Source organism: Phenylobacterium sp. T106, assembly GCF_057219735.1.
Window position 1 is genome coordinate 218,588 of record NZ_JBXVWA010000002.1, and the last position, 108,407, is coordinate 326,994.

Below are 108,407 nucleotides of genomic sequence, written 5' to 3' on the forward strand. Positions count from 1 at the left end.
CGGCCGGGACGTGTGTTTCGAACGCGCCTACATGTGGGAAGGCGCGACGGGCGGTGACATCCGCGTGGAAGTCACCGTGTACGAGCCACAGGCCTACGAAGCCGGCGTACGCCGGATGCGAACGATAACGAGGGACGGGAACACCGCATGAAGCTGGCGTCGTTGAAGGGGGGCCGGGACGGCCGCCTGGTGGTCGTGTCGAACGACCTCGCCTGGTACACGCCGGCCGACCGCATCGCGTTCACCCTCCAGGACGCGCTGGACGACTGGGACGTCTGCGAGCCCGAGCTTCGCGGCCTGGCCGAGAGCCTCGAGCACGGCTCGGTGCCCAAGGCGCGCTTCCACGAGCACGACGCGGCCAGCCCGCTGCCGCGCGCCTACCAGTGGGCCGACGGCTCGGCCTATGTGAACCACGTGGCGCTCGTGCGGCAGGCCCGCGCCGCCGAGATGCCCGAGAGCTTCTGGACCGACCCCCTCATGTACCAGGGCGGATCGGACGGCTTCCTCGCGCCGCGCGATCCCATCCCGCTGGGGGACGAGGCCTGGGGATGCGACCTGGAGGGCGAGGTCGCCGTGGTCACGGGCGACGTGCCCATGGGCGCGAGCCGCGAGGAGGCGCTGGCCGCCATCCGGCTCGTCATGCTCTGCAACGACGTGTCGCTGCGCAACCTGATCCCGAACGAGCTCGCCAAGGGCTTCGGCTTCTTCCAGTCCAAGCCGGCGTCCGCGTTCTCGCCGGTGGCCGTGACCCCCGACGCCCTGCCGAACTTTCGCGACGGCAAGCTGCACGGCAAGCTGGAGGTCGAGCTGAACGGCAAGCCCCTGGGCGAGGCGGACGCCGGCGTGGATATGACCTTCGACTTCGGCGTGCTGATCGCCCACGCCGCGAAGACGCGGGCGCTGTCGGCCGGCACGATCATCGGCTCGGGCACGGTCTCGAACCGCGACCCCGACGGGGGCCCCGGCAAGCCCATCGCCCAGGGCGGCGTCGGCTACTCGTGCCTGGCGGAGGTTCGCACGGTCGAGACGATCCTCGGCGGCAAGCCGGTGACCCCGTTCCTGAAGGCGGGCGACACGGTGCGCATCCAGATGGTGGACGCCCGGCGCCATTCGATCTTCGGCGCCATCGAGCAGTCGGTGGTCCCGGCATGAGCGCGCTTCGCGGAGGCGGCGGCGAGACGGCCGGCGCCACGGTCCTGAAGCTGGACGGCTATCTGCCCTACCGCCTCTCGGTCGCGTCGAACGCGGTGTCGGGCCTGATCGCCCGCGCCTACGAGGACCGCTTCGGGCTGACGATCCCGCAGTGGCGGCTGATCTGCGTGCTGGCCGAGGATGGCGGGCTCTCGCAGGTGCAGATCGTCGCCCGGACCGTGATGGACAAGGTCACGGTCAGCCGCGCGGCCCAGGGGCTGGTCAGGCGTCATCTCGTCGCCCGGTCCGAGAACGCGGCGGACGGCCGCAGCCACGTCCTGGCGCTGACCGATGAGGGCCGAAGCCTCTACGCGGAGATTGCGCCGCTGGCGCTGGCCTACGAGGCGGCGCTGATCTCGGGCCTGGCCCCGGACGAGGTGGCCCTGCTCAAGCGCCTGCTGGGCCGCCTGCAGAGCGCCGCGGGCCAGCTGGCGGGCGACGGCGCCCCGCCTGCAGCAGGCCTCTAGGCTTCGCTGATCCTTGCCTCAGGCCGCCATGGCCTCGGTGCGGACGCCCCAGCGGTGGGAGCCTTCGCCGAACGGCAGGTGGAAGCCGTACGTCGCCCGCTTGCGCTCGTCGCGCCAGGTCTCCTCGAACGAGTGGATGAGCTGCTCCTGCAGCTCTTCCGGGATCTGACGGACATCGTGGCCGAGGTTGCGGGCCACTTGCTCGATCACCATCGTCCGGTGCGCTTCGCCGCCGAGCGACAGCAGGGCCTCACGGACGCGGCGGCACAGGGTCTGCTTGACCTTGACGGTCTTCCTGGCCGGAGCGGCGTCCTGGGCGATTTCCAGCTGGTTCTGCATGGTAGCCGCGAGAATTCCCCGGTCTGATTTACGACCGGGTTAAGGCACACGGAAAAAGGGCGGTTAACGCAACCTCGGGTGGAAGGCGGTCAGCCGGCCCCCAGCGCCACGGCCGTGTGGTAGACCAGCAACGACGCGAGGTAGGCCAGCGTGACCATGTAGAGGAACATCACGCCCATCCAGCCCCACGAGTTGGTCTCGCGCTTCACCACCCCCAGCGTCGCCACGCACTGCGGCGCGAAGATGTACCAGGCCAGGAAGGACAGGCCCGTGGCCAGGCTCCAGCTCTCGGCAAGGCGTGCGCCCAGCGCGCCCACGTTCGCCTCGGCGTCGCCGATCGCATAGACCGTGCCCAGCGCGGCCACCGCGACCTCGCGGGCCGCGAAGCCCGGGATCAGCGCCACGACCATCTGCCAGTTGAAGCCGATCGGGGCGAACAGCGGCTGGATCGCGTGGCCGATCATGCCCGCGAAGCTGTAGTCGATCGCCGGTCCGGTCGCGCCGGCCGGCGGCGCCGGGAACGTCGAGAGGACCCACACCAGCACCATCAGCGGCAGGATGATCCGCCCGGCCCGTGACAGGAAGATCTGCGCCCGCTGCAGCAGGTTGCGCAGCACGTTCTCGGCCGAGGGCAGCTTGTAGGTGGGCAGCTCCATGAGGAACGGCTCGACCGCGCCGCGCCAGAACACCTTGCGGATGACGAACGAGACCGCCAGCGCGCTGGCGATGCCGGCGGCGTACAGGCCGAACATCACGAGGCCCTGCAGGTTGAGTCCCGGGCCCACCGTGCGGTCCGGGATGAAGGCGGCGATGATCAGCGTGTAGACCGGGATGCGCGCCGAGCACGTCATGAGCGGCGCCACCAGGATCGTCGTCATCCGGTCGCGCTTCTGGTCGATGACCCGGGCCGACATGATGCCCGGGATCGCGCAGGCGAAGCTGGACAGCAGCGGGATGAAGGCGCGGCCGTGCAGGCCGGCGCCGCCCATGATGCGGTCCATGAGGAACGCCGCCCGGGCCATGTACCCGAAGTCCTCGAGCAGGATGATGAAGAGGAAGAGCACCAGGATCTGCGGCAGGAACACCAGCACGCTGCCGACCCCGGCGAAGAGGCCGTCGACGATCAGGCTCTCGAGCAGGCCGTCCGGCAGCAGGTTCGCCGCCTGCGCGCCCAGCCAGCCGACTCCCGCCTCGATGGCGTCCGCGGGCGGCCCGGCCCAGGTGAACACGGCCTGGAACATCAGGAACAGCAGCCCGAGCAGGATCGCCAGCCCGGCGACGGGATGCAGCAGCACGGCGTCCACCTTGCCGGTCACCGTGTCGGGACGCTCGGGCGGACGGACGTAGGTCTTCAGGATACGTTGCGCCTCGCGGTGCGCCCCGCGGATCTCGGCGGCGGTGGGCTCGCGCCAGGTGTTGGCCCCGGCCAGCGCGCCCGCGGCCAGCAGCTCGTCCACCTTCGCGGTGAGGTCGTCGATGCCGCGCTTGCGGGTCGCCACGGTGGTGACGATCGGGCAGCCCAGCTCGCGGCTCAGGCCGTCGAGATCGATCCGCAGGCCCTGGCGCTGGGCGATGTCGTACATGTTGAGCGCCAGAACCATGGGCCGGCCCACGGCTCTCAGCTCCAGGATCAGGCGCAGCACGAGCCGCAGGTTCGTGGCGTCCGCCACCGCCAGCACCACGTCGGGCTCATGCTCGCCCGCCAGGCGGCCCAGCACGGCGTCGCGCGTGACCGCCTCGTCCGGACTGCGGGCGCGCAGGGAATAGGTGCCGGGGAGGTCCAGGACCGAAAGCGTGCGGCCGGCGGGCGTGGTCAGCGTGCCCTCCTTCCGCTCGACGGTGACGCCGGCGTAGTTGGCCACCTTCTGGCGGCTGCCGGTGAGCGCGTTGAACAGCGCGGTCTTGCCGGTGTTGGGATTGCCGACCAGCGCCACGCGCGTCGGCCGCAGGACGCCCTCGCTCATCGCGCCGCGTCTTCCGGACGCTCGATGCGGACCCAGACGTGCTGCGCGTCGCGCCGGCGCAGCGCCACGCGCATGTCGTCGACGCGGACGGCGATGGGATCGCCCTTGATCAGCCCCTGGTGCAGGAGCTCGACCCGCGCGCCCTCGACGAAGCCGAATTCGAGCAGCCGCCGTTCCAGCTCGGACTCGTCCACGCCGTGGCCGCCGCTCTGGTCGGCCCGCACCTCGACGATCACCCCGCGGTCGCCCGGCTGCACCGTGGACAGCGAAACGCTGCCCGCCAGGACGGCGTCCGCTCCGCCCCTCGCCTCGGCCGCCATGTCGTGCATTCGCGTGGATCCCGCCGACGCCGCCCGCGAAACTTGCGAACGATTATCAGGTATGCGCGCAGCCTCTCCGACGCAAGGCTCGCGTTGACGCGGGCGCCCGTCCCCCTATGTTCGCCGCCGCTGCCCCAGTGGCGAAATGGTAGACGCGGCAGACTCAAAATCTGCTTTCCGCGAGGGAGTGCTGGTTCGAGTCCGGCCTGGGGCACCATCGCGGGTGGTCGCGGTGCATCGAGGGCCACCCCTGGGGGCTCGCTTGCGACGCGGCGTGGAGGAAATCGCCGCGGGTCGGCCGGCTCGCGCGTGGATCCTTACGCCGCCGCGGCGGTCGCCCGCCGCCAGGGCGGCGGCAGGATGTGGCCGCGCCGCAGGGCCAGCGTCAGCAGGACCAAGCCGGTGGTGGTGCAAAGCACCAGGGCGATGACCGACGATTCCAGTCCGAAGCTGCCTCCGGTGAGCAGGTCCGGCCCCTCGATCGTGTCGCGGATCAGCCCGGGGTCGGTGACTCCGCCGGAGACGATGCCCGAGAAGACGGCGGACTGGGTGTAGTTCCACGACATGTGGAATCCGATGCTCATCCAGAGCCTGCGCGTGACGAGATAGGCGGCCGCCAACAGCAGCCCGGCCTCGATGCTGATGTAGATCGCGCCCTCGATCGTCCCGGCGGGATTGAGAAGGTGCACCAGGCCGAACACGAGAGACGACACCAGCAGCGCCGCCCAGCTGCCGAACAGGTCCTCCACCGACTTGAACATCACGCCGCGAAAGAAAAGCTCCTCAAAGAGCCCCGAGCTGAGGGCCATCGGTATGGCCGGGATCAGGAAGGACCACGGGTTGAGGCCGTCGACGCGATACATGCCGAGCATCATGAGGATCAGCACACAGGCGCTGTAGAGCCCCGCGCCGATCAACGCCCCGATGGCCCATTCCCGGCCCAGGCCTCGCGGGGAAAGCTCGCTCACTTCGCGGCCCTCGATGAACCGGCCCCAGGCGATGTAGACGGCCATGGCCAGCGCGCCCATCGCCACGGTGATGGCGATGGCCGTGGCGGGGCTGGCCTTGTAGGTCTCCATGAAGCCGTTGTTCGTGGTCATCGAGAAGAAGACGATCGTTCCCAGCACGACAAGCCGCGTCAGCGGGAACTGAAGGACCCGCAACCAGAGCGGCTTCGGAGCGACCGTCGAGCTGGGCATGTCAGGACTTCCTTGGGTTTGGGCCTGCGGTCGGCGGCGCTATCGGACAGGCTCCCAGGTGAGGATTCCGCCGTCCGCCATCAGGGCCATGTGCAGCCGTCCGTCCGCCAGCGTGTAGCTGCGCACGTAGGGCAGTTGAGTCTCGAGCAGCGAGCCCATCGACGGCGGGGGGCAGCTCATGCGCGTGGTCGCAAGCGGTCCCACGGCGAGGGATCCGCCGGCGCCGGAGGGAGCGGCCTTCCAGGGCGCCCAGCCCCGGTTGCAGTCCAGCTGCAGGGCCGCGCGCCCATCCGGGCCGAAGAAGATCGTGTAGCGGTCCGGCTCCGTCGGGGTCGTGCGGCCCTGGGCGTCGTCCATGGATTGGAAGGCGACCAGCCGCCACCGTGTGCCGCCCAGCGCCGGGTTCTCGCCGTCGGGCGCCTGGAGTCGCGCAGGGGCGCAGGCCGCGAGGAGAAGCATCGCCGGCAGGAGAGTCCGGAGGTGACCGGCGCCGCGGATCATGCGCCAGCGTCAGCCGCCCACGACGAAGGCGTCGGGGAACTCGTAGCGTTCGGTCGCGCCGATGGCGATCCGGTTGAGGTCCCCATCCTTGGTGGCCTTGAAGGCGCCCGACATCGCGTCGGAAGAGGTGGCCCGGCCGCCCGCGAAGTAGATGTGGCGCTTGCCGCCCGACGGCAGCGTTATCTCCACCGTGGCCTCGCCTCCGGCGAACCGCATCACGCCGGCCTTGCAGCGCCCCAGCGGCGCGCCCGCACCGATCGCGCAGCCGACCTCGGCCGTCGCATTGTACTGCGTGCCGGCCACCTTCGCATCGGCGGCTGCAGCAGCTCCCGTGACGCCGATCGTCAGCGTGTAGTTCGCCAGCTCGTTGCGCCGCGCGGCGCTCCGCATCAGATAGACCTGGACCCGATAGTCGCCCGACGCGGGAAGGCGGCGGCTGACCCGGTTGTCCGAGAGGTCGCTGGTCGCCAGGGCGGCGTCGGAGCCCGGGGTCGCGCCCGGCGCCCAGATGTTGAAATAGTTGGCGCCGTTGCTGGATTTCAGCGTGACGTTCAGTGTCTGCCCGGCCTTCGCGCCGACCACATACTCCACCGTGGCGTCGCCGCGGATCTGGCCCACGATCGTCTTCGAACTGGTTCCCCGGGCGAACTGGACGCGTTCGCTGCGCGGGGCCTGAGCCGTGGCCCCCGAGGCCATGGCCAGAGCGAGCCCGGCGAGCGCGACGATAGCGGTTCTGGGCATCAGACGTTCCTGAATCTGGCCGACGGTTCGCCGACGCGCGGGGCCGCCGGCTGATCCCCACGGCGCATGTCGACGGCGGTTGCGCAGAGGGCGCGCAGATCCCGGCGGTCGTGCGTGCCGCGCAGCGCGGTCTCGACGGCGACGAACCCTTCGCGCTTCAGCTGCTGCTTCAGGCTGGCCAGAGAGACGAAGAGCCCGGTCTCGGCCAATGCGAAGGCGCGCTCGACGATGGCTTCGTAGTGCGCATCGAAGCGGAGCCGACCCGCGCCGGCCTCATCGCAGGTTCGGCGCTTCTGGCGGGGCGGCGACGCCAGGCGAACAGGCTCGCTCAACGGCTTGGTCCTGACGTGCAAAGCCCCAACGCCTCGTTTCCCAGGCCGTGCGCAACCGCCGAGCCGTGGCCCGATCATCCGGCAATGCGACAGCGCGTCCTAGTGCGGCGTCCGCCAGGGTTGTGACGCGATGCGCCGCCGCCAAGACTGGCGGGCTTCGTCTCAACGATGGCGCGCCCCGCCATAGGCATTGCCGCGCCGCGTCCCGAAGCTGCCCGGGATGCCAAGATCGGGTCAGTTGGTCGTGGGGGCGGTGTTCGCGGTGGCCTTGGCCGCCGTGCAGGCTGGTCCTGCGCCCGCGCAGCCGAGGCCGGCGACCGGCGCATGGGGCGTCGACCTGACGGGCCTGTCGCAGTCCGTGCGCCCCGGCGACGACTTCTACCGGTACGTCAATGAAGGCTGGCTGGCCCGGGCGCGGATCCCGCCGGGCATGGCCGAGATGAACGTCGGCGCCGAGGTTTACCTAAGGACCGAGACGCAGGTGCGGGCCGTCATCGAAGGCGTCTCCAGCGGAACCCACGCGGCAGGCTCGCCAGAGCAGCAGATCGCCGACTTCGCGCGATCGCGGGCCGACGTCGCACGACTGAACGCGCTGGGCCTGGAGCCCATCAGGGCGGACCTGGACGCCGTCCGGGCGATCCGCACTCGCGCAGATCTGGCCCGGCTGATGGGCCGGCCCTTCCAGGGCTCGCCCATCGTGGCCGGCGTGATTCTCGATCCTGGCAACCCGCGCCGCCACGTTCCGGCCATCGCGCAGGGCGGGCTGACCATGCCGGACCGCGACTACTACCTCGGCGCCGAGGAGCCCTACGTCGGCCATCGGGCCGCCCTTCGCGACTACGCCGCGGACCTGATGCGCCGCGCCGGCGTCGACCGGCCGGAGGCGCGCGCCGACGAGGTGCTGGCGATCGAGGTCGGCATCGCGCGGGCGCACTGGAGCGGGGTCGAAACCCGCGACCGGGTCAAGATGTACGACCTGAGGACGCTGGACGAGATCGAGCGTTTCGCGCCGGGCTTCGAGTGGCGTGTCTTCCTCGCGGAACGGAAGCTCGACAAGGCGGCGCAGTACAACCTGCTGACGAACACGGCCGTCCAGCGGCTGGCGCGCCTGTACGCGGAAACGCCCCTGGAGGCGTGGCGCAGCTACATGCTGTTCCATGTCCTGGACGGATGGGCCGGCGACCTCGGAGAGGCGTGGCAGGAAGCCTCGTTCGGCTTCCACCAGAAGCGGCTGATGGGCGTGCCGCAACGCCGGCCGCTCGCGGATCGCACGGTGCAGGACGTCAATGCCGCCATGGCCGAGCAGATCGGCCGCATATACGCCCGACAGTACTTCCGACCGGAATCCAAGGCCGAGATTGATCGGATGGTCCGCTACATGCGCGACGCATACCGCGAGCGCATCGGCCGCCTGGACTGGATGGACGACGCCACGCGCGCCGAGGCGCTGGCGAAGCTGGACAAGATCGTCAGCTACATCGGGTACCCCGACCGCTGGCACGACCTGAGCCCGATCCGGATCGCGCCCGACGACCTGGTGGGCAACCGGCGTCGGATCGCGGGGTGGAAGCTGGACGACGAGTTGGCCCAGCTGAACGCGCCCCGCCGTGACTGGGAGTGGCCCTACCCGCCGCAGGAAGTGAACGCCGGCTACATGGCCGTCTTCAACTCGATCACCTTCCCGGCCGGGATCCTGCAGCCACCGTTCTTCGATCCCGGCGCGGATCCCGCCGTCAACTACGGGGCCATCGCCGCGGTCATCGGCCACGAGCTCGGCCATGCCTTCGACGACCAGGGCAGCCGGTCGGACGGGGATGGACGTCTCCGCGACTGGTGGACCTCGGCGTCCCGCGCGCAGTTCGAGCAGCGCACCGCCCGACTGGTGGCCCAGTACGATCAGTATTCCCCGGCCCCCGGCGTGAAGCTGAGCGGCAGGCTGACGCTGGGCGAGAACATCGGCGACCTGGGCGGCCTCTCCATCGCCTACGACGCCTATCGCCGCCACGTCCGTGAGCAGCAGGGCGGCGCCGCGCCGGTGCTGGACGGCTTCACCGGCGACCAGCGGTTTTTCCTGTCGTGGGCCCAGATCTGGCGGTCGCTCTCGACGCCCGAGGACATCCGACGCCGCGCCCTGACGGACAATCACAGCCCGGGCGAGTTCCGGACCAACGGCATCGTGCGGAACCTGGACGCCTGGTACGCGGCCTTCGGGGCGCCGCCCGACGCAAAGCTCTACCTGCCGCCCGAGGAGCGCGTGCGGATCTGGTGATGAACGCGAGCGCGAAGATGAAGCGAGACTGCACAAGGAGACGAGCATGCTGAAACACAGGCGGCCGATACTGGTCGGCGCGGTGATCGCCGGAATGATCGCCGGGCCCGCGCTGGCCCAGCCTATGGATCTGATCGGCGCCAAGGCCGGCCAGGCCGAAGGAAGCCTCGCGGCCCGGGGCTATGTCTTCGATCACAACGAGGGCGGCGAGCAGCTCTGGTGGCGCGAGCGGGGACGCGAGTGCATCAGCCTCTACGTCTCGAACGGACGCTACCGCGATGTCGAGAGCCGGTCGTCCGGCGACTGCAACCTGTCGCGTGGCGGCGGCGGCAAGAAGAAGGACAACTCCACGGCCATCGTCGCGGGCGCGCTCGCCGTCGGCCTCCTCGCCGCTGCGGCCGCCAAGAGCAAGAAGGACCGCGACCGCGACCGCGACGACGACTACGGCGGCAGCAGCCGTCCGTATTCGCCCGACCGGGGGGTCGATTGCTATCCCGCCCAGCGGACCTGCTACGAGCGAGGCCGCGGCTACTCGGCCTACTGGACCAACCGCGAATTCAAGTATCGCTACTAGGAGAGCGCGAACATGCATCCTATCCGACATCTCGCGCTCGTCTCGGGCCTGGCCATTCTGGCCGGTTGCTCGCCGGCCAAGGCGCCGGACGCCCCAGGGTCGGCGTCCGCACCGACCGGGCGTGACGCCGCCCGGGTCGAGACCGGCCACGTGGTGACCGGGCTGATGGCCCATTCGTTCAACGCCGAGCAGCAGGGCCGCATCCTCAACATGGGCTACTACATGGCGGCCTCCGCGCTGTGCGCCGACCTGGAGGTCGACGCGCAGAAGCTCGGACGCGCCGTCGAGGCCACGCTTGCGCTCGGCCCGGCCGACGCCACCGAGGCTCAGAAGCGCTCCCAGCACGAGGCCCTGCTGATGTTCCTCGGCATGAGCAGCGGCGCCCTGATCGGGTCGCATGTGGAGGACAAGGCGGCCTTCTGCGACGACGCCAAGAAGCTGCAGGGCGGTGCGCCGGAGACCCACCTGTTCGCCGCGGGCGCGCCGTCCGCGCCTTCCACGGCGCCACTGCCGACCGAGCCGCCGGCCGCACCGGCGAAGCCCTGACGGCGGGCGGCGCGGCGACCGCGATCGCCGCGCCGCCTGCGGGGCGCCTCAGTTCAGCGACGACATCGTGATCGCCAGCGCGACCGCGCTGATGATGGCCGTGGCGAGCATGAATCCGCGCAGGGCCAGCAGTGCGGCGCGCAGCGAACTCAGCCCGAACGAGCGTCGGAACCAGAATGCGTTGGCGGCCAGATACCAGAGCGCCCCGGCGGACATGATGCTGGCGCCGATGGCGGGCGGGCTGTGCAGGCGCAGAACGATCACCCCGGTTGCGACCATGAGCACGAAGCCCCCGGCGGCGAAGCACTGGCTGAAGAAGGCGGGACGAAGCGTCTGCCGGGTCAGCGGCAGGCCCTTGAGGCGCACGTACTCGGCGGCGAACACCAGCGGGAAGATCGCGTAGAGGAGCGAGCGGGTGGCCAGCGTGCCCTGGGTGGACTTCATGAGTTGGCCGGCGAGCCCGGTCGTGGCGGACGGCGCGAGGTGCGCCGTTCGTTCCAGGATGTAGCAGAGCACGACCGTAAGCATCAGAAACAGTGGCGGGCTCAGCGTGTCCGAGTACTGATCCTCGGGCGCATCCGATTGCTCGTCTATGGCATAATCGAATGTATTGACCGGGTTTATGAGTATCCGAAAAAGGGTTCTCGGGTAGAAGAGCAGCCAGGTCATCACCTCGTAGATGAATTCCTCGAAAGACCGGATGATCCTCATCAGGTCCATGCAGCAACTCTCCGAACCATGGGGCAGGTGTCCATGCCCCGCCAACTGCAGCTTTATCTGGCTTCGCCTCGCTCGCCATTGACGTGTTCCGCCACGGCTGTGTCTCCTTCCGCCGCGGGATGCGGGGCGCCGCTGAGACGGAACCCGGCGCTCTGCAGGCGCCAGATCAGTCGCCGCAGGCCGGCCATGTTGCCCAGCAGGGCGCTCTCGGCGTCCGGACCCTCGAGCGTGGCGGCCGGCACGATGAGGCCGCCTTTCACCCGGCGGCAGAGGCCCAGTTCGATCAGGCGGCTGGTCCGGCGACGCACCGTCTCCAATGGAACGCCCATCGATGCGGCGACGGCGCGGACGCTGACCGGCCTTCGAACCTCGTCGGGCGGCGCTGCGGCCAGCGTCGCGAACTGACGCGCGGCCGGGTCGACATCGAGGTGGGCCAGGTTGGCCGTCACGATCGCGCGATGCACCAGCACGGTCAGCAGGTCTTCGCCGGGGTGCATGGCGGACAGCCCTTGCAGGGTGCGGAGGAAATGCTCCATGGCCAGGCGCGCGACAAGCCTGGCGATCTGGCCGTCGGGCTCGACCCCCGCCCGCCCGGTGGCAATCGGCGTTTGCGGCATTTGCTGACCCCCATCTCGTCGTCGAGTTACCCGGATCGGGTCGCTTGCCATCGTCGCCCGGTTGTACCCGGCCACGACTGCGCCCCAAGATGACATACCGGAGTTATCAGTTACGGCAGAGGGCGGAGCTCTCGCAACGCCTTTGCCCACAAGCGTTTGCTCGACGAGGCCATGGCGACACGGGCGTGGCCTCGACAGCCATCCGAGGAGGCAGGTGTCCGTGGTCAGCGCAACCATCGCAAGTCGTCAGGCCGGCGAGGCCGACGAAATTCAGCGGCGGCTCGGCGCACTTGGGGACGAATTCGTTCCCATCCTGATGCTTCGCCAGATCGACGCCTGGCTGTCGCGCCCCGCATGGCTCTACCAAGGCGCCGAGTTTCTCCTCGAGGCGCCAGACCTCCCGCCCTCCATCCTTCTGCGGCACAAGGTCCGCATTCTCCACAATCTGCTGGCCACTCACGACCTGCACGCGCTCGTCCAGCTCTTCTGGCGCGCCATGCAGTGGCCCATGGGGCGGGCGGGCGGCCTCATCGCCGGCTACTCTCCCGATCTGGGCACGGCGGTCGATGCGCTGCTCGATGTCGCACGGATCAGCAATCCTCATCTCGGCGTCACCGACATCGTCGAGGCCGGGACGCGCCGGCTGCAGCTCCAGCCCACGGTGGCCCTGGGTCCGGTCGAGCTGGTCGTGGCCCTGGGCTTCGCCTTCCAGATGCACCGCGTTCTGACCTCGCGCGCCGGACCGTGCCCCGGACACGTAGAGCTGAGCTTCGCCTGGCCAGGGCCCGTGGACCCCGCGCGCCTTCCCGGGCCCGAGCGCGCGGTGCTTCGCTTCGGAACGCCCTCGAACACGGTGGCCTACCCGGCGGACTGGGATCGCCTGCGAAATCCCATGCACGATCCGGTGCTGTGGGAAATGGGACTTCGCATGGCGCGCGCCGAAGCGACGAAGCTGCGGGAACAGTCGATCGTATCCCAGGTTCGCCAGGCCGTTGCGCGATCGCTCCGCGACGACCAGCGCCCGCCTTCGGTTCGGGAGGTGGCGGCGAGCCTGGGAAAATCGATCCGGAGCCTCGAGCGAAGCCTGACCGAGGCGGGCACGATGTTCCGGGCGATTGTCGAGGAAGAGCGCAAGCAGATCGCCGCGGCGATGCTCTCCGAGGCCGATCGGAGCATCCAGGAGATTTCCGATTCGCTGGGGTTCTCGGACCGCACCAGCTTCACCCGGTCCTTCCGGACCTGGTTCAGCGTGCCGCCGGCGGCCTTCCGGATGCAGCTGGCTGCGGGCCGTCGGGCGTTCTGACGCGCGCGCCCCCGCCGCCCGCCGATCGGGCCCGGGCGGCATGGATGGCCGACATCCGCTCGATGTAGTCCGGGGGGAAGGCGAGGATTCCGGTCGCCTCGTCGCGAACCAGCCCGCGCTCGCCCGGACCCAGCCTGTACGCCAGCTTCATGAGCAGGTCGCTGCTGACCCAGGGGCTCGAGCGGAAATAGCTGTGGCCCAGCCCGGAATCGAATCCTTCGACACCGGTGACGTCGATGTAGGAGATGCGGTCTCGGTCGCTGCGGAACAGGCCTCTCATCCGATCCGACAGGTCGTCCTCGCCGAATGCCGAGCCCAGTCGCCGGTGACCGGTCAGCGCCTTCGACGCCCTGAGCGCGGAGTCCTTCCGCGATCCGTAGATCACGAGGTGGCGCTGGGCGCCGAGCAGGCCGTCGGCGACCGAGGCGGCGAAGGCGTCAAGATCTATGTCGCTGCTGAGCAGCACCACGTTCTCGACCTTGCGCCCAAGGCGCAGGCGGGCCGCGGGGTCGTGCCGGTTGATGAGGGCGATCTGCTCCATCGCCCGCACCGCGAGGCGGGTGCCCGCGCTGTGCGCGACCACATGGATGCGCTCGGCGTCGGTGGAGGATTCGATGAAGCCGATCAGTTCTCGCAGGTTGCGCGCCGTCGCCATGGCCGTTTCGATGTCGCCGACGTAGGCCGTGACCTTGGTCGTGGCGGGCCACGAGTAGGCGATCAGGACGCCCTGGTATCCGAGGAAGTGCCAGAGTTCCGCGCCGACCAGGACGGGATTGTCGAAGTTCACGCGGAAGCCGTGGATGAAGATGAAGACGTCCTTCTCCGGCGAGGAGGCCAGCCGGGCGTTGACCGCATCCGCCAGCCTTCGCGCCGCGGGGCCCGAGAGGCCGTCGGTCGGCCGCGGCGGCAGGCCTTCGGAATCCAGGATGCCGAACTCCTCGATCCCTCCGACCTGGAGCGCGAGGTCATCTCCCTTTCGCCTCAGATGGGCCTCGCGACGCATTTCGGTCCAGGTCAGGTCGGATCGCCCGACCGTGACCTGCGCCGCTCCCGCGCGCAGCACACCGCCTCGGACGCTGTCATAGAAGACCCCCTGCGCCCCCTGGCCGGGTCGACGGTCCGTGACGTAGAGGACGCCGCCGCCCGGCAACTCGGCGACCCGCTGCTGGTCCGTGGCGGCGCCGGCCAGCACGCCCTTCAGGATCGCTTCCGGTGCGGGCATCAGCTTCAGTGTGAGCGGCCCGGGCGAGGCGCAGGCCGAGACGAGCGGCGCCAGAAGCGCAACCATGCCCAGCGCGGCGACGCGGCGGCGCAGGGTGCTGAGGCTCAGGCTCCGCGACGGCGATGCGGCGGCCTGGGCCGGCTGCGCGCGGTTCAATGCGCCGCCCGCCCGCGCCAGAGCTGGAATGTCAGGATCGCCCCGATGGCGAACTCCACGGGATAGAGCCAGACGTCGAACCTCACCGCCTCGGCCTTCTGCGTAATGACGGTGACGAACTGGAAGTAGTCCCAGAACCAGTGCGCGATGATCAGCGGCCAGAGGCTGTTCAGGCGGATCGCCAGCGGGGCGAACATGAAGCCCCAGAGAAGGGTGTAGCCCAGCTGGTACAGAACGGAGGGCGCGGGCTCCCCGCCCAGGATGTTCACCGCATGCAGCAGCGAGAAGCCGACGGAGCTGCCAATGATGGCGGGAAGCGGGTTTCGTCGGTCGAGCAGACTGCGCAGCAGCAGCCCCCTGAATGCGACTTCCTCACCGGCGCCCACCAGGAAGATGACGGCGCCCAGGAACGCGATCTGACGCCATTGGGCGTCGCTGGGCGGTGAGGCGGCCAGCGCACCGGCGTTCACGGCGAACTTGTACGCCAGGACGGCGAAGAAGGGCGCGAACCAGACCAGTTCCTTCCAGCGCAGCTTGCCGAAGCCCGCGCCTTGCCAGCCGAAGTAGCGGATCAGGAACGCGAGGTTCCCCAGGTTCGTCAGGATCAGGACGAACCAGAAGGTGTCGAACATGGCGAGGTCGCCATAGGTGACGCCCTTGACGGCGCGCATGTACCACATGCCGACGCCCATGATGGCGATGTAGGTGACGGCTGCGATGATCCCGACCGTCGGCGTCGGGGCGGGCTGCGTGACGCGAGGCATTGTCAGGTTTCCGCAGTGGGAGGCCACCCCGATCGAGCGGGGCCCAGAAGATTAGAAACCCCTCACGTCTTGGCACAATTGATGTCCTGCGTTTCGCCTGAAGATTGGCGCAACTCATCTAATCTCTGGCGGACGATATCTACTGCGGCAGGCGGGCGACGTGCCTTTAGGCTGTCCCAACTGAGCACGAGGGCGCCGGTCTCTCTTCGGCAATCCGCCGCAGTCCTCCGATCGGCGGGTGACGACAGGCTTCCTTATAAAGTTCCCAGAATTGCCCTCCACCGCGACGCTGGGCTTCTTCGCGGCCGTGACATGACTGGAGGGCGTCTTGCGGCTCGAGGACTGGGATGGTGCGCTGTCGCCTGCGCGGCTGGCGCCGATGGAGGATGCGGCGGCCGGCGCGCGCGACGGGACGCTTCCTGAGGCGGAGCCGGAGGCGGCGGCCGACGAACCGGCTGCTGAGCAGGGCTTGGCCTCCGCCAAGGCGGCCGCATGGCTCGCAGACTGGGCGCCGGAGTCGATCGACATGATGGCCGCCCTGGCCGCAGCCGGCTTCGGGGCGTCCGGCTCTGGCGCGGCCGCCCTTGCCGAGGAGACGGCCGACATCGATCCGCGGCAGATCCTGCGCGACCGGCCCGACGTCCACGCGGCTTTCTACCGGGAGTTTTTCGGTCCCAACAACGATCGCAACTCGTCCGCCTGGGTGGACCGCGTAGGCGGCGAGACGGCGGAGGACTACGCGCGCTACTGGTACGCGACCCACGGCCGCTTCGAGGGATATGCGCCCAGCGCCACCCTTGCGGCGCCTGCCGAGGGCGTCCCCGCAGAGCTCCATTCGGGCCGCACGACCATCGATGGGATCCCGGTCGCAAAGATCCTGGCCGACCGCCCGGACGTCTTCCAAGCCTACTTCACCGAGTACTACGGCCCCAACAACGACCGCGATTCCGACGCCTGGGTGAAGCGCGTGGGCGGGACCAGCCTCGAGGACTACGCCGACTACTGGTACAACGCCCATGGCCGGATGGAGGGCTATACGCCGAGCGGCCCCCCCCCCGCGGCGAACGCGGCGGAGCCCCCGGCGACGACGCCCGAGCCGCCGCCGCCCGCGCTGGAGCCCCTGCCGGCCGAGGACCCCTCGCTGGATCCCTGGAACCACCCGGCCATCTACCCGGACTGGCGGCCGCCCTTCCCCGGGTGGCGGCCGCCCCGCGAGGCCCCCGCCGATCCCGCCGGGGCCGAGGCCCCGGTGGTGGTCTTCGCCCGGCCGCTCGTCGTCCACTACCGGGAGGACGGCGTCGACCTGCTGCCGGCCACCGACGAGGAACTTGCCCAGATGCGGTCGTTGTTCGACGACGGCGTGTTCTGAGCCATTGCGGGCGGCTCGACCATGGCCTTGACGCTGGGGGCGCCGGCCCCGCTGTTCAGCGCCCCCTCTCCGGTGAATCCCAGGTTCGCCTTCGCCAGCCTGGGCGGACGGTACATCGTGCTGGCGTTCCTGCCCGGGCCGGGACCGGCGCGCGACGCCGCCCTCGCGCTGGTGCGCAGTCGAAGCGCCGCATTCGACGACGACCGCCTCGTGTTCTTCGGCGTGCTGCCGGACGCGGAATCGTACGCCGCGGCGCGCAACGAGCCGCCGGTCCGCTGGTTCTCGGACGTCGACGGCGAGCTGCGCCGGCTCTACGGCGCGGTGGACGAGGCCGGCGGGGTCAAGCCGCTGTGGGTGGCGATCGATCCGTCCCTGCGCGTGCTCGCGTGGGTCCAGCCCGAGCAGGGCGGAGAGCTGATCGGCCATCTGGCGTCCCGCGGCGACCCCGACCGACACGCCGGAACACCGCTCCACGCGCCGGTCCTGATCGTCCCGCGGATCTTCGAGCCGTCGTTCTGCCAGCGGCTGATCGACTACTACGCCGCGGCCGGGGGCCTGCCGTCCGGGACCATGGTGGACCGGGAGGGACGGACGATCGGCGTGCTGAGCGCCTTCAAGAGCCGCCGGGACGCCACGATCAGGGACGAGAGGCTCGTCGCCGAATGCCGCGCCCGCATCTCCCAGCGCCTCCTGCCGGAGATCCGCAGGGCGTTCCAGTTCCGGACCACGCACATCGAGCGGTACATCGTGGGGTGCTACGACGCCGAGGAGGGCGGCTGGTTCCACCCGCATCGCGACGACACCACGCTCGGCACCGCGCACCGGAAGTTCGCGGTCTCCATGAACCTGAACGCCGAGGAGTTCGAGGGCGGCGACCTGCGCTTCCCGGAGTTCGGGCGAAGGACCTACCGGCCTCCGACCGGCGGCGCCGTGGTCTTCTCGTGTTCGCTCCTGCACGAGGCCACCCGCGTCACGCGCGGGACCCGCTACGCGTTCCTGCCGTTCCTCTACGACGCCGAGGGCGCGGAGGTGCGCGCCGCCAACCTGCACGCCCTGGACCCCTCGCGGGTGGAGACGGAGCAGACGGCGTAGTGGGTGGCGCAGATGCGCTCAGGCGACCTCATCCTCCGCGGCCAGGCGATAGCCCAGGCCGGGCTCGGTCCGCACCAGGCGGGGCGACGAGGGCTCGGCCTCCAGCTTCTGGCGGAGCTGCCCCACCAGCACCCGGACGAACTGGGCGTCGACCTGCGCCCGGGCCCCCCAGACCGCCGCGATCAGCTGGCGGTGGGTGACGATCCGCCCCGCATGCCGCGCCAGGGTGCGCAGGAGATCGTACTCGCGCGGGGTGAGGTGGACCTCCTGGTCCTCCAGCCAGACCCGGCGGACGGCGAAGTCGATGGTCAGGTCACGCGTCCGGAAGCGCGCCTGCGAGGCGAACCGCCGTTCCCGGCCACGCAGGGACGCCCGCACCCTGGCCAGCAGCTCGCCCACGCCGACGGGCTTGTTGACGTAGTCGTCGGCCCCGGCGTCCAGCGCAGCGATCTTCTCGCTCTCGAGGTCGCGGGCCGAGAGCACGATGATGGGGGCGTCCGACCACTCCCGGACCCGACCGATCACCTCCTTGCCGTCCATGTCGGGAAGGCCAAGGTCGAGGATGATCGCGTCGCAGGGCTCGGCGGCGAGCTGAGTCAGGGCCGCGGCGCCCCCCGTCGCCACGGTCACCTCGTAGCCGGCCGCCTGCAGGGCCGGGCTGAGCGCCCGGACGATCTGCGCCTCGTCGTCCACGAGAAGGAGCCGCGGGCCGCTCATGCGCCGGCCGCCTGGAGGCGCAGGCGGACCACGAGCCCCGTCACGCCGTCCCGACGGTTGTGGACGCAAACCTCGCCGCCCATGGCCGTCAGCAGCCCGCGGGTGATCGCCAGGCCGAGACCCGTGCCCTGTGTCTGCGCCGCCTCCGGGGCCCGGTAGAACTTCTCGAAGACCCGCTCGGTGTCCGCGTCGCGAACGCCCGGCCCCTCGTCCCAGACTTCCACCACCACGCCCGGGTCCTCATGGCGCACCACGATGCTGAGCGGTGACCGGAGCGGCGCATAGCGGAGCGCGTTGTCCACGACGTTGCCCAGAGCCTGCTCGAAGAGCACGGGGTCGCCGATGGCCTCGGGTGTACGGGGATCGGTCACCGTCGACACGTGGCGCTTGTCCGCGCAACGCCGGCGCTCCAGCACGCGGCGCACGACCTCCGGCACGTTGAAGGCCGCGGCCTGCAGCGTCAGGGCCCCCGCCTCCAGGCGGCTCATGTTGAGCAGGTTGGCGACGACGCCGTCGAGGCGCTCCGCCTCCTCGCGGATCGTCGCCAGGAGGTCCTGCCGGGTCTCGCCGTCGAACGAGCCGCCGAAGGCCTCCAGGCTGGTGGCCGAGGCAAGGATCGCCGCGAGCGGCGTGCGCAGATCGTGGGAGATGGATGACAGCAGCGCATCACGCAGGTGCTCTGTCCGGGCCCTGGCCTCGGCCTCGGCCTTGCCGGCGGCCAGTCGGGCGCGGGCGATCGCCGCAGCCCCGGTATCGACGAGGATCTCGACCAGTGTCAGCTCGTCATCGCTGAGGTCGGCCCCCGCAGGCCGCCAAGCCGCCGCGCCAAGCGCCGCGGACCCGGCCCGCAGAGGCCGGAGCCGCCATCCGTCGTCGCCTGCGGTCCGCGCCGCCGCATCCGCCCGCGTTTCGAGGTGGAGCAGCCGCTGCGTCAGGTCTGGCCGTTCGCGGTCGTCGGGCGCGCACAGCATCGCCGCCCCGTCGCTGACGACGGCCTCGCCATGGGCCGCTTCGGCGAGGCGGCCGACGAGCCTTTCGCGGATGTGCGCCTCGTCCGAACTCGCCGAGAACTCCCGGCTCGCCTCGAAGAGGATCGCGTTCAGGCGCTGGCGCGCCTTCGCCCGGGCGGCCTCGTCACGGACGCGCCCGGTGAGAAGCCCCGTGAGCGTCGACACCGCGAGGAACACCATCAGGACGTTGAAGTCCTCGGGCGAGCCGAAGGTGAACTGAAAGCGCGGATCGACCCAGTAGAAGTAGACGACGAAGGCAAGGCCTGCGGCGACGTAGGCCGGCCCGGAACCCAGCAGGAAGGCCGCCAGCAGGACACCTGCGAGGAAGATCCCTGACAGACGGTCGCTTCCCGTCAATCGGTAGAAGAGTTCAGCGATCCCGGTGGCAGCGGCGATGATCGGCGCCACGGCGCCGTAGCGCAGGATCTGGCGGAGGAAACTCCGTTCGCGACCCGCTTCCCGCGCCCGAGGCGGCGACCACCACATGAGGTTCTCAGTCCATCAGGCCCGGCGCGGGGTCAATTATGGCCGGCTTATGCCGCCACGCCGCGTCCTTATAAGTTCGTTATGCTGGCGGTTCGCGGTCCGGGCTTGCCATCTGACGGCAAGCGACCGCGCACGCAACCCTCCCCCGACGCCGGACGAACCCCACTCGAACGGCGAGCGTGCCGCGGCCGCGACGGGCGCCACATGGATTCAGGACTGCAGCTGTTCGCCTTCGCCGTCGCCCTCACCATGGCCGTGGGCGTGCTTTGGCTGCGTCTGGTGACGTGGATCCTCGGTGGACCGAAACCACGTCACCCGGGCCGCGTCGGCCGAAGCCGAGCGCACCGGACAGCGAACGAAAACCTCTCGAGGCCCAAGCCATGATCACCTCCGCTCGCATCATCCTGGCGGCGGCCGCCGCCGGCGTCGTGCTGTCGGGCTGCGCGACCAAGCCCAAGCCCGCGGTCGGCGCCTCCGCCACGCCCGCGGAAGCCGGGCCGACGACAGCCATGCCCACCCCCTCGCCGCCGAGCGCGCCCGACGCCGATCCGTCGGCCCAGCAGGCGCTGATCGCGGCGGCCGGGGAAGACCGGGTCTACTTCGACTTCGACAGCGACGCCCTCGACGGCGAGGATCGCGAGACCCTGCGCCGCCAGGCCGCCTGGTTGGCGGCGAACCCCTCGGTCGGCGTCCGTATCGAGGGCCATGCCGACGAGCGGGGAACGCGCGAGTACAACCTTGCGCTCGGCGCTCGGCGCGCCGCGGCCGTGCGTCAGGCGCTGATCACGAGCGGCGTCGCCTCCACGAGGATCGCCACGCTGTCCTTCGGCAAGGAGCGCCCCCTCGACCCGGCCTCAAGCGAGGACGCCTGGGCGCGCAACCGCAACGCGCAGACGGTGGTGATCGGGATCGGGGAACGATGACGCCAACCGAGCGCCGTTGAAGCGGGCCGCCGGGCGGCGCCAGACTGGGAGGCCTGTCGCAGCCTTCCTGGAGTTTCCCATGCCCCCCGCGGTCGAAGATCCGGACACCGTCACAGTCGCCGAAACCGGCGTGGGGAAGTTCCAGGTGGCGGTGCTGGCGGCAGGCGCCAGCTTCCTGGCCGACGAGCCCGTGGCGGCCGGCGGCCTGGGCAGCGGTCCGAACCCCTATGACCTGCTCTGCGCCGCCCTCGGCGCCTGCACGGCGATGACGCTGCGGCTCTACGCCGAGCGCAAGGGCTGGCCGCTGGCGCGGGCGACGGTGCGGGTGCTGCACACGCGCGCGTCCGATGGCGGCGACCGCTTCGCGCGCGAGGTGACGCTGGAGGGCGCCCTGGACGCCGAACAGCGGCGGCGCCTGCTCGAGATCGCCGAGCGCTGTCCCGTTCACCGCACGCTGGAGCGCCCGGCGGAGATCCTGACCATCGCGGCCCAGCCTCCGGCGCTGGAGGAGCGGGAGCGCGCGGGCGTCGGTCACCTGCGGGCCATGGAGGCGGCCTGCGAGGACTGAGGCCGGTTCAGCCGGCCGCGGCGGCCCGGATCGCCGCCTGGCTCTCGCGGACGCGCGCGTCGAGCGCGCCGGCCCAGGGCGGCGAGGCCGCGCCGCGCAGCGCGAGCGCGTAGCCGTAGCGGATGGTCGGGCCGAGCTGGCCGTCGCTGAGGTCCCCGGTCACCCAGTCGAGCATGGCGGCGCCGAAGCTGCGGTCGAGGCTGCGCGACAGCAGCTCCACGTCCACGTCTTCGGCGATGGCCCCGGCGCGGGCGACGTCGCGGACGAGGCTTTCCCAGAAGGCGAAGCGCTGGGAGTTGAAGATCTGCGAGCGGAAATCGTCGGAGGGATCGAACAGGGCGGCCCAGACGGTCCGGTAGAACGCCGGATCGGCCACGTAGAAGTCGACGCAGATGTCGAGCGCGCCGAAGAGCCGTTCGAGAGGCTCGGTCGAGCGCAGGTCGGCGAACCGGTCGAGGTACTCGCGGATGTCGTCCAGCACCGACAGCAGGATCGCGCGCTTCGAACCAAAGAGGTTGTAGGGCGTGGCCAGGCTGACGCCGGCGCGGGCGGCGAGGGCGCGCATCGAAAGCCCGGTGTTGCCCGTTTCGCGGATCAGGTCGCGGGCCGCGCGGATGATGCGGCGGCGGCGTTCCTCCTTGCCGGCCTCGCGTCGGCTGAGCGTCACCGCGCCGGACTCGTCCCGCATGGGCTTGGCCCCCGCTCCCATGGTCGTCTCGCGCTCCCCCGAGAAAGGACGCCTCTATAACAGCCGCGCCCCCCGCGTGCAGCCGCTGCGGCGCCCGGGCCCGGCGTCGCTTGACGCTCGACATTCCTATAACGTGTACTGCCAATCGCCATCGGCCCGGCCTCGCCCGGCCTCGATGACCCCCGCAACGAACCGGAGCCACGCCGTGACCTACGAGACGATCAAGTACGAGACGGACGGGCCGGTGCTGACGATCACGTTGAACCGACCGGACAAGCTGAACGCCTACACGGCGCAGATGGGGGCCGAGCTGGCCGACGCGCTGGGCCGGGCCGACGAGGACGACGCGGTCCGCGCCGTGATCCTGACGGGGGAGGGGCGGGGCTTCTGCGCCGGCGCCGACATCTCGGCCGGCGCGGGCAGCTTCGACACGACGAGCGGGGAGGGGGCCAAGAACTTCGGCGGCGCCGGGAACGTCCAGCGTCGCAACGAGGGCGTCGGCTTCGTCGGCGCGCTCTTCAACTGCAAGAAGGCCACGATCGCGGCGTTCAACGGCCCGGCGGTCGGCGTGGGCATCACCCTGGCGCTGCCCACCGACATCAAGATCGCCTCGACGGCGGCGAAGTTCGGGTTCGTCTTCGCCCGGCGGGGCCTGGTGCCCGAGGCCGGCAGCGCCTGGTTCCTGCCGCAGCTCGTGGGCCTGTCGCAGGCGCTGCGCTGGTGCCTGTCGGGCCGCGTGTTCGGCGCAGACGAAGCCCTCGCCGGCGGCCTCGTGTCGGAGGTGGTCGAGCCCGAGCGGCTGCTGGGCCGCGCCCGCGAGATCGCGCTGGAGATCGCCGAGAACACCGCCCCCGTCTCGATCGCCCTCACCCGGCAGATGCTCTGGCGGTTCGCCGGCCAGGACCATCCCTTCGACCTGCTGAAGGTGGACGGCCCGTTCGCGATGACGCTGGGCGCCGGCGGCGACGTCAAGGAGGGGGTGTCGGCCTTCCTCGAGAAGCGGCCGCCCAGCTTCCCGGGCAAGGTCAGCCAGGACATGCCCAAGGGCTACCCCTGGTGGGACGGCGTGGCCTGAGGCGCGGTCAGGGCGTCGGGATCAACTTCCGCTGCGCCATCTCGGCGATCCAGAACCGCAGGGTGTCCTCGGTGTCGTAGCAGGCCCCGAAGCCCGCCTGCCGCAGCTTGATCGTGCTGACCAGGATCGGCAGCGTCACCGCGGTCACGCCCGGGCGCGTGAGCGCGTCGACGTAGTGATGGCTCTCGCCGAGCAGGCGCTCGAGCGGGATCGGCCGCAGCCCCTCGCGCGCGACGATGCGGTCCCAGATCTCCGCGTGGGCCGGCAGCCATTCGGCGAGGCGCAGGGGCTCGTCGGGGCCTTGCGCCATCCCGAACGCCTCGGCCATGGCGGGCCACACCTCGCTCCAGGCGAAGACGTCGCCGTTGGTGATGTTGAAGGTCTCCCCGGCGGCGGCCGGCGCTTCTGCGGCCCAGGCGAACGCCTCCCCCAGCAGCCGCGGGTCGACCAGCTCCATGACCTGGGTCGCGCCGCCCGTGTACGCGAAGGCCTGGCCCAGCTCGCGCCGGATGGCGGCGTACACGGCCAGCGGCAGCAGGGGGTTCATCGCCGCGCCCCAGGCGGCCCCAACGACGATCTGCGGCCGGAAGATGGTCCAGCCGAAGCCCCGCGTCCGAGCCGACGCCCGCAGGTAGTCCTCCTGCAGCCAGTAGAAGTTGGCGTGGTCGTCACGCGGCGCCCGCTCGCGCGCCGGGATCGGAATGCGCGCCCGCAGGTGTGCGCCGTAGGCCTTGGTCCCCTGCAGCAGGGTGACGTGCCGAAGGGATGAGGCCGCGGCCAACGGCTCCAGCAGGTTGCGCAGCATGGAGAGATTGGTCTCCATCTGGTCCGTCTCGCGCCATCCGGCGAGCAGGCCGGGCTTCTCGTAGAGCGCGGCGTAGACGAGGTGGGTCACTTCGCCGAGCCCGCCGAACGCCGCGCGGCAGGCGGCCGGGTCGGTGAGGTCCACGGCGATGTGGCGAACGGGCGCCGCGACGGTCGGCTCAGGGGTTCGGCGCGAAACCGCGATCACATTCCATCCCGCGGCGGCGAACCGGGCGACCGCCGCCTCGCCCACCAGGCCGGTGGCGCCGGCGACCAGGACCGTCTTCATGGGCAACCTCCGCGCTGGACGCCGAGCTTTAGGGGCTTGCCGTTGCGGCGGCCCAGCCCCATGGCGTTCCGTCCGCAACGGGGATTGCACTGTCGTGAAGCTCTCGCCGCCGCAACTGCTCCTCTGGGGACTGCTCTCGGTTCCTGGCGTCTGGATCGTCGCACGCCATGCCACCGGAGCTCTGGGCTACGGCGAGGCCATCCAGTTGAGCGGCGAGTGGGCCGTGCGCCTGCTGGTCGTGGTGCTGGCGGTGACCGGCCTGCGCCTGGCGTTTCCCCGGGCCGGCTGGACGGTATGGCTGCTGCGCCGGCGTCGCGACCTGGGCGTCGCCGTGTTCGGCTACGCCCTGCTGCACCTTGGGGTCTACCTGGCGCGCAAGGCCGAGATGCCGGTGCTGATCGTGCGCGAGGCGCTCGATCCCGGCATGGCCGTGGGCTGGGTCGGGTTCGTGGTCTTCGCGGTGCTGGCGATCACCAGCAACGATGCATCCGTCCGCGCGTTGGGCCCGCGGTGGCGGATCCTGCACCGGATGGTCTACGCGGGGGCCGCGCTCACCATCGCGCATTGGGTGATCACCGCCTTCGATCCGCTCGTCGGCTGGATCCACGGCGGCGTGCTGGCCGCCGTGATCCTTGTCCGTCTGGCGCTGCGCCGCCGGAGAACCGTCAGGGCAGGGTGACGTAGCTGCGCAGGCGCGCCACTTCCTTGGCGTCGACGTATTTGCCGATCTCGCGGTCGAACTGCGCCAGGTCCTTGTAGGGGCGGTACTCCTCGAACTCGTGCGCCATGCGGCGCGTCATGCCGGGGATCAGCATGATGTCGTCCCGCGAGGCGTTGTTGAGGCTGATCGGCACGAAGACGGCGGCGTAGAGCGCGGGCAACTGCGCCTCGGGGACCTTGCCGGCCACAACCTTGGCGAACGCGCCCTGCGTCGCATAGGGCCGGTTGCGGATGATGTCGCGCACCAGCTCGGCGCTGAGCCCGGGGACCGCGCGCAGTTGCGCCTCGGTCGCCCGGTTGGGGTTCAGGTGGGTCGTCGCCATGGGCGTCCCGGCGGGCGGCGCCAGCTTGGGCCGCGACTGGCTGAAGGCGACGCCGCCAGTCGTGAGAGCGATGAGACCGGCGACGAGCGTCGTACGGAGCACCTTGCGCATGATCTTCTCCAATGGGGGATGCGACTTTCTTGCAACTCACTCGCAGTTGCGCAAGCGCCATCGTGCGGCTGCGCCGTGGGCTGGTGGCGAAGGCGGCGGCCTGCTCTATCCGTGCCGCCTCATGCTTCGGAGCCCTGCATGCCGTCCGTCCGCCGTCTCGCCGCCGCCCTGACGATCCTGGCGGCCGCGCCGCTGGCCGCCCAGGCCCAGGGCGTGGAAACCCGGCCGCCGATCACGCCCTACAAGCCGGCCTTCGCCGGCCAGACGCGGGCGCCCGAGCAGAAGCTCGGCGTCGCCTTCGAGACCGCCACCGTGGCGACCGGGCTCAAGTTCCCCTGGGCCATCGCCCTCCTGCCCGACGGCCGGATGCTGGTGACCGAGCGCATGGCCGGCGCCGTGCGCCTGGTCGGCGCCGACGGGACCTTGTCCGAGCCGCTGGCCGGCGCGCCGCAGGTGCTGGGCCGCGGCCAGGGCGGCCTGCTGGACGTGGTGCTGGACCCCGCCTTCGCCCGCAACCGACTGGTCTACCTCAGCTATGCCGAGGCCCAGGCCGACAACACGAACAACACCGCTGTGGCCCGGGCGCGGCTCACCGAGGGGCCGACTCCGCGGCTTGAGGACCTGACGGTGATCTACCGCCAGAAGCCCTCGCTGAACTCGCCCCTGCACTTCGGCTCCCGCCTGGTCTTCGACCGGACCGGGCGGCTCTTCGTCACCCAGGGTGACCGGTTCCTGCCGGACGGCCAGAAGCAGGCCCAGAACCTCGACAGCCTGATCGGCAAGATCGTGCGGATCGGCGCGGACGGCTCGGTCCCGAAGGACAATCCGTTCGTCGGCAAGGCGGGCGCCCGGCCCGAGATCTGGTCGATCGGCCACCGCAACATCCAGGCCGCCACGCTGCACCCGCAGACCGGCGAACTCTGGACTGTCGAGTACGGTCCGCAGGGCGGCGACGAGCTCAACGTCGCGCGCAAGGGCAAGGACTACGGCTGGCCCACCATCAGCTATGGCGTGAACTACGGACCGGCCAAGGCGCCCATCACCGGCGGCGAGACGCAGCGCACGGGAATGGAGCAGCCGCTCTACTACTGGGACCCCGTCATCGCGCCCGCGGGCGCGATCTTCTACACCGGGGCGGCCTTCCCGGCCTGGAAGGGCAGCCTGCTGATCGCCGGCCAGCAGCCGCAGGGCCTGCCGGGCGGCCACATCACGCGCCTCACCCTCAAGAACGATCGCGTGGTGGGCGAGGAGCGCCTGGACCTTCCGGGCGCCTACTGGCGCGACATCCGCCAGGCGGCGGACGGCTCGATCTACCTGCTGGCCGGCGGACCTGCGGGCCGCATCGTGCGTCTGACCCCGAAGCGCTAGCTGTCGAGGATCGCCACGGCGCGGATCCAGCCCGCGGACGCGCCGGCGATCTTCACCGGAAAGCACGAGAGGGTGAAGCCGTTGGCTGGCAGCGCCTCCAGGTTCGTCAGCTTCTCGATCTGGTAGTACTCGCGGAAGCGTCCGGCCTTGTGGCCTTCCCAGATGATGCGGGGGTCCTTGGTCTCGGCCCACTTGCGGGCGGTATGGCTGAACGGCGCGTCCCAGGACCAGGCGTCGGTGCCGACCACCTTCACGCCGCGCTCGGTGAGGTAGAGCGTCGCCTCCTCGCCCATGCCGCAGCCGCGATGGATGAAATCGGGATCGCCGTACGCGGCGCCGGCCGCCGTGTTGACGAGGACGATGTCGAGCGGCTTGAGCTCGTGGCCGATGCGCGCCAGTTCCGCCTCCACGTCGGCGGCCCCCGCTACGTAGCCGTCGGGAAAGCGCCGGAAGTCGAGCTTCACGCCGGGCTGCAGGAAGTACTCGAGCGGACCCTCGTCGATCGTCGGCGCGGGCCGCCTCGCCACCGACTGGTCGGTGGTGGAATGGAAGTGCCACGGCGCGTCCATGTGGGTGCCGTTGTGGGTCGACAGCGTCAGTTGCTCCACCGCCCAGCCTTCCCCCTCGGGCAGGTGCTCGGCCTCGAGGCCCGGGAAGGACGCGGCCATCTGCGGCACGGTCTCGCGATGCCGGAAGTAGGTCACCTTCGGCCGCATCGTCGCGGGGTCGGAGATGATGTCGTTCGTGATCGGGATCGACAGATCCACCAGCTTTCTGGCCATGTCAGGCGCCTCCCAAGCCACGACCTTAGCGCCCCGGAAGCGTGCTACGACAGAATTCCTCCCTGAAATCGCCCCGAACCGGAACAACGCTGTCGTCCGGGCTGTTGAAGGTTGTGTCGGGTGGAGCACAGAGGCTGGGCAGGGGATGGCCGTTATCGCGTCCGCGGCGCAACGCGATCACATGACCGCAGGTAGCCCCCGGAAGGGCTTGCGCGTCGCCGCGAGCCGCCGCAAGCGCGCGTTCGATGTCGCCGTGGCCGGGCTGGCGCTGCTCGCCTTTCTGCCGCTGCTCATGCTGATCGGAACCGCGATCTGGATGGAGAGCGAGGGCCCGATCCTCTTCCGGCAGCAGCGGACGGGCCTGAACGGCCGCCCCTTCCGAATCTACAAGTTCCGCACCATGACGGTCACCGAGGACGGCGACGGCGTCCGCCAGGCCGTCCGCGGCGACGCCCGCATCACGCCGCTGGGCGGGCTGCTCCGGAAGCTCAGCCTGGACGAACTGCCCCAGCTGCTCAACGTTCTGAAGGGCGAGATGTCGATCGTGGGCCCGCGGCCGCACGCCCTGAGCCACGATGCGGAATGGTCGCGGCGCGTGCCGGACTACGAGGGCCGTTTCCGGGCCCGTCCCGGCCTCACGGGCGAAGCCCAGGTGCTGGGCCTGCGCGGAGAGGTCCTGGACGACGAGGGGCTGCGCCGCCGCATCGAGGCCGATAACAGCTACATCGAAGGCTGGTCCTTCACCCGCGACCTCGCCATCGTGGCCCGCACGGCGCCGCTGCTGTTCGGCGACGCCCAGGCCTTCTAGGCCAGCGAGACGGCAAGCCGCGCGGCCATGGCCAGCAAGGCGAGCGAGCCCAGCATGAACAGCGCCCACCTGACCATGATGATGTTCGTCGTGGCCTGGACGAGGCTGTGCGCGACCCGCAGGCCCACGTAGGCCCACGCCAGCCACAGGTTCAGCCCGCCGCCCGCGCCGGCGACGGCAAGAGCCAGCGCCGTGGCATAGAACAGCGTCGGCTGCTCCATCAGGTGATTGTAGTTGTCCGCTTTCCAGCGCACGTGCGGCGGCAGCGCCTGATTGAGGTCATCCTTGGTCATGGCGGGGTCCATCGGGACCTTTGCCCGTCGCATGGCCGGGATCCGAGTGGCGTAGAGCCAGGCCCACATCACGAAGGACCACAGCACCAGCGCCACAACGGGCTGCAGAATCGGACTGGTCATCCCATCGCCTCGCGTTTCCGGGAAGCGGCACAGGAACGGGCCGGGACACGGCCGTAAAGGCCAGAAGTCCCACGATTGCGGCCATCGACGCCGGAGTGGCGCTTGACGCGGGCGACCGGGGCTGAAGCCTTGCGGCCGGAGGGGACGCCGTTGGATCTCATCGTCTTTCTGGCCGTCCTTGCGGCCGCGCTCATGCACGCCGCCTGGAATGCGGCCGTGCGCGTCGGCCTGGACCGGTTTTCATCAATCCTGCTCCTTTCGATGACGCAGAGCGGGCTGGCGCTGGCGCTCCTGCCGTTCGTCCCTTTTCCGGCGTCGGCCGCGTGGCCCTGGGTCGCGGGCGCCGCCCTGCTGCACACCGGCTACAAGCTGTTCCTGATCCGGGCCTACCAGCACGGTGACCTGTCGCAGGTCTACCCGCTGGCCCGCGGGGCCGCCCCGCCTCTCGTGGCCTTGGGCGGGATCGCGCTCTTCGGCGAGCAATTGCCGATCACGGGCTGGGCCGCCATCGGTCTGATCGCGGGCGGCGTCGGCCTGATGGCGTTCCGCGGCGGCGCAGGCACGTCCCGCCTGCCGGTGAGAGCGCTGGCGTACGCGCTCGGCACGGCGGGCTTCGTGGCGGCCTATACGCTGGCGGACGGGCATGGCGCGCGCGTCGCCGAGACCGCCACGGGCTTTGCGATGTGGATGTTCGTGGCCGATGGGGCGGTGATGCTGGCCTACGCCGTGATCACACGGGGGGCGCGGGCCCCGCTGGTGGTCGCCTCCGACTGGCGGACCGGCTTGCCCGCCGGGGCGCTGTCGCTCGGGTCGTACTGGATCACGCTGTGGGCGTTCACCCAGGCGCCGGTCGCCCTTGTCGCGGCGCTGCGGGAGACCAGCGTCCTGTTCGCCATGCTCATCGGCGTGTTCGTCCTCCAGGAGGAGGCAGGCCGCTGGCGACTGGCCGCGGGCGTGCTCATCCTGGCCGGCGTCGTGGCGACGCGTCTCTGATTGACGAACGGGCCGCCGGCCTCCTTAAGAACCCAGGTGACCGCCGCCGCCCCGCCTCAGCCCCGGATTCTCCTGGGGATCGCCTTGCGGGTGGCCGCGATGGCCTGCATGGCCTGCCTGTCGGCCATCGTGAAGTGGACCGGGTCCCGGGGCGTCCCGGTCTTCGAGATCATCCTGTTCCGCAATCTCTTCGCCTTCATTCCGCTGGGCCTCTACATCGCGCGGACGACCGGCTTCTCGGTCCTGCGGACGCAGCGGCCGCTGGGGCACGCGACCAGGTCGATCGTCGGTCTCACCGGGATGGTGTGCGGCTTCTCGGCGGTCCAGCACCTGCCCCTGACCGAAGCCACGGCGCTCCAGTTCACCTCGCCTCTGTTCATGACCGCGCTCTCCGCGCTCCTGTTGTCCGAGAAGGTCGGGCGGCACCGCTGGGCCGCCGTCTTCGTGGGCTTTCTCGGCGTGTTGATCATGGCCCGGCCGATCCCCGGCGAGATGAATGTCCCGGGGGTGACCCTGGGCATCCTGAGCGCGCTCGGAGCCGCCGGCGCGATGGTGGCCATCCGCCAGATCTCGGACACCGAGCGGGGCCCGACGATCGTCTTCTATTTCACGCTGGGCGGGGTCGTCCTGGGGGCCGTCGGCTCGGTCTTCCACTGGGTGACGCCGGATCCGCTCACGCTCGCGGCCCTGGTGCTGGGCGGACTGATCGGCGGCGTCGGCCAGCTGTTCCTGACTGAGGCCCTGCGCCAGGCGCCGGTCGGGGTCATCGCGCCCTTCGACTACACCCAGCTCGTCTGGGCCAGCCTTCTCGGCCTGGTCATCTGGGGCGAGTTGCCCCATCCGCTGACGCTCGTCGGGGCGGTGGTCGTGGCGGCGAGCGGCGTCTACATCCTGCATCGCGAGCTGCGCCGCTTCCGGACGCCCTCGCGCCCGGGGTGAATTGACACGACACGGTTACGGGCGGACCCTCGGCGACGTAGCGGCCTGAGGGAAGCGAACGATGCCCAAGACCCCCGCACTCTTCATCCTGGCGCTCTGCGCCGGCCTGGCCGGAGCCTCGTCGGCGGGCGCCGGCGCGGTGACCGTGCTCGGCGGCGGCATGGCGCGCGACTGCTCGAAGGCCGCGCTGGGCGGCGAGTCCGAGGCGCGCTTCGAGGCGATCTGCACGCTGGCGCTCGAAACCGAGATGCTGAACCTGCGCGACCGAGCGGGCACCTACGTGAACCGCGGCGTGCTGAAGCTGCGCCGCCGGGAGTTCGCCTCGGCCCAGTTCGACTTCAACCGGGCGATCGAGACCAAGCCCGACCTGGGCGAGGCCTACGTCAACCGCGGCGCCGCCGCCGTCGGGGCGCGGCGCTTCTCGGACGGCCTCAGCGACCTGAACAAGGCGCTCGAGCTGGGCGTCGAGGAGCCGGAGAAGGCCTACTACAACCGCGCGCTGGCGTACGAAGGCCTGGACGATCTGAAGGCCGCCTACTTCGACTACCAGAAGGCGGTCGAGCTGAAGCCGGACTGGGAGATGCCCAAGAAGGAGCTGGCGCGGTTCACGGTGGAACGGCGCTAGGCGTCGTCCGTTCGCGTCATGTCATGGGCTTCGCGCGCAATATCATCGTCCTGGCGCTGCTGACGGCGGCGGGCCCGGCGGCGGCGCAAACCCTCGATCCCCTGAGCCAAGGCCAGCTGCTCGACCTTCGGGCGCAGCAGGAGGCGGCGCAGCGCCGCGCGATCGATCAGGCGAACCAGCTGGAAGCCCTTGCGGCCCGCCAGCGCGCCGACGAGGCGGCGCTGGATCTCCAGCTTCGGCGCGGGGACGTGGGACCGCGCCAGGTTCCGGTGCTGAGGCATGCTCCGGGCGCCCCGGTCGCGCCGGCGTCGCAGGGCGCCTATCCGTCGGTTCCGGACGAGGCTCTGGCCGACTCCAACCGCAAGGTCCAGGAGGCGGCGCGGAACCGCCGCTGAGCGTCCACATTTCCAGAGCGGCGCCTTGGGCGTCGAGGTCGAGCGGAGAGCATCCATGCGCTGGGGCGGCGAAGGCGGCGGCAACATCGAGGACCGGCGCGGCATGGGCGCGGCCGGTGTCGGCGGGCTCGGCGCGGGCGGCGTGATCCTGGCCCTGGTGGGCTACTTCGTCTTCGGCATCGACCCTTCGACCACCACGCGCGTGCTGGAGAGCGGCGGCGCGCAGCAGCAGGAGGGCGTGCGCGGCACGCCTGCGGACGAGGCTGGACGCTTCGTCGACGTGGTCTCGGGCAATGTGGACGACGTGTGGCAGGCGCAGTTCCGGCAGTCCGGCCAGACGTACGAGCGCCCTGCGGCGATCGTGCTCTACGACCGGGCCACCGGGACCGGCTGCGGCATGGGCCAGTCGGCGATGGGGCCCTTCTATTGCCCGGCCGACCGCAAGGTCTACCTGGACCTGTCGTTCTGGCAGGAGCTGGAGACGAAGTTCGGCGCCGGCGGCGAGGCCGCACGGGCCTACGTCATCGCCCACGAGATCGGTCACCACGTGCAGACGCTCACGGGCGCGTCCGACCGGGCGCGCCGCCTGGGCGCGCGCGGCGCGGAGAGCGGCGCCGTGCGGCTCGAGCTGCAGGCCGACTGCTACGCCGGCGTCTGGGCGGCCCACGCCGCTTCGGTCTCGGGCGGCCAGGTGGCGCTCGACCCGCGCGACATCGAGGACGGCCTGCGCGCCGCCGCCGCGGTCGGCGACGACACCCTGCAGCGGAAGTCCCAGGGCCGGGTTATGCCCGACGCCTTCACGCACGGATCGTCGGAGCAGCGGATGCGGTGGTTCCGCCGGGGCGCCCAGACCGGAGACCCGAACGCCTGCGACACCTTCCGCGCGAGCGACCTCTAGCGGCTAAAACGCCGCTATCGGATTCCGTTGAAGGATAGAAATCCCAAGTATAACAATATCTTAAGGTTATCCTCAGGCGGCGACGTGCGGCAGCGGGTCCCAGCCCAGACACACGCCCACGCAGCGCCGCGCCAGCAGGTCGCCGGGGTCGATCAGGGGCGCCTTCACATCGCCCTTGTGGAGCACCAGCGGCGCCTCGGTGCAGCCGGCGATGATCACCTCTGCGCCGAGCTGGCGCAGGGTTTCGGCGTGCGCCTGCATCTCGCGCTTCACGTCGTGGCCCAGGTCGCCGGCCTTGATCCGGTAGAGCGTCACCATGAACTGCTCCTGCGCCTCGGGCGGGAGCGTGACGATCCCCATGGCCCGGGCGGCCAGGTACTCGCGGTAGAGCTTGAGGGCGCCTTTGGTGCCCAGCACGCCGGCGCGCATCGCGCCGCTCTCGGCCGCGGCCTCGGCGCCGAGGCCGATCATGTCCACCAGGGGCAGCCCGGACGCCCGCTGGATCAGGTCGGCATGGGCATGGGCGGTGTTGCAGGGCATGGCCAGCACCTCGGCCCCGGCGCCGCGCAGGGCGCCCGCCATCTCCGCCAGCACGCCGCCGGCGTTCGAGCCGGGGACGTTGCGGTCGGGCGCCTTGGGGTTGATGTCGGCGATCACCCGGATGTGGTCTTGGTCCTTCTCGGCCGGGGTGTAGGCCTGCAGCCGCGACAGGAACTCCAGCGTGGCGGCCGGCCCCATGCCGCCGAGCACGCCCAGGGTCAGCGAAGTGGCGCTCATTGCAGCTTGCCCTCCAGTTCGCTCTGGTAGCCGAACAGCCCCTGCGCCCCACCGGTGTGCAGGAACACGATGGTCTCGCCGTCGAACTCGCCCTGGGCCGAGAGCGCCAGCAGGCCCTTCATCGCCTTGCCCGTGTAGACAGGGTCCAGGAGGATCCCGTCGGTCCGCGCGATCGTCTTCAGGGCGTCGATCACCGTCTGGTCCACGAGCCCGTAGCCGGCGCCGACGAAGTCGCAGTCCGCCACGACCATCTCCCGCTTCACCCGATCCTCGTGGCCCAGGAGGGCGGCGGTTTCGCGGGCCAGCTTGTAGACGTTGGCTTCCTGCACGTCCTTCGGCGCGCGCACGCCGATCCCCAGGACCGGGATGTCGGCGCCCATCACCGCGAGACCGGCGACGAGGCCGGCGTGCGTGCCGGCGCTGCCCGTGGCCGTGACGATCCGGTCGATCTCGAGGCCGGCCTCGTTCGCCTGGGCCACGAGCTCCAGCGCGCACTCGACGTAGCCGAGCGCCCCGATGCAGTTCGAGCCGCCTCCGGGGATCACATAGGGCCGCCCGCCCCGCCCGGCGACCTCGGCCGCCGCCTCGGCCAGCTCCTGGTTCATGTCGGTCCCGCCGGGCACGGTCCGGATCCTGGCGCCCAGCAGCTCGTCCAGCAGCACGTTGCCCGACCGGTTGTAGTCGACCGCGTTTGAGCCGGTCCGCGCCTCCAGGATGATCTCGCAGGCCATGCCGAAGCGCGCCGCCGCCGCCGCCGTCTGGCGGACGTGGTTCGACTGGATCGCGCCCTGGGTGACGAGCGTGTCGGCGTCGTTGGCCAGGGCGTCGCCCAGCAGGTACTCGAGCTTGCGGGTCTTGTTGCCGCCGCCGGCCAGCCCCGTGCAGTCGTCGCGCTTGATCCAGACCGCCGGCCCGCCGCCGCCGGGGCGGGCCAGGTGCTCGGTCAGGCCGGGAAGCGGCTCGAACGGCGTCGGCAGGTGGGCGAAGCGGACCGGGTTGAAGCGGGCGAGATGCATGTCCCACCCGCTAGCCCCCTTGGCCCACGGCCGCAACCGCGGCGGCGCCGTTGGGGTGGCGCGGAGTCCATGGGCCCCGGTGTTCGCCTGCGGCGAAACCGGGATGACAGCTGAACCTTCCGGGACGCCCGCCTGATGTTCGCAGCACCAGGCGGGGTGACGGGGCTTCTAGGGCCGCAAGCGCCGTGGCAGGGCGGCGACCTCGTCCGGGCTCAGCTTCACGATGGAGTCGATGGCGCAGAAGCCGCTGCGGGCGCGGATTTCCACGTCCCGCGGCGCACAGAGGCGTCCGCCGCCGACCTGCCGGATGGCGAGCGGGTCGGACGAGACGGCGCTGCGCAGGCAGCCGTTCTTCATGGTGACCCGATAGATCCCCTGGCTGCGGCCGAAGCCGTCCAGCAGCAGGGTGTTCTGATCGACGACCACGTGATTGCCGAGTTCATGCGTCAGGGCGCACTGACCTTTCGGCAGGCTCGCGCCGGAGGGCGGCGGCGGGGGAAGGGGCGAGGGGGCCGCCGCCACGGCGACCGAGACGGCTCCCGCGCCCATGATCGCAAGTCCGAGCCCGAGGGTGACGATGCGCATCGTCGCCTACGGCCGCAGCTTCTTGGGAACCCGGGCGACCTCCTCCGGCGTGAGCTTCACGATCGACTCCACGATGCAGGGGGTGGTGAAGCCGCCCTTCGACACGCCGAGGTCCAGGTCGATCGGCTTGCAGATCAGGGACGAGCCCGGCGGGTTGCGCATCACGATGGGATCGGAACTCACGGCCCCCGCGAAGCAGCTTCCACCGGAGGTCACGCGATAGGTGGCCTTGCCGTTCACGTCGATCAGCATGGTGCGGTTGTCGAGGAAGGTGTGGTTGCGGATCTCGCTGCTGCGGATGCACTGCCCGGACGGCAGGCCCGCGCCCTTGGGGGGCGCTGCGCCCAGGGGCGAGGTCGTCTCGGCGGTCGAGGCCGCGACCGCGGCGGTGGAAACGGCGGCCATGGCCGCCAGGGTGATGATCGCCAGCTTCATCGGCGGGTCTCCTGAACGTCCCCCACGAACAGGATACGGCGCCCGCCGGCCCACGTCTGCGTCCATTCCACGTCACGGAGACGTGAAGGCCGGCCGCCACGGGACCTCGTTTTGCGACTGCGAATTCACTTGTTGCGGCGCAACATCGAGCCTACAGCGCCGGCCGCGAACGCCCGGGGTGTTCCCGCGGGTCCGCAGGAGCAAGACAGGAATGACTGGCGAGAACGATCTCGCCGCGTCGCCGCAAGCTCGACCGTCCTCATCAGATCCCTCCACGCCGGGTTCCGGCGCGCGCTTCTGGCCGTTGGCGATCGGCAGCGTCGGCGTGGTGTTCGGGGACATAGGAACAAGCCCCCTCTACGCCTTCCGGGAGGCGCTCGGCCAATCCGGCGAGGCCCTAACCCCGGCCGCCGTGCTGGGTGTCGCATCGCTGGCGCTCTGGGCGCTCCTCCTAGTCGTGACGCTCAAGTACGTGCTGGTGCTGATGCGCACCGACAATCGCGGCGAGGGCGGGGTGCTCTCATTGGCGTCGCTGGCCCAGCAGGCGATCGGGCGTCGCACGACCTTTGTGTTCCTGCTAAGCGCCGTCGGGGCCGCGCTGTTTTACGGAGACGCGATGCTGACCCCGGCGGTGTCGGTGCTGTCGGCGATAGAGGGCCTGCGCAGCGTCCCCGTCATCGGCCCGCATGTGAACCTCTCGGTCATCCTGATCGCCAGCCTGACGATCCTCGTGGCGCTGTTCGCGGTGCAAAGCCGCGGCACGAGCGGCGTCGGAAGGTTCTTCGGCCCGATCTGCGTGGTCTGGTTCGTGGCGATCGCCACCCTCGGGGTGGTTCATATCGCGCAGGCACCGCAGATCGTGGCTGCGCTCGATCCACGGCACGCCATAGCCTTCGTCGCGGGCAACGGCGTGGTGGGGCTGCTCGTCCTGGGCGCTGTGTTCCTCACCGTGACGGGCGCCGAGGCGCTCTACGCCGACATGGGCCACTTCGGCCGCTGGCCGATCCAGGCGTCGTGGATCGGCTTCGTCCTGCCGGCGCTGGCGCTGAACTACCTGGGCCAGGGGGCGTTCGTGCTGGACGTCATCGCCAGCGCCGGCGGGCAGCCGGTCGCGAACGCCGATTGGTTCTTCCTGATGGCCCCAGAGGCCTACCGGGCTCCGCTGGTGATCCTCGCCACGCTCGCGACCATCATCGCCTCGCAGGCGGTCATCACCGGAGCGTTCTCGCTGACCAACCAGGCGATGCAGCTGGGCCTCCTGCCGCGGCTCACCATCGTGCGCACCTCGGCCTCGCGCTTCGGCGAAATCTATATGCCGCAAGTGAACCTGATCCTCGCGATCGGCGTGGTCTTCCTGGTAGCGGTGTTCAAGACGTCGTCCAGCCTCTCGGCCGCCTATGGCCTCGCGGTGTCGGGAACGATGGCCGTGACCACGGCCCTGGCGTTCGTCGTCCTGCGCAACGGTCGCCGGTGGCCGCTGGCGGCGTGCGTCGCGGTCATGGGGCCTCTGCTGGCGATCGATCTGGTGTTCCTGGGGGCCAACGCGCTGAAGGTGTTTCACGGCGGCTACGTGCCGCTCGTGATCGGCGCAGCCCTTCTGGCCCTCATGCTGACCTGGGTCCGAGGTTCGGAGATCATCAGCGCCAAGGCCGCGGCCGACGCCCCCATGCTCGACGACGTGCTGCCGTCGCTGAGCCGGGGGACGGCGTACCGTGCGCCGGGCACGGCGGTGTTCCTGACCTCGCAGCCGGACCACGCGCCGGGCGCGCTCCTGCATAACCTGAAGCACAACCGGGTGCTGCACGAGCGGAACCTCGTCGTCAGTGTGCGCACCGCCGACGCGCCTCGCGTGGCCGGTTTCGAGAGGGCCCGGGTGGAGCGCCTTTCTGAGGACTTCACCCGCGTGTCGCTGACCTTCGGCTACATGGAAGAGCCCAACGTGCCCAAGGCGCTTGCCGACCTGCGCAAGACGGGCCTGGCCTTCGACATCATGTCGACATCGTTCTTCCTCGGGCGACGGTCCATCGTCGTCGGGGCCAATTCCGCGCTGCCGCGCCTTCTGGGTCGCCTGTACATCTGGATGACGCGAAACGCGGCCGATCCGACGGACGTTTTTCGCATCCCGGCGGGTCGCGTGGTCGAGCTCGGCTCGCGCCTCAGCCTGTAGCGGGAAATCGGCGCCGGGGCCGTCGTCCGCGGATGACTCCCCGGCGCTTCCGTTTTACCGTGCGGTCCTCCTCGGGGGGCCGCGCACGAGCGGCTGAGAGGTGGGTGAGCCCACGACCCGTCGAACCTGATCCGGGTCATGCCGGCGAAGGGAAGGGCCAGCTTTCGACCCGACCTCCGTCCATGGCCCCCACCGCTGGAGTACGCCATGAACAAGCCCATCGCCGGCAAGCTGGAAGCCGCCGCCATCCCGACCGGGGAACGCCCCGGGTCCCGGAAGGTGTGGCAGGCGGGCGTCGCGTGGCCCGACATCCGGGTGCCGTTCCGCGAGGTGGCCGTCCACCCGTCGTCGGGCGAGCCGCCGGTGACGATGTACGACTCGTCGGGCCCCTATACGGACCCCGGCGCGAGCATCGACATCGAGAAGGGCCTGCCGAAGACCCGCGAGCCGTGGGTGGTGTCGCGCGGCGACGTCGAGATCGTGGCCAATCCGCGCGAGGTGAAGCCCGAGGACAACGGCTTCGCCAAGGGCGAGCACCTGGCCCCGCAGTTCACCGCGCCCCGGCGCGTCTACCGCGCCACGTCCGGCGCCGTGACGCAGATGGCCTACGCGCGGCGCGGCATCGTCACGCCCGAGATGGAGTACGTGGCCATCCGCGAGAACCTGCGCCGCCAAGCGGCCGGCATCCGCGACGGCGAGAGCTTCGGCGCCGAGATCCCCGACGTCTGCACGCCCGAGTTCGTGCGCGACGAGGTGGCCCGCGGCCGCGCCATCATCCCGGCCAACATCAACCACACCGAACTCGAGCCGATGGCGATCGGCCGCAACTTCCTGGTCAAGGTCAACGCCAACATCGGCAACTCGGCGGTGCTCTCCACCGTCGCCGACGAGGTGGACAAGATGGTGTGGGCGATCCGCTGGGGCGCCGACACGGTCATGGACCTATCCACCGGCCGCAACATCCACAACATCCGCGACTGGATCCTGCGCAACAGCCCGGTCCCGATCGGCACCGTGCCGATCTACCAGGCGCTGGAGAAGGTGGGCGGGGTCGCCGAGGACCTGAACTGGGAGGTCTTCCGCGACACCCTGATCGAACAGGCCGAACAGGGCGTCGACTACTTCACCATCCACGCCGGCGTGCGCCTGCCGTTCATCCCGCTCACGGCCAAGCGGGTCACGGGCATCGTCAGCCGCGGCGGGTCGATCATGGCCAAGTGGTGCCTCGCGCATCACCGCGAGAACTTCCTCTACGAGCGGTTCGAGGAGATCTGCGAGATCATGAAGGCGTACGACGTCTCGTTCTCGCTGGGCGACGGCCTGCGTCCGGGCTCGATCGCCGACGCCAACGACGAGGCCCAGTTCGCCGAGCTGCGCACCCTGGGCGAGCTGACGAAGATCGCCTGGAAGCACGACGTCCAGACCATGATCGAGGGCCCCGGCCACGTGCCGATGCACAAGATCAAGGCCAACATGGACGAGCAGCTGAAGCACTGCCACGAGGCCCCCTTCTACACCCTGGGCCCGCTGACGACCGACGTCGCCCCCGGCTACGACCACATCACCTCGGCCATCGGCGCGGCGATGATCGGCTGGTTCGGCACGGCGATGCTCTGCTACGTGACGCCCAAGGAGCACCTGGGCCTGCCCGACCGGCAGGACGTGAAGGACGGGGTGATCGCCTACAAGATCGCCGCCCACGCGGCCGACCTGGCCAAGGGCCACCCGACGGCGCGGGCGTGGGACGATGCGCTCAGCCGGGCCCGCTTCGAGTTCCGCTGGGAGGACCAGTTCAACCTGGGCCTCGATCCCGAGACGGCGCGCGAGTACCACGACGAGAGCCTGCCGAAGGAGGCGTTCAAGACCGCCCACTTCTGCTCGATGTGCGGCCCGAAGTTCTGTTCGATGAAGATCAGCCAGGACATCCGCGACGCAGCCCGCGCCCAGAACGAGGTGGACAGCGGCATGGCCGAGATGGCGCAGAAGTTCCGCGAGGGAGGCGGCGAGATCCTCGTCCCCGTGGCCCCCGCGGAGTAGGGCGTCAGGCCGGCAGCGCCCGCCGCCGGCGCAGCATGGCGCCCGCCGCGCCGAAGCCGGCGATCATGAGCGCCCAGGCGCCGGGCTCGGGAACGCCCGGACCGGGCGAAGGCGCCGCCTGGGCGCTCGCCGTGCCGCCGCCTCCGAACAGCGAATAGGCGCCGTTGTTGATCCGGATCTCGCCGTTCACCTGATCCAGGATCGCGGTGTTGATGACGCCGGGCGGCAGGGCGCCGGCGCTGGCGAACAGGCCGCCCTGGGTGTCCACGATGGTGAAGTAGGCCTCGGTCTTCGCCGTGGGGCCGCCGTGCGCGTTGCGGAACAGCACGAAGTCCATCACGTCCCAGGTGGGATTGAACGAGGCCTGCGACTGCCGGATGTAGGCGCTGAACCCGGCGAAGACGCTGCTGTTGCCGTTGGCGGTGGCCGAGACGAGCGTCGCGGCGAACTGGCCCCCGACGGGCGTCGCATCCGTGTCGTAGGCGAACGTCACCGAGAACGGCTTGTTGAAGAAGTCGTTGAGCAGCGCCTGCTGGGCGGCGTTGATGCTGGACGGATTGCCGAACTGGTTGCCCATCCCGACGTTGCTGATGGTCAGCTGACTGACCGCGGCCTGCGCCGCGCCCCCGGTGCAAGCCAGGCCCACCGCCGCGGCCAGGCCCGCGAGCCCCAAGCGCTTCGTCGTCATCTCATCTGCCCCCAAGACTTCGGCGCGCCCGTCGGGACGACCCGTGAGGCCCTTGATCAGCCGGCGAAGGCGATCGCGTCACCCCCCGATCGGGGGTGCGCGGGGGCGCCAACGTCTTGGATTAAGGGAATAATTCCCCTGGAGATTGAATCGGCGCCGCAGCGGCCGGGATCTCAGTTCGCGGCGCGTTGCGCGGCCAGGAGCAGGGCGACCGCGTGGGCGCGGTTCACCGCCCCCAGCTTGCGGCGCGCGTTGTCCACATGGAAACGGACCGTGGTGGGCGAGACGCCCAGGATCATCCCGATCTCCCAGTCGGACTTGCCGGCCGCCACCCACTGCAGGGCGTCGCGCTCGCGCAGGGTCAGGCTGGGCGATGCGGGGCTCCACGGGCCGACGGCCAGCGGATCGGTGACGCAGACCAGAACGGCCGGCCCGTCCTCGAAGACCGCGGCGGCGGGCGAGCGGACGGGCGACGCCGTGATCGAGACCGCCGGCCGGTCTTCCGACCAAGCGAGCTTCATCTCGCCTGCGCGCCGCATTTCGGGATCGGCCGTCCCGGCGGCGCCCAGCAGCGCCTCGAGCGCCGCGGCGTCCTCCGGCCGCTCCGCCACGAGACGGCTATTCACGGCCCGCAGGCCGCCGCCCTCCTGCAGCATCCGCTCCGCCGGGCCGTTGAGGCGCCGGATCTGTCCGGACGTGCTGAGCACCAGCAGGGCGTGCGGCGACGCGTCGAGCGCCTGCGCCACCCCCGCGGGCAGGGCGCCCCCGCCCATGGCGAGGTTCTCCGTCAGGCGGAAGGCCCGCCGCAGGTGCGGGTGCAGCCGGCGCGCCGTGGAAAGCGCCTCCTGGCCGAACGCGCCCTGCCGCATTGTGCGCGTCATGGTCAGGGCGCAGACGTCGAAGCCGTAGGCCGCCAGACGGATGATCATCCCCGAATGGATGTCCTGGGGCCGCATGAAGTCGTTGTAGTACTCGGTCCGCTCGAGCTCGTTGCGGCCGAGCCAGGCCTCGTCGGTGAGCACCTCGAGCCGCCAGGCGGCCATGTAGGCGGCCGGGTCGGGCTCGTTCGAAAACGGGTTCAGCCGCGCGTAGTAGGTCTCGTAAAGCGTCGCCATCGCGGGATCCAGGCGCGCGAGGACGCCCTCGCCCGAGCCGTCCGCCACGCTCATCCGCGTCAGCCAGCCCGCGGCCCCGCCGAGCAGATCGGCGAGGTCCTCCATGACCGCCGGCCACCGCGCAGGGTCGAGGGCGGCCTCGTAGAGTCCGTCGAGGAACCGGCTCTCGTCCGCGCCCTGCATGGAAGCCCCGTGTCGTCCCGGGACGGCAGCTTGGCTCCAGGGCGGCGGCTCGGCAACCACGGACCCTCGCTAGGCGAGTTTCGGCCGACACTGCCGCCTTCCGCGGCGCCGGGGCTGTCGCATACGAAAGTTCGGCGCCGTGGCTGCCGCTCGCCCTCTCCACCACTCGCTCTTCGGCGGGCGGTCCCCCTCTCCCGCTGGCGGGAGAGGAAGGTGCGGCGGGGCGGTGGAGCTACCCGGCCTGTTGGCTCCCCTGCGGCGCGACAAATTCGCGTCCAGATAGAAACTGCATGGTCTGGCGAGGATTCTTGCGCCGCGCTGACCCGCGGCGGCCGCGGCCGGCGCCTACCCCAGGGCGACGCATGCGTGTCGCGACACAGGGGTGTTTACGATGAGGATCAAGCTCGCCGTCGCGGCCATCTCGGCCGTGCTGACCGCCGGCGCCGCCCAGGCCGCCGCGCCGCTATACGGATTCCAACTGAGCGGCAGCTCGGAGGCGCTGACGGCCGCCGAACTCGCCAGCTTCCTGGGCGCGCCCGACGACCTCTACACGGGCATCGGGTCCGGGTTCATCACCTACGACTTCGGCGACTACCGGTTGGTCGACGGGGCCGGACAGGACCTCAACGTCTACGAGGTGGATGGCGGAAGCGTGGAGTTCAGCAGCGTCGACATCCTGGTCAGCGCCGACGGCGTGACCTTCTTCAACATCGAGGGCAGTTCGGCCGCCGCGGTCAACCTGGTGGGCGACGAAGCGCACGGCAGCGCGAGCTTCCGCCGGTCCTACGACCTCGGGGCGGCCGTGACCGCCCTGGGCGTGAGCCAGTTCCGCTATCTGCGGCTGGACGGGACGTCCGGCGGAGCGATCAACGGCAGCAACGGCTTCGACCCCGACGCGGTCGCCGCGATCAACTACATCGACACCCGCCCGCCGCCGACCGCCGTCCCCGAGCCGGCGACCTGGGCGATGATGATCCTGGGCTTCGGCGCGGCCGGCGCGACGCTCCGCCGTCGGCGCACCGCTGTCGCCTGACCACTACAGGCGGCCTGCGATCCCCTTGCGCGGGGGATCGCAGGCGTTCGCCATCCAGGTCTCGAGCTCAGCCAGCGCCTGCTCCCGGTCGTGGCCGGTGAGCTTGCCCTCGCGCTCCAGCGCCCGGTAGACGCCCCGGGCCTCGCCCCAGGCGCCGCAGGCGCGCGGGTAGGCGCCGCCGTTGTAGTAGACCCCGCCGACGCTCTTCATGGTCGCCGCCATGCTTCGCCGGGGCCCCGGCGCGTTGTCGGACAGGCGGACGATGTCGCGGTGCGCGGCGAGGATCTCCTCGGACATGGCGAAGCCCTCCGCGAACCGGCCGAGGTCGGAAAGAACCATCGCCCGCACCTCGCCGACCACGGCGAACAGCCCCAGCGCCCCGCGGTCGGCCGGGTCGCGGGCGCGCATCCGGCGTGTCAGGGCGACGGCCCGATCCACCGATGCATAGGCCTCCTCCGACCGCTTGAGGGCGCTCAGGACGACGGCCCGGTACCAGAGCGAGATCGCGAGCTTGCGCAGGACCTCGGGGGCGTCCGGTTCGCGGCGCGCCAGTTCCTCGTTGAGGGCCACGGCCCGGTCGACGGCGGGGACCGCGGCGGCGTCGTTCCCCAACTCGTGGTGCGCCTCGGCGTGCAGCCGCAGGATCGCGGAGCGGGCCTTCATCACGCCTGTCTCGTTGCGCAGGGCGTCGGGGAGCCCGGCCAGGAAGGCCTCGGCGCGCTGGAACGGTTCCAGTGACCTGGCGTAGTTCCCGTCCCAGCCGTGGCTGTCCCCTTCGGCCTGGATGGCGGTGGCGTAGATCCGCGCCGCCTCGGCGTCCTTGCGGGCGAAGGGCTCGAGCAGGCGCTGGGTCTCGATGGCCTGCCTGCGGGCCAGGGCGATCTCGCTGTTGTTGTAGAGGTTGACGCCCGCCTGCTCGATCCGCAGGTCGGCGAGGGCCCGGCGCACCTTCTCGTCGTCCGGCGCCTCGGCGTAGGCGCGGGTCAGGATCGCCTCGGCCTTGGCCAGGAGCGCATTGGCGTCGGCGGCCTTGCCGAGCTGGCTCTGCTGCCCGCTGCCGGTGACCTGCGCCAGCCGCACGTAGCCGCGTCCGGCCTCCACGCGGACGTCCAGCGGGGCGTCGGGATCCGCGCTCAGGGCGTCCAGATAGCGCAGCCCGGTGGCCGCCAGCTTGCCCCGCGCGAGCGTCGCGCCCTGCACCTTGCTGACCTCGTTGTAGACGTCGAACAGCATGGTGGTGGCGATCTCGCGGGTCTGCTGGAACCGGCGTTCGGCCTCGGCGCGGGCCGCCTCGGCGCGGGCGTTGGCCACCAGCGTCGCCGCCAGGGCCGCCACGATCAGGACGCCCGCCGTCGCGGCCCCGCCCACCGCGAGCCGATGGCGGCGGACGAACTTGCCGAACACGTAACCGCGCCCGCCGGCCACGGCGGCGACCGGGAAGCCGCCGCGCCAGGCGGCGACGTCGTCGCGCAGCGCCTCGACTGTGGGGTAGCGCTCGGTTGGGTCCTCGGCGGTGGCGCGGCCGATGATGGCGGCGAGCTCGGCGTCCGGCGGGTCGCCCTCGGTCAGCCAGGCCAGCACCCGGCCCAGGGAGTAGATGTCGGACAGCGTCGTCGAGGGCGCGCCCGCGATGCGCTCTGGCGCGGCGAAGCCCGGGGTGTGGATCCCGGCCTTTCCGCCCGGCGCGGGCAGGGACGGAGCGGCCGTCGAGGCCGGCGACGATATCCCGAAGTCGATCAGCTTCGGCTGGCCGGCCGCATCGACGAGGATGTTCGCCAGGGTCACGTCGCCGTGGACGATCAGGTTCTGGTGCGCGAACGCCACGGCCGAGGCCGCGGCGAGGAACAGGTCCAGGCGGGCCTCGCGCGACGGCATGGTCTGGGCGCGCCACTCGGAAAGGGGCCGGCCGTCCACCAGCTCCATGACGATGTAGGGCTCGTGCGCCGCGGTCTCGCCGCCGTCGAACAGGCGCGCGATGTTCGGATGCGCGAGCCGGGCCAGCGTCTGCCGTTCGCGCCGGAAGCGCTCGATGAGGCTCTGGGACAGGGCGCCGGGCCGGATGACCTTGATGGCGGTGGCGTGCTCGAAATCGCCCGCGGCGCGCTCGGCGCGATAGACGGCGCCCATGCCGCCCTGCCCGATGAGCCCGGTGATGCGGTAGGCCCCGATCCGCTCGGGCAGCGGCCCGCCGTCGGCCTTGCGCGGGGCGCCGCCGGTGACGAGCGCGAGGGCGGCGTCCTGGCCGACCCCGAGAAGCGCGAGGGCCCGGGCGCGCACCGGTTCCGGCGCCGGCTGCCCGGCGATCCAGCGGGCCCGCGTCTCGGACGGCTCGGCCATGGCCTGTTCGAGCAGGTCCAGGGCCTGCGCCTCGGCGGCGGCGGCCGTGCGGGACGACCTAGCCATGCTGCGGGGCGAGGGCCTCGTACAGCCACAGCCGCGCGGCCTGCCAGCGGCGCTTCACCGTCGATTCAGACAGGTTGAGCACCACGGCGATGTCGGCGATCTCCATGCCGCCGAAGTACCGCATCTCGACGATATCGGCGCGCTCGCTGTCGATGCGGGAGAGCTGGTCCAGCGCGTCGTTGATGTCCTCGAGGTCGGCGTTGACCGCGTCCGGAATGTTGGTGACCAGCTCGACCTTCTGGTGGTCGCGCTTGGCCCTGCGCTTGGCGCGCACGTGCTCGACCAGCGCCCGGCGCATCATCACCGAGGTCAGCGCCATGAAGTGCGCCCGGTCCTGCCAGTCGATCCTGTCCAGGGCGATCAGCTTCAGGATCGTCTCGTGGACCAGGTCGCCGACCGAAAGCGAGACGTGCCGTTCGCCACGGAGCATCCCCGCGGCGGCCTGCGTCAGCTCGGCGTAGAGGATCTCGAACAATCGGTCGCGGGCGGCGCGGTCGCCGCGGCGCCAGGCGGCGAGCAGTTCGCGCACATGATCCTGGCTGGTACGCCCCGACATGGGACGGATAGTGCGAACAGCGGCGAGCCCTGGCAAGCGCTCGCGCCTCATGCGGGAATCCGCCGAGACTTCAACGGTGGCGGCGTGCTCCGCGGGCGCCGCGGAGGACGGCCGGCTAGTCGCCGACCTTCGCCTTGGCGCCCTCGGCCTTCGGCGGCCAGATCCGGACGGCGACCGCGATGGTCACCGAACCCAGGACCGCGGCCGCAGCGCCGGTCCACTGGATGGCGTTCATCCCCATAGCCGCGTAGTGGCCGGTCATCGCGCCGGACAGGAAGACGAGGCTGGCCGAGCTCCACTCGACGAGATCTTTCCGGGTGATGTCGAACGACATTTGAGCTCCGCGGGATGGCTTCGATTGCGGCGGCGAACTTGCCTTCCGGTGGATGCCAAATGCTTACCGCCCGCGCGATGCGACACTGTTGCGCAGGCGGTGGACCACCTGGCCGTAGACCTCGCCGATCGGTTCCTCGGCGATGAGGCCCGACATCGCGCAGAGCTCGAGGAAATAGTCCTCGTCGAGGTCGATCCGCTCCTCGTCGCCGCGCCAGCGTTCGCCGGGCGCCACCGCGTTGTGCACCGAGATGAAGGCCTGCCCGCCGGGCTTCAGGACGCGTGCGATCTCGCCGAGGTAGTGGATCGCGTCCGCCTCCAGAAGGTGCGTGAACAGCGAGCTGCAGACCACCACGTCGACCGACGCATCGGCGGCGGGAAGGCTGTAGTCCGTCACGGTGATCCGCCCGTCGGGGTTGTAGGTCGCGGAGTACCCGTCGAAGTGCTCGAAGCGGAAGCGGTCCGCCGATCCGGCGAAGGCCCTGCGGCACCACAGAATCCCCGGAAGGAAGATGTCGACCCCTACGTAGCGCAGGCGCGGGTTGAGATGCAGGAACCGCGCGAGCTTGCCGCAGCCGCATCCGAGGTCGAGCACCAAGGGCTCTTCGGGCAGGAACCGGGCGACCATCTGCGCCCAGGCCTCTCCGATGCCCAGGAACATCGCGAGGTCGCCCGTGCCCGCCTCGGTGCGCAGGGCATAGCTGGGAACGGCCAGGCCGTGCGGCTGCAGCGGCAGTTCGGGCGCGTCGAAATGATGCAGCGTGTCGCGGTCGAATCCCCGCCAGTCGGCCGGAAGCGGCGGGGGCGAGGGGTTCGGGGGCGAGGGGCTCAGGCGCCTCAGAAGTCTCCGCAGCATCTCGGCCCCCGTTCCGCGCTATTCGCTTCTTAGCGCGGGGGCGGGGCGCTTCGACAGGGCCTGGAACGACGCCAGCAGTCCGCCGCCGGCGGCGACCGCGGAGGCGGCGGCCAGCAGGGCGGCCACGCCGCCCCAGTCGACGCTCCAGTCCGCCTCGAAGACCTCGACCACCACGGGCCACGCGGCGGCATAGCCGAGTCCCACGCCGGCCGCTCCGGCGATCACGCCCACCAGGCCATACTCGAGCACATAGGCCGCCAGGACCTGGGCCCGGCTCGCGCCCAGCACCTTGAGCGTCGCGGCCTCGCGGGTCCGCTCCTGGGCCCGGGCGGCGATCGCCCCGGCCAGCACCAGCAGCGCCGCCATGAGCGCCACCGCCGCCGCGCCGCGGATGGCCAGCGCCACACGGTCGAAGAGCTCGGTGGCGGCCTCCAGCTGCTCGCGGACCGAGATCACGTTCACCTCGGGGAAGGCGGCGCCCAGCGCGCGGGTGACCGCCTGCTCCTCGGCGCGGCTCGCCTTGGCGATGGCCACGTGCCGCGGGCTCGCCCCCTCCAGCGCGTTCGCGCTCAGCACGATCGGGAAGCTGGCCCCGAAGCTGCCGATGTCCACCCGCCGGATCACGGCCACCTGGGCGTCGATCTCCCGGCCGAGGATCGATAGCGTGATCGTGTCGCCCGGCTTCAGGCGGGTCGCCTCGGCGACCCCCTCGGCCAGGGCGACCTGCGGCGGTCCGGCATATCCCGGCGGCCACCAGCGGCCCTGGAGCGTCCCCGGGTTGGGCGGCTCGCCCGGCAGGGCCGACAGCGTGATGTCGCGGTCGTAGGCCCAGCGTTCGCCGCGGGGAATGTTTTCGCGGTCGACCGGCTCTCCGCGCACGGCGAGAATGCGGCCCGAGAGCATGGGGGCGCGCAGGTACTGGTCCCGCCCCGGCGTCCGCCCCATCGCCCGCGCCACCTCGGCGTCGAACTGCGCGACCCGGTCGCCCGGGATCTCGGTGAAGACCAGCGCGGGCGCGGTCTGCGGCGCGATGACGGCGATCTGGCGCAGCAGGCTCGACTGGATCAGCACCACGGCCGCCAGCAGGCCCACGCCCAGCCCGATGGCCGGGGCCGCGGTGCGCGCCGCCGAGCGGGGGCCGGCGAGGTTCGCGAGCGCGATGCGGAGCGCGCCGCGCGTGCCCGACCGCAGCCGGCCGGCGAGCCTGGCCGCGGCCCAGCCGAACGCCCACAGCACGACGAAGGCGACCGCGACGCCGCCGATCATCAGCGCGGCCGCGAGCGGCGTGGGCGCCGTCCAGACGGCCAGGCCGGCGAGGCCGGCTGCGGCGAGGAGGGCCGCGACGAGTTCGGGGCCGAACCGGATCCGGCCGGAGAGGTCGCTGCGGAAGAGGCTGGCCGGCGGGGTCGTGCGGGCCCTCGCCAGCGGCGCGAGGGCGAAGGCCGCGGCCGAGAGGAGGCCGAACCCGCCCGCCTTCAGCAGCGGCATGGGGTAGACGGCGAACAGCGCCGGCACGGGCAGTTCGTCGGCGATGGTGGCGCCCAGCACGAGCGGCGTGGCCGCGCCGACCACGAGGCCGATGGTGACGCCGGCGAACGCCAGCAGGCCGATCTGGGCCAGGTAGATGTTGCGGATGAGGCCGCTGTCGGCGCCCAGCGCCTTCAGCGTCGCGATGGCGGGCTTGCGGCCGTCGACGTAGGCGCTGACCGCGCCGAACACCCCCAGCCCGCCGGCGACGAGCGAGGCGAGGCCGATGAAGCCCAGGAAGTACTCGAGCTGGTCGATCATCCGCGACACCCCCGGCGAGGCGTCGTTGCGGTCGCGCAGGCGATAGAAGCCGCGCATCGTCTTGCGCACCTCGGCCTTGGCGGCGGCCAGCGAGGCGCCCGGTTCGATCGCGATGCGCGCGGTCTCGCCGAACGGCAGGCCCGGCTTCAGGAAGCCGCCCGCCTCCAGGGCTCCCACGCGCGTCAGCACCCGTGGCCCGAGGGCGAAGCCGCGGGACAGGCGGTCGGGCTCCTCGTCCAGGACGGCGGTCACCCGCATCGGGACGTTGCCGGCCAGGAAGCGGTCGCCCAGCCGCAGGCCGAGCCGGTCGAGGAGGGGCTGTTCGACGGCGGCGCCCCAGACGCCGTCCTGGTAGGTGAGCGCCGACTGGAGCGACGGCGCGCCGCGGATCGAGACGGCGCCCGCGAGCGGGTAGTTCGCGTCGACCCCGCGCAGCTCGATCAGCCGCCGCTCGCCGCCCGGCGCCTCGGCCATGGCCTGGGACGCCACCGCGTAGGTGACCTTGCCGAGGCGGGCCAGCCGCGCCCGCTCGGTGGCGTCGAAGCGGCGCTGGCTGCCGGCGATGGCGAGGTCGCCGCCCAGGATCGCGCGCGCCTCGGTGGCGAGGCCGCGGCGGAAGGCCTCGGCGGTCGAGCTGGCGGCCGCGATCGCGGCGACGCCCAGCGCCAGGCAGGCGAGGAAGATGCGGAAGCCCTTCACCCCGCTCCGGAGTTCGCGCGCGGCGAACCGCAGCCAGAGCGGCATCAGGCGGACTCCGTCACCGGCGCGCCGTCGCGCAGGCGGACGGTGCGCTGCGCGCGAGCCGCCAGGGCGGAGTCGTGGGTCACCATCAACAGCGCCGCGCCCGTGTCCTCGGCCAGGTGGAACAGGAGGTCGGCCACGTGCGCGGCGTTGGCGGAATCGAGGTTGCCCGTGGGCTCGTCGGCGAAGATGAGGGCCGGCCGCGGGGCGAGCGCGCGGGCCAGGGCCACGCGCTGCTGCTCGCCGCCGGACAGCTGGTGGGGGTAGTGCCGCATCCGCGCGCCCAGCCCCACGCGGTCAAGCCAGGCGCGGGCCTCGTCCATGGCGCCCGGCCGCCGCGCGATCTCCAGCGGCGCGGCCACGTTCTCCTCGGCGGTCATGTTGGGCAGCAGGTGGAACGACTGGAACACCAGGCTCACGCGGCCCCGGCGCAGCTTCGCGCGCCCGTCCTCGTCGAGGCGGGCGAGGTCCTGGCCGAACAGCAGCACGCGACCCGAGCTCGGCCGCTCCAGCCCTGCGGCCACGGCGATCATCGACGACTTGCCCGAGCCCGAGGGCCCGATCAGCGCCACACGTTCGCCTTGCGCCAATGTGAGGGACAGGCTCCGCAGGATCTCCACGGGTCCGGCGGCGGATGGAAGGGTCAGGCCCACGTCTTCGAGAACCAGCGGCGGCAGATCGTTCAAGCAGGAACCTCGAAGTTGAGCGGCGGGCGACCTCCCTTACATAGGACGATCATGGCCGAGCCAAGCCCCACACGTCGTACGCTGTTCGCCTTGCCGCTGCTGGCGGCCGCAGGACCGGCGCTTGCGCAGCCCCGCGCCCGGGTCGTCACCGTCCTGGGCGACTCGATCACCGCGGGCTACGGCCTGCCCCGGGCCGCGGCGTTTCCGGCGCAGCTGCAGGCCCAGCTCGCGAAGCTGGGCGCGCCCGCGCGCGTCCGCGCGGCGGGCGTCTCGGGCGACACCACCGCGGGCGGCCTGGCCCGCGTGGACTTCAGCGTCGCCAAGGACACGGACGTGGCGGTGGTCGCCCTGGGGGCCAACGATCTTCTCCAGGGCCAGGACCCGAAGCGCACCCGCGCCAACCTCGACGCCATCATCCGCAAGCTGAAGGCGCGCCGCATCGCCGTGGTGCTCACCGGCATCGAGGCGCCGGTGGAGGTGGGCGGCGGCTACGCCCGGGACTTCAACGCCGTCTTTCCGGCCCTGGCGCGCACGCACGGCGTGGCCTTCTATCCCAACCTGCTGGCCGGCGTGGCGCGCATGCCCGCCCTGAACCAGGCCGACGGCATCCACCCGAACGCGCGCGGCGCGGCGATCATCGCCGCGCGGCTGGCTCCCACCGTCGCCAAGGCGCTCGCCGCCCGCCGCTGATTGCGGCATAGGGACGGGCATGACCCCGGCCCAGGAGGCCCTGCTGCAGCGCCTGGTCGCCGCCCTCTCGCAGGACGGGCGGGTGAAGGCGCTGTGGCTCTCGGGAAGTCTGGGGGCGCGCGCTGGCGACGCGTGGAGCGACATCGACCTCGTCGCGCTGGTCTCGCCCGACGACCTCAAGGCCTGCGTCGCCGACTACAAGCAACCGCGGCCGGGACTGCCCGAGACGGTCCTCGCCTTCGATGTCTATGGCGTGGTGGTCGCCGCCGTGACGGCGGAGTGGGAGCGGTTCGACATCCACTTCGCCACCCGCGACTACGTGGATCGCGCCGGCGGGGACGGATGGCGGCCGCTGTTCGGGGACACCGCGATCCCGCCGCGTCCGCCGCCTGGGCCCGACACGGGCGCCCCGGGCCGCGTGGCGGCGACCGTCACCGAGTTCCTCCGCGTCCTCGGCCTCATGCCCGTCGCCGTCGGACGGCAGGAGTGGATCACCGCCCAGCAGGGCTTCGACCTCCTGCGGCGCATGATGATCGACCTGATGCTCGAGGAGAACGGCCACGGCCAGACGGCGCGCGGCGCCAAGCGGCTGAACGGCTTCCTGACGTCCGAGCAGCGCGAGGCGCTCGAGGCGATCACGCCGCCCCGCGCGGACCGCGAGGCCGTCATCGCCGCCAACCTGGATCTCGCCCGCGCCTTCCTCGCCCGGGCCCGGCCGCTCGCCGTGAGGCTCGGCGCGGCCTGGCCTCAAGCGTTCGAAGACGCCACGCGACGGCATCTCAAGGCGGCCCTGTCGCTCGACCTCTGAGCCGTGCCAAACTCCTCGAAACGGGAGGCAGTACGCATGCTGAGCTGGCGGATCGGCGACGTGGAGATCACGCGCATCGTCGAGATGGAGACCGAGGGCGGGACGCGGTTCATCCTGCCCCAGGCGACCTACGAGGCGGTCCGCGAGATCGAGTGGCTCCAGCCTCACTTCGCCACCGAGCAGGGCAAGCTGAAGATGTCGATCCACGCCCTCGTGATCGAGGCGCCGGGCCGGCGCATCATCGTCGACACCTGCATCGGCAACGACAAGGCGCGCGAGATGGCGCCCTGGAGCCACCTGCAGACCACCTTCCTGGCCGACCTGGAGGCCGCGGGCTTCGCGCGCGAGAGCATCGACACGGTGCTGTGCACGCACCTGCACGTGGACCACGTGGGCTGGAACACCATGCTCGTCGATGGCCGCTGGGTCCCCACGTTCCCCAACGCCCGGTACCTGATCGGCCGGGCGGAATACGAGTACTGGCGGGCCGAGGAGGAGGGCGTCGAGGACGTCTCGACCTCGTACTTCCACGACAGCGTGAAGCCGGTCTGGGACGCGGGGCTGGTGGACCTCGTGGAGACCGACCACAGGGTCTGCGAGGAGGTGAGCCTGGAGCCCACGCTGGGCCACACGCCCGGCCACGTCTCCATCCGGATCCGGTCGAAGGGCGAGGAGGCGCTGATCACCGGCGACTTCACGCACCACCCCTGCCAGATGGCGCGGCCCGACTGGGCCGCCGAGGTGGACTACGACAAGCAGGCCTCGACGGCGACGCGCCGCCGCGTCTACGGCGCGCTCGCCGGGACGAAGACCCTCGTCATCGGCACCCACTTCGCGGCGCCGTGCGCAGGGCATGTGGTCGCCGACGGTGAGGCGTGGCGGCTGGAGGTGTAGAGCGTGTACTCGTAACGCCCGCCGAGGTCCGCTTGCCGCCGCGTGAGCGATGACCGCCTTGCCTCCCCCGTCGCGGCAGCAACGGCGGGAGGGGTGGAGGGGGCGAGCCGCTGGCAGGGGCGACCGTTCAGGCTGTATCTCGCTCAGCGGGCGCCGCTCGCCCCCTCCACCCCCCGCTCTCCAGCCGGCTCGCGCCGGCTTCGGCGGGCGGTCCCCCTCCCGCCGCTTCGCGGGGGAGGTAAGGCGCCGCAAACCACCGTTGCTGACGATCTGCTCCCGGCGGAGCGCCCAGAGGCCGCGTTCGACCCGTTGCGGACATCGACCCCTGCGCCCCAACCTCCGTCATCCCGGGCGCAGCGCTCGCCAGAGCGCGAAGACCCGGGACCCAGCCGCACAGCTCTCGACGCGCCCCTACGACTGCCAGTCGTAGGTCTTGGAGAAGCCCTCGAAGGTCGCGAGCTTGTGCTGTCGGATGCGGGTGACGAGGGTGCTGGTCACGCCCGTGTAGAGCGTCCCGTTGCGCCCGCTCGCCAGGATGTAGACCACGATGAGGGGGTCTCGGCCGACCATCGCTGCAGGTTAGGCCAAGGCCTCGCGCGCATCGCCTTTCCTGGCGCAGCTTTACTGGCGGAGAGGCTGGGTCCCGGGTCTCCGCGCTCTGGCGAGCGCTCCGCCCGGGATGACGGAAAGGGGCAGGCAACGTCCACTTTCGACCCGTTGCGGACCTTGCCTCCCCCGTCGCGGCAGCGACGGCGGGAGGGGGGGAGGGGGCGAGCCGCTGGCAGGGGCGACCGTTCAGGCTTTATCTCGCTCAGCGGGCGCCGCTCGCCCCCTCCACCCCCCGCTCTCCAGCCGGCTCGCGCCGGCTTCGGCGGGCGGTCCCCCTCCCGCCGCTTCGCGGGGGAGGTAAGGCTGTCGGATGATCAAGCAATCCGCCTCAGGGCGCTTCCGCCGGGCGGGGCTCTGAGGGCCGCCCGTCAGCCGCCGAAGGTCTTGCGGACGCGGAAGTAGAAGCTGCGCCCGGCCTTGTAGGTCCGGTCGTCGACAGCCGGCGCGCCGCCCTCGCTGCGGGGACCGGCGTACGCATAGACCGTGCGCCGCAGGTCGCGGGCGGTGAAGTTCTCCAGCTCGACGCGGATGTTCAGGTCCGGCCGGGGCCGCCACTCGGTGAACGGCTGAACGAAGGTGCGCAGCTTGGTCGTCTGGATCAGGTTGTAGCGATAGGACGTCTCGCGCCACCCGCCGAACGCATTGACCCCCCAGCTCAGGTTCCAGGCGGTGACGTCCTGGGTGAAGTTGAGGTTCCAGTCGATGGGGTGCAGGTTCGAGATCTCGCGCGAGACGAGGGTCGTCGGGTCGGTGACCTTCGTCCATCGCCGGGTCACGTCGCCCTTGAGCGTCGCGCCGCGCAGGCCGATGCGGTCCAGGGGCAGGTTGTATTCGACCGCCAGCTCGTCCTTCGTCCCGTCGCCGATGTTGGCGGGCCGGTCGAAGATGCGGCCGTCCGACGCCGTCACCGGGCCACGGTCGATGGCGTCCTTCAGCTCGAAGCGTCGGTAGGTCAGCGTCACCGAGCCCTTGTCCCAGAAGCGCTGTTCGAGGGCGACCTCGCCGACCCAGGCCTGTTCGGGATTGAGGTCCGGGTTGCCGGCCGAGACGCCCGCGTCGCTGTTCAGGCGGGAGTCGGCGACGAAGTCGTCGAAGTTGAGCTGCCCGACCTCGCGCTCGATCCGCGCCCGCAACTGGGTCTGCGGCCGCACGTCCCACGCAACGGCCAGGCGCGGCTTCAGGTAGCGGAGCGTCTTCTCGAGCTGGACGTCGCCGTCCGACGAGATCGTCGTGTGCTCCCAGCGGAGGCTGGCGTCGATCGCCCAGCCGGGAAGCGGCCTCCAGGCGCTCTTGGCGAAGACTTCCCGGCGGTCTTCCTCGACCTCGACGTTGGCCGCGGGCAGCGGCACGGGGGCGCCGTTGCTGGTGACGCTGGTGCGGCTGTCCAGCTTGTTGATCGCGGTCTCCCCGCCGGCCTCGAACGAGAGCCGGTCGTTCCAGCGGTACTTGCCGACGGCGCGGGCGATGGTCTCGCTCGACTCGCGGTCGAGCTCGAACGTGCTGCTGTCGCCGTCGGAGAAGCTCGCCAGGATCGGGCGCTTCCGATCGGTCCGAAGGCCCACCAGCTCGAGGGTGGTGCGGGGACCGAACGGGCGCGTGAAGTTCGCGCCCACCTCGCTGTCCTCGCGCCGGAAGTAGTCGAGCGACGTCTCGACCAGCGGATTGACGACGCCGACGATGTCGGTCTCCTCGCCCTTGTACTTCTCGCGGAAGTACCGGCCGTTGAGCTTGAGCTTCCCGCCGGCGAGGGGCGTCTCGAAGGCGCCGGTCAGGAAGCCGTTCAGGACGTCCCCCTCGCCCTGGATCCGCACCGGCGTCACCACGCCCGTGCGGCTGATCCGGACGCCCGGGCCGTCGCCGATGCCGTCGTCGTTGCCCTTGCCGGCGAACCCTGCCAGCTCCCAGCGCCGCGGCCCCCAGGACCCGGACGCCTCGACGCGCGTGGCCATCAGCGTCCGGCCGTCCTGCGTATGGTTCTGGGAGAACGCCGTCAGCAGCCGGGCGGCGCCGCCGGGCCGCTTGATCACATTGGCCAGCACGGTCTTGCCCTGCATGTCGATGCCGGGCGCGCCCCCGCGGATGATGTCGATCCGCTCCACGGCGCCGGCGGGCAGACGGCGGAGGATCTGCTCGAGGTCGTCGGTCTTCGAGGCCGGGCGCGCCCCGTCGATCAGAACGTTGCCGGCCGAGCCTTCGTAGCCCCGCACGCCGGACCCGCCGTCGAAGGTGAAGCCGGGCAGGCGATCGACCATCTCCATGGCGTTGCTGGGGGAATAGGCCACGAAGAACGACGCCGGATAGCTGATCACGCCCTGCTGCGTGGCAGGCGCGGGCGCAGCGGCGACCGCCGCCTGCGCGAGGACGTGGATAAGCATGGAACTCTCCCTTGGCGGCAAGACGTGCCCCGCGCCGCGGGCCGCAGGCGAGTTAAATGCCTGTAAGGTGGATTAAATGATCGACATGTTCTCCGCAGCGCCAGGACGGCGCGCGACCGCTGCCGGTCGATCGGCCGGCCTGCGGCGGCGAGGCGGGGGCCGGGCGGCGGCGGTCAGACCGCCGTGCCGCCCACCGTCAGGCCGGTGATCTTGAGCGACGGCTGGCCCACGCCCACCGGCACGCTCTGGCCCGACTTGCCGCAGACGCCCACGCCGGGGTCGAAGTCGAAGTCGTCGCCGATCATCGTCACGCGGGTGAGCGCGGACGGCCCGTCGCCGATGAGCGTGGCGCCCTTCACCGGCGCGCCCAGCCGGCCGTCCTCGATGAGGTAGGCCTCGGTGCACTGGAAGACGAACTTGCCGTTGGTGATGTCCACCTGGCCGCCGCCGAAGTTGCCGCAGTAGAGCCCCCGCTTCGTGGACGCGATCATCTCCTCGCGGCTGGCGCTGCCGCCCAGCATGGCCGTGTTGGTCATCCGCGGCATCGGCATGTGGGCGTAGGACTGGCGGCGCGCGTTGCCGGTGGCGGCCATGCCCATCAGCCGGGCGCTCATCCGGTCGTGCATGTAGCCCACCAGGACGCCGTCCTCGATCAGGATGGTGCGTTCGGTCGGCGTGCCCTCGTCGTCGACGGTCAGCGAGCCGCGTCGGCCGGGCAGGGTCCCGTCGTCGAAGACCGTGACGCCCGGCGCGGCCACCCGTTCGCCGATCCGCCCGGAGAAGGCCGAGGTGCCCTTGCGGTTGAAGTCGCCCTCAAGGCCGTGGCCCACCGCCTCGTGCAGCAGCACGCCGTTCCAGCCGGGGCCCAGCACCACGTCCATCTCGCCGGCGGGGCAGGGGATGGCGTCCAGGTTGGTCAGCGCCTGGCGGAGGGCCTCGTCCACCTGCGCCTGCCACTTGTCGGCGCTGATCCAGGCCTCGAAGCCCGCGCGGCCGCCCGCGCCCGTGGACCCCTGCTCGCGGCGGCCGTCCCGCTCGACGGTGACCTGCACGTTGATGCGGCAGAGCGGACGCACGTCGCGGATCAGCCGGCCGTCGGCCCGCAGGATCTCCACGGTCCGCCGTTCGCCCGCGATGGAGGCCATGACCTGCACCACCCGGGGGTCGCGGGCTCGGGCCCAGGCGTCGATCTCCTGCAGCAGGGCGACCTTGTCGGAGAAGCCGGGCGAGGCCAGCGGATTGTCCTCGCCGTACAGGCGGGCGTTGGTGGCGCGCGGCGCCTCGGCCGCGACGCCGGCGTAGCCGCGCTTGGCCAGCTTGGCCGAGTCGGCGGCGCGACGGATCGCCGCTTCCGAGACCTCCGAGGCGTGGGCGTAGCCGACGGTCTCGCCCGCCACCACGCGAAGGCCGAAGCCCTCGGTGGCGTCATAGGCGGCCGACTTCAGCCGCCCGTCGTCGAACAGGAACGATTCGCTCTCGGAGTGCTCGACGAACAGTTCGCCGTCGTCGGCGCCCGCCAGGGCGTCGGCGAGGATGTCCTGGGCGCGGGCGGGATCGACGCCGGCGGCGTCGAGGAGCGAGGCGGCGGGGAGAGGCGCGTTCATGCCCCCGAACATAGGCGCCGCCGGGCGCTGAAGCCAGCGCGGCCGGGCGTCGCGACGGCGCGCCACGGCGCGGAGCCGAGTCGCGGAACGGCCCGTCGCGGGGTCCTCGCCGAACAGGGGTTCGCTCTCCGCGCGCCCTTCCGCGCTGCGAACGCCTTGGCAAGCCCAAGCGATGCGCGTATGGACCCCCGCGAAGGGGCGATCCGGGCGGCGCAAGACGACGCTCGTGCGTCCCCACTTTGGGAGCCGGCGGAGGTTTCCCGCCCGTCCTGGGGGGCGTCGCCGGCTCAAGCAGACCGAGGGGACATGAAGTCGAGCTTTCAGGGATGGCGGGCGCGGGCGGGCGGAGCCCTCGCGGGCCTGTCGACGGCGCTCATGGGCGCGGCGGCCTGGGCCAGCGACCGCTTGGGCGAGCCGACGCCGGGCGGGATCGACCTGCAGCCGGGCGTCAGCCCGCTGCGCCACGAGGCGATCTTCTTCCACAACGTGATCCTGCTGCCGATCATCACGCTGATCACGATCTTCGTCCTGATCCTGCTGGTCATCGTGATGGTGCGCTTCAACAAGCGCGCGAACCCGGTGCCGGCCAAGTTCAGCCACAACACGACGCTCGAGGTGGCCTGGACACTGATCCCGGTCCTGATCCTCGTGTTCATCTCGATCTTCTCGTTCCGGCTGCTGTTCGCCTACAACGACATGCCCAAGCCGGACGTGACGATCAAAGCCGTCGGCTACCAGTGGTACTGGGGCTACGAGTATCCCGACCACAAGATCGGCGAGTACGTCTCCAACATCCTGCCCGAGGACAAGGCCAAGGCGCAGGGCGTGCCCTTCCGCCTGGCGGTGACCGACCCGATCGTGGTGCCGGTCAACAAGGTGGTGCGGGTGCAGGTGACGGGCGCCGACGTCATCCACGCCTTCGCCGTGCCGGCGTTCGGCATCATCACCGACGCCATTCCCGGCCGCCTGAACGAGACGTGGTTCAAGGCCGAGAAGGTCGGCACCTACTACGGCAACTGCCGCGAACTCTGCGGCGTCGACCACGCCTTCATGCCCATCGCGGTGAAGGTGGTGACGCAGCCCGAGTTCGACGCGTGGGTGGCCAGCAAGGGCGGGACCGTCCCGGGCTCCGCGCCGGCCGCGGCTCCGCCGCCGGCCGCCGCCTCGGTCGCCCCGAACGCCGCCGCCGCCGGAACGCCCGCCGCCGCGACCTCGCCGGTGAACCCGGCCGCGCCGGCTCCCGCGACCCCCGAACCCAAGGCGCCCGCCGCCGCCACGCCTGCGCCCAAGGCGCCGGCCGCCGCGAACTAACTCCAGGACACGCGTAAGATGGCACAAGCCTCAGCCGCTCACGATCATCACGATCACGACCACAAGCCGGGCTTCTTCACCCGCTGGTTCCTGTCCACGAACCACAAGGACATCGGCACGCTGTACATCCTGTTCGCCATCATGGCGGGCCTGGTGGGCGGCGCGCTGTCGGGCCTCATCCGCTGGGAACTGGCCGAGCCGGGCCTGCAGGTGTTCGCGCCGGGCAGCCTGCTGGCGCAGACCGGCCTGATCGAGGCCACGAAGCACGGCTACAACGTGGTCGTCACCGGCCACGCGCTGATCATGATCTTCTTCATGGTCATGCCCGCGATGATCGGCGGGTTCGGGAACTGGTTCGTGCCGCTGATGATCGGCGCGCCCGACATGGCCTTCCCGCGGATGAACAACATCTCGTTCTGGCTGCTGGTCTCCGCCTGGATCCTGCTGCTGGTGTCGATGTTCGTCGACGGCGGGCCCGGGAAGGGCTTCGGCGGCGGCTGGACGCTCTATCCGCCGCTCTCCACGTCGGGCCACACCGGGCCGGCCATGGACTGCGCGATCCTGTCGGTCCACCTCGCGGGCGCCAGCTCGATCCTGGGCGCCATCAACTTCATCACCACGATCTTCAACATGCGCGCGCCGGGCATGACCCTGCACCGGATGCCGCTGTTCGTCTGGTCGATCCTGGTGACCGTGTTCCTGCTGCTGCTCTCGCTGCCCGTGCTGGCCGGCGCGATCACGATGCTGCTCACGGACCGCAACTTCAACACGCACTTCTTCGACGCCGCCGGCGGCGGCGACCCCGTGATGTTCCAGCACCTGTTCTGGTTCTTCGGGCACCCGGAAGTGTACATCCTGATCCTGCCCGGCTTCGGCATGATCAGCCACATCGTCTCCACCTTCAGCCGCAAGCCCGTCTTCGGCTACCTCGCCATGGCCTACGCCATGGTCGCCATCGGCTTCATCGGCTTCGTCGTGTGGGCCCACCACATGTACACGGTCGGCATGGGCATCGAGCTGCGCGCCTACTTCGTGGCGGCCACGATGGTCATCGCGGTGCCCACGGGCGTGAAGGTGTTCTCGTGGATCGCCACGATGTGGGGCGGGTCCATCGACTTCAAGACGCCCATGCTCTGGGCGATCGGCTTCATCTTCCTGTTCACGGTGGGCGGGGTGACGGGCGTGGTGCTGGCCAACGCCGGCATCGACTACAGCCTGCACGACACCTACTACGTCGTGGCGCACTTCCACTACGTTCTCAGCCTGGGCGCGGTCTTCGCGATCTTCGCCGGCTTCTACTACTGGTTCGAGAAGATGTGGGGCGTGAAGTACAACGAGTTCCTCGGCGCGGTGCACTTCTGGATCACCTTCGTCGGCGTGAACCTGATCTTCTTCCCGCAGCACTTCCTCGGCCTGCAGGGCATGCCGCGCCGCTACGTCGACTATCCGGACGCCTTCACGTACTGGAACCAGGTCTCGACGGTGGGCTACATGATCACGGCCGGGGGCGTGGTGGTGTTTCTGCTGGTGCTGGCCGAGGCTGCGATCCGCCGCCGCAAGGCCGAAGCCAATCCGTGGGGCGAAGGCGCCACGACGCTGGAGTGGACGCTGCCGTCGCCGCCGCCGTTCCACCAGTTCAACGAACTGCCGGTGGTCAAGCCGGACGCCCACTAAGGGGCCGATCGCCCTGGCCCGGTTCTGGAGCCCGTCGCTCTGGGGAAGGACATCCTTCCTCTGGGCGGCGGGCTTCGCCGTTCTGGGCGCGGCCACCTGGGCCAGCGGACGGCTGTCCGGACGCCGCTTCCCGGCCGGGGCCGCGCAGGACGGAGACGCGGCGGCGTACTACGTGGCGGCGCACATCCACTATCTGCTGCTGGCGGGCGGCGCCTTCCTGGCCTTCGCTCTCATCTACATGGCCCTCGAACGGGCGCGCCGCGGGCGCCGCCGGCGCCTGCTGGGCGGCCTGCACTTCGCCGCCACCTTCGCCGGCGTGAACGCGATCTTCCTGCCGCAGACCGTGCTGGGGCTCGCGCCCGGCCTCGCGGCGGGCGCCGACGGCCTCGGCGGCTTCTTCCTGTTCAACGGCGTGGCCAGCGCGGGCTACGTCGCCGTGCTCGCCGGACAGCTGTTTTTCGTCGCGGCCCTCTTCGACGCCTTCCGTCGCGAGCCCATATCGGGATAGAGAGGCGCGCCCCGTCGCAAGGTGTAATCCTGAATGGCCATGGCATCGGCCCAGACAAACGTTCGCGCCCCGGCCCGCTGGCAGGACTACCTCCAGCTGCTGAAGCCGCGCGTGATGTCGCTGGTGATCTTCACCGCGCTGACGGGACTGGTGTGCGCGGGCGCGCCGATGAACCCGATCCTCGCGGCCGTGGCGATCCTCTGCATCGCCGTGGGCGCCGGCGCGAGCGCGGCCCTGAACATGTGGTTCGACGCCGACATCGACGCCAAGATGCGCCGCACCCGCGGCCGCCCCGTGCCCGCGGGCAAGGTGCAGGGCGCCGACGCACTCGGCCTGGGCGTCACCCTGTCGCTGCTGTCGGTGATGATGATGGGCGTGGCCACCAACTGGCTCGCGGCCGGCCTCCTCGCCTTCACCATCCTCTTCTACGCCGTCGTCTACACGATGTGGCTGAAGCGCTGGACGGCGCAGAACATCGTCATCGGCGGACTGGCGGGCGCGCTGCCGCCGGTGATCGGCTGGGCGGCGGCGACCGGCACGGCACCGCTGAACGCCTGGCTGCTCTGCGCCATCATCTTCATGTGGACGCCCCCGCACTTCTGGGCGCTGTCGCTCTACACCTCCGAGGACTACGCCAAGGCCGGCGTGCCGATGATGCCGGTCGTCAAGGGCGCGAAGTCGACCCGGGCGCAGATCCTCGCCTACAGCCTGCTGCTGATCCCCGTCTGCGTGGCGCCCGCGTTCACCGGCCTGGGCGGGCCCGTCTACCTGGCGGTCTCGGCGCTGGGCGGCCTGGTCTTCCTGCTCCTAGCCTGGCGGCTGTTCCGCAGCCAGGCCGGCGAGGCGGCCGATCCGCGCAATGACGACGGCCTGTACGACGTCCGGGCCGGCGCGCGCGACGCCCGCAACCTGTTCGCCTTCTCCATCCTCTACCTGGCCCTGCTGTTCGCCACCCTGCTGGGCGAGCACCTGGCCGGCCTGAAGCCGCTGGAGCTCCTCTAGATGAGCGATCCCAACCGCGAGGACGAGGACTTCGCCAAGGCGCGGCGCGGGCGCAACATCGCCATCGCGATCGGCCTCGTGGTCTTCATCGTCCTCGTCTACGTCGTCACCGTTGTCCGCATGGGCGCCAATGTCATCGACCGACCGATCTGATCCCAACGCCCGAAACCGCCGGGTCGCCATCATCTGCGCCTGCGTGTTCTTCGGCATGGTCGGCGCCGCGTTCGGCTCGGTGCCGCTCTACCGGGCGTTCTGCCAGATCACCGGCTTCGACGGCGCCACGCGTCGGGCCGACAAGGCGTCCGACACGGTGCTGCGCAAGACCATCGTCGTGCGCTTCGACGCCAATGTGCGCGACCTGCCGTGGTCGTTCACCGCCGACCAGACCTCGCAGACGGCCAAGATCGGCGAGACCAAGCTCGCCTTCTTCAAGGTCACCAACAACTCGGACAGGCCGATCACGGGGCGGGCCATCTACAACGTCGTGCCGGAGCAGGCCGGGCCCTACTTCCAGAAGCTCCAGTGCTTCTGCTTCACCGACCAGACCATCCCGCCGAAGACCACGGTCGACGTGCCGGTCCTGTACTTCATCGACCCGAAGTACGCCGAGGACATCAACACCAAGGGCAAGCCCGAGGTGACGCTGAGCTACACCTTCTTCCCGTCCACGACCGCCGCGTCGCAGCAGGCCCCGAACCCCGCGGCGAAGAAGCTGACCCCGCCGGCGAAGAGCTGATCCCGCCGCTGCTGCCAAGGTTGGCAGCAGCCGTTCGGCACGCTCCCTCCTCGAGGATCACGAGGAGGGAAACCCATGGACCTGGATCGTCGCCTGATCGTCGGGGCCGCGGCCGCACTGGTGGCGGCCGCCCCGTCGCGCCCGCAGGCCGGGGAGAAGCCCGCCGCCAGACCGGGAGACTTCGACTTCCTCGCCGGCGAGTGGAAGATCCGCCAGCGCCGCCTCAAGGCTCCCGGCCAGTGGGACGAGTTCGACGGCGAGGCGACCTGCTGGACGATCCTGGGCGGCGTGGGCAGCGTGGAGGAGCTGCGGATCCCGGCGCGGGACTTCTCGGGTCTGGGGCTGCGCCTGCTGGACGTGAAGCAGCAGGTTTGGGTCGACCATTGGGTCAATGCGAAGAGCGGGGTGCTCGCCCTCCCGGGCATGAGCGGCGTCTTCATCGATGGAGACGGGGTGTTCACCGCCGACGACGAGGAGGACGGAAAGCCGGTGAAGTACCGCGGTCTCTGGGACCAGATCCGCGCCGGTTCGCACCGCTGGAGCCAGTCGGTGTCGCGCGACGGCGGCCGGACTTGGGACGACAACTGGGTGATGCAGTGGTCCAGGGCGTGACACGGCGTCCTTTCCCCCTTGGCGAACCGTTCAGGCCGGGGCTATAGCGTCCCGCAACTTGGACTGCGCGCGACTCTGTCGCCGCGGGGGAATTTCTGAGGGGCTGAGAGCGCGATGGCCGCTGGCGTGAAGCACGACTACCACCTGGTCAATCCGAGCCCGTGGCCTCTCGTGGGCTCGATGGCGGCCACGGTCATGGCGCTGGGCGGCGTCGCCTGGATGAAGGGCCTGTTCGGACTGCCGGAAGGCACGTCCTGGCTGTTCTACGCGGGCCTCGCGGGCGTGCTCTTCACCATGGTGGGCTGGTGGGCCGACGTGGTGAAGGAGGCCAACCAGGGCGACCACACCCCGGTGGTCTCGATCGGCCTGCGCTACGGCATGGTGCTGTTCATCGCCTCGGAGGTGATGTTCTTCGTCGCCTGGTTCTGGATCTTCTTCGAGATGGCCCTGTTCCACGGCAACCGGACCATGGCGCCGATCTCCGAGGTGGCCGAGGCCTGGAAGACCTTCCCGCCCGCCGGCGTCGAGACGGTCCCCGCCTTCCAGCTGCCGCTCGTGAACACGCTGACGCTGCTGCTGTCCGGCACGACCGTGACCTGGGCCCACCACGCGCTGCAGCAGGGCGACCGCCGCAGCGCCAAGATCGGCCTGGCGCTGACGATCGCGCTGGGGATCCTGTTCACCGCGATCCAGGCCTACGAGTACAGCCACATCTTCGGCCACCACTACTTCTTCGGCGAGGGCAAGGAGAACTCCGGCCTCTACGGCTCGTCCTTCGTCATGGCCACCGGCTTCCACGGCTTCCACGTGCTGGTCGGCACCATCTTCCTCATCGTCTGCCTGATCCGGCTGATGGGGACCGGCTTCTCGCCGAAGCAGCACTTCGGGTTCGAGGCGGCGGCCTGGTACTGGCACTTCGTCGACGTGGTCTGGCTCTTCCTGTTCGCGTTCGTCTACGTGATCTTCGGGGCGTCGGGGCACTAGGCCTGAGGCGTTGAGCAAGCCCAATCCGGTTCTGTCGGGGGTTCGCGGACGCTGCCCCAACTGCGGCGAGGGCTACCTCTTCGACGGCTTCCTCAAGGTGGCGCCGGCGTGCGAGGCCTGCGGCTACGACTTCGCCAAGGCGGACTCGGGCGACGGGCCGGCGGTGTTCGTGATCCTCATCGCCGGCTTCATCGTGGCCTTCGCCGCGGTCTTCACCGAGTTCGCGGTCCATCCCCCCATCTGGGTCCACCTGCTGCTGTGGCTGCCCCTCACCCTGGTGCTGTCACTGGGCCTGATGCGCCCCCTCAAGGGCGCGATGCTGGCCGCGCAGTTCATGAACAAGGCCTCCGAAGCGCGCCATGACGGCTGACGCCCGGCGGGGTTTTCCTGTCGGCCTGACCGTCGCGGTGGCGGTCGCCTTCGCCATCCTCCTGGCGCTGGGAACCTGGCAGGTGCAGCGCCTGCACTGGAAGGAAGCCCTGCTGGCCCGCGTGGCCGCGCTGCAGGCCGCTCCCGCGCAGCCCGTGGGCGCCGTGCTGGATGCGGCCGCGCGGGGGGCCGAGGCGGACTTCACGCGCGTCACCGCGACCTGCCCCGGCCTGGCGTCCGCGCCCTTCCTCGAGCTCTACGGGCTGAGGGAAGGGCAGGCGGGCGTGCGGCTGGTGTCGGCCTGCCGCGTGGAAAGCGTCGCCTATCGCAGCGTGCTGGTCGATCGCGGCTTCGTCGCCGACACCGTGTCGGCCCGACCGCCCGTGGACGCCGCGAACACGGCGCCGGTGACCGTGGTCGGCGTGCTGCGCCGGCCGGATCCGGCCAACCTCTTCTCGCCGGCCAACACGCCTCGCCAGTGGTACGTGCGCGACCTGCCGGCCATGGCCGCGGCCCTGAACGCGCCCCAGCCCGCGCCCGTAACGCTGATGGCCGAGACCTCCACCAATCCCGACTGGAAGGCCCTGACGCCCGCGCCCATCCCGGCCGAGATCGCCAATCGGCATCTGGAGTACGCGGTCACCTGGTACGGCCTTGCCGGGGTGCTGCTCGCCGTCTATGCCGCCCTGCTCGCAAAACGGCGGAAGAGCTGATGCGCTACGTTTCCACCCGCGGACAGTCACCGGCCGTGGGCTTCACCGACGCCGTCCTGGGCGGGCTCGCGCCCGACGGCGGGCTCTATGCCCCCGAGACCTGGCCCACCTTCACCAAGGCAGAGCTCGCGGCGTTCGCCGGCCGGCCCTACGCCGAGGTCGCCGCGGCCGTGCTGGGCCGCTTCGCCGGGGACGAGGTCGAACCCGCCGAACTGCTGCGGATGTGCGAGGAGGCGTACGGCACGTTCAGCCACAAGGCCGTGACGCCGATGACCCAGATCGGCCCGCAGACCTTCATCCTCGAGCTGTTCCACGGTCCCAGCCTGGCCTTCAAGGACGTGGCCATGCAGATCCTGGCCCGGCTCTACGACCACTTCCTGGGCCAACAGCGGCGCAGCCAGACCATCCTCTGCGCCACCTCGGGCGACACCGGCGGCGCCGCCGTCGAGGCGTTCCGCGGCGCGCGCAATGTCCGCGTCGTGGCGATGTTCCCGGAAGGCCGCATCAGCGAGGTCCAGCGGCGGTTCATGACCACCGCGCCCGAGGCCAACATCGCCTGCCTGTCGGTGCAGGGGACGTTCGACGACTGCCAGGCGATCCTGAAGGACGCGTTCCAGGACAAGGCGCTGCGCCAGGCCGTGGACCTGGCGGCGGTCAACTCGATCAACTTCGCCCGGATCGCCGCCCAGGCGGTCTACTACTTCACGAGCGCGGCGGCCCTGGGCGCCCCGGACCGTCCGATCAACTTCGTCGTGCCCTCGGGCAACTTCGGCGACGCCTTCGCCGGCTTCGTCGCGATGAAGATGGGGCTGCCCATCAAGCGGATCGTCGTGGCCACCAACGCCAACGACATCCTGGCGCGCGCGTTCGCCACCGGGCGCTACGCCCGCGGCGCGGTGCAGGCGACCATTTCGCCCGCCATGGACATCCAGTCGGCCTCGAACTTCGAGCGGCTCTACTTCGAGTGCGTCCAGCGCGACGCCGTGGAGACGACCCGCGCCTTCGAGGCCTTCGCCAGGACCGGCGCCATCGACATCCCGCCCGCGGCGCTGGGCGCCATGCAGCAGGTCTTCACCGGCGTGGCGATCGGCGACGACGAGGCCTTCAAGACCATCGTCTCGACGCTGAACGAGACCGGCGAACTCATCGACCCGCACACGGCCGTGGCCGTGGCCGCGCTGAGCCACGCGCCGCTCGAGGGCCCGACGGTGGTGCTCTCGACCGCCCACCCCGCCAAGTTCGCGGAAGACGTGCTGAAGGCGTCGGGCGCGGCGCCGGCCCTCCCGCGCGGCGCCTCGAGCCTCGCGGACCGGCCCGAGCGGTTCGACCGGCTGCCCGCCGATCCGGACACCATCAAGGCGTACGTCCGCGCCTTCGCCGAAAGCTGAGCGCTTGCCGCCCAGGGTCCACACCCTCTCCAACGGTGTCCGTGTCGTCTGCGATCCGCTGCCCGGCTGGCAGACGGTGGCGCTGTCCGTCGTGGCGGGCCGCGGCGCGCGGTTCGAGGACGAGGCCCGGTCGGGCTGGTCGCACCTCCTGGAGCACATGGTCTTCAAGGGCGCCGGCGGCCGCTCGGCGAAGGACATCGTCGAGGTGATCGAGGCCGAGGGCGGCCACATCAACGCCTCCACCGGCTACGAGCGCACCAGCTTCCAGGTCCGCGCCCTGGCCCACGGCCTGGACCTGGGCTCGGCGGTGATCGCCGACCTGGTCCAGCGGCCCGCCATGGACGCCGCCGACCTCGCCCGTGAGAAGCAGGTGGTGGGCCAGGAGATCGCCGAGGCGGCCGACACGCCAGACGATCTCGTCTTCGAACTGGCCCAGGCCGCCGCCTTCGACGGCCAGCCGCTGGGCCGGTCCATCCTGGGGACGACCGGCTCCATCAAGGGCGCCACGCCCGAGACGCTCGGCGGCTGGCGCGCCGCGCTCTACGCGCCGGACAGGCTCGTGATCAGCGCGGCCGGCGCTGTCGACGAGGACGACCTCCTGCGGCTGGCCGAGCGCGACTTCGGCGCGGCCGGCGCCGCGGGCCTGCCGCCGCCCGCCGCAGGCGCCTTCGTCGGCGGCGTGCGCACCGTGGCCAAGCCGCTGGAGCAGGCGAACGTCGTCCTGCTGCTGCCGGCGGTGGGGGTGATGGACCCCGACTACTTCGCCCTGCGCCTGCTCGCCGAGATCCTCGGCGGCGGCATGGCCTCGAGGCTGTTCCAGGAGGCGCGGGAGAAGCGCGGGCTGGCCTACGCCATCGACGCCTACAGCGAGACCTATGCCGATGTGGGCGTCCTGGGCGTCTTCGCCGGGTGCGACGCGCGCGACGCGGCCGAGCTCGCCGAGGTCACCGTGGGCGAGCTGCGCGGCATGCTCGAGCCCGCGGGCGCCGCCGAGCTCGCGCGCGCCAAGGCGCAGCTCAAGGGCGGCATGTTCATGGGGCGCGAGTCGGCGCTCGCGCGCGCCGAGCACGCCGCGGGCCAGGTGCTGCTGTTCGGCCGCGCCCTGGACCCGGAGGCCGTGGCGGCCGAGGTCGACGCCGTGACGGCCGATCAGCTGGCGGACCTGACGCGGAAGATCCTGGCGCCCGGCAAGGCCGCCGTGGCGATCCTGGGTCCCAAGGCCGCCCTGGGCGCGGCCGAGACCTTCCAGGCCTCGCTTTCCCGCTAGGTTCAGAAGATCAGCGATTTCGACGGCTTCCGACCGTCCCGGCGAATGCCGGGACCCAGATCCACGTGCGGGATCGTGATGGGAAGGGCTCCGAGCCCACGGGAACCTCATCTGAGCCATTCCACCTGGATCCCGGCCTTCGCCGGGATGACCGGGTACTGGGTCCGGACCCCAGGCCGCTCGCGAGCTCAGGCGGCGGGCGGCTGGCCGATCAGGCGCCCCAGGGCGTCCAGGTACTGGGCGAAGGCGGCGCGTCCCTCGGCGGTGAGGCGCACCTGGGTGCGCGGCTTGCGGCCCAGGAACCCCTTCTCGATGGTGACGTAGCCCGCGTCCTCCAGCTTGCGCAGCTGGACCGACAGGTTGCCCTGGGTGACCTCGAGCACCGCCTTCAGCTCGTTGAAGTCGGCCACCTCGGCGTTGGCCAGATAGGCCATGACCCCCAGCCGCAGGCGGCCGTGGATGACATCGTCGATCTTGCCGATGTCGAAGCGCGGCGCCATCGGCTCAGCCGATCCTCGCGTTGCGCATCATGATCCAGCCCGGGGCGAGCATGAAGACGAGGAAGCCGACGCCGGCCGCCCCGATGAACAGCGGGAAGTTCTGGTAGGCGACCCCGACGGCCATGGCTGCGGCCGTCACGAACCAACCCAGGGCGACGACGCCGAACCAGGCGCGCCGCCGCAGGGCGTAGATCACCAGCCAGGCCGTCCCCTGCAGCACCATGACGGTGCAGGGATAGATCAGCCAGACGGTGAGGCTGGCCTCGCGCCAGGCCACCACGCCCACCACGAAGACCAGCACCAGGTTCGCGATGCCGATGGCGCCCAGCACCGCGCCGATCGCCTTGGCCGTCGCGCCGGCGAGGGGTTTGCGCGTCGCGCGGTCGGCCGCGATGATCCAGGCGAGCAGGACCAGGAACACGACGGTGGGCCCGAGCCCGATCAGCAGGGCGGGCAGGCCGCTCTCCGCGATCCAGCCCAGGGCCTGCGCCGCATGCAGGATCATCTGCAGGCCGTAGCAGAGGCCGGCGGTGAAGTAGGCCTGGCCGAACGAGCGCTGGAACGCGCCGGGCGTCTCGACCAGCGCCCGCATGTAGGCGAGGTCGTCCCGGGCGGTGTCGGCGGGGCTCATCGGGCGGTCTCCAGCAGGCCGGTGGACTTCGGCGCGCGCCAGGGGACCCGCCGGCCGTTGAGCCAGGCGCCCAGGATGGTGTGGCGCACGAGCAGTTCGTAGCTGGCGAACATCACCGCGAACCCGACCCCGAGGACGACGCCGAACTTCGCCAGCGCCGGCCAGTCGTGGCGCGACAGCCAGGCCTGGAGGACGATCACGATCGGCAGGTGGATCACGTAGATCCAATAGGACGAGTCGGCGACGTAGCGCCGCACGGGGCTGTGGTCGGACAGGAACCGCAGGGCCAGGCCGATCACGGCGAAGGTCCAGGTCCAGATCGCCACGGCATAGGCGGCGGCCTGCAGCGCCTTCTCCAGGCCCGGCGGTTCCGGCGCGGTCACCGGCGTCAGACCCAGGCGGGCGAGCAGCGCCGCCGACAGGGCCAGGGCGATCGAGAGGTTCAGCGGCCAGCGGGCCTGCAGTCCGGAGAGAAGCGACGGCTGCCGGTGCAGTAGCCAGCCCAGGCCGAAGGCGAGGCCGAACTGCGTCGCGGCGACCGCGTTGGGGATCAGGCTCTGGTCCGGCGTCGGCACGCCGAAGAACGCCAGCCAGCCGGGCTGCAGGTAGCAGAGGGTCGCCGCCGGCGCCGCCAGGAGAGCGGGCGCGGCAGGGCTCGCGACCACCGCCGCGACGACGCGGTCGAGCGCGCGCCGCAGCGGCCCCGCCGCGTCCAGCCTGGCGACCGCGCTCCGCGCCAGCAGGACCGCGGCGTAGAGGATCAGCAGCACGTACAGGAACCACAGGTGCGTCAGCGGGAAGGCCAGCGCCGGCGGCGGCCCCGCCGACGGCGCCGGCGGCGCCTCGGTGGGGAAGGTCCCGGTGGCCACGTAGACCCCGTAGCCTATGCCGATCACGATCCCCGCGATGACCAGCGGCCAGAACACGACCAGGGGCAGGGCGATCCGCTTGAGACGGTCGACGATGAACCCTTTCGCGCCGCGCCGGTGGAACGTCATGTGCGCGAAGAAGCCGGCGATCAGGAAGAAGGTGGTCATCCGGAAGATGTGGGCCACGAAGAACAGGGCCGAGAGCGCGGGCGAGGCCTGGTTGTCCTCCACCACCCACACCTGCGGGCCCGGCAGGAAGGACATGGTCGCGTGGAAGACCACGCCCAGCATGAGGGCGTAGCCGCGAACCGCGTCCAGGCCGTGCAGACGTTCCGTGCCGGTGGTCATCGCCGTCCTCCCAGAAGGCGCCGGGCGCGGACCGCCGCGCCCGGCGAGTGTGAACGATGGGGCTTGGGAGCCATCGTGAGGTCAGGGGTATATCAACTAGTCTATATCGTAAACTAGTTTGTGAGAGGTCGGGCACTCTTGACCCACGGGCAAATTGCGCGACCCTCCCGCCATGGCCCTGCTGGACTGGATCGCGCCGGAAAGCGGCCTTCGCGTCGAGGGCGAGGGGGTCTGGCTGCGGCCGCCCCGGGCCGCCGACTATGCCGAATGGCGCGAGCTGCGCGCCGTCAGCCGGGCTTTCCTGCAGCCGTGGGAGCCCACCTGGCCGGCCGACGATCTCTCGCGCGCCGCCTTCCGACGCCGGCTGCTGGCGTACGCCCGCGACCGCGAGGCCGGCGTCGCCTATCCCTTCTTCGTCTTCCGCGCCTCGGACGACGCCCTGACGGGCGGCATCACGCTCTCCAACGTCCGCCGCGGCGTCGCCCAGATGGGGTCGGTGGGCTACTGGTGCGGCCGCCCCTTCACCCGCCAGGGCATGACCCTGAGCGCCGTGAAGGCCCTCTGCGAGTTCGCCTTCCGCACCCTGGCGCTGCACCGGCTCGAGGCCGCGTGTATCCCGGAGAACACGCCCTCGCGCACGCTCCTGCAGAAGGCGGGCTTCTCGGAGGAGGGTTTCGCTCAGGCTTATCTTAAAATTAACGGCGTCTGGCGAGACCATGTGCTGTTCGGCCGCCTCACCCCCTACCGGGGCCACGAGGGGCCGGACGACGGGGTGTCGGTCTAGCCGGCCGGCGCCTGGGACACGGACAGGCGCAACTCTAGGACCGAATGGCCAACGACCGCTGGATGTGGGACGCCACGGCCACCCTCGAGGCCCTGGGCGCGGCTGAGGTCGCGCTCTGGGTCTGGGAGCCGGAGAAGGATCGCATGCGGCTGATGGGCGCCACCCGCGCCCTCGGCCTAGGCCCCCTTGCGCCCGATTGCTCCTCGGCCGCCCTGCGCGCGCTCGCCCTGCCCCAGGACCGCGCCATCGCCGACGACGTGCTGCGGGTCCAGCCGCCCGGGACCGAGGTGGCCGTGCGCCTGCGCATGCGCGGCGGGTCGCCGTGCATCTGGCGCGGCGTCTGGCTGGAGGAGGGCGTCCGCGCGGCGGGCGTCGTCGCCGCCGAGGTCCGCTTCGCCGCCTCCGGGATCGACCACCTGACCGGTCTCTGCGACCGCAAGAGCTTCATCACCCTGGCCCGCGAGCGTCTGGCGACGCCCGGCCAGCACGAGCTGATCGTCGCCGACCTCGACCGCCTGCGCCGCCTGAACGAGGCCCTGGGCCACGAGCGGGCCGACCTGGTGCTGGCCGCGCTGGGCTCGCGGCTGGCCGCCGCCTTTCCGCCCGGCGCGGTGCTCGCCCGCATCGGCGAGGACGAGTTCGCCGCCTTCGCGCCCGTGGGCGTCTCGCCCGGCGCCGAGAGCCTGCGCCGCGCCCTGGAGCAGCCGCTGCGCGTGGCGGGCTTCGACATCCACCCGACCCTGTCCATCGGGGCGGTCGAGGCCACGGGCGGCGAGGACGCCCCCGACGCCGCCGAGCTCCTGCGCCGCGCCGAGCTGGCCGTCGAGGCCGCCAAGTCCAACGGCCGCGGCGGCGCCGCCGCCTACGGCCGCGGCCTGGAGACCGACGGGCTGTCGCGCCTGGCGCTCGAGGGCGACCTCAAGGGCGCCATGCGCCGGGGCGAGCTGACGCCGTTCTACCAGCCCATCGTGCGGCTCTCGACGGGCGCCCTGTCCGGCTTCGAGGCCCTGGTGCGCTGGCGCCACCCCCGGCGCGGCCTCCTGATGCCCGAGCAGTTCCTGCCGCTGCTCGACGAGATGGGGCTGATGCCCGAGCTGGGCGCCATGATGATGCGCGAGGCCGCGCAGCAACTCGCCGTCTGGCGCAAGCGCCACCGCGCGGCGGGCGAACTGACCGTGGCCGTGAACCTCTCGACCGGCGAGATCGATCGCGCCGACCTCGTCGCCGACGTGGCGGCGATCCGGGCCGAGACCGGCCTCCCGCCCGGCGCGCTGAAGCTGGAGGTCACCGAGGGCGACGTCATGCGCGACCCGGACCGCGCCGCCGTGATCCTGGGCGAGCTCCGCGCCGCCGGCGCCGCCCTGGCCCTGGACGACTTCGGCACCGGCTTCTCGTCGCTGAGCTACCTGACGCGGCTGCCCTTCGACACCCTGAAGATCGACCGCTACTTCGTGCGCACCATGGCCACCAACGAGGGTTCGGCGAAGATCGTCTCGTCGGTGGTGAAGCTGGGGCAGGACCTGGCCATGGAAGTGGTGGCCGAGGGCGTCGAGAACGCCGGCATGGCCCGGCATCTGCTGAGCCTCGGCTGCGACTACGGCCAGGGCTTCGGCTACGCCCCGGCGCTCAGCGCCCAGGAAGCCGAGGTCTACCTCAACGAAAGCTACGTCGACGGCGCCGCCCCGGTGAAGGCCCGCGGCTGACGCGGGCCGCCAGGGGATGCTCCCCGCTGGGTGAGCTCGCGACGCGGGAGAGGCTCTACGCCCGCCCGGCCTCCGCCGACAGGAATTTGGGATCGACGCCCAGCTTCTCCAGCGCCCGGGCCCACTTGGTCTCGTGGTCCTCGCCGAACACCAGCGTCTCGTCGGCCTCGACGGTCAGCCAGACGTTGTGCCGGATCTCGTTCTCCAGCTGCCCGGCGCCCCAGCCCGCATAGCCCAGCGCCAGGATCGCCCTGCGCGGGTGGCGGTTGTGGCTCGCCATGGCCTCCAGCACCTCGCGCGTGGTGGTGAGGGCGAGGCCGCCGTCCACGCCCAGGCTGTACTGGGCGCGATAGTCGTCGGTGTGCAGCACGAAGCCGCGCTCGACCTCCACCGGTCCGCCCATCAGCACCGGATCGTCGTCCATCTGCGCCGTGACCTCGATCTCCAGGCGCTCCAGCAGGTCGGGCACCGTCAGCCCCTCCACCGGGCGGTTCACGGCGATGCCCATGGCGTGGTCGGAGTCGTGGGCGCAGACCAGGATCAGCGCGCGCTCGAAGCGCGGGTCGCCGATCCCCGGCATCGCGATCAGCAGCTGGCCCGACAGGAACGCGCTTTCCATTCCCCGCAAGATTCGGGCGGAACGTGGCGACTTCAAGGGTGCATCGTCGGCATCTGCGAAATGCGGCTTACGATCCGCCGACTTTCCCGGTTATCTGCGGCTCCGATCCCTTCGAAGGAGACCCCCATGACGATCAAGGTTGGCGACAAGCTGCCGAACGTGACCCTGACCCAGGCGACCGCCGAGGGGCCGAAGCCGGTGCAGACCGACGAGTTCTTCAAGGGCCGCACCGTGGCCCTCTTCGCCGTGCCCGGCGCGTTCACGCCCACCTGCTCGGCCAAGCACCTGCCCGGCTTCAAGCAGCTCGCGCCCGACCTGAAGGCCAAGGGCGTGGACGAGATCGCCTGCCTGTCCGTGAACGACGCTTTCGTGATGCGCGCCTGGGGCGAGGACCAGGCCGTGGGCGAGGACATCGTCATGCTGGGCGACGGCAACGGCGCCTTCACCGACGCCGTGGGCCTCGGCATGGACGGCTCGAAGTTCGGCATGGGCAAGCGCTCCCAGCGCTACTCCATGATCGTGAAGGACGGCGTGGTGAAGGAGCTCAACGTCGAGCAGGGCGGCGAATTCCGCGTCTCGGCGGCCGACTACCTGCTGGCGCAGCTCTGATGCGGGCGCGGGGCCTCGCGCTGCTGGCGGCGCTGCTGACGGCGTTCGCGCCCGCGGCGGCCGGTGCGCGCGGGCCCCGCGTCAACTCCGACGAGTACAGGAAGAGCTGGGGCCTCGAAGCGATCGGGGCCCGGGCGGCGTACGAGGCCGGCCTCACCGGCAAGGGCGTGACCGTGGCGCTGGTGGACTGCGGCTTGGCCGACGCGCAGCGCGACCTGATGCGCAACGTCTCCCGCCGCTCGCGCGACGTGGTCGAGGGCCGCGCCACGCCGGTCACCGATCGCCACGCCGCCTACGTGGCCGGACCGCTGGCCTCGGCGCTGGACGGACGCGGGATGGTGGGCGTGGCCTACAACGCCACCGTGCTGCAGATCCGCGCCGACGTGGACGGCGGCGGCCTGGACGGCGCCTGCGCGTTCCGGCCCAGCGACCTGGCCCGCGCGCTGGACTACGCCGCCGAGCAGCGGGCGCGCATCGTCGTCCTGCCGCTGCAGCACGGAAAGCCGCTGGGCGCGCGCTTCGAGGCGGCGCTGGAGCGCCTGATCGCGTCCGGCGCGGTCGTGGTCATCGCCGCCGGCAACCGCAACGGCCCGGACCCCAGCTGGCCGGCGCGCTACGCGATCGATCCGCGCTTCCAGGGCGCGATCGTGGTCGCCGGCGCCTCCAGCTACTACGGCATGATCACCAGCTGGTCGAACCGTGCGGGCCTGGTGAAGCCCTGGTTCATCGCCGCCCCCGGCGAGTGGGTGCTCACCGACTGCCGGGGCAAGTGCAAGCTGGTGTCGGGGACCTCGTTCTCCACGTCGTACGTGGCGGGCGCCCTCGCTCTGATGATGGAGGCCTGGCCGCAGACGAGCGGCCGCGACCTGATCGCCCGGCTTCTGGACACCGCCCGCGACGAGGGGCCGGCGGGCGTCGACGAGGTCTACGGGCGCGGCCTGCTGGACGTCGCCCGCGCCTTCGGCGGCTGATGAGCGGGCGCGCCGGTCAGGCCCACGCCGCGCGGGGTTGCGACGCCGCGGTCTCGACGACCTCGTGCGTGAACACTTCGAAGCTCGCGAGCCTCGCCGGGCCGAAGCTGGTGCTGATGGCGACATCGGTGGCGTCGCGGCCCACGGCCATCAGGATGCGGCCGATCCGCGGACGGTTGTGCCGGGCGTCGAAGGTGCGCCAGGCGCCGCCGAGGTAGACTTCGAACCAGGCGCTGAAGTCCATGGGCGCGTCCGAGGGCGGCACGCCGATGTCGCCCAGGTAGCCGGTGCAGTACCGGGCGGGGATGTTCATGCAGCGGCACAGGGCGATGGCCAGGTGGGCGAAGTCGCGGCAGACGCCGACCTGCTCTTCATGCGCCTCCCAGGCGGTCCGGGTGTCGCGGGCGTGGGGATAGCCGAAGGCGATGCGCGCGTGGGCGTAGTCCACGATCGCCTGGACGCGCGCCCATCCGGGCGGCGTGTTTCCGAACAGCCGCCAGGCGAGGTCGCTCAGGTGCTGGGTCTCGCAGTAGCGGGAGCCGAGCAGGAACAGGATCACGTCGTCCGGCAGGTCCTCGATGGGATGCTGGCAGGCGTCGGGCGCGCTCGGATCGGGCTGGCCCGTGTCGCGGATGATGAAGTCGCTGCGCAGCGTGATGAGGCCGGCGGGAGCCGTCACCCGGCTGCAGACGTTGCCGAAGTCATCGACATATTGCCGGATGGGGGTCGCCGGAGTGGCGGACAGGACTTCGGGCGTCTCGAGCTGGCCGCGCCGTTCCGGGCGGATGCTCAGCATCAGGAGCAGGGGCGTGGGCGCCGGGCACTCGAAGGCAATCTCAAATCCGGCTCTGATCCGCATGGCGTCCTCTAAATGACCTGCTGCGCAATTCCTTTCTCTTCAATCGGTTGCGTATCGGCGGGATCGTGAGCGCAAATCGCCACCTCGACATCGAGGCCGATGAAATCGGAGGCGAAGCCGGACCAGCTTCCGTGCAGCGGGACGGCGTCGCGGGGGTTCGCGACCGCGGCCACGCGGATCAGCCCGCGAGCTCCGATGATCCCGTTGGTCGGATCGAAGTCGCACCATCCCACCTCGGGAAGGTAGGCGCGGGCCCAGGCATGGGTGTGCCCACCGCCCGTCGGGGCGCCGCCGCCCGGCGCGCCGTAGACGTAGCCCGAGACGAACTGGGCCGCGAGGCCGTGGCGGCGGGCGGCCGTCATCAGCAGGACCGCGAAGTCGCGGCAGCTCCCGCGCCGGCGCTCGAGCGTCTCGGCCGCCGGCTGGGGCTTGCCGGACACCCGCAGCTCGTACGCGAACTCGTCGCGGATGGCGTGCGTCATGTCCGAAAGCAGGGTCGCGATGCGGGTGCGGCCGACGGGCTTCAGGAAACGCCGCGCCCACTGGTCCACCTCGGAGTCGCCGGCGTCCGCGGCGCTCCCGACGAACGGGCTCAGCGCATGGGCGTCCCCGGGGGCGTAGGCGAAGCCGTGGGCCCCAAGGACGGTGTCGTCGTCCTGCACGCTGGCGCAGCGCTCGGGCCGATGCTCCACCTCGGCCCGCAGGACGAATTCCAGATGGTCCGCCCGTCCCTCGAACCGCGCGGCGGTCACGGCGGCGTTGCTCAGGTCGTGGATCGTCCGCACGAGCGAAGGCTCGGGCGTGATCGTCAGATCGGCGGACAGGACGTGCTGGTCGAACGACTCCATCGGCCGCGCCATCGCCCGGTGCTCGCCCAGGGCGACCGGGTTGCGGTACCGGTACGTGGTCCGATGAAGAAGGGAGACACGCGGCATTGACCCATCGCGCCGACGATTCCGGGTCGCCGTCCACGCGACCGGCTGCCGCTGCGGAGGAAAGTCCCGTGGCTGTGCTGAATCCGGGCGCCCCTTCGGGCTTTCTGCTCGTGGGCGATCATGCGGGCGACGCGATACCGCCGCGGCTCGGCGACCTGGGCGTGGGGCCGGCCGACCGGGCGCGTCACATCGCCTGCGATCTGGGCGTGGCCGCCCTGGGCCGCGCCCTGTCCGTCCGGCTGGACGCGACGTTCATCAGCCAGCGCTACTCGCGCCTGGTCATCGACTGCAACCGAAGCCCCGACCACCCGCAGTCGATCGCGGAGACCAGCGACGGCACGTTCGTCCCCGGCAACGCCGCGCTCGGCGACCGCGAGCGGGCCCGACGGCGGCGGGAGATCTTCGAGCCCTACCATGCCGCGATCGCCGCTGCGCTGGACGCTCGGCCGGGGCGGCGGCTGGTGTCGCTGCACTCGTTCACCCCCGTGATGCAGGGCCAGCGCAGGCCCTGGCGCCTGGGCGTGCTGCACCGTGACGACTCCCCGCTCAGCCGGTCCGTGCTCGCGCGGCTGCGCGGCCGCCTGGGCGAGGCGGTGGGCGACAACGAGCCCTACCGCATGGACGACACCGACTTCACCGTGCCGCACCACTGCGATCCCCGCGGGCTCGACTATCTGGAGCTGGAGGTGCGGCAGGACGAACTCGCCCACCCCGACGGCGTCGCCGCCATCGCCGCGCTGGTCGCCGACGCGCTGGCGTGAGGCGGGGCTCCTCCCCGGCGGGGGAGGGAAATTCGAGTGTTCGTCGGCTAGTCTCCGCCGCCATGAGCAATCGCGGGCGACCTCGCCATGGTGATGTCCTGACGCCGGCCGAGTGGCGCGTCGTCGAAGCGGTCCGGCACGGCCTGACGAACGGCCAGATCGCGGCCCGCCGGCGGATCAGCCTGGATGCGGTCAAGTTCCATGTCGCCAACGCGATCCTGAAGCTCGGCCTGGACGACCGCGCCGCGCTCCGCGCCTGGACCGGCGTTCGGCGGGACAGCAACCTGGGACGGAGGGTCTCCCAAATGGACGCGCAGCCAGCGCTTGGCCCGGTGGGTCAGATTTCCCGGTCGGTGAGGCGCGTGGCCGAGGCCGAAGCCTGGTATCGGGACGTGGTCGGCCTTCCCCACCTCTTCACCTACGGCCCGCTGGCCTTCTTCGACTGTGGGGGCGTGCGCCTGTTCCTGGAGGAGGGCCCGGTCAAGGCGGAGTCGGTGATCTATTTCCGGGTCCCGGACATCCGCGCCGCCCACGCGGAGCTGGAGCGGCGGGGGGCGCGGTTCGTGTCGGCCCCGCACCTGATCCACACCCACGAGGATGGAACGGAGGAATGGATGGCCTTCTTCCACGATCCGGAAGAACGCCCGCTCGCCATCATGTCGCAGGTGGCCGCCGGCTGAGCTGCGACGGCATAGGGCGCCGAGGCCTGCGCCTCCGGCTTGTCCGTCTTCTGGATGCCGAGCCGCCGCCCGCCCGCCCGCACTGGACGCGGCCCGGCTTCATGCGTTCAACCCCGTTGGACGCGCTACGGCGTATGTCCCCATGCAGGCTCGGGAGATTGGACGTCGTGGGAACGGAACAGGGGCTGCGGGGCCGCCCGTTCGGCTCCGGGGTCAGGCGGTAGGAATGGCGCGGTGCGGCAGGTAGGCTTGGCCCGGATGGAGCCCGAGGACGCGGACGACGCCGGCCTTCTGCGCGCGCACGCCGACGGCGATCCGCTGGCGTTCGGGCGGCTCTACGACCGCCACGACCGCGTCTGCCACCAGTTCATCCGGCGGTTGCTGGGGCCCGCCCACGCCGAGGCGGCCGAGGATCTGCATCAGGAGACCTGGGTCGCCGTCGCGCGCAACGCCGCCGCGTTCGATCCGCAGAAGTCCAGCTTCCGCGGCTGGCTGCTGACCATCGCGCGGCGCAAGACGTGGGATCACTTCCGCCGCCAGAAGGTGGCGGTGCTGGCGCAGGCGCAGGACGAGGACGCGGCGATGACGATCCCTGACCCCGGCCAGACGCCCCTTGAGCAGGTCCAGTCCCGCGAACTGGCCGAGCGGATCGTGGCCGCGGTCGAGGCGCTGCCGCTCGAGCAGCGCGGCGTCTTCGTAATGTTCGCCCAGGCGGGGCTGTCGCTGGAGGAGATCGCGGGCGCCACGGGGGTCGGGATGGAGACGGCCAAGAGCCGCCTCCGCTACGCCCGGGCCCGACTGCGCCAGCTCCTGGCGGGCGAGAGGTCGGCCCATGTCTGATCCGAACGCGATGACCGATCCCGTCGACCAGGCCTATGCGCAGGCCGAGGCGGTCCTGGCGGACGAGGCGGCCCGCGCGGCCCGGCGGGCCCGGGTCCTGGCCGCCGTGTCGGCCCAGGCGGACGCCCCTCCGGCGGCGCCGCGCCGGCGCGCGGCGTGGCCCGGCTGGCTGGCTGCGGCGAGCGTGGGCGGGATCAGCGTCTTCGTGGCGACCCAGGTCTTCCGGCCGGACCCGCTGCGCCCGCCGGCCCCTGCGACGCCGGCCCCTGCGACGCCGGCCGCGCCCACGCCGCCCGCCGCCGCGCCGCCGGCCGCGCCCTCGGGGCGTCCCGCTGCGCCGGCCCAGGCTGCGCCGCCGCCCGCGCCCGCCGCGGCGCGCCTGCCGCCTGGCCCGGTCCCCGGCGCGGCCGAAGTCGTGGTCAGCGCGTCGCGGCGGCCGGCTGCGGAGTCCGGGACCTTCGCACCGCCGCCGCCGCCGCCGCCACCGCCACCGCCTCCGCCGCCGCCAGCGCCGCCGCCGCCCTCGATCCCGCCGCTTGGCTTGCCGCCGGTCATGCCGAGGACGCCCCCGGCGGCGGCGCCGGCCGGCTCCAGCGAGCTCTCCGAGATCGTGGTCACCAGCGAGAAGCGGGCGGCGGCCGCGGCCGCGCGCCGGCTCGCGCCGCCCGCGCCGCAGGGCCAGGCGGCCGAGTGGGCCGAGCGGCTGCGGACGGCCGCGGCGGCGGGCCAGGTGCGGGAGATCTCGCGGCTGCTGGCCCGTGGCGCGCCGATCGACGCGGCCGACGCGCAGGGCCGCACGGCGCTCATGCGGAGCATCGAGGCCCGCCAGTTCGAGGCCGCCGCCCTGCTTCGGCGACGGGGCGCGAACCTCGACCTGCGCGACGCGGAGGGCCGCAGCGCCCGCGACATGGCCGCCGCGGTCGGCGACCCCGAACTCGATCGCGCGCTGGGGCTAGATCGCTAGGGCGCGCGCCAGTCGCAGCCAGAGCTGCTGGTCGAAGTCGCGGTCGGGAGTCGCGAGGCCCATGCGCACGACGATCAGGCGGCGGCTGGGGACGACGTAGAGCTTGCGGTCGAGCGCGCCCAGCGCGGCGACGAGGTCGGTCGGGGCGGCCGGGATGAGCGGGCCCTCCGCGCGCCCCGCCGGGCGGACCGTGTAGGCGCTGCCGTTCAGCCACCACAGGCGCCCATAGGCGGGGTTGGCCGGCGAGCGCGACAGCATCGCCTTCATCCCGGCTTCCGAGACGATCCGCCGGCCGTCCGCGGCGCGGCCGCCGTCCAGCACCACCTGTCCCATGATCGCGACGTCGCGGGGCGAGGTGACGAGGCCGGTGGGGTTGCCGACGCCGGCGAACGCCGCCGGCCGCGGCCGCCAGCCGGTGTTGCGCATGCCCGCGGGCTGGGTCAGCCAGTCGCGGGTGATCGTCTCGAGCGGCTGCCGGGCCACCGCCGCCAGCACGGGCTTGAGGATCGCGTACGCGGGGGTGTTGTAGAAGAACGTGGAGCCCGCCGGCGCCAGGTAGTTCAGCGGCTCGCCCAGGCCCGAGCACATGGTCAGGAGGTGGATCACCCTGATCGCGCGTTCCTGCTCGGGCGCGGCCTTGGACCAGCCCGGGCCGATGTAGTCCGAGACCGGCCGCTCCACGTCGAGAAGGCCCTTGTCGACGGCGATGGCGGCCAGGATCGCGACGAAGCTCTTCTGCTGCGAAGCCACGTCTTCGAGAAGCGCGCCCTCGGGCGTGGTCTCGTAGGCGTAGGAGGCGCGGAACCGGGCCGCATCCGCCTCGGGAGCCGGCCAGTTGCGCTCCACCAGCGTGCGCCGGTCGCGCACCACCAGGAAGCCCGTGGTCTTCTGGGCCCGCGCGTAGTCCAGGACCTCCTGCATCGCCGCCGACGGCGCCTGGGCGAAGGCCGGCGCGGCGGCCAGGGCGGCGGCGGCGGCCAGCAGGTCGCGGCGGGAGGTCGTGGGGCGCATGGGCGGCTCGCGCTGAGGGCAGGAACGTCCGGCCACTGTGACGCCGCCGCGTGGCGCGGATCAACCGTCGGGGTGACGTGGGGGCCGCGTTGACTTCCCCTGGCCGGCCCATAACGTGTTTCAAGATCGCCGGAAGAGCGACGGGCACACGGGAGGATCGGCCATGACCGCCACTGTCGGCGAGGCGCCCGCCGCGCCCTTGGCCCTCCCGGGCCGGGCCTACCGCAGCTACGCGCTCGGGCTGCTCATGGTGATCTACGTCGTCAACTTCATCGACCGCCAGGTGGTCTCGATCCTGGCCGAGCCGATCAAGCAGGAGCTCGGCCTGGCCGACTGGCAGCTCGGGCTGATGACCGGACTGGCCTTCGCGGTGCTCTACACGGTCCTCGGCGTGCCCATCGCCCGCGTCGCCGAGCGCGGCGACCGACCGCTGATCATCGCCGTCGCGGTCGCCGTCTGGAGCGGCTTCACCGCGCTCTCTGGCCTGGCGCAGAGCTTCACCCAGCTGATCCTCGCGCGGATCGGCGTGGGCGTCGGCGAGGCGGGCTGCACGCCGCCGGCGCTGTCTCTGATCGCCGACACCGTGCCGGCCGAGCGCCGCGCCTCGGCCGTCTCGGTCTACATGCTGGGCGCCCCGGTCGGCAGCATCTTCGGGCTGGCGCTGGGCGGCCTGATCGCCGACGCCTTCGGCTGGCGGATGGCCTTCGTGATGGTGGGCCTGCCGGGCCTCGCGCTCGCGGTCCTGGCCGCCCTGACCCTGCGCGAACCCCGCCGCAGCCTCCCGCGCGTCACCGCCGCGGTGCAGGACGCCCCGAGCTTCCGCGAGGCCCTCCGCGAGCTGGCCGGCAAGCGCACCTACTGGCGGGTCGTCGGCGGCGTGACGATCAAGTCCTTCGCCTCCTACGGCTCCCTGGCCTTCACCGGCTCGTTCTTCTTCCGCAACTTCGGGCCCGAGCTCGCGCACTACTCGGCCATGTTCGGCCTGAAGAGCGCGGGCTTCCTTGGCCTGGCCCTGGGCGTCACGTCGGGGGTGATGGCCATCGTCGGCACCTTGCTGGGCGGACGGCTCGCGGACCATTTCGCGCGCAAGGACGGCCGCGCCTATGCCACGATCCCGGCGGTCGGCGCGGTCGCGGCGCTGCCGTTCTCGCTCGCCATGCTCAACGCCGACTCGCTGCTCGTGGCCTTCGCCCTGCTGCTCGCGCCGGGGCTGCTCGGCTCGATGTGGCTGGGTCCGGCGTACGGCGTCGTCCAGAGCCTGGTCCGGCCGCAGACGAGGGCCACGGCGACGGCGGTCCTGCTCTTCGTCGCCAACCTGATCGGCCTGGGCCTGGGCCCCCTCGCGGTCGGGATCCTCTCGGACGTCCTGCTGGCGCGCGGCCTCTCGGAGGCCGAGGCGATCCGCTGGTCGCTGATGACCTTCGCCCTGCTCGCCATCCCCTGCGCCTGGCTGTTCTGGAGCGCGCGCCGCACCATGCGCGAGGAGATCGTCAGCTGAGCCGCCGGCTCAACGCGCCAGCGCCAGGGCGAGCGCCCTCTCAAGCTGAGGATCACGGCCCGCCGCCACGTCGGCGGCCGTCAGTCGGACCATGTCGTCCGGGTCGACTCCGGCGTCCGGCTGTGGCTCGGAGGGGAAGTCGGCGACCAGCGGCAGGTCGACCTCGAAGCCGCTTTCGGGCAGGCGCAGGAAGAAGTAGGCCCCGCCGTTGATCCCCCTAAGATTGCCGCCGGTGGTCTCGCCCACGAGGCGGCCCAGGCCTGACGCCTTGACGGTGCGCGCGAACTGGAAGGTGGCCGAACTGTTGGTGGCGTCGATCAGCGCGATCAGCCGTCCAGCATAGCGCGGCCCCCGCGGGCGGATGATCTCGCCGCGTGGATCGGAATCCCAGCGCGTCAGGCGGTAGAAGCCCCGCGCGTCCGGCCCTCTTGCGTGCTCTCCCCAGTCGCGGAAGCTACGGTCCCAGGTGGTGAGGAAGCGGTCGAGTTCCGGCGGCGTGCGTCGATACCGCACGAACCGCGGCGCGTCGGGCCGCACGATCTCTCGCTCGGTCATGCGCGCCAGAAGGTGGTCGCCGCATTCCTCGCCGCCGGAGTTGCCGCGCAGGTCGAGGATGATGCCAGGCGCCCCCGACGTCACGGCCGCGTCGACCTCTGCGTCGAGCCACCCACGCCAATCCCATCGGCTGTTGTAGAGAGCCCAGGTGGGCATGCGGATCAGGCGGACGCCGCCGTCCAGGATCTCTGAGCGCCATGCCGGACCGTTGGAAGGCGCGATATCCGCGGAACCCCGCGCCGCGAGCCGCTCTACGCGTGTCCAGAGCGGCGCGCGGCGGGTGCGACGCGAGCCCGCCGGTGACCTCACCGTGAGGCGCACATGGTCGTCCGTGAAGGCCGCCGGAGCCAGCAGGGGCAGCGCGATGTCCGGCAGCGGCCAGAGCTCGCGGCCGTCGATCTCGGCGAGGCGGACGCGCTTGGCGTCGTTGCCTCCGTCTGCCGCGCCCAGCTCCGCCAGCTTCGGCAGCAGAGCCCGCGCCCGAACATCTCCGATCGCGATGACCTCGTCGCCAGCGGCAAGGCCGTCGACCGGCCCGGGGTCGGTGACGATCATGCCGCCGCCGAGCCACCGGTACCGGAACGGCAGCCGATGGCGTCCCGACTCCAGGAACGCCAGGCCCACGCCTTCCTGGTTGGCGCCGTTGACGAATGTATGGCCGCACCGGACCGAGGCGGTGAACCGCGTCAGCGCGAGCCAGTGGTCGCCCGGCTTCGACGCGCGCGCCATATCCGTGTGCAGGCGAGCGAAGCGACCCTCGATCCCTGCCGGCGTGTTGTAGCGCAGGAGTCCCGGGTGCAGGGCGCGGAAGGCTGCCTCTACCAGGCCGGCGTCGGTTCGCGCCGTGGGAGCCGTCGCGGCCAGCGGAGCCGCCGAGAGGCCGTCGAGGAAGGCGCGTCGGGTCATCATCATGTCCGCGAGCCTGCCGGGGATCAGACGGCCGATCGCCTCAGATCATGCAGCTCGGCACGAGATTTTGGATATGAGCCGCGCCGCCGTCGCGCCTGCGACGGGTTCTCGCCGAACTCTGCGAGGTAGGCCCGGTTGAAGCTCGCTTTCGACGCGAAGCCGGCTTCCAGCGCCAGGTCGAGGACGGGTCGCGTGTCACCGCTCTCGATCGCTGCGGCCACCGCGCGGGCGCGCCGGCCGTTCACGAAAGTTGCGAAGCTGCTGCCCAGCCCCTCGTTGAGCGCCCGCGACAAGTAGTGGGTGTTGGTCCCCAGGCGCGCCGCGAGTTCCGGCAGGGACAGGTCGGGGTCGCGCCACCACTCCGACGCGTCGACCTTGGCGGCCCAGCGCTGCGCCTGATCGCGCCAATCGCGGGTCGATGGCGCCGGCCGGGACGCCGTGTCGGGCAGGGCCGGCCGCCGCAGGCCGGCGTGTCGCCAACCTTCCACCGCCAGGTAGAGCGCCAACGCGGCGAGGATGAGGTAGAGATTGAGGCGCTGGAAATAGGAGAGGCCGCCGGCGGCGATCTCCCACACCTGGAAGCCGGCCCAGACCGCAAGCACCACCACGAGCGCGGCCAGGGCCTGCTGAAGCCAGCGTTGCGCGAAGCGGGCGTCATCGGTCACGACCTGGGCCAGGCGCGCGCGATACCGGCGCAGGGCCGCGAACGCAGAGATGGTGTAGGCGCCGAGGCTGACGGGCGCCAGGACCGAGATGGCCGGATCGATCACCGATCCGTGCAGGCCGTCGTCCCAGGCCGACTTCAAGGACAGCGGCAGGGCGAAACAGACGGCGCCGTAGCCCAGGTGCAGGCCTGCGGGCGCGAGGTGCGCCGCCAGTCCGGGGCGCATGGGCGTGTCGGTCCAGGCGCAGACGTAGGCGTAGGCCAGGGGCCCCACTGCGAACGGCAGGGCGAAGGGCGCGAAGGTGAGCCAGGGCCAGGCGTCGTAGAGGCCGGCGAAGCCGATCGTGTACGGCGTGAGAAGGCCCACCAGGACGACGAGAAGCGCCGCGAGCCTCCGGTTGGCCGGTCGGTTGCGCGGCGCGCGCATGAGCGCGACCGCAAGGGCGAGCACCTGCAGGCTGACCAGCAGCAGGATTGCAGTGCGCCACCCGAAAACCAGCATGGGGTACCCGGCTCCAACTCGGCCCAGCTTAGCCGGATTGGTGCTTCGGGCTAGACGCGCGGGAAGGCTCGGCTCCAGAAGCGCGACCCGGCCTCGCCGAAGCGCCAGGGCGTGTCGACCGCCTTGCTGATCCCGATCCGGGGGCCGGCCACGACGCCCCGCGACGGGCCCGGGGATATCGCGAACGGCGCATGGTCCAGCGCCATCCCGTCATGCTCGCGCGTCACGGCCAGCGCCTGGCAGAGCTTGCCGGGTCCCGAGCAGAGCGCCTGCGGGTTCGCGACGCCGCGGCGTTCGGCCATGACCTCCAGGCCGTGCGTGGGCTCCAGCGCGCGGATCAGCACGGCGCCGCCCGGGGCTCCCGACCAGCAGACGAAGTTCATGCACCAGTGGATGCCGTACGAGCGATAGACGTAGACGTGGGCGGGCGGCCCGAACATCACCGCGTTGCGCGGCGTGGGGCCGGAGAAGCTGTGCGAGGCCGGGTCCTCGTGATGGTAGGCCTCGGTTTCCACGATCCGGCCGCCGACGCCGTCCACCCGCACGGTCCAGCCGATGAGGTCGGCGGCCACCTCGGCGGGATGACGCTCCCAGAAGCCGCGCGGCCAGCCTTGACGCGCGGAATTTGAAGGTCCGGAATGCCCGCCAACGAAAAACGACATCCGGGAGGTATGCGCCATGCCCTACGTGGAAGGCCAGACGGTGCATGACGCCGACAGCCACATCATGGAGCTGCCGGGCACGATCAACCGCTACATCGATCCGAAGCGGCGCGACGAGTTCGTCGCCAAGACCGGCCGCAAGGACGTGTTGCCCGAGTGGTTCGCCAAGGCCGCCGAGAAGGCGAGGGACCCCGAGTTCCGCGCCGGCGCCGAGGCCAACATCCTGCTGCGCAAGAACTACGAGGCGCTGGGCGCCTTCGACGCCGCGGACCGGCCCGCGACGCTGGACTACCTGGGCTTCACGAGCCAGCTGGTCTTCACCACCGCCTGCCTGTCGAACTTCGGCCTCGAGCAGATGGGCGAGGTGGACCTGGCCCTCGAGGCCGCCCGGGCCCACAATCGGATGATGGCCGAGTTCTGCTCGGTGGACCGCCGGCTGCTGGCCACGGGCTATGTGCCGCTGATCGATCGCCAGCGGGCGCCGCAGATCGCCCGCGAAGCCATCGCCCTGGGCGCCAAGGGGCTGGTGATCCCGTCCCGCCATCCGGGCTTCTCGCCCAGCCACCTCGAGCTCGACCCGCTGTGGGCGGTGGCGGAGGAGGCGGGCCTGCCGATCCTCTTCCACGTGGGCGGCGAAGAGAAGATGCAGAAGGCCTATCTGGAGAACGGCCTGCCCTACGTGAAGGACTTCCACGGCGGCGACGAGAACTTCACCTCGCTCACCTTCATGGCCATCCCGCTCAGCGTCTGGCAGACGCTGTCGGCGCTGGTGATCGACGGGGTCTTCGACCGGTTCCCGCGCCTGAAGTGGGGCGCGATCGAGCTCGGCGCGTCGTGGCTGCCCAGCCTGATGAAGTTCCTGGACTCCGGCTGCGCCGCCTTCGGCCGCGAGGAGCGCCTCCAGAAGCTGTCGGACACGCCGTCGAACATCCTGCGCCGGCAGCTGCGGGTGACGCCCTATCCGCACGAGGACGTCGCCTGGATCATGCAGAACGCCGGCGAGGAGATGGTGCTCTTCTCCTCCGATTTCCCGCACGTGGAGGGGGGACGCAACCCGCTCAAGCGGTTCAACGAGAACCTCGAGGGCGTGAGCGACGCCGCGAAGCGGAAGTTCTACCGCGACAACTTCATCGACCTGATGGGGGCCGGGCTCGACCGTTCGCTGCACGACCTCCCTTCGCTGGCCGCGGCGTAGCCGGCATCACCCCGCCAGAGCGTGGGCCGGCGTGCCGGCCAGGTCCTCGCCGGCCTCGCCGAGACCGTCGGCCAGGCCGGGAGCCTGGGTCAGCACCTGGCTGGCGTAGAGCCGGGCGAGCGCGCCCTTCGACCTCAGCCAAGGATCGTCGGACCCGGCCGCCGCCAGCGCCTGACGGCCGAGGATCCAGCCGCCGACCACGTCCCCGGCAAGCTTCAGGAAGGGCGTGGCGGCGGCCAGGGCGGTCATGTTGTCGGCCGCCAGCACGGCGTCGGCGGCGCGCTCCAGCGCCGCGATCCCGGCCGCCAGCCGCCGGCCCACGGGCGCCAGCTCGGCGGTCTCGGTCAGCACCTCCGCGGTCAGCGCCATCTCGGCGCATAGCCCCTTCAGCGTCTCGCCGCCGTTCGCGCGCAGCTTGCGGCCGATCAGGTCCATGGCCTGGATTCCGTTGGTGCCCTCGTAGATGGGGGCGATGCGGGCGTCGCGGTAATGCTGGGCCGCGCCCGTCTCCTCGATGAAGCCCATCCCGCCGTGGACCTGGACGCCCAGCGAGGCCACCTCGACGCCGACGTCCGTGGACCAGGCCTTGGCGATCGGCGTGAGGAGGTCCTGGCGCGCCTTGGCGGCCTCGCGCTCCTCGGGGGTCGCGGCGCGCCTGGCGAGGTCGGAGAGCACGCCGGTGGTCAGGCAGATGCCCCGCGCGGCCTCGATCCTGGCCTTCATCAGCATCAGGGTCCGGCGCACGTCGGGATGCCCGTAGATGGCGCCGCCGGCGTCCTCGAACAGCGCGCGGCCCTGCTTGCGTTCCTGGCTGAAGGCGAGCGCCTGCTGGAAGGCGCGCTCGGCGATGGCCACGCCCTGGACGCCCACCTGCAGGCGCGCGGCGTTCATCATGACGAACATGTGGGCCAGGCCCTGGCCCAGTTCGCCCACCAGCTCGGCCTCGGCGTCCTCGTACAGCATGACGCAGGTTGGCGAGCCGTGGATGCCCAGCTTGTGCTCGATGGAGGCGGGGCGGAAGCTGTTGCGGGCGCCGAGCGAGCCGTCGTCCCTCACCTCGAACTTGTTGGCCAGGAACAGGCTGATGCCCTTGATGCCCGGGGGGGCGTCGGGGGTGCGCGCGATGATCAGGTGGCAGATGTTGTCGGCCGCGTCGTGGTCGCCCCAGGTGATGAAGATCTTCTGCCCCGACAGGCGGTAGCGGCCGTTCCCGTCGGGCCGGGCGATCGCCGTCAGGGCGGCGAGGTCCGAGCCGGCCTGCGGCTCGGTGAGGCACATGGCGCCGGTCCACTCGCCCGACACGAGCTTCGGCAGGACCAGGCGCTTCTGGCGCTCGGTGCCGTGCAGATCCAGCGCCTCGATGGCGCCCTGGGTCAGCATGGGGCACAGGCCGAACGCCATGTTGGCGGCATGCACCATCTCGAAGACCGCCAGCTCCATGGCCTTCGTCAGGCCCTGTCCGCCGTGGGCCGGGTCGGCGGACAGCGAGTTCCAGCCCTGCTCGACGAAGTGGCGGTAGGCTTCGGCGAAGCCGGGGGCGGCCGTGACCTTGCCGTTCTCGTAGCGCGCCCCTTCCAGGTCGCCCCTGCGGTTCAACGGCGCCAGTTCGTTGTCCGCGAAGGCGCCGGCCGCCTCGAGCACGGCCTGCACGGTGTCGTCGTCCAGCTCGGGGTACGCACGCGTGATCAGCTCGGGGTGCCCCACGGTCTTGAGCGCGAAGGCCAGATCGCGGATCGGGGCGCGGAAGGTCATCAGGGTCCCTCGGACGACAAAGTTCGCTCCGGCCTTCTACGGCCTGCCCAAGCGGCCTGGGAACATGAAAAGTGCGGTGTCAGTGTGGGCGGCCCGGCGTGTCCGGCCGCCCGGGAAAGGTCCTGATGCTTCGCACCGCTCTCCTCGCCCTGGCGCTGGTCCTCTCGGCGGCGGCCGCCGCGCGGGCCGACGCGCCGCCGGCGCAGATCCCCGCGGGCGAGTACGTCCTGGACCCGCGGCGCGCCAGCCTCGTGGTGCGCGTGCCGCTGTTCGGCGGGCTTTCCCGCTACGCCCTGCGGTTCGGCCGGCTCTCGGGCGCCTTCGCCTACGACCCAGCCGATACGGCGGCGGCGAACGTGTCGATCACGGCGGATCCCCGGTCGATCGAGGCCGGCGACGCCCAGTTCAGCCGCCTCGTGATCAGCCAGTTCGAACCCGAGCGGTATCCCGCCATCCGGTTCACCGCGACGGGCGTGATGGTGAAGCCGGGCGGGCGGGGCCGGCTGCCGGGACAGCTCTACCTGCACGGGGTGACCCGCCCGCTGACCCTGGACCTGAAGCTGGAGGCGGTGCGCGGCGACCGCGTCAGGTTCTCCGGCTCGGGCCGGGTGCGCCGCTCGCAGTTCGGCATGTCGGCCTCGCGGCCCTTCGCCGGGGATGTCGTGGACCTGCTCTTCGACGTGGAGTTCGCCAGGCGGTAGGCCCGGCGACGCCGTCGGTGTAACGAGCGCCTGTGGACCCGCGCGCAGCACCTTCCGACGTGGACCGGGCCGCCCAGGCGATCCGGTCGGGCGGCCTCGTGATCCTGCCCACCGAGACGGTCTACGGCCTGGCGGCCGACGCCGCCGACCCGAAGGCCGTGGCGGCGGTCTACGCGGCCAAGGGCCGGCCCAGCTTCAACCCGCTCATCGCCCACGTGGCCGACCTGGAGATGGCCCGGCGCCTCGCGCGCTTCGATCCGCGCGCCGAGGCCCTGGCGGCGCGGTTCTGGCCGGGACCGCTGACCCTGGTGCTGCCGGTGGCCGACGAGCGGGCGGTGTGCGACCTGGCGCGGGCGGGCCTGGACACCGTGGCGGTCCGCGCCCCGGCGCACCCGCTGGCCCGCGCGCTGATCGCGGCCGCGGGCCGGCCCCTGGTGGCGCCCTCGGCCAACCGCTCGGGCCGCCCCAGCCCCACCACCTTCGCCGACGCCGTCGAGGAAACGGGCGAGGCGGCGGCCGCCGCGCTGGACGGCGGCCCGTGCGGCGTCGGCCTGGAGTCGACCGTGGTCGCGCTGCTGGACCAACCGCGCCTGCTGCGGCCCGGCGCCGTGACCCGCGCGCAGATCGAGGCCGTCGTGGGTCCGCTGGCCGAGGCGGACGCCGACGCACGGCGCTCGCCGGGGCGGCTGGCGCGGCACTATGCGCCCCGCGCGCCCGTGCGGCTGGACGCGACCTCGCCACAACCCGGCGAGGCCTGGCTGTCGTTCGGCCCCGGCGGGGCGGGACCGTGGAACCTCAGCGCCACGGGCGACCTCGCCGAAGCCGCGGCCAACCTCTTCGCCTACCTGCGCGCGGCGGACCGCACCCAGCCGTCCGGCATCGCCGTGGCGCCGATCCCGCACGAGGGCCTGGGCGAGGCGATCAACGACCGGCTCAAGCGCGCGGCGGGGTTCGTGGGCTAGGTTCCTTCAGGCCGAAGGCCCGTTTGATCGACCACGAATGAACACGAAGAACACGAATGGCCGCGGAGAGGCCCGGGTCCCATTCGTGTGCATCGGTGTTCATTCGTGGTTCTCCTGAGGACGCTTCGGGGTCTTCGCTTCCGCGTATTCCGCGTATTCTGTGGCTCTTCCTGGCGCTTCGCGCCGGGGGCGGCTCCACCCCCCGCCGTCGGCAGCGACGGGGAGGTGAGGGCCCCGGACTGGCGGAGGCGGGGCGGGGGGCTTAGGGTTTGGGGATGACCGCGCCTGTCCCCGCCGACCTGATCGCGCGCCTGAAGGCGGTGCTGGGCGAGGGCGGCTGGAGCGAGGATCCCGAGCGCATCGGCCCGAAGCTGGTGGAGTGGCGCGACCGCTGGGTCGGGGCGACGCCGTTCCTGGCGCTGCCGGGTTCGACCGAGGCCGTGGCGGGGGTGGTCGGCGTCTGCTTCGAGGCGGGCCAGGCGATCACCATCCAGGGCGGCAACACCGGCCTCGTCGGCGGGCAGATCCCGCAGGGCGAGATCCTGCTGTCGCTGGAGCGGATGCGGTCGATCCGCGAGGTGGACGCCTTCGACGACGCCCTGACCGCCGAGGCCGGCGTCACCCTGTCGGAGGTGCATGCCGCGGCCGCGGGCGTGCGGCGGCGCTTCCCGATCGGCCTCGCCTCGGAGGGCTCGGCGACGGTCGGGGGCGTGATCTCGACCAATGCGGGCGGGACGCAGGTGCTGCGCTACGGCATGGCGCGCAACCTGGTCCTGGGGCTGGAGGCGGTGCTGCCCAACGGCGAGGTCTGGAACGGGCTGAAGCGCCTGCGCAAGGACAACACCGGCTACGACCTGAAGCAGCTTCTCATCGGGGCCGAGGGCACCCTGGGCGTCGTCACGGCGGCGGCGCTCAAGCTGTATCCCGTGATGGCGTCGCGCGCGGTGGCCATGATCGGCGTCGCGAACCCGGACGCCGCGATCCGGCTGCTGGCGCGCGCCAAGGAGGAGACCGGCGGCGCCGTCGAGGCGTTCGAGCTGATGGGCCGCCTCGGGGTCGAGTTCGCGCTGAGGAACATTCCCGGCACGCGCGACCCGCTGGCGCAGCCGCACCCCTGGTACGTGCTCGCCGAGTTCGCGTCGGGCGAGCCCGGGTCGGCCGAGGCGGCGATGGAGCGGTTTCTGGCCGACGGGCTGGACGCGGGGCTGGTGCGGGACGCCGTGGTCGCTCAGACGGAAGCCCAGGCGCGCGCGCTGTGGGCGCTGCGCGAGAACCAGTCGCCGGCGCAGAAGCCCGAGGGCGCCACCTGGAAGCACGACGTGGCGGTGCCGGTCAGCCGCGTGGCGGAGTTCCTCGCCGAGGCCACGGCGGCCATGGAGGCCTTCGCGCCCGGCGCCCGGATCGCCGCCTTCGGCCACGTGGGCGACGGCAACATCCACTACGACGTCCTGCGGCCCGACGGCGGGTCGGACGCCGAGCATGCCGCCAAGCGGGACGCCGGCAGCCGCATCGTCCACGACATCGTCGCCCGCCTCGGCGGATCGATCAGCGCCGAACACGGCCTCGGCGCGATGAAGACGGCCGAGGGCGCGCGCTACAAGTCCGCCGTCGAGCTCGAAGCCCAGCGCGCGATCCGCCGCGCCCTGGACCCCAAGCGGATCCTCAATCCGCGGGTTCTGTTCTGACCGGCGCGTCCAGGACTTGGCGGACCTTCAGCGCCAGCTGCTCGATGGTGAAGGGCTTGGCGATGAACGCGACGTCGGCGTCCAGCATGCCGTTGTGGACAATGGCGTTCTTCGTATAGCCGGTGGTGTAGAGCACCTTCAGGTCGGGCCGGGTCTCGCGCGCCTTCTCGGCCAGGCGGCGGCCGTTCAGGTCGGGCATCACGACGTCGGTGAACAGCAGATCGACCCGCGGCTGCATCGTCAGCACCGCCAGCGCCTGGGCCGCGTCCGAGGCCTGCACCACCGTGTAGCCGAGCTCGCGCAGGGCATCGACCGAGAGGTGCCGGACCCGCTCGTCGTCCTCGACCACCAGCACGATCTCGTCGGTCCGGCCGCGCGGCAGTTCGCCGGCGGGACGCGTCAGCGCCTCGGCCTGCGCGGCCTCCTTCAGGCTGCGCGGCAGATAGATCTTGATCGTCGTGCCGACGCTCGGCTCGGAATAGATCTTCACGTGTCCGCGGCTCTGCTTGACGAAGCCCTCCACCTGGCTGAGCCCGAGCCCGGTGCCGCGCCCGGGCCCCTTGGTGGTGTAGAAGGGATCGAAGGCGCGCTCGACGACCTCGGGGGGCATGCCGGTCCCGGTGTCGGTGACCGAGATCATCACGTACTGGCCGGGCGCGACCTCGGCGTGGGCGGCGGCATAGGCGTCGTCCAGGTGGGCGTTGGAAGTCTCGATGGTGAGCCGCCCGCCGTCGGGCATGGCGTCGCGGGCGTTGACGCAAAGGTTGACGATGGCGTTCTCGAGCTGGGCGGCGTCGATCAGCGTGCGCCAGAGGCCGCCGGCCAGCACCGTCTCGACGCGGATGTCCTCGCCAATGGTCCGGCGCAGGAGCTCGGACATGCCGCCGACCAGCTTGTTGACGTCGAGCACCACCGGGTTGAGGGGCTGCTGGCGGGAGAAGGCCAGCAGGCGCGCGGTCAGCTGGGCGGCGCGGGTGGCGCCCTCCAGGGCGCTGTCGATGCAGGCCTCGGCGCGGGCCCGGTCGCTGTGCAGGCGCCGCTTGGCCAGGTCGAGGGAACCGATGACGATGGCCAGCATGTTGTTGAAGTCGTGGGCGATGCCGCCCGTGAGCTGACCGATCGCCTCGGTCTTCTGGAACTGCCGGACCTGCGCCTCGGCGGCCTCGCGGCTGGCGGCCTCGGCCTGCAGCGCCGCGTTGGTCTGGATGGCCGCCGTGAGCCTGCGGCGGGCGTCGGCGACGGCGAAGACGCCGAGCAACAGCATGGCCAGGCCTCCGGCGACGAGGGTCACGCGGGCCATCAAGGAGTCCCTGTCGGCGCGCAGCGTGCGCTCGGCCAGCAGCCGCGCCTCCTCGGCGCGCATGTCGGCCAGGACGAGGCGGGTCGCATCCATCAGCTCGCGGCCATGTTGCAGCCTTTCGACGGGGACGGCCCGGCCCTCGGCGTGCAGGGACAGGTTCTCGTCGAGAAGGGCCGCGCGCTCGACCACGGCGGCCCGCAGACGCCGGCAGTTGGCCTTCTGGCGCGGGTTGTCGGCGGTCAGGCCGCAGAGGCGGTCCAGGTCGGTGCGCAGGGCCCCCACAGCCGTGCGGTAGGTGTCCAGGAAGGACGATCCGTCCGTCAGCAGATAGCCTCGCTGGGCCGCCTCCGCCTCGAGCACCTGGGTCTGGACGTGGCTCAGCCGGTTCTGCACCTCGAGGGTGTGCCGCACGCGGCCGGCGGCTGTGTCCTGCTGCGCGTTGAACCAGAGCGCGGCCGCCAGCACCACGGCCAGGGCCACGAAGCCCCCCAGCAGCGCGACCACCGCACGGTCATTGCGGACGGAACTCATGCTGTACTGTTGTCGCCGCTTCTCCCATCGATGCAAGGTGTTCGACGCGCCCCGGCGCGCGCCGCCCTTGGCGCCACCGCCAAGTCACGGCAAAGGGTCGGCGGCATGCTGATCGTCCTCTCCCCCGCAAAGGCGCTCGACTTCACCGCCGGGCCGGACTCGGCGCCCCTGTCCGCGCCGCGCCTGACGGACGACACCGCCGAGCTCGCGAAGACGACCAGGAAGCTGCGGACGGCCGACCTGAAGCGGATGATGGACCTGTCCGACAGCCTCGCGAAGCTGAACCGCGAACGCTTCCAGGCCTTCGACCCGCAGAGCGACGACGGGCTGCAGGCGGCCTTCGCATTCAACGGCGACGTGTACCTGGGGCTGCGCGCCCGCGAGCTCGACCGCAGGGCCCTGTCGTTCGCGCAGGACCATGTGCGCATCCTCTCCGGCCTCTATGGCGTGTTGCGGCCGCTCGACGCCATCCAGCCCTACCGGCTGGAGATGGGCGTGCGGATCAAGACCCGGCGGGGGGGCAGCCTCTACGACTTCTGGGGGTCGCGGATCGCCGAGACGCTGGACGCCGACCTGGCCGGGCACAAGGACCGCACGATCGTGAATTGCGCCAGCGGCGAGTACTTCGGCGCCGTCGACCGCAAGGCGCTGAAGGCGCCCGTGGTGTCGTGCCGGTTCCTCGAGGAGAAGGACGGCGAGGCGCGGATCATCTCGTTCTTCGCCAAGCGCGCCCGGGGCGCCATGGCGCGTTTCGCGATCGACAACCGCCTGCGCAAGGCCGCCGACCTCAAGGCCTTCGACGCGGACGGATACCGCTTCCAGCCGCACCTCTCGTCGGACGACGAGTGGACCTTCAGCCGGCCCCAGCCGCCGCCGGCCGCAGCGGCCCGCAAAGGAGCCTGACCATGGCCGTCGACTATCACCTCGAGGGCCAGGTGGCCGTCGTCACGGGCTCCACGTCGGGGATCGGCCACGCGATGGCCGCGGCGCTCGCCGGGCAGGGCGTGAGCGTGGTCCTGAACGGTTTCGGCGAGGCGGCGAAGATCGAGGCCGACCGGGCGGCGATGCAGGCCGCGGCGGCGGCCAACGCCCGGGTGCTCTACCACGGCGCCGACATGACGAAGCCCGCCGAGATCGCGGATCTCGTGGCGTTCGCCCACAAGGAGCTGGGCCGGCTGGACATCCTGGTCAACAACGCCGGCGTGCAGCATGTGGCGCCGGTGGACGAGTTTCCCGAGGCCCGGTGGGACGCGATCATCGGCATCAACCTGTCGTCCGTGTTCCACGCCACCAAGCACGCCCTGCCGCTGATGAAGGCGGGCGGGCGCGGGCGGATCGTCAACATCGCCTCGGCGCACGGGCTGGTCGCCTCGCCGTTCAAGTCCGCCTATGTCGCGGCCAAGCACGGGGTGGTGGGCTTCACCAAGAGCTGCGCCCTGGAGGTCGCGCGCAGCGGCATCACCGTCAACGCCATCTGCCCCGGCTACGTGAAGACGCCGCTCGTGGAGATGCAGATCGCCGACCAGGCGAAGGCGCGCGGAATCCCCATGGACAGGGTGGTGGACGAGGTGATCCTGGCCGCCCAGCCGAACCGCAGCTTCGTGGGGTACGAGCAGCTGGCCGGCCTGCTGCTCTACCTGGTCTCGGACGCCGGCGGGTCGGTGACCGGCGCGGCGCTCTCGATCGACGGCGGCTGGACGGCGGCCTGAGGCGCGCCCGCCGGGCTGGGGGCGGACCCGCCGAGAGGCGCTGACCTCGCGTCACGGTTTCCATCGCCGGCCCGCGGCGCCATGGTTCGGGCAAAGACGCGGGAGGACGCCGATGACCCTTCACACCAAACTCTGTGATCTGCTGGGGGTGGAGCATCCGATCATGCTCGCCGGCATGGGCGGGGTGTCCTTCGCCGAACTGGCGGCCGCCGTGTCGAACGCCGGGGGCTACGGCGTCCTGGGGATGGCCGGGCGCAGCCCCGACTTCATCCGCGACCAGATGCGCGAGGTGCGCAAACTCACCGACAAGCCGTTCGCCGTCGACCTGCTGGCCGCCTCTCCGGAGAGCCTCACCGCCTCGGTCGACGTGATCATCGCGGAGGGCGCCTCGTCGTTCGTCGCCGGCCTGGGCGTGCCCATGCCGATCATGGAGAAGCTGAAGAAGGCCGGCCTGAAGGTGATGGTGGTCTGCGGCGCCGTGAAGCATGCCGTGAAGGCCGAGCAGGCGGGCTGCGACGCGGTGATCTGCCAGGGCGGCGAGGGCGGGGGTCACACGGGCCTCGTGGGCACCCTGCCCCTGGTGGCCCAGGCGGTGGAGCGGGTGAAGATCCCTGTGGTCGCCGCGGGCGGCCTCTACGACGGACGCGGCCTCGCGGCGGCGCTGAGCCTGGGCGCCGTGGGGGTCTGGATGGGCACCCGATTCATCGCCTCGCAGGAGGCCCACGCGGCGCGCATGTACCACGAGACCATCCTGGCGGCCTCGGACGAGGACACCGTCCGCACCCGCTGCTACTCCGGCAAGCCGATGCGGGTGAAGAAGAACCCCTACGTCGACGACTGGGAAAGCCGGCCGCAGGACATCCAGCCGTTCCCGTACCAGGCCATGCACTCGACGAAGGCCGGCGTGATGGGCGGCATCGGCGGCCAACTGGAAGGGCTCGACCCCGACAGCTCGTGCTTCGCCATGGGGCAGTCGGCCGGCGGCGTCACCGAGGTGCTGCCCGCGGGCGAGATCGTCAGGCGCCTGGTGTCCGAGGCGGAGGCCGCCATCGATCGCGTCTCCGCGATCCGCAAGGGCGCCGCGGTCCCGGCCTGACGGCCAACCCCGACGCGCAATCGGGGGCCCCGGATTCCCCCGGCGGGCGACGCGGCTTTGCCGGCCATGGCGATCTGCTAGGCATGGCCCAGCTCTGGGGAACCTCATGCGTAAGCTTACCGCCGTCGCAGCGCTGGCTGCGGCTGTCCTGACGACCACGTCCGCCGCGGCCGAGACCGCCGCCGACTTCAACCTGTTCGTGCTCGGGAACTTCCGGGCGGTCGGTTCCGACGAGGAAGGCCGCGTCGCCGTCGGCGGCGACTTCTACGCGCGCCACCACTCTGTGGGCCTGCTGGCCGACCCAGGCGACGTGAACCTGGTGGTGGGCGGCAATCTCGACGCCCGCAGCGGCTCGGCCTACGGCAAGACCATCGTCGGCGGCAGCGTCAGCACCGACTCGTCGTGGGCGCCCAGCAACATCCTGCCGGGCGGGACCCCGTCGCCGGTCGACTTCGCCGGCGAGGCGCAGCGCCTGCGCGACCTGAGCGACACCCTGGCGGGCTACGCGGCCACGGGCACGACGAGCTACCAGTTCTGCGGCGCCTGCCAGATCACCCTCACGGGCGGCCTGAGCGGTCTCAACGTCTTCACGGTCGACGGCGCGCGGCTAGCCACGACCAACACGTTCAACATCGTCCTGCCGTCCGACGGCTATGCGCTGATCAACGTCACCGGCTCGACGGGGAAGTTCGCCAACTCGGGCATGTTCTTCAACGGCCAGTTCATCGACCTCGCGCACCAGAACCTGGGGTCGCGGCTGTTCTGGAACTACGCCGAGGCGACGACCCTCGATTTCCGCGGGATCTCCATGGCCGGCTCGGTCCTCGCTCCCGACGCCGACTACGTGGGCGGCCCGGGCGTGGTGTACGGCCAGATGGTGGTGAAGAGCTTCGGCGGCGCGGACTGGAACGTCACCCAAATCAACAACGTGCGCGACGGCACCGGCCTCTTCAACTCGCCGCCCGGTGTCGTTCCGGAACCGGCGTCCTGGGCGCTGATGATCGCGGGGTTCGGGCTGGCGGGCGCGGCGCTCCGCCGGCGCTACGCCGCGTTCGCCAGGTAGCCGACCGGGTCCTTCAGGAAGTCGCGGGCGTCGGCCAGACAGCCCTGCCAGGCCTGCAGGTGCGTGGTGGCGTCGTCGCGGGTCATGCTGCGGAACAGGATCGCCGAATAGACCACGTGCGGCAGGCCGGCCTTGTCCTGGTAGACGCGGCACATCACCGAGGTCTGGTTGAAGGCGTTGACCTGGGCCAGGGTCGCGGGGCTGCGCTCCAGCGCCGCGTCCAGCAGGACGGCGCGGCAGCCGCGGCCCTGCGGCGTGCAGCCCGCGAACTGCATCGAGAAGTTGGCGAGCGGGGAGGTGACGGGGACGAACACCGAGTCCTCCTCCCGGCGGCTGGCCTGGGCCTTGGCGCCGGCCGCCTCCAGCAGGGCCACGAAGGCGTTGGGATTCTGGGCGTCGAAGGACCCCGCCGCGGCCGCGGGCCGGGCCGGCGCGGCCTTCGCCGGGGCGGACTTGGCGGCAGGCGCCTTCGGCGCTTGCGCGGCGCCGAGACACGCGAGCGCGGCCGGCAGGAGCAGGAGGACGGCGCGGGTCATCCCGGCTCGCTACCAGAGGCGGGCGCGCCGCGCGAGCCCGGCCCGCCGGTTTCCGTGGCGGTGACGGCGCAGTCTGGATAGACTTGCCCTCGGGTTAGGTTGGGAGGGACGCCATGAGCCTGGGGCTGATCGTCGCCGCGGTCTTCCTGTTCCTCGCGATCGTGGTCGCCCTGGGGGCCATCAAGATCGTGCCGCAGGGCCGCGAATACACCGTAGAACGTTTCGGCCGGTACACGCGCACGCTCAAGCCGGGCATCAGCTTCCTGACGCCGTTCGTCGAGGGCGTCGGCCGGCGGGTGAACATGATGGAGCAGGTGCTCGACGTCCCCCGCCAGGAGGTGATCACCAAGGACAACGTCACCGTCCAAGTGGACGCGATCGTGTTCATCCAGGTGATGGACGCCGCCGCCGCGGCCTACCGCGTGGACAACCTGAACTTCGCCATCCAGCAGCTCGCCATGACCAACCTGCGCACGGTGGTGGGGTCGATGGAGCTGGACGAGGTCCTGTCCCAGCGCGACGCCATCAACACGCGCCTGCTGAACGTCATCGACGAGGCCACCGGCCCCTGGGGCGTGAAGGCCGCGCGGATTGAGATCAAGGACCTGCAGCCCCCACCGGACATCACCAACGCCATGGCGCGCCAGATGAAGGCCGAGCGTGAGCGGCGCGCGGTGATCACCGAGGCCGACGGCGAGAAGTCCGCGGCCATCGCCCGCGCCGAGGGCGCAAAGCAGGCCGCGATCCTGGAGGCCGAGGGCCGCCGCGAGGCGGCCTTCCGCGACGCCGAGGCCCGCGAGCGCGAGGCCGAAGCCGAGGCCAAGGCCACCGAGATGGTCTCGAACGCCATCGCCGCCGGGGACGTCAACGCGATCAACTACTTCGTGGCTCAGAAATACGTGGAGGCGTTCGCCGAGCTCGCCCGCAGCCCGCAGCAGAAGACCGTCATCGTGCCGGCCGAGATGGGCGCCCTCGTGGGCACCGTCGGCGGCATCGGAGAGCTGGTGAAGGCGATCGGCGGCGACGGCCCCGCGCCCCGCCCGCCGCCCGCCCGCGGACGCGGCGCGGTTCCCGCGACGGGGGCCTGAGCCATGATGGACACCATCATGGGGCTCTACGCCGACCAACCGTTCTGGTTCTGGGCGGCCCTGGCCGCGGCGATCCTGGGCGTCGAGGTGCTGACGGGGTCCGGGTGGCTGCTGTGGGCCGCCGCCTCCGCGGGCGTGACGGCCATCCTGACGGCCATCTTCGACGTCTCGGTCCCCACGGCGCTGCTGGCGTTTGCGCTGCTGACGCTGTTCTCCACCCTGCTGGCCCGCCGGTACCTGCCCCGGCCGCTGGTCGAGGAAGGCGTCGACATCAACGACAACGTCGCGCGCCTCGTGGGCCAGCGCGGCGCCGTGGTGGGCGCCTTCGCCGGGCGCTCGGGCCGCGTCTTCATCGACGGCAAGGAGTGGGCGGCCGAGGTCGACGACGGCGAGACGCTCGAGACCGGCGCCGCCGTCCAGGTCACGGGAGTCGCCGGCGCGCGCCTGAGGGTGCGCCGCGCGTAGCGCCGGTCCGGTCCCCGGACGCAAGCTTAAGCGATTGGATTCCCGCCACACTTCGGCCGGCATCGTTGGGCAGCTTGACCCGCGTAAGTTCGCGGCGCTTATGTGCCCGCAAAATCCCGGCCGCCCACGGCCGGCCCCAGGAAGACCCCCAAGGAAGACCCAGGAGAGAACGACGGTGAAGACGCCGAAGGCAGGCAGGGTGGGAGCGATCGGGCTCGCCATGGCCTTGATGGCTACGCTGATGGTCCCCGCTTACGGGGTGTCGCAAGGCAAGAAGGACGCCGATATCCCGAAGGCGGCGCGCGAACAGGGCGCCAAGGAAGCGCCGGCGGTCCTGCAGGCGGCGGGCCTGCCCTGCCAGGTCTCGGACGCCCGCAAGATCGGCGAGGACAAGAAGAACAAGGTCAACTACTACGAGGTCGCGTGCGGCGCCGGCCAGATGGGCTACGTGCTGCAGGCGCCCGCCGCCGGCGCGCCCACCGCCTTCAGCTGCATCGAGGCCAACACCCCGCCCGCCCCGGGCCAGGCTCCGTCGGCGCCCTGCATCCTGCCGGGCAACCAGAACCCCAAGGCCCTACTCCAGCCGCTGATGAAGACGGCCGGCGTGGAATGCCTGCCCGAGTCCGCCCGCGGCATCGGCCAGACCAAGTCGAACACCTACATGGAAGTCGCCTGCCAGGGCGGCGCCGGCTACATCCTGCTGGCCAGCGTGCCTTTCGATGGCGCCAAGCCGCTGCAGGCGCAGAACTGCCTCCTGTACGATGAATCCGAGTCCAACATTAAGTGCACGCTCTCGGACAAGGCGGCGCGCATGGCCGTCATCGACAAGGTCGCGGCCTCGGCGAACAACGGCTGCGCGGTGAAGGACCGCCGCTTCGTGGGCGTCGCCAAGGACGGCTCCACGTTCTACGAGGCGTCCTGCAACGACGGTAAGGGCTACATCTACAAGACCGCCGTCAGCGGAAACCTGGTCGAGACCTACGAGTGCGCCAAGGCCACCCAGATCCTCGGCGGCTGCACGCTGACCGACGCCCGCCAGGCGCAGAGCGAGCAGGCCGGCCTCTACACCCGCTTGGTGTCCAACGCCGGCGGCAAGTGCGAGGTCGAGAAGTACGCGCTGTTCCCCACCCGCAACCCCCGCGAGGAAGTGGTCGAGCTGGTCTGCAAGGACGGCAAGGGCGCGATCCTGATGTCGACCGCGGGCCAGAAGAGCACCGTCGTGGACTGCGGCCGCGCGCCGATCGCCGGCTACAAGTGCTCGATGGGCAGCGACAACGGATTCGCCTCGCTGACGAGCGACCTGAAGCGCCTGCAGCAGGGCACCACCTGCGAGGTCTCCAACAGCCGCGTCGTGGGCAAGACCGACAAGGGCACGACCTATGTGGAAGTCGCCTGCGCGGACAAGCTGAAGGGCTACATGATCGAGTACTCGTCGACGCCGGCGATCAACGCGGTCAACGTGGTCGGCTGCGCCTTCGCGGGCAACTGCAAGCTGCCCGGAAACACCTGATCGGCCTCACCGGCTGACGCGAGGGCCCGCGGAGCGATCCGCGGGCCCTTTGCTTTGCGGGGGCGGGGGAGCGTCTCCTACGGCGCGCCGCGCTGGGAGAGGGGAGCTCAAGGCGCGCACCAACTCAGCCCTGCCCGACACCAGGTCGCCGATCCATCCGTCGCCGTCCAAGCTGGCCCCTTCCTCAGCTTGCGGACACGCAGCCGGCGCGTGTCGCTCTCGCCCATTCGTTGAATCGGTTTGACCGTTCCGGCTGCCGAGCTCTTCTGAATCGATCCGAAGTGGGGAAGTAACATGAACCTTAAGCTTGCTTTGATCGGCGCGGTCGGCGCGCTTTCGCTCACCGCGACGGCCGCGAACGCTGTGGTCGTGAACCTGAACAGCTCGGGCAGTAGCGCGAATGCGTTCTACATCACCGACCTGGACTTCACGCTGCCGACCAACTTCACGAACGCCGTTCTCAACATCACGTTCTTCGAAGCGGACGACCGCGCGGTTGTTCAGCTCAACGGCGCGACCGTCGATCAGACGGGGATTTTCGCCCCCGGGAGCGGGTTCTTCAACTTCGGGTCCGGCAACGTCGCGTGGGCCTATTCGCTGCCCCAAGGCGCCCGGAACATCAACGTGACGTCGGGCTTCCTGGCCGGGAACAACGACTTCCGCGTGATCGTGAACGACACCCACGCTGGGATCGGCGGCGACGTCGCGGGGGGCACCGGAAACCTCAACGGCCTGGCCACGGGGCCGACCGGCTACACGCTTCAGGCGACCCTGAGCTACGACCTGGTGCAGACGGCCGTGCCGGAGCCCGCCGCCTGGGCCCTCATGATCAGCGGCTTCGGCCTGGCGGGCACGGCCCTGCGGAGCCGCCGGCGGGTGGGCTCGGTCGCCTAGACCGACCGACGACCGATGAGCTTGGAGCGCCGTCGGCCCCCCGGGCCGGCGGCGCTTCTGTTTCCGGCCGCGGCGCGGACCGTCCAAGCTCTACCCGACATCCCGGGCGCAGCGCCCGGGACGGCGAGGGGCTCAGATGCGCGCCTCGATGAGCATCGGGCCGCGCTGGGTCATGGCGCCGGCGAAGGCCTTCTCGAACGCCTCGCCCGTGTCGCAGGAGACGACGGGCAGGCCCATGCCCTTGGCCACCGACACGAAGTCGATGTTGGGATCCCCCAGGTCCAGGAGCTTCTTGGCCGAGGGGCCGGCCTTGCCCGCGCCGGTCCGCTCCATCTCCACGTTGAGGATGCGGTACGTGTAGTTGGCGAAGATGACGACGGTGATATCCAGGTTCTCGCGCGCCATCGTCCAGAGCGCCTGGATCGTGTACATGGCCGCGCCGTCGCCGTTCAGGCTCAGCACCTTGCGGTCGGGCGCCGCCACGGCCGCGCCGATCGCCAGCGGCAGGCCGATCCCGATCGCGCCGCCGGTCAGGGCCAGCACGTCGTGCGGCCGGGCCGCCGCCGTGCCAGCGGCCACGCCGCCGCCGGAGGTCACCGCGTCGTCGCAGATGATCGCGCCCTCGGGCATGTGCCGGGCGATCGAGGCGCCGGCCGCATAGGCGGTCAGCTTGCCCGTGGGCGCGGCGTCGGGCAGCGCGAGGGCCTGCACCGGACCGGCCTTCGGCGCCCCCAGGGCGTCGGCCAGGGCGCGGAGGCCCGAGACGGAATCCTCGTTGCGCTCGGACAGCGTGAGCGTCCGGCAGCCTTCGGGAACGAGCACGCTGGGCCGGTCCGGGTAGGCGAAAAAGGCCACCGGCATGGTCGTGCCGGCGAAGACCATCAGGTCCACGCCCTGGAGCTCGGCCAGGGCCATCTCGCCGAAGTACTGCATCTTCTTCGGCGCGAAGACGCCGGCGCCCTTCGGCTGCCGCGCGACGAAGGTGTCGGTGTAGACGGTGACCCCGGCCGCCTCGAGCCGGGCGGCCGCTTCGAGCGCCTCGGCGCGGCACGCCTGGCCGCCCAGCAGCACGATCGGGTTCTTCGCGGCCTTGATGGCCTTGGCGGCGGCGTCGACCGCCGGTCCCGCGGGGGCGGGGCGGACGGGCTTCTGCGCCAGCACCGGTTCGCCCGCGGCGGGAAGCCAGGCCGCATCGGCGGGCAGGATCAGGCTGACCGGGCCGCCCGGGGGGCCGTAGCTGGCCGCGACGGCCTCGGCCGTGACCGCGGCCACGCTGTCGGGCGTGTCGGCCGACTTCACCCAGATGGAGTTCGGCTTCACCAGGGTGGCGATGTCGGAGTTCAGCGGCGCGTCGTACTGGCGGTGGTACGTGGCGTGGTCGCCGATGACGTTGACGATGGGGGTGAAGGCGCGCCGCGCGTTGTGCAGGTTGGCGACTCCGTTGCCGTAGCCGGGGCCCAGGTGCAGCAGGGTGCAGGCGGGCCTGTCCGCGATGCGGCCGTAGCCGTCGGCGGCGCCGGTGGCCACGCCCTCGAACTGGCAGAGCACGGGACGCATGGCCGGGACGCCGTCCAGGGCGGCCACGAACTGCATCTCGGACGTGCCGGGATTGGCGAAGCAGGCGGTGACCTCATTGGCCACCAGGGTCGAGATCAGGGCGTCGGCGCCGTTCATTCAGAACTCCAGCACGTCGGGGTGGGCGGGGTCGGCGAACAGCCGGTCGACGAATTCGGCCCGCCGGGCGCGGGCGAGGCTCTGGGCGATGTAGCCCTTGTCGGTGATCTCGCCGGCGGACGCATCGGGCCCGTCGGGCAGCACCAGCGCCCGGGCGATCCGGCCGCCCGAGCCCTTGGCGCGGGCGTTGAAGGCGGCCACGCCCTTGCGGACGGCGTCGTGGACGGCCGCGCGGTCCAGGGTCGGGTTGGGGTAGAACAGCACGCCGATGCGGTCCTGGTTCTCGCCGCAGACGACCCCGTCGGTGACGGCGCCGCCGATGTCGCCGAGTACGCCCAGGCGCAGGTCGCTGACGATCACGAAGGTGCCCGAGGTCAGCTTGAAGTTCTCGGAGATGCGGCCGTCGAAGACCAGGCCCTCGCGCGGCTCGTCGGGATTCACGAAGCGGGCGGCGTCGCCCAGGCGGTAGAAGCCCTCGTCGTCGAACGCCGCGGCGGAGCGCTCCGGCTGGTTGAGGTAGCCGGGCGAGACCTGCGGGCCCTTCACCCGGAACTCCAGCTTGCCGTGCTCGGGCAGGAGCCGGACGGACGTCCCCGGCAGCGGCAGGCCCATGAGGCCCATGCGCGCGTTCGGCCAGTGCACGTTGGCGGCGGTGGGGCCGGTCTCGGTGGCGCCGTAGCCCGAGCCGAACGAGATTCGCTCGCCGACGGTGCGGACCGCCACGGCCTGGATGCGGTCGGCGTAGGCCTGGGACAGCGCCGCGCCGCCGTACTGCAGCAAGCGGACGCGCGAGAAGAAGTTGCGGGCGAGGTCGTCGTCCTGCTCCAGCGCCTCGGCGAACAGCATCCAGGCCGCGGGCACCATGTTCTGGTACGTGGGCGCGACGTCCTTCAGGTTGCGGATCGTCTCGCCGAAGCGTCCCGCGGTGGGCTGGCCGGCGTCGATGTAGACCGTGCCGCCGCGGTGCGCGCTCATGTGCAGGATCGCGTTGGCGCCCAGGCTGTGGCTCCAGGGCGCGGAGTGCACCATCACCGGCGGGTCGGGATCGTCGAAGCAGGCGGCGATCTGGGCCCCGTTCGCCGCCATGTTGCGGTGCAGGCAGATCACCGCCTTGGGCAGGCCGGTCGAGCCCGAGGTGAGCAGGTACTTGGCGTGCTGGTCCGGCGTGGCGGTCGGCTGGGCCTCGCCCGCGCGGAAGAGGCGCTCCAGCGGCGTGTCGCCGGCCCGCGCGTTGGCCGAGGCGATCACCGGCAGGCCCGCCAGCGCGTCCGCGCCCAGCCCCTCCGCGAACAGGGCGGCGTCCTCGGTGTAGACGGCGGCGGGACGCAGCACCTCGCAGGCGTGCGACAGGCGCGCCAGGTTGGCGCCCGGCAGGCCGTACTGCGGCGAGACCGGCGCGACGGGCATGCCCTGGCCCATGGCGGCGTAGGTGACCAGCGCGTGGTCGATGCAGTTGCGGGCGAGGATCAGCAGCGGCCTCTCGCCCACCACCCCCATCTCCCGCAGGCCAGCGGCCAGCGCCGAGACGCGTTGCCAGGCTTCGGCGAAGGTGACGGTTCGCCAGCCCTCGCCCGAGCGCTCGGCCAGCCAGATCGTGTCCGGCGTCGCGTCCGCCCAGTGTCCCAGAGGGGCGATGGTCGTCCGGAACGTCGTGTCGAACGGCGTCGGATTGGTCAGCACCACCTCGCCGCCCGCCCGGCGCTCGACGTCGAGCCGCCGCGGCGCGTACCGCGGATCGCGGAACGGGGCGGTGGCAAGGGAAAGCTCGGCGTCCATGCGCCGCACCGTTACGGTCGATGGCGTCGAAAGGGAAGACCGGCCGGGGCGGCGGTGTAGGCCGCTTGCGGACGAACGAGCACGCAGGATCGCGTTCGCCGAACGCCGGCGGTCGTGTAGGCTGCCATCGATCCAAGGGGGGGCGACCATGGCGAAGCCGGCCAAGTTCGCGCACGTCGTCTATCAGACGCGGCGCTATGACGAGATGATCGCGTGGTACCAGGACGTCTTCGAGGCCACCGTCGTGCACCAGGATCCCGCCCTGGCGTTCCTGACATACGACGACGAGCATCACCGCTTCGCCTTCGCCAATCTCGAACTGCTGAACCCTGGCGGCAGCCATGAGCGCGGCGGCGTTGGCGTGAACCACGTCGCCTACACCTACGCCAGCGCGGCCGACCTGCTGCGCACCTACAAGCGACTGAAGGCGCGGGGGATCACGCCCTACTGGCCGATCCACCACGGGCCGACGCTCTCGCTCTACTACCGGGACCCGGACGGCAACCGGATGGAGTTCCAGGTCGACGCCTGCCCGGTGGAGCAGGCGAACGCCTACATGCGGTCCGACGCCTTCGCGGCCAATCCCATCGGCGTGACGTTCGACCCCGACGCGCTGCTGGCGCGCTTGGAGGCGGGCGCCGACGAGGAGAGCCTTCTGGCCATGCCGGCCGGATCCCCCTCGCCGATACCCGCTGCGCACGGTTTCGCCTGAGGCGCCGCCCCGGCGCTACGCCGCGGCGCGGACCAGCATCTTGCCCGCGTTGCGGCCTTCGAAGAGCCCGACGAGCGCCTCGGGCGCGCGCTCGAAGCCGTCCAGCACCGTCTCCTGGTACTTGATCTTCCCGGCCTTCAGCCAGGCGGTCATGTCGGCCTGGAACTGGGGCTGCAGATGGCCGAAGTCGCTGGCCACGAAGCCCTCCATGCGCACCCGGCTGTAGATCATGCTGGAGAGGTTGCGCACGCCCACCCGGTCGCCGTTGTACGTTGAGATCATGCCGCACACCGGGATGCGGCCGCGGACGTTCATCCGCGGCAGGACGGCGTCGAGGTGCTCTCCGCCCACGTTCTCGAAGTAGACGTCGACGCCCTTCGGCATGGCCTCGCGCAGCGCGCCGGCGAGCGGCGTCGTGCGGTAGTTGACGACGGCGTCCAGGCCGGCCTCGTCGCGCAGCCAGGCGGCCTTGTCGTCCGATCCGGTCGAGCCGGCGACCCAGCAGCCCTTGATCTTGGCGATCTGCGCGGCGACCGAGCCCACCGCGCCGGCGGCGGTGGAGACGAACACCTGCTCCCCGTCCTTAAGGGCGCCCGTTTCCAGCAGGCCTCCGTAGGCCGTGATCCCGGTGCCGCCGAGGGCGTGCATGTAGACGCTGAGCGGAAGGTCGGGGTCGGGGTTCAGCTTCTGGAGCCCGCGGCCGTCGGAGACGAAGCGCTCCTGCATCCCCGCGAAGTGGCGCACGAGATCGCCCTCGCGGAACTCTGCGTTCCGCGACTGCACGACCCGCGCGATGCCGCTGCCGAGCATGGGCGCGTCGAGCGGCTGGTCGGCGTCCAGCCGCGGCCGCATGTAGGGGTCCACCGAGACCAGCAGCGCCTCGAGCTGGACCTGGCCGTCGGCGGCGTCGGGCGTCTCGACCGCCGCGACGGCGAAGTCGTCGGGGCGCACCATGCCCTGCGGGCGGCGGACGAGGCGGATCTGGCGGGACGTGGTCATCGGGGGCTCTTGGCTGGTTGGCTTTCAGCGGGGTCGTAGCACAGGCCTGCGGTCCGTGCGCACACCCGAGGTGGCGCCGCGCCCCCTGCGCCCCGCGGGGATTGCATACCCTTTCGGGGCCCGGCCGTCCGTGGCAAACCAGTGGCCGGGCAGGGGGCGTTGAGGATGCCGGAGAGGAGCGTCGCGACGAGGGCTCGCGCGGCCTTGGCGCGCGGAGCGCTCCTGGAGGCGTACGACATCCTGCAGCAGGTCGCCGACCGCGAGGACGGCGCGCTGGACTACCTCCGTGTGCTCACCCTGGCGCGCCTGGGCGACACCGACCGGGCGCTGAAGCTCTACGAGGCCTATGGCCTGGCCGAGCGCCAGGACGTGGACGCGCTCTCGCTGCAGGCGCGGCTTCTCAAGGACAAGGGCTTCGCCTCCAGCGGTCGGGAGCGGGCCAGCGTGCTGGCGGAGTCCTGCCGGCTCTACGCCCGGGTCTTCCGCCGGACCCGGGACTCGTATCCGGCGGTCAATGCGGCGACGCTGGCGTGGATCACCGGCCGGGCGGCGCTGGCGCGGCAGCTGGCGCGCGCGGTGCTGGCGAACGCCGGCGTCCAGGCGGCGAGCGACTACTACGGGCTGGCCACCGCCGCCGAGGCGAAGCTGGTCCTCGGCGACTTCGCCGGGGCCGCCGCCTCGCTGGAGGCGGCGCTCGCGGCCCCCGACGTGGACGCGGGCAAGCGCTCCACCACCGTGCTGCAGCTGCAGCGCCTGGAGCCGACCATTCCCGAGCGCGAGGCGATCGGGCCACTGCTCGCGCTGGTCCGGCCGCCGTCCGTCGCCAGCTACTGCGGGCACATCTTCCTCGAGGACCCGGCGCTGGAGGCGGATCTCCGCGTCCGCGTCGACCAGGCGCTGGCGAAGGAGAACGTCGGCTACGCCTACGGCTCGCTGGCGGCCGGCAGCGACATCCTGATCGCCGAGCGCGTGCTCGCGCGCGGGGGCGAACTGCACGTGGTCCTGCCCGTCGCCGAAGAGGACTTCGTCGCGCAGTCGGTCGCGCCGGCCGGCGGGGCCTGGGCCGAGCGCTACCGGGCCTGCCGGGCCCAAGCGTCGTCGCTCACCTTCTCGTCGACCATGAGCCACGTGGGCGGGCAGGGGCAGTTCGCCTACGGCGCCAAGGTGGCGATGGGCATGGCGCGGCTCCGGGCCCGCCACCTCAACTCGCGCGCCGTCCAGGTGGCGGTCGCCGAGACGGCCGACGCCAGCGGCACGCTCACCCGCTCGGACATCCGGGCCTGGCAGGACACCGGCGGCGCCTCGATCATCGTGGAAG

Annotated in this window: 110 protein-coding genes, 1 tRNA gene and 1 riboswitch (2 of these 112 running past the window's edge); of the genes, 62 read left to right on the plus strand and 49 right to left on the minus strand. The window is 71.4% G+C overall.

What is annotated here, in order from left to right; translation table 11 throughout:
* The 3 genes in view from AC2D8W_RS05710 to AC2D8W_RS05720 are tightly spaced (each overlapping or abutting the next) and all read left to right on the plus strand, a layout consistent with a single transcriptional unit that may run on beyond the window.
* Positions 1-151: the 3' portion of a hypothetical protein gene (locus AC2D8W_RS05710; RefSeq protein WP_293483077.1), read on the plus strand. Its footprint begins 125 nt before the window's first position; 151 of the gene's 276 nt are visible here — the last part of the coding sequence; its start codon lies off the left edge, out of view; its stop codon occupies positions 149-151.
* Positions 148-1,152, plus strand: a complete 1,005-nt coding sequence (locus tag AC2D8W_RS05715) for a fumarylacetoacetate hydrolase family protein (RefSeq protein WP_484670725.1) — start codon at positions 148-150, stop codon at positions 1,150-1,152. Before AC2D8W_RS05710 ends, AC2D8W_RS05715 begins: the two co-directional genes overlap by 4 nt.
* Entirely contained in the window at positions 1,149-1,658 is a 510-nt protein-coding gene (locus AC2D8W_RS05720; RefSeq protein WP_293483079.1) for a MarR family winged helix-turn-helix transcriptional regulator, read from the plus strand. Before AC2D8W_RS05715 ends, AC2D8W_RS05720 begins: the two co-directional genes overlap by 4 nt.
* Before the next feature lie 18 nt (positions 1,659-1,676).
* Here the strand turns inward: AC2D8W_RS05720 and AC2D8W_RS05725 are convergent, their stop codons facing one another.
* The 3 genes from AC2D8W_RS05725 to AC2D8W_RS05735 form a co-directional block, all read right to left on the minus strand.
* The gene (locus tag AC2D8W_RS05725; protein ID WP_484670726.1) at positions 1,677-1,997 is read right to left on the minus strand and encodes a hypothetical protein; all 321 of its coding nucleotides are present in this window, start codon (positions 1,995-1,997) and stop codon (positions 1,677-1,679) included.
* Between the two features lie 89 nt (positions 1,998-2,086).
* Complete coding sequence (feoB, locus tag AC2D8W_RS05730) at positions 2,087-3,961, minus strand: ferrous iron transporter B (RefSeq protein ID WP_484670727.1); 1,875 nt, start codon at positions 3,959-3,961, stop codon at positions 2,087-2,089.
* Positions 3,958-4,290 (minus strand): FeoA family protein, encoded by a 333-nt coding sequence (locus AC2D8W_RS05735; RefSeq protein WP_293483083.1) that lies wholly within the window; start codon positions 4,288-4,290, stop codon positions 3,958-3,960. The genes feoB and AC2D8W_RS05735 overlap by 4 nt, the downstream gene beginning before the upstream one ends.
* A gap of 122 nt (positions 4,291-4,412) precedes the next feature.
* Here AC2D8W_RS05735 and AC2D8W_RS05740 point away from each other — a divergent pair.
* A tRNA-Leu gene (locus tag AC2D8W_RS05740) sits at positions 4,413-4,498 on the plus strand.
* 100 nt (positions 4,499-4,598) lie between these two features.
* On the opposite strand, the gene AC2D8W_RS05745 is transcribed toward AC2D8W_RS05740, so the two are convergent.
* The 4 genes from AC2D8W_RS05745 to AC2D8W_RS05760 are packed head-to-tail and all read right to left on the minus strand — an operon-like array spanning position 4,599 to position 7,054.
* On the minus strand, positions 4,599-5,480 hold the full coding sequence (locus AC2D8W_RS05745; protein ID WP_484670728.1) for a CPBP family intramembrane glutamic endopeptidase: 882 nt from the start codon (positions 5,478-5,480) through the stop codon (positions 4,599-4,601).
* A gap of 39 nt (positions 5,481-5,519) precedes the next feature.
* Positions 5,520-5,939 (minus strand): META domain-containing protein, encoded by a 420-nt coding sequence (locus AC2D8W_RS05750; RefSeq protein WP_484670729.1) that lies wholly within the window; start codon positions 5,937-5,939, stop codon positions 5,520-5,522.
* Positions 5,940-5,990: 51 nt separating this feature from the next.
* Entirely contained in the window at positions 5,991-6,722 is a 732-nt protein-coding gene (locus AC2D8W_RS05755; RefSeq protein WP_484670730.1) for a hypothetical protein, read from the minus strand.
* Positions 6,722-7,054, minus strand: coding sequence for a hypothetical protein (locus AC2D8W_RS05760; RefSeq protein ID WP_484670731.1), 333 nt, complete (start codon positions 7,052-7,054; stop codon positions 6,722-6,724). Before AC2D8W_RS05760 ends, AC2D8W_RS05755 begins: the two co-directional genes overlap by 1 nt.
* 220 nt (positions 7,055-7,274) lie before the next feature.
* Here AC2D8W_RS05760 and AC2D8W_RS05765 point away from each other — a divergent pair, with 220 nt between their 5' ends.
* From AC2D8W_RS05765 to AC2D8W_RS05775, 3 genes are read left to right on the plus strand one after another with little or no spacing between them, the layout of a single operon-like run.
* Entirely contained in the window at positions 7,275-9,323 is a 2,049-nt protein-coding gene (locus AC2D8W_RS05765; RefSeq protein WP_484670732.1) for a M13 family metallopeptidase, read from the plus strand.
* Between the two features lie 46 nt (positions 9,324-9,369).
* Positions 9,370-9,897, plus strand: coding sequence for a hypothetical protein (locus tag AC2D8W_RS05770; protein WP_293481413.1), 528 nt, complete (start codon positions 9,370-9,372; stop codon positions 9,895-9,897).
* 12 nt (positions 9,898-9,909) lie between these two features.
* The gene (locus AC2D8W_RS05775; protein ID WP_484670733.1) at positions 9,910-10,443 is read left to right on the plus strand and encodes a hypothetical protein; all 534 of its coding nucleotides are present in this window, start codon (positions 9,910-9,912) and stop codon (positions 10,441-10,443) included.
* 48 nt (positions 10,444-10,491) lie between these two features.
* On the opposite strand, the gene AC2D8W_RS05780 is transcribed toward AC2D8W_RS05775, so the two are convergent.
* Together AC2D8W_RS05780 and AC2D8W_RS05785 are read right to left on the minus strand one after the other, a co-directional pair.
* Positions 10,492-11,163, minus strand: a complete 672-nt coding sequence (locus AC2D8W_RS05780) for a hypothetical protein (protein WP_484670734.1) — start codon at positions 11,161-11,163, stop codon at positions 10,492-10,494.
* 53 nt (positions 11,164-11,216) lie between these two features.
* Positions 11,217-11,855: a hypothetical protein gene (locus AC2D8W_RS05785; RefSeq protein ID WP_484670735.1), complete on the minus strand. Its 639-nt coding sequence runs from the start codon at positions 11,853-11,855 to the stop codon at positions 11,217-11,219.
* A 145-nt stretch (positions 11,856-12,000) separates the two neighbouring features.
* On the opposite strand from AC2D8W_RS05785, the gene AC2D8W_RS05790 reads away from it, so the two are divergent.
* A complete protein-coding gene (locus AC2D8W_RS05790) occupies positions 12,001-13,083 on the plus strand; it encodes a helix-turn-helix transcriptional regulator (RefSeq protein WP_484670736.1) in 1,083 nt (360 codons plus the stop codon).
* Here AC2D8W_RS05790 and AC2D8W_RS05795 read toward each other — a convergent pair.
* Together AC2D8W_RS05795 and AC2D8W_RS05800 are read right to left on the minus strand one after the other, a co-directional pair.
* The gene (locus AC2D8W_RS05795) at positions 13,025-14,461 is read right to left on the minus strand and encodes an alpha/beta hydrolase (RefSeq protein ID WP_484670737.1); all 1,437 of its coding nucleotides are present in this window, start codon (positions 14,459-14,461) and stop codon (positions 13,025-13,027) included. The genes AC2D8W_RS05790 and AC2D8W_RS05795 overlap by 59 nt on opposite strands.
* On the minus strand, positions 14,458-15,225 hold the full coding sequence (locus AC2D8W_RS05800) for a CPBP family intramembrane glutamic endopeptidase (protein WP_484670738.1): 768 nt from the start codon (positions 15,223-15,225) through the stop codon (positions 14,458-14,460). Before AC2D8W_RS05800 ends, AC2D8W_RS05795 begins: the two co-directional genes overlap by 4 nt.
* A 328-nt stretch (positions 15,226-15,553) precedes the next feature.
* Between AC2D8W_RS05800 and AC2D8W_RS05805 the strand changes: the two genes are divergently transcribed.
* Together AC2D8W_RS05805 and AC2D8W_RS05810 are read left to right on the plus strand one after the other, a co-directional pair.
* Positions 15,554-16,594 carry a hypothetical protein gene (locus tag AC2D8W_RS05805; RefSeq protein ID WP_484670739.1) on the plus strand — a complete coding sequence of 347 codons (1,041 nt, stop codon included), beginning with the start codon at positions 15,554-15,556 and terminating at the stop codon, positions 16,592-16,594.
* A gap of 21 nt (positions 16,595-16,615) precedes the next feature.
* Positions 16,616-17,686, plus strand: coding sequence for a 2OG-Fe(II) oxygenase (locus AC2D8W_RS05810; protein WP_484670740.1), 1,071 nt, complete (start codon positions 16,616-16,618; stop codon positions 17,684-17,686).
* 18 nt (positions 17,687-17,704) lie between these two features.
* Here the strand turns inward: AC2D8W_RS05810 and AC2D8W_RS05815 are convergent, their stop codons facing one another.
* Together AC2D8W_RS05815 and AC2D8W_RS05820 are read right to left on the minus strand one after the other, a co-directional pair.
* Positions 17,705-18,403, minus strand: coding sequence for a response regulator (locus tag AC2D8W_RS05815; protein ID WP_293482878.1), 699 nt, complete (start codon positions 18,401-18,403; stop codon positions 17,705-17,707).
* On the minus strand, positions 18,400-19,899 hold the full coding sequence (locus tag AC2D8W_RS05820; protein ID WP_484670741.1) for a sensor histidine kinase: 1,500 nt from the start codon (positions 19,897-19,899) through the stop codon (positions 18,400-18,402). Before AC2D8W_RS05820 ends, AC2D8W_RS05815 begins: the two co-directional genes overlap by 4 nt.
* Positions 19,900-20,279: 380 nt before the next feature.
* Between AC2D8W_RS05820 and pal the strand changes: the two genes are divergently transcribed.
* Together pal and AC2D8W_RS05830 are read left to right on the plus strand one after the other, a co-directional pair.
* The gene (pal, locus tag AC2D8W_RS05825; protein ID WP_484670742.1) at positions 20,280-20,822 is read left to right on the plus strand and encodes a peptidoglycan-associated lipoprotein Pal; all 543 of its coding nucleotides are present in this window, start codon (positions 20,280-20,282) and stop codon (positions 20,820-20,822) included.
* A gap of 79 nt (positions 20,823-20,901) precedes the next feature.
* Entirely contained in the window at positions 20,902-21,390 is a 489-nt protein-coding gene (locus tag AC2D8W_RS05830) for an OsmC family protein (protein WP_293482874.1), read from the plus strand.
* 7 nt (positions 21,391-21,397) lie between these two features.
* Here AC2D8W_RS05830 and AC2D8W_RS05835 read toward each other — a convergent pair whose 3' ends face one another.
* Positions 21,398-22,078, minus strand: coding sequence for a TetR/AcrR family transcriptional regulator (locus AC2D8W_RS05835; RefSeq protein WP_484670743.1), 681 nt, complete (start codon positions 22,076-22,078; stop codon positions 21,398-21,400).
* Positions 22,079-22,253: 175 nt separating this feature from the next.
* Here AC2D8W_RS05835 and AC2D8W_RS05840 point away from each other — a divergent pair, with 175 nt between their 5' ends.
* Positions 22,254-23,153, plus strand: coding sequence for an enoyl-CoA hydratase-related protein (locus AC2D8W_RS05840; protein ID WP_484670744.1), 900 nt, complete (start codon positions 22,254-22,256; stop codon positions 23,151-23,153).
* Positions 23,154-23,160: 7 nt separating this feature from the next.
* On the opposite strand, the gene AC2D8W_RS05845 is transcribed toward AC2D8W_RS05840, so the two are convergent.
* Positions 23,161-24,246, minus strand: a complete 1,086-nt coding sequence (locus AC2D8W_RS05845) for an NAD-dependent epimerase/dehydratase family protein (protein ID WP_484670745.1) — start codon at positions 24,244-24,246, stop codon at positions 23,161-23,163.
* Positions 24,247-24,340: 94 nt separating this feature from the next.
* On the opposite strand from AC2D8W_RS05845, the gene AC2D8W_RS05850 reads away from it, so the two are divergent.
* Positions 24,341-24,925: a ferric reductase-like transmembrane domain-containing protein gene (locus AC2D8W_RS05850; protein WP_484670746.1), complete on the plus strand. Its 585-nt coding sequence runs from the start codon at positions 24,341-24,343 to the stop codon at positions 24,923-24,925.
* Here AC2D8W_RS05850 and AC2D8W_RS05855 read toward each other — a convergent pair.
* Positions 24,912-25,400, minus strand: a complete 489-nt coding sequence (locus AC2D8W_RS05855) for a ComEA family DNA-binding protein (RefSeq protein ID WP_293482867.1) — start codon at positions 25,398-25,400, stop codon at positions 24,912-24,914. The genes AC2D8W_RS05850 and AC2D8W_RS05855 overlap by 14 nt on opposite strands.
* Before the next feature lie 138 nt (positions 25,401-25,538).
* On the opposite strand from AC2D8W_RS05855, the gene AC2D8W_RS05860 reads away from it, so the two are divergent.
* Positions 25,539-26,768, plus strand: coding sequence for a PQQ-dependent sugar dehydrogenase (locus AC2D8W_RS05860; RefSeq protein ID WP_484670747.1), 1,230 nt, complete (start codon positions 25,539-25,541; stop codon positions 26,766-26,768).
* Here AC2D8W_RS05860 and AC2D8W_RS05865 read toward each other — a convergent pair.
* Positions 26,765-27,550: a cyclase family protein gene (locus AC2D8W_RS05865; RefSeq protein WP_293482863.1), complete on the minus strand. Its 786-nt coding sequence runs from the start codon at positions 27,548-27,550 to the stop codon at positions 26,765-26,767. The genes AC2D8W_RS05860 and AC2D8W_RS05865 overlap by 4 nt on opposite strands.
* Positions 27,551-27,731: 181 nt before the next feature.
* On the opposite strand from AC2D8W_RS05865, the gene AC2D8W_RS05870 reads away from it, so the two are divergent.
* Complete coding sequence (locus AC2D8W_RS05870) at positions 27,732-28,358, plus strand: sugar transferase (RefSeq protein ID WP_484670748.1); 627 nt, start codon at positions 27,732-27,734, stop codon at positions 28,356-28,358.
* Here AC2D8W_RS05870 and AC2D8W_RS05875 read toward each other — a convergent pair.
* Positions 28,355-28,774, minus strand: coding sequence for an MAPEG family protein (locus tag AC2D8W_RS05875; RefSeq protein ID WP_484670749.1), 420 nt, complete (start codon positions 28,772-28,774; stop codon positions 28,355-28,357). The genes AC2D8W_RS05870 and AC2D8W_RS05875 overlap by 4 nt on opposite strands.
* Positions 28,775-28,924: 150 nt before the next feature.
* Between AC2D8W_RS05875 and AC2D8W_RS05880 the strand changes: the two genes are divergently transcribed.
* The 5 genes from AC2D8W_RS05880 to ypfJ all read left to right on the plus strand — a co-directional run bounded on the left by AC2D8W_RS05880 (position 28,925) and on the right by ypfJ (position 32,624).
* Entirely contained in the window at positions 28,925-29,767 is an 843-nt protein-coding gene (locus AC2D8W_RS05880) for an EamA family transporter (protein ID WP_484670750.1), read from the plus strand.
* Between the two features lie 36 nt (positions 29,768-29,803).
* The gene (locus tag AC2D8W_RS05885; protein ID WP_484670751.1) at positions 29,804-30,706 is read left to right on the plus strand and encodes a DMT family transporter; all 903 of its coding nucleotides are present in this window, start codon (positions 29,804-29,806) and stop codon (positions 30,704-30,706) included.
* Between the two features lie 61 nt (positions 30,707-30,767).
* Complete coding sequence (locus AC2D8W_RS05890) at positions 30,768-31,331, plus strand: tetratricopeptide repeat protein (RefSeq protein ID WP_484670752.1); 564 nt, start codon at positions 30,768-30,770, stop codon at positions 31,329-31,331.
* Between the two features lie 23 nt (positions 31,332-31,354).
* On the plus strand, positions 31,355-31,726 hold the full coding sequence (locus tag AC2D8W_RS05895; protein ID WP_484670753.1) for a hypothetical protein: 372 nt from the start codon (positions 31,355-31,357) through the stop codon (positions 31,724-31,726).
* A gap of 55 nt (positions 31,727-31,781) precedes the next feature.
* On the plus strand, positions 31,782-32,624 hold the full coding sequence (ypfJ, locus tag AC2D8W_RS05900; RefSeq protein WP_484670754.1) for a KPN_02809 family neutral zinc metallopeptidase: 843 nt from the start codon (positions 31,782-31,784) through the stop codon (positions 32,622-32,624).
* 72 nt (positions 32,625-32,696) lie between these two features.
* Here the strand turns inward: ypfJ and cuyB are convergent, their stop codons facing one another.
* From cuyB to AC2D8W_RS05920, 4 genes are all read right to left on the minus strand, one after another.
* The gene (gene cuyB / locus AC2D8W_RS05905; RefSeq protein WP_484670755.1) at positions 32,697-33,401 is read right to left on the minus strand and encodes a cysteate racemase; all 705 of its coding nucleotides are present in this window, start codon (positions 33,399-33,401) and stop codon (positions 32,697-32,699) included.
* Positions 33,398-34,417, minus strand: coding sequence for a D-cysteate sulfo-lyase (gene cuyA / locus AC2D8W_RS05910; RefSeq protein WP_484670756.1), 1,020 nt, complete (start codon positions 34,415-34,417; stop codon positions 33,398-33,400). The genes cuyB and cuyA overlap by 4 nt, the downstream gene beginning before the upstream one ends.
* Positions 34,418-34,585: 168 nt before the next feature.
* Positions 34,586-35,002: a hypothetical protein gene (locus tag AC2D8W_RS05915; protein ID WP_484670757.1), complete on the minus strand. Its 417-nt coding sequence runs from the start codon at positions 35,000-35,002 to the stop codon at positions 34,586-34,588.
* Positions 35,003-35,008: 6 nt separating this feature from the next.
* Complete coding sequence (locus AC2D8W_RS05920) at positions 35,009-35,437, minus strand: DUF6491 family protein (protein WP_484670758.1); 429 nt, start codon at positions 35,435-35,437, stop codon at positions 35,009-35,011.
* Positions 35,438-35,648: 211 nt separating this feature from the next.
* Between AC2D8W_RS05920 and AC2D8W_RS05925 the strand changes: the two genes are divergently transcribed.
* Positions 35,649-37,604: a potassium transporter Kup gene (locus AC2D8W_RS05925; protein WP_484670759.1), complete on the plus strand. Its 1,956-nt coding sequence runs from the start codon at positions 35,649-35,651 to the stop codon at positions 37,602-37,604.
* Positions 37,605-37,666: 62 nt separating this feature from the next.
* Positions 37,667-37,774: riboswitch (TPP riboswitch) on the plus strand.
* A 37-nt stretch (positions 37,775-37,811) separates the two neighbouring features.
* Complete coding sequence (gene thiC, locus AC2D8W_RS05930) at positions 37,812-39,641, plus strand: phosphomethylpyrimidine synthase ThiC (protein ID WP_484670760.1); 1,830 nt, start codon at positions 37,812-37,814, stop codon at positions 39,639-39,641.
* A 4-nt stretch (positions 39,642-39,645) separates the two neighbouring features.
* On the opposite strand, the gene AC2D8W_RS05935 is transcribed toward thiC, so the two are convergent.
* Both AC2D8W_RS05935 and AC2D8W_RS05940 read right to left on the minus strand, forming a co-directional pair.
* Positions 39,646-40,329, minus strand: coding sequence for a PEPxxWA-CTERM sorting domain-containing protein (locus AC2D8W_RS05935; protein WP_484670761.1), 684 nt, complete (start codon positions 40,327-40,329; stop codon positions 39,646-39,648).
* 173 nt (positions 40,330-40,502) lie between these two features.
* A complete protein-coding gene (locus AC2D8W_RS05940) occupies positions 40,503-41,627 on the minus strand; it encodes a helix-turn-helix transcriptional regulator (RefSeq protein ID WP_484670762.1) in 1,125 nt (374 codons plus the stop codon).
* A gap of 391 nt (positions 41,628-42,018) precedes the next feature.
* Between AC2D8W_RS05940 and AC2D8W_RS05945 the strand changes: the two genes are divergently transcribed.
* The gene (locus tag AC2D8W_RS05945) at positions 42,019-42,660 is read left to right on the plus strand and encodes a PEPxxWA-CTERM sorting domain-containing protein (protein WP_484670763.1); all 642 of its coding nucleotides are present in this window, start codon (positions 42,019-42,021) and stop codon (positions 42,658-42,660) included.
* A gap of 3 nt (positions 42,661-42,663) precedes the next feature.
* Here AC2D8W_RS05945 and AC2D8W_RS05950 read toward each other — a convergent pair whose 3' ends face one another.
* The 6 genes from AC2D8W_RS05950 to AC2D8W_RS05975 form a co-directional block, all read right to left on the minus strand.
* Positions 42,664-45,063, minus strand: a complete 2,400-nt coding sequence (locus AC2D8W_RS05950) for a serine/threonine-protein kinase (RefSeq protein WP_484670764.1) — start codon at positions 45,061-45,063, stop codon at positions 42,664-42,666.
* Positions 45,056-45,619, minus strand: a complete 564-nt coding sequence (locus tag AC2D8W_RS05955) for an ECF-type sigma factor (protein ID WP_293482829.1) — start codon at positions 45,617-45,619, stop codon at positions 45,056-45,058. The genes AC2D8W_RS05950 and AC2D8W_RS05955 overlap by 8 nt, the downstream gene beginning before the upstream one ends.
* 115 nt (positions 45,620-45,734) lie before the next feature.
* A complete protein-coding gene (locus AC2D8W_RS05960; protein WP_293482828.1) occupies positions 45,735-45,953 on the minus strand; it encodes a hypothetical protein in 219 nt (72 codons plus the stop codon).
* A 63-nt stretch (positions 45,954-46,016) separates the two neighbouring features.
* Entirely contained in the window at positions 46,017-46,808 is a 792-nt protein-coding gene (locus AC2D8W_RS05965; protein WP_484670765.1) for a class I SAM-dependent methyltransferase, read from the minus strand.
* Positions 46,809-46,826: 18 nt separating this feature from the next.
* Positions 46,827-49,340, minus strand: coding sequence for an ABC transporter permease (locus AC2D8W_RS05970; protein ID WP_484670766.1), 2,514 nt, complete (start codon positions 49,338-49,340; stop codon positions 46,827-46,829).
* Positions 49,340-50,023, minus strand: a complete 684-nt coding sequence (locus tag AC2D8W_RS05975; RefSeq protein WP_484670767.1) for an ABC transporter ATP-binding protein — start codon at positions 50,021-50,023, stop codon at positions 49,340-49,342. Before AC2D8W_RS05975 ends, AC2D8W_RS05970 begins: the two co-directional genes overlap by 1 nt.
* A 51-nt stretch (positions 50,024-50,074) precedes the next feature.
* Between AC2D8W_RS05975 and AC2D8W_RS05980 the strand changes: the two genes are divergently transcribed.
* Genes AC2D8W_RS05980 through AC2D8W_RS05990 form a run of 3 tightly spaced genes read left to right on the plus strand, consistent with a single transcriptional unit; the run spans position 50,075 to position 52,415 of the window.
* The gene (locus AC2D8W_RS05980) at positions 50,075-50,713 is read left to right on the plus strand and encodes an arylesterase (protein ID WP_484670768.1); all 639 of its coding nucleotides are present in this window, start codon (positions 50,075-50,077) and stop codon (positions 50,711-50,713) included.
* A 19-nt stretch (positions 50,714-50,732) separates the two neighbouring features.
* Positions 50,733-51,521: a hypothetical protein gene (locus AC2D8W_RS05985; RefSeq protein ID WP_484670769.1), complete on the plus strand. Its 789-nt coding sequence runs from the start codon at positions 50,733-50,735 to the stop codon at positions 51,519-51,521.
* 36 nt (positions 51,522-51,557) lie between these two features.
* Positions 51,558-52,415, plus strand: a complete 858-nt coding sequence (locus AC2D8W_RS05990; protein WP_484670770.1) for an MBL fold metallo-hydrolase — start codon at positions 51,558-51,560, stop codon at positions 52,413-52,415.
* Between the two features lie 411 nt (positions 52,416-52,826).
* Here the strand turns inward: AC2D8W_RS05990 and AC2D8W_RS05995 are convergent, their stop codons facing one another.
* From AC2D8W_RS05995 to tldD, 3 genes are all read right to left on the minus strand, one after another.
* Positions 52,827-52,985, minus strand: a complete 159-nt coding sequence (locus AC2D8W_RS05995) for a GIY-YIG nuclease family protein (RefSeq protein ID WP_484670771.1) — start codon at positions 52,983-52,985, stop codon at positions 52,827-52,829.
* Positions 52,986-53,392: 407 nt separating this feature from the next.
* Positions 53,393-55,399 (minus strand): TonB-dependent receptor plug domain-containing protein, encoded by a 2,007-nt coding sequence (locus AC2D8W_RS06000; RefSeq protein ID WP_484670772.1) that lies wholly within the window; start codon positions 55,397-55,399, stop codon positions 53,393-53,395.
* Between the two features lie 173 nt (positions 55,400-55,572).
* Complete coding sequence (gene tldD / locus AC2D8W_RS06005) at positions 55,573-57,003, minus strand: metalloprotease TldD (protein WP_484670773.1); 1,431 nt, start codon at positions 57,001-57,003, stop codon at positions 55,573-55,575.
* 306 nt (positions 57,004-57,309) lie between these two features.
* Here tldD and coxB point away from each other — a divergent pair, with 306 nt between their 5' ends.
* From coxB to AC2D8W_RS06065, 12 genes are all read left to right on the plus strand, one after another.
* The gene (gene coxB / locus AC2D8W_RS06010) at positions 57,310-58,314 is read left to right on the plus strand and encodes a cytochrome c oxidase subunit II (protein ID WP_484670774.1); all 1,005 of its coding nucleotides are present in this window, start codon (positions 57,310-57,312) and stop codon (positions 58,312-58,314) included.
* A gap of 18 nt (positions 58,315-58,332) precedes the next feature.
* Positions 58,333-59,988 carry a cytochrome c oxidase subunit I gene (ctaD, locus tag AC2D8W_RS06015; RefSeq protein WP_484670775.1) on the plus strand — a complete coding sequence of 552 codons (1,656 nt, stop codon included), beginning with the start codon at positions 58,333-58,335 and terminating at the stop codon, positions 59,986-59,988.
* Between the two features lie 82 nt (positions 59,989-60,070).
* Positions 60,071-60,496 (plus strand): cbb3-type cytochrome c oxidase subunit I, encoded by a 426-nt coding sequence (locus AC2D8W_RS06020; RefSeq protein WP_484671047.1) that lies wholly within the window; start codon positions 60,071-60,073, stop codon positions 60,494-60,496.
* 33 nt (positions 60,497-60,529) lie between these two features.
* Positions 60,530-61,498, plus strand: coding sequence for a heme o synthase (cyoE, locus tag AC2D8W_RS06025; protein WP_293480198.1), 969 nt, complete (start codon positions 60,530-60,532; stop codon positions 61,496-61,498).
* On the plus strand, positions 61,499-61,651 hold the full coding sequence (locus AC2D8W_RS06030; RefSeq protein ID WP_293480196.1) for a hypothetical protein: 153 nt from the start codon (positions 61,499-61,501) through the stop codon (positions 61,649-61,651).
* Entirely contained in the window at positions 61,629-62,234 is a 606-nt protein-coding gene (locus tag AC2D8W_RS06035) for a cytochrome c oxidase assembly protein (RefSeq protein ID WP_293480194.1), read from the plus strand. Before AC2D8W_RS06030 ends, AC2D8W_RS06035 begins: the two co-directional genes overlap by 23 nt.
* 75 nt (positions 62,235-62,309) lie before the next feature.
* A complete protein-coding gene (locus tag AC2D8W_RS06040; protein ID WP_484670776.1) occupies positions 62,310-62,846 on the plus strand; it encodes a hypothetical protein in 537 nt (178 codons plus the stop codon).
* Positions 62,847-62,960: 114 nt separating this feature from the next.
* Positions 62,961-63,830, plus strand: coding sequence for a cytochrome c oxidase subunit 3 (locus AC2D8W_RS06045; protein ID WP_293480191.1), 870 nt, complete (start codon positions 62,961-62,963; stop codon positions 63,828-63,830).
* A gap of 10 nt (positions 63,831-63,840) precedes the next feature.
* Positions 63,841-64,200: a DUF983 domain-containing protein gene (locus tag AC2D8W_RS06050; RefSeq protein WP_293480189.1), complete on the plus strand. Its 360-nt coding sequence runs from the start codon at positions 63,841-63,843 to the stop codon at positions 64,198-64,200.
* A complete protein-coding gene (locus AC2D8W_RS06055) occupies positions 64,190-64,912 on the plus strand; it encodes an SURF1 family protein (protein WP_484670777.1) in 723 nt (240 codons plus the stop codon). Before AC2D8W_RS06050 ends, AC2D8W_RS06055 begins: the two co-directional genes overlap by 11 nt.
* Positions 64,912-66,300: a threonine synthase gene (thrC, locus tag AC2D8W_RS06060; protein ID WP_484670778.1), complete on the plus strand. Its 1,389-nt coding sequence runs from the start codon at positions 64,912-64,914 to the stop codon at positions 66,298-66,300. The genes AC2D8W_RS06055 and thrC overlap by 1 nt, the downstream gene beginning before the upstream one ends.
* A 4-nt stretch (positions 66,301-66,304) precedes the next feature.
* The gene (locus AC2D8W_RS06065) at positions 66,305-67,567 is read left to right on the plus strand and encodes a M16 family metallopeptidase (protein WP_484670779.1); all 1,263 of its coding nucleotides are present in this window, start codon (positions 66,305-66,307) and stop codon (positions 67,565-67,567) included.
* Positions 67,568-67,755: 188 nt separating this feature from the next.
* Here the strand turns inward: AC2D8W_RS06065 and AC2D8W_RS06070 are convergent, their stop codons facing one another.
* The 3 genes from AC2D8W_RS06070 to AC2D8W_RS06080 are packed head-to-tail and all read right to left on the minus strand — an operon-like array spanning position 67,756 to position 69,915.
* Complete coding sequence (locus AC2D8W_RS06070; protein ID WP_293480181.1) at positions 67,756-68,067, minus strand: winged helix-turn-helix domain-containing protein; 312 nt, start codon at positions 68,065-68,067, stop codon at positions 67,756-67,758.
* Between the two features lie 4 nt (positions 68,068-68,071).
* A complete protein-coding gene (locus AC2D8W_RS06075) occupies positions 68,072-68,698 on the minus strand; it encodes a hypothetical protein (protein WP_293480179.1) in 627 nt (208 codons plus the stop codon).
* On the minus strand, positions 68,695-69,915 hold the full coding sequence (locus AC2D8W_RS06080) for an acyltransferase family protein (protein ID WP_484670780.1): 1,221 nt from the start codon (positions 69,913-69,915) through the stop codon (positions 68,695-68,697). Before AC2D8W_RS06080 ends, AC2D8W_RS06075 begins: the two co-directional genes overlap by 4 nt.
* Before the next feature lie 172 nt (positions 69,916-70,087).
* Between AC2D8W_RS06080 and AC2D8W_RS06085 the strand changes: the two genes are divergently transcribed.
* A complete protein-coding gene (locus AC2D8W_RS06085; protein WP_293480175.1) occupies positions 70,088-70,699 on the plus strand; it encodes a GNAT family N-acetyltransferase in 612 nt (203 codons plus the stop codon).
* 44 nt (positions 70,700-70,743) lie between these two features.
* A complete protein-coding gene (locus AC2D8W_RS06090) occupies positions 70,744-72,402 on the plus strand; it encodes a putative bifunctional diguanylate cyclase/phosphodiesterase (protein ID WP_484670781.1) in 1,659 nt (552 codons plus the stop codon).
* Positions 72,403-72,457: 55 nt separating this feature from the next.
* Here AC2D8W_RS06090 and AC2D8W_RS06095 read toward each other — a convergent pair whose 3' ends face one another.
* A complete protein-coding gene (locus tag AC2D8W_RS06095; protein ID WP_484670782.1) occupies positions 72,458-73,021 on the minus strand; it encodes a YqgE/AlgH family protein in 564 nt (187 codons plus the stop codon).
* 126 nt (positions 73,022-73,147) lie between these two features.
* Between AC2D8W_RS06095 and AC2D8W_RS06100 the strand changes: the two genes are divergently transcribed.
* Positions 73,148-73,630 carry a peroxiredoxin gene (locus tag AC2D8W_RS06100; protein ID WP_293480170.1) on the plus strand — a complete coding sequence of 161 codons (483 nt, stop codon included), beginning with the start codon at positions 73,148-73,150 and terminating at the stop codon, positions 73,628-73,630.
* Positions 73,630-74,601: a S8 family peptidase gene (locus AC2D8W_RS06105; protein ID WP_484670783.1), complete on the plus strand. Its 972-nt coding sequence runs from the start codon at positions 73,630-73,632 to the stop codon at positions 74,599-74,601. The genes AC2D8W_RS06100 and AC2D8W_RS06105 overlap by 1 nt, the downstream gene beginning before the upstream one ends.
* 16 nt (positions 74,602-74,617) lie before the next feature.
* On the opposite strand, the gene AC2D8W_RS06110 is transcribed toward AC2D8W_RS06105, so the two are convergent.
* Positions 74,618-75,460 carry a transglutaminase-like domain-containing protein gene (locus AC2D8W_RS06110; RefSeq protein ID WP_484670784.1) on the minus strand — a complete coding sequence of 281 codons (843 nt, stop codon included), beginning with the start codon at positions 75,458-75,460 and terminating at the stop codon, positions 74,618-74,620.
* Positions 75,461-75,468: 8 nt separating this feature from the next.
* Positions 75,469-76,395: a transglutaminase family protein gene (locus AC2D8W_RS06115; RefSeq protein ID WP_484670785.1), complete on the minus strand. Its 927-nt coding sequence runs from the start codon at positions 76,393-76,395 to the stop codon at positions 75,469-75,471.
* 68 nt (positions 76,396-76,463) lie between these two features.
* On the opposite strand from AC2D8W_RS06115, the gene AC2D8W_RS06120 reads away from it, so the two are divergent.
* From AC2D8W_RS06120 to AC2D8W_RS06135, 4 genes are all read left to right on the plus strand, one after another.
* Complete coding sequence (locus AC2D8W_RS06120; protein WP_484670786.1) at positions 76,464-77,156, plus strand: N-formylglutamate amidohydrolase; 693 nt, start codon at positions 76,464-76,466, stop codon at positions 77,154-77,156.
* A gap of 62 nt (positions 77,157-77,218) precedes the next feature.
* The gene (locus AC2D8W_RS06125; protein ID WP_484670787.1) at positions 77,219-77,836 is read left to right on the plus strand and encodes a LuxR C-terminal-related transcriptional regulator; all 618 of its coding nucleotides are present in this window, start codon (positions 77,219-77,221) and stop codon (positions 77,834-77,836) included.
* Between the two features lie 234 nt (positions 77,837-78,070).
* Positions 78,071-78,676 carry a sigma-70 family RNA polymerase sigma factor gene (locus AC2D8W_RS06130; protein ID WP_484670788.1) on the plus strand — a complete coding sequence of 202 codons (606 nt, stop codon included), beginning with the start codon at positions 78,071-78,073 and terminating at the stop codon, positions 78,674-78,676.
* Positions 78,669-79,640, plus strand: coding sequence for an ankyrin repeat domain-containing protein (locus AC2D8W_RS06135; RefSeq protein WP_484670789.1), 972 nt, complete (start codon positions 78,669-78,671; stop codon positions 79,638-79,640). The genes AC2D8W_RS06130 and AC2D8W_RS06135 overlap by 8 nt, the downstream gene beginning before the upstream one ends.
* On the opposite strand, the gene AC2D8W_RS06140 is transcribed toward AC2D8W_RS06135, so the two are convergent.
* Positions 79,629-80,651: a serine hydrolase domain-containing protein gene (locus AC2D8W_RS06140; protein ID WP_484670790.1), complete on the minus strand. Its 1,023-nt coding sequence runs from the start codon at positions 80,649-80,651 to the stop codon at positions 79,629-79,631. The two genes, AC2D8W_RS06135 and AC2D8W_RS06140, sit on opposite strands and share 12 nt — an antisense overlap.
* A 163-nt stretch (positions 80,652-80,814) precedes the next feature.
* Here AC2D8W_RS06140 and AC2D8W_RS06145 point away from each other — a divergent pair, with 163 nt between their 5' ends.
* A complete protein-coding gene (locus tag AC2D8W_RS06145; RefSeq protein WP_484670791.1) occupies positions 80,815-82,149 on the plus strand; it encodes a spinster family MFS transporter in 1,335 nt (444 codons plus the stop codon).
* A gap of 9 nt (positions 82,150-82,158) precedes the next feature.
* Here AC2D8W_RS06145 and AC2D8W_RS06150 read toward each other — a convergent pair whose 3' ends face one another.
* From AC2D8W_RS06150 to AC2D8W_RS06160, 3 genes are read right to left on the minus strand one after another with little or no spacing between them, the layout of a single operon-like run.
* Positions 82,159-83,610 carry a S41 family peptidase gene (locus tag AC2D8W_RS06150; RefSeq protein WP_484670792.1) on the minus strand — a complete coding sequence of 484 codons (1,452 nt, stop codon included), beginning with the start codon at positions 83,608-83,610 and terminating at the stop codon, positions 82,159-82,161.
* Between the two features lie 26 nt (positions 83,611-83,636).
* A complete protein-coding gene (locus tag AC2D8W_RS06155; protein ID WP_484670793.1) occupies positions 83,637-84,779 on the minus strand; it encodes a helix-turn-helix domain-containing protein in 1,143 nt (380 codons plus the stop codon).
* A 50-nt stretch (positions 84,780-84,829) separates the two neighbouring features.
* Positions 84,830-85,459, minus strand: coding sequence for a DNA-3-methyladenine glycosylase (locus AC2D8W_RS06160; protein WP_484670794.1), 630 nt, complete (start codon positions 85,457-85,459; stop codon positions 84,830-84,832).
* Between AC2D8W_RS06160 and AC2D8W_RS06165 the strand changes: the two genes are divergently transcribed.
* Positions 85,458-86,636 carry an amidohydrolase family protein gene (locus AC2D8W_RS06165; protein ID WP_293481352.1) on the plus strand — a complete coding sequence of 393 codons (1,179 nt, stop codon included), beginning with the start codon at positions 85,458-85,460 and terminating at the stop codon, positions 86,634-86,636. The two genes, AC2D8W_RS06160 and AC2D8W_RS06165, sit on opposite strands and share 2 nt — an antisense overlap.
* 6 nt (positions 86,637-86,642) lie before the next feature.
* On the opposite strand, the gene AC2D8W_RS06170 is transcribed toward AC2D8W_RS06165, so the two are convergent.
* The gene (locus tag AC2D8W_RS06170) at positions 86,643-88,388 is read right to left on the minus strand and encodes an acyl-CoA dehydrogenase family protein (RefSeq protein WP_484670795.1); all 1,746 of its coding nucleotides are present in this window, start codon (positions 88,386-88,388) and stop codon (positions 86,643-86,645) included.
* A gap of 125 nt (positions 88,389-88,513) precedes the next feature.
* Here AC2D8W_RS06170 and AC2D8W_RS06175 point away from each other — a divergent pair, with 125 nt between their 5' ends.
* The 3 genes from AC2D8W_RS06175 to AC2D8W_RS06185 all read left to right on the plus strand — a co-directional run bounded on the left by AC2D8W_RS06175 (position 88,514) and on the right by AC2D8W_RS06185 (position 91,736).
* Positions 88,514-89,089, plus strand: a complete 576-nt coding sequence (locus AC2D8W_RS06175; RefSeq protein WP_484670796.1) for a YceI family protein — start codon at positions 88,514-88,516, stop codon at positions 89,087-89,089.
* Between the two features lie 32 nt (positions 89,090-89,121).
* Complete coding sequence (locus AC2D8W_RS06180; protein WP_484670797.1) at positions 89,122-90,051, plus strand: L-threonylcarbamoyladenylate synthase; 930 nt, start codon at positions 89,122-89,124, stop codon at positions 90,049-90,051.
* 275 nt (positions 90,052-90,326) lie between these two features.
* A complete protein-coding gene (locus AC2D8W_RS06185; protein WP_484670798.1) occupies positions 90,327-91,736 on the plus strand; it encodes an FAD-binding oxidoreductase in 1,410 nt (469 codons plus the stop codon).
* Here the strand turns inward: AC2D8W_RS06185 and AC2D8W_RS06190 are convergent.
* Positions 91,714-93,567 (minus strand): CHASE3 domain-containing protein, encoded by a 1,854-nt coding sequence (locus AC2D8W_RS06190; protein ID WP_484670799.1) that lies wholly within the window; start codon positions 93,565-93,567, stop codon positions 91,714-91,716. The two genes, AC2D8W_RS06185 and AC2D8W_RS06190, sit on opposite strands and share 23 nt — an antisense overlap.
* A gap of 105 nt (positions 93,568-93,672) precedes the next feature.
* On the opposite strand from AC2D8W_RS06190, the gene yaaA reads away from it, so the two are divergent.
* The 4 genes from yaaA to AC2D8W_RS06210 all read left to right on the plus strand — a co-directional run bounded on the left by yaaA (position 93,673) and on the right by AC2D8W_RS06210 (position 97,435).
* On the plus strand, positions 93,673-94,470 hold the full coding sequence (gene yaaA / locus AC2D8W_RS06195; RefSeq protein WP_484670800.1) for a peroxide stress protein YaaA: 798 nt from the start codon (positions 93,673-93,675) through the stop codon (positions 94,468-94,470).
* 2 nt (positions 94,471-94,472) lie between these two features.
* Positions 94,473-95,276 carry a 3-hydroxybutyrate dehydrogenase gene (locus AC2D8W_RS06200; RefSeq protein WP_293481345.1) on the plus strand — a complete coding sequence of 268 codons (804 nt, stop codon included), beginning with the start codon at positions 94,473-94,475 and terminating at the stop codon, positions 95,274-95,276.
* Between the two features lie 112 nt (positions 95,277-95,388).
* Positions 95,389-96,372 (plus strand): NAD(P)H-dependent flavin oxidoreductase, encoded by a 984-nt coding sequence (locus AC2D8W_RS06205; protein WP_484670801.1) that lies wholly within the window; start codon positions 95,389-95,391, stop codon positions 96,370-96,372.
* A gap of 106 nt (positions 96,373-96,478) precedes the next feature.
* A complete protein-coding gene (locus AC2D8W_RS06210) occupies positions 96,479-97,435 on the plus strand; it encodes a choice-of-anchor A family protein (protein ID WP_484670802.1) in 957 nt (318 codons plus the stop codon).
* Here AC2D8W_RS06210 and AC2D8W_RS06215 read toward each other — a convergent pair.
* A complete protein-coding gene (locus AC2D8W_RS06215; RefSeq protein WP_484670803.1) occupies positions 97,414-97,971 on the minus strand; it encodes a YbjN domain-containing protein in 558 nt (185 codons plus the stop codon). The two genes, AC2D8W_RS06210 and AC2D8W_RS06215, sit on opposite strands and share 22 nt — an antisense overlap.
* Positions 97,972-98,084: 113 nt before the next feature.
* On the opposite strand from AC2D8W_RS06215, the gene AC2D8W_RS06220 reads away from it, so the two are divergent.
* The 4 genes from AC2D8W_RS06220 (at position 98,085) to AC2D8W_RS06235 (ending at position 101,928) form a co-directional block, all read left to right on the plus strand.
* The gene (locus AC2D8W_RS06220; protein WP_484670804.1) at positions 98,085-99,059 is read left to right on the plus strand and encodes an SPFH domain-containing protein; all 975 of its coding nucleotides are present in this window, start codon (positions 98,085-98,087) and stop codon (positions 99,057-99,059) included.
* A 3-nt stretch (positions 99,060-99,062) separates the two neighbouring features.
* Positions 99,063-99,524, plus strand: a complete 462-nt coding sequence (locus tag AC2D8W_RS06225; RefSeq protein WP_484670805.1) for an NfeD family protein — start codon at positions 99,063-99,065, stop codon at positions 99,522-99,524.
* A gap of 175 nt (positions 99,525-99,699) precedes the next feature.
* Positions 99,700-101,034, plus strand: a complete 1,335-nt coding sequence (locus AC2D8W_RS06230; RefSeq protein WP_484670806.1) for a hypothetical protein — start codon at positions 99,700-99,702, stop codon at positions 101,032-101,034.
* Between the two features lie 294 nt (positions 101,035-101,328).
* Complete coding sequence (locus AC2D8W_RS06235; RefSeq protein ID WP_484670807.1) at positions 101,329-101,928, plus strand: PEPxxWA-CTERM sorting domain-containing protein; 600 nt, start codon at positions 101,329-101,331, stop codon at positions 101,926-101,928.
* A gap of 132 nt (positions 101,929-102,060) precedes the next feature.
* On the opposite strand, the gene AC2D8W_RS06240 is transcribed toward AC2D8W_RS06235, so the two are convergent.
* Positions 102,061-103,602 carry an acetolactate synthase large subunit gene (locus AC2D8W_RS06240; RefSeq protein ID WP_484670808.1) on the minus strand — a complete coding sequence of 514 codons (1,542 nt, stop codon included), beginning with the start codon at positions 103,600-103,602 and terminating at the stop codon, positions 102,061-102,063.
* Complete coding sequence (locus AC2D8W_RS06245; protein ID WP_484670809.1) at positions 103,603-105,378, minus strand: feruloyl-CoA synthase; 1,776 nt, start codon at positions 105,376-105,378, stop codon at positions 103,603-103,605.
* 148 nt (positions 105,379-105,526) lie between these two features.
* Here AC2D8W_RS06245 and AC2D8W_RS06250 point away from each other — a divergent pair, with 148 nt between their 5' ends.
* Complete coding sequence (locus AC2D8W_RS06250) at positions 105,527-106,090, plus strand: VOC family protein (RefSeq protein WP_484670810.1); 564 nt, start codon at positions 105,527-105,529, stop codon at positions 106,088-106,090.
* A 15-nt stretch (positions 106,091-106,105) separates the two neighbouring features.
* Here AC2D8W_RS06250 and AC2D8W_RS06255 read toward each other — a convergent pair whose 3' ends face one another.
* Positions 106,106-107,089 carry an NADP-dependent oxidoreductase gene (locus AC2D8W_RS06255; protein WP_484670811.1) on the minus strand — a complete coding sequence of 328 codons (984 nt, stop codon included), beginning with the start codon at positions 107,087-107,089 and terminating at the stop codon, positions 106,106-106,108.
* Positions 107,090-107,293: 204 nt separating this feature from the next.
* On the opposite strand from AC2D8W_RS06255, the gene AC2D8W_RS06260 reads away from it, so the two are divergent.
* Positions 107,294-108,407, plus strand: partial view of an adenylate/guanylate cyclase domain-containing protein gene (locus AC2D8W_RS06260; protein ID WP_293481334.1) — the 5' portion only. The gene runs 593 nt beyond the window's last position; only the first 1,114 of its 1,707 coding nucleotides appear in the window; it begins with the start codon at positions 107,294-107,296; its stop codon lies beyond the right edge, outside the window.

Bases quoted from the DNA above. Each gene is read 5' to 3' on its own strand.
- AC2D8W_RS05715 (WP_484670725.1), top strand. From the start codon at position 148: ATGAAGCTGGCGTCGTTGAAGGGGGGCCGGGACGGCCGCCTGGTGGTC.
- AC2D8W_RS05720 (WP_293483079.1), top strand. From the start codon at position 1,149: ATGAGCGCGCTTCGCGGAGGCGGCGGCGAGACGGCCGGCGCCACGGTC.
- AC2D8W_RS05725 (WP_484670726.1), bottom strand. From the start codon at position 1,997: ATGCAGAACCAGCTGGAAATCGCCCAGGACGCCGCTCCGGCCAGGAAG.
- feoB (WP_484670727.1), bottom strand. From the start codon at position 3,961: ATGAGCGAGGGCGTCCTGCGGCCGACGCGCGTGGCGCTGGTCGGCAAT.
- AC2D8W_RS05735 (WP_293483083.1), bottom strand. From the start codon at position 4,290: ATGCACGACATGGCGGCCGAGGCGAGGGGCGGAGCGGACGCCGTCCTG.
- AC2D8W_RS05745 (WP_484670728.1), bottom strand. From the start codon at position 5,480: ATGCCCAGCTCGACGGTCGCTCCGAAGCCGCTCTGGTTGCGGGTCCTT.
- AC2D8W_RS05750 (WP_484670729.1), bottom strand. From the start codon at position 5,939: ATGCTTCTCCTCGCGGCCTGCGCCCCTGCGCGACTCCAGGCGCCCGAC.
- AC2D8W_RS05755 (WP_484670730.1), bottom strand. From the start codon at position 6,722: ATGCCCAGAACCGCTATCGTCGCGCTCGCCGGGCTCGCTCTGGCCATG.
- AC2D8W_RS05765 (WP_484670732.1), top strand. From the start codon at position 7,275: ATGCCAAGATCGGGTCAGTTGGTCGTGGGGGCGGTGTTCGCGGTGGCC.
- AC2D8W_RS05770 (WP_293481413.1), top strand. From the start codon at position 9,370: ATGCTGAAACACAGGCGGCCGATACTGGTCGGCGCGGTGATCGCCGGA.
- AC2D8W_RS05775 (WP_484670733.1), top strand. From the start codon at position 9,910: ATGCATCCTATCCGACATCTCGCGCTCGTCTCGGGCCTGGCCATTCTG.
- AC2D8W_RS05780 (WP_484670734.1), bottom strand. From the start codon at position 11,163: ATGGACCTGATGAGGATCATCCGGTCTTTCGAGGAATTCATCTACGAG.
- AC2D8W_RS05800 (WP_484670738.1), bottom strand. From the start codon at position 15,225: ATGCCTCGCGTCACGCAGCCCGCCCCGACGCCGACGGTCGGGATCATC.
- AC2D8W_RS05810 (WP_484670740.1), top strand. From the start codon at position 16,616: ATGGCCTTGACGCTGGGGGCGCCGGCCCCGCTGTTCAGCGCCCCCTCT.
- AC2D8W_RS05815 (WP_293482878.1), bottom strand. From the start codon at position 18,403: ATGAGCGGCCCGCGGCTCCTTCTCGTGGACGACGAGGCGCAGATCGTC.
- AC2D8W_RS05820 (WP_484670741.1), bottom strand. From the start codon at position 19,899: ATGTGGTGGTCGCCGCCTCGGGCGCGGGAAGCGGGTCGCGAACGGAGT.
- pal (WP_484670742.1), top strand. From the start codon at position 20,280: ATGATCACCTCCGCTCGCATCATCCTGGCGGCGGCCGCCGCCGGCGTC.
- AC2D8W_RS05830 (WP_293482874.1), top strand. From the start codon at position 20,902: ATGCCCCCCGCGGTCGAAGATCCGGACACCGTCACAGTCGCCGAAACC.
- AC2D8W_RS05835 (WP_484670743.1), bottom strand. From the start codon at position 22,078: ATGCGGGACGAGTCCGGCGCGGTGACGCTCAGCCGACGCGAGGCCGGC.
- AC2D8W_RS05840 (WP_484670744.1), top strand. From the start codon at position 22,254: ATGACCCCCGCAACGAACCGGAGCCACGCCGTGACCTACGAGACGATC.
- AC2D8W_RS05845 (WP_484670745.1), bottom strand. From the start codon at position 24,246: ATGAAGACGGTCCTGGTCGCCGGCGCCACCGGCCTGGTGGGCGAGGCG.
- AC2D8W_RS05855 (WP_293482867.1), bottom strand. From the start codon at position 25,400: ATGCGCAAGGTGCTCCGTACGACGCTCGTCGCCGGTCTCATCGCTCTC.
- AC2D8W_RS05860 (WP_484670747.1), top strand. From the start codon at position 25,539: ATGCCGTCCGTCCGCCGTCTCGCCGCCGCCCTGACGATCCTGGCGGCC.
- AC2D8W_RS05865 (WP_293482863.1), bottom strand. From the start codon at position 27,550: ATGGCCAGAAAGCTGGTGGATCTGTCGATCCCGATCACGAACGACATC.
- AC2D8W_RS05870 (WP_484670748.1), top strand. From the start codon at position 27,732: ATGACCGCAGGTAGCCCCCGGAAGGGCTTGCGCGTCGCCGCGAGCCGC.
- AC2D8W_RS05875 (WP_484670749.1), bottom strand. From the start codon at position 28,774: ATGACCAGTCCGATTCTGCAGCCCGTTGTGGCGCTGGTGCTGTGGTCC.
- AC2D8W_RS05890 (WP_484670752.1), top strand. From the start codon at position 30,768: ATGCCCAAGACCCCCGCACTCTTCATCCTGGCGCTCTGCGCCGGCCTG.
- AC2D8W_RS05895 (WP_484670753.1), top strand. From the start codon at position 31,355: ATGGGCTTCGCGCGCAATATCATCGTCCTGGCGCTGCTGACGGCGGCG.
- ypfJ (WP_484670754.1), top strand. From the start codon at position 31,782: ATGCGCTGGGGCGGCGAAGGCGGCGGCAACATCGAGGACCGGCGCGGC.
- cuyB (WP_484670755.1), bottom strand. From the start codon at position 33,401: ATGAGCGCCACTTCGCTGACCCTGGGCGTGCTCGGCGGCATGGGGCCG.
- cuyA (WP_484670756.1), bottom strand. From the start codon at position 34,417: ATGCATCTCGCCCGCTTCAACCCGGTCCGCTTCGCCCACCTGCCGACG.
- AC2D8W_RS05915 (WP_484670757.1), bottom strand. From the start codon at position 35,002: ATGCGCATCGTCACCCTCGGGCTCGGACTTGCGATCATGGGCGCGGGA.
- AC2D8W_RS05920 (WP_484670758.1), bottom strand. From the start codon at position 35,437: ATGAAGCTGGCGATCATCACCCTGGCGGCCATGGCCGCCGTTTCCACC.
- AC2D8W_RS05925 (WP_484670759.1), top strand. From the start codon at position 35,649: ATGACTGGCGAGAACGATCTCGCCGCGTCGCCGCAAGCTCGACCGTCC.
- thiC (WP_484670760.1), top strand. From the start codon at position 37,812: ATGAACAAGCCCATCGCCGGCAAGCTGGAAGCCGCCGCCATCCCGACC.
- AC2D8W_RS05935 (WP_484670761.1), bottom strand. From the start codon at position 40,329: ATGACGACGAAGCGCTTGGGGCTCGCGGGCCTGGCCGCGGCGGTGGGC.
- AC2D8W_RS05940 (WP_484670762.1), bottom strand. From the start codon at position 41,627: ATGCAGGGCGCGGACGAGAGCCGGTTCCTCGACGGACTCTACGAGGCC.
- AC2D8W_RS05945 (WP_484670763.1), top strand. From the start codon at position 42,019: ATGAGGATCAAGCTCGCCGTCGCGGCCATCTCGGCCGTGCTGACCGCC.
- AC2D8W_RS05950 (WP_484670764.1), bottom strand. From the start codon at position 45,063: ATGGCTAGGTCGTCCCGCACGGCCGCCGCCGCCGAGGCGCAGGCCCTG.
- AC2D8W_RS05955 (WP_293482829.1), bottom strand. From the start codon at position 45,619: ATGTCGGGGCGTACCAGCCAGGATCATGTGCGCGAACTGCTCGCCGCC.
- AC2D8W_RS05960 (WP_293482828.1), bottom strand. From the start codon at position 45,953: ATGTCGTTCGACATCACCCGGAAAGATCTCGTCGAGTGGAGCTCGGCC.
- AC2D8W_RS05965 (WP_484670765.1), bottom strand. From the start codon at position 46,808: ATGCTGCGGAGACTTCTGAGGCGCCTGAGCCCCTCGCCCCCGAACCCC.
- AC2D8W_RS05970 (WP_484670766.1), bottom strand. From the start codon at position 49,340: ATGCCGCTCTGGCTGCGGTTCGCCGCGCGCGAACTCCGGAGCGGGGTG.
- AC2D8W_RS05980 (WP_484670768.1), top strand. From the start codon at position 50,075: ATGGCCGAGCCAAGCCCCACACGTCGTACGCTGTTCGCCTTGCCGCTG.
- AC2D8W_RS05985 (WP_484670769.1), top strand. From the start codon at position 50,733: ATGACCCCGGCCCAGGAGGCCCTGCTGCAGCGCCTGGTCGCCGCCCTC.
- AC2D8W_RS05990 (WP_484670770.1), top strand. From the start codon at position 51,558: ATGCTGAGCTGGCGGATCGGCGACGTGGAGATCACGCGCATCGTCGAG.
- AC2D8W_RS05995 (WP_484670771.1), bottom strand. From the start codon at position 52,985: ATGGTCGGCCGAGACCCCCTCATCGTGGTCTACATCCTGGCGAGCGGG.
- AC2D8W_RS06000 (WP_484670772.1), bottom strand. From the start codon at position 55,399: ATGCTTATCCACGTCCTCGCGCAGGCGGCGGTCGCCGCTGCGCCCGCG.
- tldD (WP_484670773.1), bottom strand. From the start codon at position 57,003: ATGAACGCGCCTCTCCCCGCCGCCTCGCTCCTCGACGCCGCCGGCGTC.
- coxB (WP_484670774.1), top strand. From the start codon at position 57,310: ATGAAGTCGAGCTTTCAGGGATGGCGGGCGCGGGCGGGCGGAGCCCTC.
- ctaD (WP_484670775.1), top strand. From the start codon at position 58,333: ATGGCACAAGCCTCAGCCGCTCACGATCATCACGATCACGACCACAAG.
- cyoE (WP_293480198.1), top strand. From the start codon at position 60,530: ATGGCCATGGCATCGGCCCAGACAAACGTTCGCGCCCCGGCCCGCTGG.
- AC2D8W_RS06030 (WP_293480196.1), top strand. From the start codon at position 61,499: ATGAGCGATCCCAACCGCGAGGACGAGGACTTCGCCAAGGCGCGGCGC.
- AC2D8W_RS06035 (WP_293480194.1), top strand. From the start codon at position 61,629: ATGTCATCGACCGACCGATCTGATCCCAACGCCCGAAACCGCCGGGTC.
- AC2D8W_RS06040 (WP_484670776.1), top strand. From the start codon at position 62,310: ATGGACCTGGATCGTCGCCTGATCGTCGGGGCCGCGGCCGCACTGGTG.
- AC2D8W_RS06045 (WP_293480191.1), top strand. From the start codon at position 62,961: ATGGCCGCTGGCGTGAAGCACGACTACCACCTGGTCAATCCGAGCCCG.
- AC2D8W_RS06055 (WP_484670777.1), top strand. From the start codon at position 64,190: ATGACGGCTGACGCCCGGCGGGGTTTTCCTGTCGGCCTGACCGTCGCG.
- thrC (WP_484670778.1), top strand. From the start codon at position 64,912: ATGCGCTACGTTTCCACCCGCGGACAGTCACCGGCCGTGGGCTTCACC.
- AC2D8W_RS06070 (WP_293480181.1), bottom strand. From the start codon at position 68,067: ATGGCGCCGCGCTTCGACATCGGCAAGATCGACGATGTCATCCACGGC.
- AC2D8W_RS06075 (WP_293480179.1), bottom strand. From the start codon at position 68,698: ATGAGCCCCGCCGACACCGCCCGGGACGACCTCGCCTACATGCGGGCG.
- AC2D8W_RS06080 (WP_484670780.1), bottom strand. From the start codon at position 69,915: ATGACCACCGGCACGGAACGTCTGCACGGCCTGGACGCGGTTCGCGGC.
- AC2D8W_RS06085 (WP_293480175.1), top strand. From the start codon at position 70,088: ATGGCCCTGCTGGACTGGATCGCGCCGGAAAGCGGCCTTCGCGTCGAG.
- AC2D8W_RS06090 (WP_484670781.1), top strand. From the start codon at position 70,744: ATGGCCAACGACCGCTGGATGTGGGACGCCACGGCCACCCTCGAGGCC.
- AC2D8W_RS06095 (WP_484670782.1), bottom strand. From the start codon at position 73,021: ATGGAAAGCGCGTTCCTGTCGGGCCAGCTGCTGATCGCGATGCCGGGG.
- AC2D8W_RS06100 (WP_293480170.1), top strand. From the start codon at position 73,148: ATGACGATCAAGGTTGGCGACAAGCTGCCGAACGTGACCCTGACCCAG.
- AC2D8W_RS06105 (WP_484670783.1), top strand. From the start codon at position 73,630: ATGCGGGCGCGGGGCCTCGCGCTGCTGGCGGCGCTGCTGACGGCGTTC.
- AC2D8W_RS06110 (WP_484670784.1), bottom strand. From the start codon at position 75,460: ATGCGGATCAGAGCCGGATTTGAGATTGCCTTCGAGTGCCCGGCGCCC.
- AC2D8W_RS06115 (WP_484670785.1), bottom strand. From the start codon at position 76,395: ATGCCGCGTGTCTCCCTTCTTCATCGGACCACGTACCGGTACCGCAAC.
- AC2D8W_RS06125 (WP_484670787.1), top strand. From the start codon at position 77,219: ATGAGCAATCGCGGGCGACCTCGCCATGGTGATGTCCTGACGCCGGCC.
- AC2D8W_RS06135 (WP_484670789.1), top strand. From the start codon at position 78,669: ATGTCTGATCCGAACGCGATGACCGATCCCGTCGACCAGGCCTATGCG.
- AC2D8W_RS06140 (WP_484670790.1), bottom strand. From the start codon at position 80,651: ATGCGCCCCACGACCTCCCGCCGCGACCTGCTGGCCGCCGCCGCCGCC.
- AC2D8W_RS06145 (WP_484670791.1), top strand. From the start codon at position 80,815: ATGACCGCCACTGTCGGCGAGGCGCCCGCCGCGCCCTTGGCCCTCCCG.
- AC2D8W_RS06150 (WP_484670792.1), bottom strand. From the start codon at position 83,610: ATGACCCGACGCGCCTTCCTCGACGGCCTCTCGGCGGCTCCGCTGGCC.
- AC2D8W_RS06155 (WP_484670793.1), bottom strand. From the start codon at position 84,779: ATGCTGGTTTTCGGGTGGCGCACTGCAATCCTGCTGCTGGTCAGCCTG.
- AC2D8W_RS06165 (WP_293481352.1), top strand. From the start codon at position 85,458: ATGCCCTACGTGGAAGGCCAGACGGTGCATGACGCCGACAGCCACATC.
- AC2D8W_RS06160 (WP_484670794.1), bottom strand. From the start codon at position 85,459: ATGGCGCATACCTCCCGGATGTCGTTTTTCGTTGGCGGGCATTCCGGA.
- AC2D8W_RS06170 (WP_484670795.1), bottom strand. From the start codon at position 88,388: ATGACCTTCCGCGCCCCGATCCGCGATCTGGCCTTCGCGCTCAAGACC.
- AC2D8W_RS06175 (WP_484670796.1), top strand. From the start codon at position 88,514: ATGCTTCGCACCGCTCTCCTCGCCCTGGCGCTGGTCCTCTCGGCGGCG.
- AC2D8W_RS06185 (WP_484670798.1), top strand. From the start codon at position 90,327: ATGACCGCGCCTGTCCCCGCCGACCTGATCGCGCGCCTGAAGGCGGTG.
- AC2D8W_RS06190 (WP_484670799.1), bottom strand. From the start codon at position 93,567: ATGAGTTCCGTCCGCAATGACCGTGCGGTGGTCGCGCTGCTGGGGGGC.
- yaaA (WP_484670800.1), top strand. From the start codon at position 93,673: ATGCTGATCGTCCTCTCCCCCGCAAAGGCGCTCGACTTCACCGCCGGG.
- AC2D8W_RS06200 (WP_293481345.1), top strand. From the start codon at position 94,473: ATGGCCGTCGACTATCACCTCGAGGGCCAGGTGGCCGTCGTCACGGGC.
- AC2D8W_RS06205 (WP_484670801.1), top strand. From the start codon at position 95,389: ATGACCCTTCACACCAAACTCTGTGATCTGCTGGGGGTGGAGCATCCG.
- AC2D8W_RS06210 (WP_484670802.1), top strand. From the start codon at position 96,479: ATGCGTAAGCTTACCGCCGTCGCAGCGCTGGCTGCGGCTGTCCTGACG.
- AC2D8W_RS06215 (WP_484670803.1), bottom strand. From the start codon at position 97,971: ATGACCCGCGCCGTCCTCCTGCTCCTGCCGGCCGCGCTCGCGTGTCTC.
- AC2D8W_RS06220 (WP_484670804.1), top strand. From the start codon at position 98,085: ATGAGCCTGGGGCTGATCGTCGCCGCGGTCTTCCTGTTCCTCGCGATC.
- AC2D8W_RS06225 (WP_484670805.1), top strand. From the start codon at position 99,063: ATGATGGACACCATCATGGGGCTCTACGCCGACCAACCGTTCTGGTTC.
- AC2D8W_RS06235 (WP_484670807.1), top strand. From the start codon at position 101,329: ATGAACCTTAAGCTTGCTTTGATCGGCGCGGTCGGCGCGCTTTCGCTC.
- AC2D8W_RS06240 (WP_484670808.1), bottom strand. From the start codon at position 103,602: ATGAACGGCGCCGACGCCCTGATCTCGACCCTGGTGGCCAATGAGGTC.
- AC2D8W_RS06245 (WP_484670809.1), bottom strand. From the start codon at position 105,378: ATGGACGCCGAGCTTTCCCTTGCCACCGCCCCGTTCCGCGATCCGCGG.
- AC2D8W_RS06250 (WP_484670810.1), top strand. From the start codon at position 105,527: ATGGCGAAGCCGGCCAAGTTCGCGCACGTCGTCTATCAGACGCGGCGC.
- AC2D8W_RS06255 (WP_484670811.1), bottom strand. From the start codon at position 107,089: ATGACCACGTCCCGCCAGATCCGCCTCGTCCGCCGCCCGCAGGGCATG.